Annotated in this window: 88 protein-coding genes, 2 tRNA genes and 2 rRNA genes; 45 read left to right on the forward strand and 47 right to left on the reverse strand. The window is 56.9% G+C overall.

Annotated elements, in window-relative coordinates:
- Window positions 1-51: 51 nt before the first annotated feature.
- The 7 genes from KCG46_RS05885 to KCG46_RS05915 all read left to right on the forward strand — a co-directional run bounded on the left by KCG46_RS05885 (window position 52) and on the right by KCG46_RS05915 (window position 21,190).
- Window positions 52-2,843, forward strand: a 23S ribosomal RNA gene (locus KCG46_RS05885).
- 140 nt (window positions 2,844-2,983) lie between these two features.
- Window positions 2,984-3,098, forward strand: a 5S ribosomal RNA gene (rrf, locus tag KCG46_RS05890).
- Between the two features lie 104 nt (window positions 3,099-3,202).
- Window positions 3,203-3,279 (forward strand) — tRNA-Met (locus tag KCG46_RS05895).
- 674 nt (window positions 3,280-3,953) lie between these two features.
- Window positions 3,954-4,631: a Fe2+-dependent dioxygenase gene (locus KCG46_RS05900; protein WP_218404343.1), complete on the forward strand. Its 678-nt coding sequence runs from the start codon at window positions 3,954-3,956 to the stop codon at window positions 4,629-4,631.
- Between the two features lie 54 nt (window positions 4,632-4,685).
- Window positions 4,686-6,266 carry a bifunctional AfsR/SARP family transcriptional regulator/alpha/beta hydrolase gene (locus KCG46_RS05905; RefSeq protein ID WP_218404344.1) on the forward strand — a complete coding sequence of 527 codons (1,581 nt, stop codon included), beginning with the start codon at window positions 4,686-4,688 and terminating at the stop codon, window positions 6,264-6,266.
- Between the two features lie 149 nt (window positions 6,267-6,415).
- The gene (locus KCG46_RS05910) at window positions 6,416-7,567 is read left to right on the forward strand and encodes a TIGR03032 family protein (RefSeq protein WP_218404345.1); all 1,152 of its coding nucleotides are present in this window, start codon (window positions 6,416-6,418) and stop codon (window positions 7,565-7,567) included.
- A gap of 99 nt (window positions 7,568-7,666) precedes the next feature.
- Entirely contained in the window at window positions 7,667-21,190 is a 13,524-nt protein-coding gene (locus tag KCG46_RS05915) for a hypothetical protein (protein ID WP_218404346.1), read from the forward strand.
- On the opposite strand, the gene KCG46_RS05920 is transcribed toward KCG46_RS05915, so the two are convergent.
- Window positions 21,187-21,417, reverse strand: a complete 231-nt coding sequence (locus KCG46_RS05920) for a hypothetical protein (RefSeq protein ID WP_255551790.1) — start codon at window positions 21,415-21,417, stop codon at window positions 21,187-21,189. The genes KCG46_RS05915 and KCG46_RS05920 overlap by 4 nt on opposite strands.
- A 235-nt stretch (window positions 21,418-21,652) precedes the next feature.
- On the opposite strand from KCG46_RS05920, the gene KCG46_RS05925 reads away from it, so the two are divergent.
- Window positions 21,653-22,396, forward strand: a complete 744-nt coding sequence (locus KCG46_RS05925; protein WP_218404347.1) for a hypothetical protein — start codon at window positions 21,653-21,655, stop codon at window positions 22,394-22,396.
- On the opposite strand, the gene asd is transcribed toward KCG46_RS05925, so the two are convergent.
- The 10 genes from asd to KCG46_RS05975 all read right to left on the reverse strand — a co-directional run bounded on the left by asd (window position 22,389) and on the right by KCG46_RS05975 (window position 35,418).
- Window positions 22,389-23,237, reverse strand: a complete 849-nt coding sequence (gene asd / locus KCG46_RS05930) for an archaetidylserine decarboxylase (protein ID WP_255551791.1) — start codon at window positions 23,235-23,237, stop codon at window positions 22,389-22,391. The two genes, KCG46_RS05925 and asd, sit on opposite strands and share 8 nt — an antisense overlap.
- Window positions 23,238-23,528: 291 nt before the next feature.
- Window positions 23,529-25,388: a methyl-accepting chemotaxis protein gene (locus tag KCG46_RS12610; protein ID WP_255551792.1), complete on the reverse strand. Its 1,860-nt coding sequence runs from the start codon at window positions 25,386-25,388 to the stop codon at window positions 23,529-23,531.
- Between the two features lie 105 nt (window positions 25,389-25,493).
- Entirely contained in the window at window positions 25,494-26,960 is a 1,467-nt protein-coding gene (locus KCG46_RS05940) for a methyl-accepting chemotaxis protein (protein ID WP_255551793.1), read from the reverse strand.
- Window positions 26,957-28,465 carry a putative bifunctional diguanylate cyclase/phosphodiesterase gene (locus KCG46_RS05945; protein ID WP_255551794.1) on the reverse strand — a complete coding sequence of 503 codons (1,509 nt, stop codon included), beginning with the start codon at window positions 28,463-28,465 and terminating at the stop codon, window positions 26,957-26,959. Before KCG46_RS05945 ends, KCG46_RS05940 begins: the two co-directional genes overlap by 4 nt.
- Before the next feature lie 197 nt (window positions 28,466-28,662).
- A complete protein-coding gene (locus KCG46_RS05950; RefSeq protein ID WP_218404350.1) occupies window positions 28,663-29,526 on the reverse strand; it encodes a CheR family methyltransferase in 864 nt (287 codons plus the stop codon).
- Window positions 29,527-29,543: 17 nt separating this feature from the next.
- Window positions 29,544-30,581, reverse strand: a complete 1,038-nt coding sequence (gene cheB / locus KCG46_RS05955; protein ID WP_218404351.1) for a chemotaxis-specific protein-glutamate methyltransferase CheB — start codon at window positions 30,579-30,581, stop codon at window positions 29,544-29,546.
- Window positions 30,582-30,673: 92 nt separating this feature from the next.
- Window positions 30,674-31,039 carry a response regulator gene (locus KCG46_RS05960; RefSeq protein ID WP_218404352.1) on the reverse strand — a complete coding sequence of 122 codons (366 nt, stop codon included), beginning with the start codon at window positions 31,037-31,039 and terminating at the stop codon, window positions 30,674-30,676.
- A 54-nt stretch (window positions 31,040-31,093) separates the two neighbouring features.
- Window positions 31,094-31,546, reverse strand: a complete 453-nt coding sequence (locus tag KCG46_RS05965; protein ID WP_218404353.1) for a chemotaxis protein CheW — start codon at window positions 31,544-31,546, stop codon at window positions 31,094-31,096.
- Window positions 31,546-33,975, reverse strand: coding sequence for a chemotaxis protein CheA (locus KCG46_RS05970; protein ID WP_218404354.1), 2,430 nt, complete (start codon window positions 33,973-33,975; stop codon window positions 31,546-31,548). Before KCG46_RS05970 ends, KCG46_RS05965 begins: the two co-directional genes overlap by 1 nt.
- 75 nt (window positions 33,976-34,050) lie before the next feature.
- Window positions 34,051-35,418: an MATE family efflux transporter gene (locus KCG46_RS05975; RefSeq protein ID WP_218404355.1), complete on the reverse strand. Its 1,368-nt coding sequence runs from the start codon at window positions 35,416-35,418 to the stop codon at window positions 34,051-34,053.
- Between the two features lie 125 nt (window positions 35,419-35,543).
- Here KCG46_RS05975 and KCG46_RS05980 point away from each other — a divergent pair, with 125 nt between their 5' ends.
- Window positions 35,544-36,308 (forward strand): class II aldolase/adducin family protein, encoded by a 765-nt coding sequence (locus KCG46_RS05980; RefSeq protein ID WP_218404356.1) that lies wholly within the window; start codon window positions 35,544-35,546, stop codon window positions 36,306-36,308.
- 32 nt (window positions 36,309-36,340) lie between these two features.
- Entirely contained in the window at window positions 36,341-36,901 is a 561-nt protein-coding gene (locus KCG46_RS05985; protein ID WP_218404357.1) for a (2Fe-2S)-binding protein, read from the forward strand.
- Here KCG46_RS05985 and KCG46_RS05990 read toward each other — a convergent pair.
- The gene (locus KCG46_RS05990; protein WP_218404359.1) at window positions 36,898-39,039 is read right to left on the reverse strand and encodes a TonB-dependent receptor; all 2,142 of its coding nucleotides are present in this window, start codon (window positions 39,037-39,039) and stop codon (window positions 36,898-36,900) included. The genes KCG46_RS05985 and KCG46_RS05990 overlap by 4 nt on opposite strands.
- Before the next feature lie 154 nt (window positions 39,040-39,193).
- Between KCG46_RS05990 and arsC the strand changes: the two genes are divergently transcribed.
- Complete coding sequence (arsC, locus tag KCG46_RS05995) at window positions 39,194-39,538, forward strand: arsenate reductase (glutaredoxin) (protein WP_218404360.1); 345 nt, start codon at window positions 39,194-39,196, stop codon at window positions 39,536-39,538.
- On the opposite strand, the gene KCG46_RS06000 is transcribed toward arsC, so the two are convergent.
- Entirely contained in the window at window positions 39,539-40,897 is a 1,359-nt protein-coding gene (locus KCG46_RS06000) for an MFS transporter (RefSeq protein WP_439648820.1), read from the reverse strand.
- A 109-nt stretch (window positions 40,898-41,006) separates the two neighbouring features.
- On the opposite strand from KCG46_RS06000, the gene KCG46_RS06005 reads away from it, so the two are divergent.
- Window positions 41,007-41,633, forward strand: coding sequence for a class I SAM-dependent methyltransferase (locus KCG46_RS06005; protein ID WP_255551796.1), 627 nt, complete (start codon window positions 41,007-41,009; stop codon window positions 41,631-41,633).
- 3 nt (window positions 41,634-41,636) lie between these two features.
- On the opposite strand, the gene KCG46_RS06010 is transcribed toward KCG46_RS06005, so the two are convergent.
- Window positions 41,637-42,467 (reverse strand): glycerophosphoryl diester phosphodiesterase membrane domain-containing protein, encoded by an 831-nt coding sequence (locus tag KCG46_RS06010; protein WP_218404361.1) that lies wholly within the window; start codon window positions 42,465-42,467, stop codon window positions 41,637-41,639.
- Window positions 42,468-42,548: 81 nt separating this feature from the next.
- Between KCG46_RS06010 and lipB the strand changes: the two genes are divergently transcribed.
- Together lipB and KCG46_RS06020 are read left to right on the forward strand one after the other, a co-directional pair.
- The gene (lipB, locus tag KCG46_RS06015) at window positions 42,549-43,241 is read left to right on the forward strand and encodes a lipoyl(octanoyl) transferase LipB (protein WP_218404362.1); all 693 of its coding nucleotides are present in this window, start codon (window positions 42,549-42,551) and stop codon (window positions 43,239-43,241) included.
- On the forward strand, window positions 43,238-43,573 hold the full coding sequence (locus tag KCG46_RS06020; RefSeq protein ID WP_218404363.1) for a hypothetical protein: 336 nt from the start codon (window positions 43,238-43,240) through the stop codon (window positions 43,571-43,573). The genes lipB and KCG46_RS06020 overlap by 4 nt, the downstream gene beginning before the upstream one ends.
- On the opposite strand, the gene KCG46_RS06025 is transcribed toward KCG46_RS06020, so the two are convergent.
- A complete protein-coding gene (locus KCG46_RS06025; RefSeq protein WP_218404364.1) occupies window positions 43,574-44,689 on the reverse strand; it encodes an alkene reductase in 1,116 nt (371 codons plus the stop codon). It lies immediately after the preceding gene.
- A 67-nt stretch (window positions 44,690-44,756) separates the two neighbouring features.
- Between KCG46_RS06025 and KCG46_RS06030 the strand changes: the two genes are divergently transcribed.
- Window positions 44,757-45,683, forward strand: coding sequence for a DMT family transporter (locus KCG46_RS06030; protein ID WP_218404365.1), 927 nt, complete (start codon window positions 44,757-44,759; stop codon window positions 45,681-45,683).
- Here the strand turns inward: KCG46_RS06030 and KCG46_RS06035 are convergent.
- A complete protein-coding gene (locus KCG46_RS06035) occupies window positions 45,653-46,972 on the reverse strand; it encodes a DUF2254 domain-containing protein (RefSeq protein WP_218404366.1) in 1,320 nt (439 codons plus the stop codon). The genes KCG46_RS06030 and KCG46_RS06035 overlap by 31 nt on opposite strands.
- Before the next feature lie 37 nt (window positions 46,973-47,009).
- Window positions 47,010-48,023: a quinolinate synthase NadA gene (gene nadA, locus KCG46_RS06040; RefSeq protein WP_218404367.1), complete on the reverse strand. Its 1,014-nt coding sequence runs from the start codon at window positions 48,021-48,023 to the stop codon at window positions 47,010-47,012.
- Between the two features lie 97 nt (window positions 48,024-48,120).
- On the opposite strand from nadA, the gene KCG46_RS06045 reads away from it, so the two are divergent.
- Window positions 48,121-49,725, forward strand: a complete 1,605-nt coding sequence (locus KCG46_RS06045; protein ID WP_218404368.1) for a class I adenylate-forming enzyme family protein — start codon at window positions 48,121-48,123, stop codon at window positions 49,723-49,725.
- 43 nt (window positions 49,726-49,768) lie between these two features.
- Window positions 49,769-50,212, forward strand: a complete 444-nt coding sequence (locus KCG46_RS06050) for a DUF1499 domain-containing protein (RefSeq protein ID WP_218404369.1) — start codon at window positions 49,769-49,771, stop codon at window positions 50,210-50,212.
- Here KCG46_RS06050 and KCG46_RS06055 read toward each other — a convergent pair.
- Window positions 50,209-50,877, reverse strand: a complete 669-nt coding sequence (locus tag KCG46_RS06055) for a DUF4230 domain-containing protein (RefSeq protein ID WP_218404370.1) — start codon at window positions 50,875-50,877, stop codon at window positions 50,209-50,211. The genes KCG46_RS06050 and KCG46_RS06055 overlap by 4 nt on opposite strands.
- Window positions 50,862-51,734, reverse strand: coding sequence for an MBL fold metallo-hydrolase (locus KCG46_RS06060; RefSeq protein ID WP_218404371.1), 873 nt, complete (start codon window positions 51,732-51,734; stop codon window positions 50,862-50,864). Before KCG46_RS06060 ends, KCG46_RS06055 begins: the two co-directional genes overlap by 16 nt.
- Window positions 51,735-51,841: 107 nt before the next feature.
- On the opposite strand from KCG46_RS06060, the gene glpK reads away from it, so the two are divergent.
- Complete coding sequence (glpK, locus tag KCG46_RS06065; protein ID WP_218404372.1) at window positions 51,842-53,311, forward strand: glycerol kinase GlpK; 1,470 nt, start codon at window positions 51,842-51,844, stop codon at window positions 53,309-53,311.
- Window positions 53,312-53,324: 13 nt separating this feature from the next.
- Here glpK and KCG46_RS06070 read toward each other — a convergent pair whose 3' ends face one another.
- A complete protein-coding gene (locus tag KCG46_RS06070) occupies window positions 53,325-53,825 on the reverse strand; it encodes a DUF1465 family protein (protein WP_218404373.1) in 501 nt (166 codons plus the stop codon).
- Window positions 53,826-53,986: 161 nt separating this feature from the next.
- A complete protein-coding gene (locus tag KCG46_RS06075) occupies window positions 53,987-54,184 on the reverse strand; it encodes a YdcH family protein (protein WP_218404374.1) in 198 nt (65 codons plus the stop codon).
- A 210-nt stretch (window positions 54,185-54,394) separates the two neighbouring features.
- Here KCG46_RS06075 and KCG46_RS06080 point away from each other — a divergent pair, with 210 nt between their 5' ends.
- From KCG46_RS06080 to tilS, 5 genes are all read left to right on the forward strand, one after another.
- Window positions 54,395-54,550 carry a YdcH family protein gene (locus tag KCG46_RS06080; RefSeq protein ID WP_218404376.1) on the forward strand — a complete coding sequence of 52 codons (156 nt, stop codon included), beginning with the start codon at window positions 54,395-54,397 and terminating at the stop codon, window positions 54,548-54,550.
- A gap of 177 nt (window positions 54,551-54,727) precedes the next feature.
- A complete protein-coding gene (ptsP, locus tag KCG46_RS06085; protein WP_218404377.1) occupies window positions 54,728-56,998 on the forward strand; it encodes a phosphoenolpyruvate--protein phosphotransferase in 2,271 nt (756 codons plus the stop codon).
- Between the two features lie 130 nt (window positions 56,999-57,128).
- Window positions 57,129-57,998, forward strand: a complete 870-nt coding sequence (locus tag KCG46_RS06090; RefSeq protein WP_218404378.1) for a helix-turn-helix domain-containing protein — start codon at window positions 57,129-57,131, stop codon at window positions 57,996-57,998.
- A 172-nt stretch (window positions 57,999-58,170) separates the two neighbouring features.
- A complete protein-coding gene (locus tag KCG46_RS06095) occupies window positions 58,171-59,148 on the forward strand; it encodes a tetratricopeptide repeat protein (protein ID WP_255551797.1) in 978 nt (325 codons plus the stop codon).
- Window positions 59,149-59,220: 72 nt separating this feature from the next.
- Window positions 59,221-60,171 (forward strand): tRNA lysidine(34) synthetase TilS, encoded by a 951-nt coding sequence (tilS, locus tag KCG46_RS06100; protein ID WP_255551798.1) that lies wholly within the window; start codon window positions 59,221-59,223, stop codon window positions 60,169-60,171.
- A gap of 12 nt (window positions 60,172-60,183) precedes the next feature.
- Here tilS and KCG46_RS06105 read toward each other — a convergent pair whose 3' ends face one another.
- The 5 genes from KCG46_RS06105 to zwf form a co-directional block, all read right to left on the reverse strand.
- Window positions 60,184-61,038 (reverse strand): L,D-transpeptidase family protein, encoded by an 855-nt coding sequence (locus KCG46_RS06105; RefSeq protein WP_218404379.1) that lies wholly within the window; start codon window positions 61,036-61,038, stop codon window positions 60,184-60,186.
- Between the two features lie 179 nt (window positions 61,039-61,217).
- The gene (locus KCG46_RS06110; protein ID WP_218404380.1) at window positions 61,218-64,007 is read right to left on the reverse strand and encodes a phosphoenolpyruvate carboxylase; all 2,790 of its coding nucleotides are present in this window, start codon (window positions 64,005-64,007) and stop codon (window positions 61,218-61,220) included.
- On the reverse strand, window positions 64,004-64,999 hold the full coding sequence (locus KCG46_RS06115; RefSeq protein ID WP_218404381.1) for a glucokinase: 996 nt from the start codon (window positions 64,997-64,999) through the stop codon (window positions 64,004-64,006). Before KCG46_RS06115 ends, KCG46_RS06110 begins: the two co-directional genes overlap by 4 nt.
- Before the next feature lie 3 nt (window positions 65,000-65,002).
- Window positions 65,003-66,808, reverse strand: coding sequence for a phosphogluconate dehydratase (gene edd / locus KCG46_RS06120; RefSeq protein ID WP_218404382.1), 1,806 nt, complete (start codon window positions 66,806-66,808; stop codon window positions 65,003-65,005).
- A complete protein-coding gene (gene zwf, locus KCG46_RS06125) occupies window positions 66,801-68,264 on the reverse strand; it encodes a glucose-6-phosphate dehydrogenase (protein WP_218404383.1) in 1,464 nt (487 codons plus the stop codon). The genes edd and zwf overlap by 8 nt, the downstream gene beginning before the upstream one ends.
- Window positions 68,265-68,490: 226 nt before the next feature.
- Here zwf and KCG46_RS06130 point away from each other — a divergent pair, with 226 nt between their 5' ends.
- The 5 genes from KCG46_RS06130 (at window position 68,491) to KCG46_RS06150 (ending at window position 74,360) form a co-directional block, all read left to right on the forward strand.
- Window positions 68,491-69,366: a hypothetical protein gene (locus KCG46_RS06130; RefSeq protein WP_218404384.1), complete on the forward strand. Its 876-nt coding sequence runs from the start codon at window positions 68,491-68,493 to the stop codon at window positions 69,364-69,366.
- Between the two features lie 134 nt (window positions 69,367-69,500).
- Window positions 69,501-69,812, forward strand: coding sequence for a hypothetical protein (locus KCG46_RS06135; protein WP_218404385.1), 312 nt, complete (start codon window positions 69,501-69,503; stop codon window positions 69,810-69,812).
- Window positions 69,813-69,914: 102 nt separating this feature from the next.
- Window positions 69,915-71,585, forward strand: coding sequence for a bifunctional helix-turn-helix transcriptional regulator/alpha/beta hydrolase (locus tag KCG46_RS06140; protein WP_218404387.1), 1,671 nt, complete (start codon window positions 69,915-69,917; stop codon window positions 71,583-71,585).
- Window positions 71,586-71,719: 134 nt separating this feature from the next.
- Entirely contained in the window at window positions 71,720-72,778 is a 1,059-nt protein-coding gene (locus tag KCG46_RS06145) for a LacI family DNA-binding transcriptional regulator (protein ID WP_218404388.1), read from the forward strand.
- Between the two features lie 19 nt (window positions 72,779-72,797).
- Window positions 72,798-74,360 (forward strand): hypothetical protein, encoded by a 1,563-nt coding sequence (locus KCG46_RS06150; protein WP_218404389.1) that lies wholly within the window; start codon window positions 72,798-72,800, stop codon window positions 74,358-74,360.
- Window positions 74,361-74,368: 8 nt separating this feature from the next.
- Here KCG46_RS06150 and KCG46_RS06155 read toward each other — a convergent pair whose 3' ends face one another.
- Both KCG46_RS06155 and rimO read right to left on the reverse strand, forming a co-directional pair.
- Window positions 74,369-75,169 (reverse strand): transglutaminase-like domain-containing protein, encoded by an 801-nt coding sequence (locus tag KCG46_RS06155; protein WP_218404390.1) that lies wholly within the window; start codon window positions 75,167-75,169, stop codon window positions 74,369-74,371.
- An 18-nt stretch (window positions 75,170-75,187) separates the two neighbouring features.
- Window positions 75,188-76,564: a 30S ribosomal protein S12 methylthiotransferase RimO gene (gene rimO, locus KCG46_RS06160; protein ID WP_218404391.1), complete on the reverse strand. Its 1,377-nt coding sequence runs from the start codon at window positions 76,562-76,564 to the stop codon at window positions 75,188-75,190.
- Window positions 76,565-76,714: 150 nt separating this feature from the next.
- Between rimO and KCG46_RS06165 the strand changes: the two genes are divergently transcribed.
- Window positions 76,715-77,113 (forward strand): DUF1761 domain-containing protein, encoded by a 399-nt coding sequence (locus KCG46_RS06165; protein ID WP_218404392.1) that lies wholly within the window; start codon window positions 76,715-76,717, stop codon window positions 77,111-77,113.
- Window positions 77,114-77,208: 95 nt separating this feature from the next.
- Here the strand turns inward: KCG46_RS06165 and KCG46_RS06170 are convergent, their stop codons facing one another.
- The 4 genes from KCG46_RS06170 to KCG46_RS06185 form a co-directional block, all read right to left on the reverse strand.
- Window positions 77,209-78,300, reverse strand: coding sequence for a potassium channel family protein (locus KCG46_RS06170; protein ID WP_218404393.1), 1,092 nt, complete (start codon window positions 78,298-78,300; stop codon window positions 77,209-77,211).
- A gap of 20 nt (window positions 78,301-78,320) precedes the next feature.
- Window positions 78,321-79,085, reverse strand: coding sequence for a 5'/3'-nucleotidase SurE (gene surE / locus KCG46_RS06175; protein WP_218404394.1), 765 nt, complete (start codon window positions 79,083-79,085; stop codon window positions 78,321-78,323).
- Complete coding sequence (serS, locus tag KCG46_RS06180; protein WP_218404395.1) at window positions 79,085-80,509, reverse strand: serine--tRNA ligase; 1,425 nt, start codon at window positions 80,507-80,509, stop codon at window positions 79,085-79,087. The genes surE and serS overlap by 1 nt, the downstream gene beginning before the upstream one ends.
- A gap of 104 nt (window positions 80,510-80,613) precedes the next feature.
- Window positions 80,614-82,959 (reverse strand): TonB-dependent receptor, encoded by a 2,346-nt coding sequence (locus KCG46_RS06185; protein ID WP_218404396.1) that lies wholly within the window; start codon window positions 82,957-82,959, stop codon window positions 80,614-80,616.
- 130 nt (window positions 82,960-83,089) lie between these two features.
- Between KCG46_RS06185 and KCG46_RS06190 the strand changes: the two genes are divergently transcribed.
- On the forward strand, window positions 83,090-83,743 hold the full coding sequence (locus KCG46_RS06190; RefSeq protein WP_218404397.1) for a TetR/AcrR family transcriptional regulator: 654 nt from the start codon (window positions 83,090-83,092) through the stop codon (window positions 83,741-83,743).
- 56 nt (window positions 83,744-83,799) lie between these two features.
- On the opposite strand, the gene sppA is transcribed toward KCG46_RS06190, so the two are convergent.
- Window positions 83,800-85,680 (reverse strand): signal peptide peptidase SppA, encoded by a 1,881-nt coding sequence (gene sppA, locus KCG46_RS06195; protein WP_218404398.1) that lies wholly within the window; start codon window positions 85,678-85,680, stop codon window positions 83,800-83,802.
- 135 nt (window positions 85,681-85,815) lie between these two features.
- On the opposite strand from sppA, the gene KCG46_RS06200 reads away from it, so the two are divergent.
- A complete protein-coding gene (locus KCG46_RS06200; protein ID WP_218405339.1) occupies window positions 85,816-86,832 on the forward strand; it encodes an aspartate carbamoyltransferase catalytic subunit in 1,017 nt (338 codons plus the stop codon).
- Window positions 86,829-88,058, forward strand: a complete 1,230-nt coding sequence (locus KCG46_RS06205) for a dihydroorotase (protein WP_218404399.1) — start codon at window positions 86,829-86,831, stop codon at window positions 88,056-88,058. Before KCG46_RS06200 ends, KCG46_RS06205 begins: the two co-directional genes overlap by 4 nt.
- 58 nt (window positions 88,059-88,116) lie before the next feature.
- Here the strand turns inward: KCG46_RS06205 and KCG46_RS06210 are convergent, their stop codons facing one another.
- Genes KCG46_RS06210 through KCG46_RS06220 form a run of 3 tightly spaced genes read right to left on the reverse strand, consistent with a single transcriptional unit; the run spans window position 88,117 to window position 90,896 of the window.
- A complete protein-coding gene (locus tag KCG46_RS06210; RefSeq protein WP_218404400.1) occupies window positions 88,117-89,541 on the reverse strand; it encodes an SPOR domain-containing protein in 1,425 nt (474 codons plus the stop codon).
- A gap of 29 nt (window positions 89,542-89,570) precedes the next feature.
- Entirely contained in the window at window positions 89,571-90,161 is a 591-nt protein-coding gene (locus tag KCG46_RS06215; RefSeq protein ID WP_218404402.1) for a hypothetical protein, read from the reverse strand.
- 15 nt (window positions 90,162-90,176) lie between these two features.
- Window positions 90,177-90,896 (reverse strand): AAA family ATPase, encoded by a 720-nt coding sequence (locus KCG46_RS06220; RefSeq protein ID WP_218405340.1) that lies wholly within the window; start codon window positions 90,894-90,896, stop codon window positions 90,177-90,179.
- A 230-nt stretch (window positions 90,897-91,126) separates the two neighbouring features.
- On the opposite strand from KCG46_RS06220, the gene KCG46_RS06225 reads away from it, so the two are divergent.
- The 3 genes from KCG46_RS06225 to bfr all read left to right on the forward strand — a co-directional run bounded on the left by KCG46_RS06225 (window position 91,127) and on the right by bfr (window position 94,541).
- Window positions 91,127-92,152 carry an SPOR domain-containing protein gene (locus tag KCG46_RS06225; RefSeq protein WP_218404403.1) on the forward strand — a complete coding sequence of 342 codons (1,026 nt, stop codon included), beginning with the start codon at window positions 91,127-91,129 and terminating at the stop codon, window positions 92,150-92,152.
- A gap of 65 nt (window positions 92,153-92,217) precedes the next feature.
- Window positions 92,218-93,501: a DUF418 domain-containing protein gene (locus tag KCG46_RS06230; RefSeq protein ID WP_218404406.1), complete on the forward strand. Its 1,284-nt coding sequence runs from the start codon at window positions 92,218-92,220 to the stop codon at window positions 93,499-93,501.
- Window positions 93,502-94,058: 557 nt separating this feature from the next.
- Window positions 94,059-94,541, forward strand: coding sequence for a bacterioferritin (gene bfr, locus KCG46_RS06235; protein ID WP_218404407.1), 483 nt, complete (start codon window positions 94,059-94,061; stop codon window positions 94,539-94,541).
- Window positions 94,542-94,603: 62 nt separating this feature from the next.
- On the opposite strand, the gene KCG46_RS06240 is transcribed toward bfr, so the two are convergent.
- From KCG46_RS06240 to KCG46_RS06250, 3 genes are read right to left on the reverse strand one after another with little or no spacing between them, the layout of a single operon-like run.
- The gene (locus KCG46_RS06240) at window positions 94,604-95,086 is read right to left on the reverse strand and encodes a DUF2721 domain-containing protein (protein ID WP_218404408.1); all 483 of its coding nucleotides are present in this window, start codon (window positions 95,084-95,086) and stop codon (window positions 94,604-94,606) included.
- Window positions 95,086-96,540 carry a ribosome biogenesis GTPase Der gene (gene der, locus KCG46_RS06245; protein WP_218404413.1) on the reverse strand — a complete coding sequence of 485 codons (1,455 nt, stop codon included), beginning with the start codon at window positions 96,538-96,540 and terminating at the stop codon, window positions 95,086-95,088. Before der ends, KCG46_RS06240 begins: the two co-directional genes overlap by 1 nt.
- A gap of 51 nt (window positions 96,541-96,591) precedes the next feature.
- On the reverse strand, window positions 96,592-96,891 hold the full coding sequence (locus tag KCG46_RS06250) for a DUF3297 family protein (protein WP_218404415.1): 300 nt from the start codon (window positions 96,889-96,891) through the stop codon (window positions 96,592-96,594).
- A gap of 144 nt (window positions 96,892-97,035) precedes the next feature.
- Here KCG46_RS06250 and KCG46_RS06255 point away from each other — a divergent pair.
- The 3 genes from KCG46_RS06255 (at window position 97,036) to KCG46_RS06265 (ending at window position 100,779) form a co-directional block, all read left to right on the forward strand.
- A tRNA-Leu gene (locus tag KCG46_RS06255) sits at window positions 97,036-97,120 on the forward strand.
- Window positions 97,121-97,195: 75 nt separating this feature from the next.
- A complete protein-coding gene (gene tig / locus KCG46_RS06260; RefSeq protein ID WP_218404417.1) occupies window positions 97,196-98,818 on the forward strand; it encodes a trigger factor in 1,623 nt (540 codons plus the stop codon).
- Between the two features lie 206 nt (window positions 98,819-99,024).
- A complete protein-coding gene (locus tag KCG46_RS06265; RefSeq protein WP_218404419.1) occupies window positions 99,025-100,779 on the forward strand; it encodes a methyl-accepting chemotaxis protein in 1,755 nt (584 codons plus the stop codon).
- Window positions 100,780-100,788: 9 nt separating this feature from the next.
- On the opposite strand, the gene KCG46_RS06270 is transcribed toward KCG46_RS06265, so the two are convergent.
- Window positions 100,789-102,399, reverse strand: coding sequence for an amidase (locus KCG46_RS06270; RefSeq protein ID WP_255551800.1), 1,611 nt, complete (start codon window positions 102,397-102,399; stop codon window positions 100,789-100,791).
- Between the two features lie 172 nt (window positions 102,400-102,571).
- On the opposite strand from KCG46_RS06270, the gene KCG46_RS06275 reads away from it, so the two are divergent.
- The 4 genes from KCG46_RS06275 to KCG46_RS06290 all read left to right on the forward strand — a co-directional run bounded on the left by KCG46_RS06275 (window position 102,572) and on the right by KCG46_RS06290 (window position 106,721).
- Window positions 102,572-103,858, forward strand: a complete 1,287-nt coding sequence (locus KCG46_RS06275) for an acyltransferase family protein (protein WP_218404421.1) — start codon at window positions 102,572-102,574, stop codon at window positions 103,856-103,858.
- A gap of 83 nt (window positions 103,859-103,941) precedes the next feature.
- Complete coding sequence (locus KCG46_RS06280; protein WP_218404423.1) at window positions 103,942-104,646, forward strand: ATP-dependent Clp protease proteolytic subunit; 705 nt, start codon at window positions 103,942-103,944, stop codon at window positions 104,644-104,646.
- A 206-nt stretch (window positions 104,647-104,852) separates the two neighbouring features.
- Window positions 104,853-106,130 carry an ATP-dependent Clp protease ATP-binding subunit ClpX gene (clpX, locus tag KCG46_RS06285; protein ID WP_218404425.1) on the forward strand — a complete coding sequence of 426 codons (1,278 nt, stop codon included), beginning with the start codon at window positions 104,853-104,855 and terminating at the stop codon, window positions 106,128-106,130.
- 45 nt (window positions 106,131-106,175) lie between these two features.
- Window positions 106,176-106,721 (forward strand): DUF2939 domain-containing protein, encoded by a 546-nt coding sequence (locus KCG46_RS06290; protein WP_218404427.1) that lies wholly within the window; start codon window positions 106,176-106,178, stop codon window positions 106,719-106,721.
- Between the two features lie 115 nt (window positions 106,722-106,836).
- Here the strand turns inward: KCG46_RS06290 and KCG46_RS06295 are convergent, their stop codons facing one another.
- From KCG46_RS06295 to mtgA, 5 genes are all read right to left on the reverse strand, one after another.
- Entirely contained in the window at window positions 106,837-107,400 is a 564-nt protein-coding gene (locus KCG46_RS06295; protein WP_218404429.1) for a fasciclin domain-containing protein, read from the reverse strand.
- A gap of 153 nt (window positions 107,401-107,553) precedes the next feature.
- A complete protein-coding gene (locus tag KCG46_RS06300; protein ID WP_255551801.1) occupies window positions 107,554-108,333 on the reverse strand; it encodes an anti-sigma factor in 780 nt (259 codons plus the stop codon).
- Window positions 108,330-108,911, reverse strand: coding sequence for a sigma-70 family RNA polymerase sigma factor (locus KCG46_RS06305; protein ID WP_218404431.1), 582 nt, complete (start codon window positions 108,909-108,911; stop codon window positions 108,330-108,332). Before KCG46_RS06305 ends, KCG46_RS06300 begins: the two co-directional genes overlap by 4 nt.
- Window positions 108,911-109,885, reverse strand: coding sequence for a cation diffusion facilitator family transporter (locus KCG46_RS06310; protein ID WP_218404433.1), 975 nt, complete (start codon window positions 109,883-109,885; stop codon window positions 108,911-108,913). The genes KCG46_RS06305 and KCG46_RS06310 overlap by 1 nt, the downstream gene beginning before the upstream one ends.
- A gap of 5 nt (window positions 109,886-109,890) precedes the next feature.
- Entirely contained in the window at window positions 109,891-110,562 is a 672-nt protein-coding gene (gene mtgA, locus KCG46_RS06315; RefSeq protein WP_218404435.1) for a monofunctional biosynthetic peptidoglycan transglycosylase, read from the reverse strand.
- A gap of 68 nt (window positions 110,563-110,630) precedes the next feature.
- Here mtgA and KCG46_RS06320 point away from each other — a divergent pair, with 68 nt between their 5' ends.
- From KCG46_RS06320 to KCG46_RS06330, 3 genes are all read left to right on the forward strand, one after another.
- Window positions 110,631-111,257 carry a hypothetical protein gene (locus tag KCG46_RS06320; protein WP_218404436.1) on the forward strand — a complete coding sequence of 209 codons (627 nt, stop codon included), beginning with the start codon at window positions 110,631-110,633 and terminating at the stop codon, window positions 111,255-111,257.
- Window positions 111,258-111,330: 73 nt separating this feature from the next.
- The gene (locus KCG46_RS06325) at window positions 111,331-112,668 is read left to right on the forward strand and encodes an amidohydrolase (RefSeq protein WP_255551802.1); all 1,338 of its coding nucleotides are present in this window, start codon (window positions 111,331-111,333) and stop codon (window positions 112,666-112,668) included.
- Between the two features lie 84 nt (window positions 112,669-112,752).
- On the forward strand, window positions 112,753-113,274 hold the full coding sequence (locus KCG46_RS06330) for a hypothetical protein (protein WP_218404437.1): 522 nt from the start codon (window positions 112,753-112,755) through the stop codon (window positions 113,272-113,274).
- A 73-nt stretch (window positions 113,275-113,347) separates the two neighbouring features.
- Here the strand turns inward: KCG46_RS06330 and rpoH are convergent, their stop codons facing one another.
- Together rpoH and KCG46_RS06340 are read right to left on the reverse strand one after the other, a co-directional pair.
- Window positions 113,348-114,304: an RNA polymerase sigma factor RpoH gene (rpoH, locus tag KCG46_RS06335; RefSeq protein WP_255551803.1), complete on the reverse strand. Its 957-nt coding sequence runs from the start codon at window positions 114,302-114,304 to the stop codon at window positions 113,348-113,350.
- A gap of 77 nt (window positions 114,305-114,381) precedes the next feature.
- Complete coding sequence (locus KCG46_RS06340; protein ID WP_218404439.1) at window positions 114,382-115,326, reverse strand: RluA family pseudouridine synthase; 945 nt, start codon at window positions 115,324-115,326, stop codon at window positions 114,382-114,384.
- Between the last annotated feature and the right edge of the window lie 17 nt (window positions 115,327-115,343).

Here is a 115,343-nt window from a genome sequence, read left to right on the forward strand (position 1 = left end):
GTTAAGACGCGCAGGGCTTTATGCAGACCTGTCGTTGATGGTGTGGATTCTCAAGCGTGAGGTAAGAGCATTTGGTGGATGCCTTGGCATGTACAGGCGAAGAAGGACGTGGCACGCTGCGATAAGCGTCGGGGAGATGTGAGCAATCTTTGATCCGGCGATTTCCGAATGGGGAAACCCACCTTCACCATTTCTTTCATTATCCTTTCGAGGGTAACGAGAGAGGTGGATAAGGTATCACCTTAGTGAATATATAGCTTTGGTGAAGCAAACCCGGGGAACTGAAACATCTCAGTACCCGGAGGAAAAGACATCAACCGAGATTCCGTTAGTAGTGGCGAGCGAACGCGGACCAGGCCAGTGCCTTTTCTATTATTAGCAAAACTCTCTGGAAAGTGAGACCATAGTGGGTGATAGTCCCGTATGCGAAAAGACTAGAAAAGGACTTGAGTAGGGCGGAACACGTGAAATTCTGTCTGAACATGGGGGGACCACCCTCCAAGCCTAAATACTCGTACATGACCGATAGCGAACACAGTACCGTGAGGGAAAGGTGAAAAGCACCCCGATTAGGGGAGTGAAACAGTACCTGAAACCGGATGCTTACAAGCAGTTGGAGCCCCTTTAGGGGGTGACAGCGTACCTCTTGCATAATGGGTCAGTGACTTAATCTAGCATGCGAGCTTAAGCCGTTAGGTGTAGGCGAAGCGAAAGCGAGTCTGAATAGGGCGACTGAGTATGTTGGATTAGACCCGAACCCCGGCGATCTAGGCATGAGCAGGTTGAAGGTGCGGTAACACGCACTGGAGGACCGAACCGTTGCATGTTGAAAAATGCTCGGATGACTTGTGTTTAGGGGTGAAAGGCCAATCAAGCCGGGAAATAGCTGGTTCTCCGCGAAATCTATTGAGGTAGAGCGTCAGATGTATGCCGATGGGGGTAGAGCACTGGATGGGCTAGGGCTGCGCGAGCGGTACCAAACCTAACCAAACTCCGAATACCATCGAGTCTTGTCTGGCAGACAGACGGCGGGTGCTAAGGTCCGTCGTCAAAAGGGAAACAGCCCTAACCTACAGCTAAGGTCCCCAAGTCATATCTAAGTGGGAAAGCATGTGGGAATCCCAAAACAACCAGGAGGTTGGCTTAGAAGCAGCCATCCTTTAAAGAAAGCGTAACAGCTCACTGGTCTAAATAAGGGTTCCTGCGGCGAAGATGTAACGGGGCTAAAGATATGCACCGAAGCTTAGGGTTCATAGTTTACTATGAGCGGTAGCGGAGCGTTCCGTAAGTGGCTGAAGCCGAAGGGTAACCGACGGTGGACATATCGGAAGTGCGAATGCTGACATGAGTAGCGATAAAGAGGGTGAGATGCCCTCTCGCCGAAAGACCAAGGGTTCCTGCTCAACGCTAATCGGAGCAGGGTAAGCCGGCCCCTAAGACGAGCCCGAAGGGGGTAGTCGATGGGAACCACGTTAATATTCGTGGGCCTGGTGATGTGTGACGGATGATGGAAGTAGTGTGTCCTTATTGGATTGGGCATGCTGCCAAGTTGTTCCTGGAAATAGCCTCACCATATAGACCGTACCCGAAACCGACACAGGTGGTCAGGTAGAGTATACCAAGGCGCTTGAGAGAAGTATCCTGAAGGAACTCGGCAAATTGCCTCCGTACCTTCGGAAGAAGGAGGCCCCATTAGAAGGCAACTTTTAATGGGGGGCACAGGCCAGGGGGTAGCGACTGTTTATCAAAAACACAGGACTCTGCTAAGTCGGCTTCAAGACGACGTATAGGGTCTGACGCCTGCCCGGTGCTTGAAGGTTAAGAGGAGGAGTGCAAGCTCCGAATTGAAGCCCAAGTAAACGGCGGCCGTAACTATAACGGTCCTAAGGTAGCGAAATTCCTTGTCGGGTAAGTTCCGACCTGCACGAATGGCGTAACGACTTCCCCACTGTCTCCAGGATATGCTCAGCGAAATTGAATTCTCCGTGAAGATGCGGAGTACCCGCGGTTAGACGGAAAGACCCCGTGCACCTTTACTGCAGCTTTAGAGTGGCATTAGGAAAGAATTGTGTAGAATAGGTGGGAGGCTTTGAAACTTGGGCGCCAGTCCAAGTGGAGCCAACCTGTGAAATACCACCCTGTTGTTTTCTGATGTCTAACCTAGGTCCGTTATCCGGACCAGGGACCCTCTATGGCGGGTAGTTTGACTGGGGCGGTCGCCTCCTAAAGAGTAACGGAGGCGCGCGATGGTAGGCTCAGGCCGGTTGGAAACCGGCTGCGAGAGTGCAATGGCATAAGCCTGCCTGACTGCGAGACTGACGAGTCGAGCAGAGACGAAAGTCGGTCATAGTGATCCGGTGGTCCCTCGTGGAAGGGCCATCGCTCAACGGATAAAAGGTACGCCGGGGATAACAGGCTGATGATTCCCAAGAGCTCATATCGACGGAATCGTTTGGCACCTCGATGTCGGCTCATCACATCCTGGGGCTGGAGCAGGTCCCAAGGGTTTGGCTGTTCGCCAATTAAAGTGGTACGTGAGCTGGGTTCAGAACGTCGCGAGACAGTTTGGTCCCTATCTGCCGTGGGCGTCGATACTTGAAAGGAGTTGCCCCTAGTACGAGAGGACCGGGGTGAACATACCTCTGGTGTACCAGTCATGCCGCCAGGCGTGCCGCTGGGTAGCTATGTATGGACGGGATAACCGCTGAAAGCATCTAAGCGGGAAGCCTCCCTTGAGATTAGGTATCTTCGAACCGTCATAGACCATGACGTTGATAGGCCAGGTGTGGAAGCGCAGTAATGCGTGTAGCTAACTGGTCCTAATAGTTCATATCGCGCTTGAGAGTTCGCACTGTCAACGACAGGCCTGAATAGGTCTTTCGTTGGAGAGAAGTTCTCCAGCTAGATAACGCCCTTTGTAACACTGCATTCACACCCTGAATGCACATCGATTTAAAACCCGCATTTCTGACAAGCTTCATTGCTTGGTGGCTATAGCATCTGTGCCCCACCCGATCCCATCTCGAACTCGGCCGTGAAACCAGATTGCGCCGATGGTACTATGCCTTAAGGTATGGAAGAGTAGGTCGTCGCCAGGCATTGCAGCTTGTCGGAAACGCGGGAAATAACCCATTCATAAGTCAAAGGGCTGGCCGTAAAGGTTGGCCCTTTTGGCGTCTCTAGGAGACGCTAACAACGGTGCCGCGGGATGGAGCAGTCCGGTAGCTCGTCAGGCTCATAACCTGAAGGTCGTTGGTTCAAATCCAACTCCCGCAACCACCGTCTCGTTGAAATCACTCAAAAAAAGGCCTCGCTGTTACCAGCGGGGCCTTTTTGCGTTTAGACTGGAAGTATCAACAAAGCGGCTTTCAATTTTGGGCGTTAAATCCGTTTGGTTGTCCGCAGCGAATGGCTTGATGCCCAACCAAATCAAGATTCACAAATACTTATGCTGGTGACGTAGCTGTGGGCTCGCACTGCGACTTGGCAATCGGCAAAGCTCTTCTGAGCGAACTCGATGTCGGCGATCGAGAAACCGCGTCCGAACACTTGGCCTGAAAGCTCGTTTAATCGAGCTCGATCTAATCTATCGCGACGTGATCGTTAGGCGATGGGAAAAAATGACGCGGAGCGAGGCCGTTCGCATTGTTTGCGACTGAAGTTGGGCTGGAAGCGGAATGTCTGCTGTTGCCGGTTCAGATCTCCGAAGCTGACACCTGGCAGAAGATCAAATTGGGGGCCGTTTGCTAAACCTCATCTTTGATTGAAACCATGCCAGTTCCATCTCCACGACAGCTTAGATCAGACGACGGATGCGCGGCCTGTCTGATGGCAAACCAGCATCGGCGCACGGTCGCTAATCCGATTGCAATTAGGCACTGTTCTGATGCATGCCTTGCGCAAGACTATATAAAATTTGTTTTTGAATATGACGGCACATCCCGGGGCGTTCCATGATCCTAACAATCTCAGCTATTCAAGGCGAAGCACAATTGCATGCATTGGATGAACTGATCCAAGGGCTTGAATGGCGCGATGGCCGCGAAACGGCTGGAAAGGTCGCTCAGACAGTCAAACGAAACGAACAAGCGATGATGAATGGATCTGCTGGACAGACCGTGCGCCAGTTCATTTTGCCATACATTACCGACAATGCAGCAGTCAGATCAGCCGCGCGGCCCAGGCGTTTCTCGCACGTTATGGTGAGCAAGACCGCTGAGGGCGGCTGCTACGGTCCGCACGTGGACAATGCTCTCATGGGGCAAGGCGAAGGGCGAATGCGCAGCGATCTGTCGTTTACGTTGTTTATTACGCCGCCCGACGAATATGATGGAGGCGAATTAATTGTTCATTCTGCCGGTGGCTCGCAATCCATCAAGCCGCCCGCGGGGCATCTGGTGTTATACCCATCATCCAGCATTCACGAAGTTAAGCCGGTAACGCGCGGTGAAAGGATTGTTTGTGTTGGCTGGTTGGAGAGTTTGATTGCTGATGCACGGCAACGGGAACTGTTGTTCGATCTGGAGCGGACGCGCACTTCACTTCGCGCAAAGCTGCCAGCGGATTCGCAGGATTTGCTCTTGCTAGACAAGTCCATCGCCAACCTTCTGCGGATGTGGGCTTGCACGTGAGCCGAAGCGAATGTTCGTGCTGACTGATTTGCAGGCTGCTTGAAAGGTGTTCGCATGACGCTTCAAATTCAGACAATCGGCCCCTTCGAGGTTCGCCGCGACAATGCGCCTGTTGTTTTGCCATCATCGCGCAAAACCCGGGCCTTGCTCGCCTATCTTGCGATCACAGGTAGAAAGCACAGCCGCCAATCTTTGTGCGATCTGTTCTGGGATAGCACCGACGATCCACTAGCAGGTCTGCGCTGGTCGCTTTCAAAATTGCGCGGCTTGTTGAATTCCGACGAAGCAGAACTTCTGAATTCTGACCGGGACACGGTGTGGTTCGATGCAAGCGCTGTTGCCTTTGACAAGGATCGATTGAACGAACTGGCCAATCGAACAGACGGAGATCAAAAAGAAGCGGATGAAATCTGGAAGACAACCGCTGGCCTTCCGCTTGAAGGGTGCGAGCTTCCCAATCAATCCAGTTACATGACTTGGGTTGAAGGGTATCGGCAGGACTACACAAGGTTGCGAGGAGGTATCGCCAAGCGGTTCGCGAGAGATGAAAAGCAGGCATGGCAGACCCGCGACAAATGGGCCGAGCGTTGGCTTAAAGTGTCACCCTATTCCCGCGGAGCTGCTTTTACTGCGTTCGAAAGCAAGTATTTTGCCGCAGGGCGTCCCGCTGCGGTGGGATTGGCCGGACATTTGGAGCGCAAGTTCAAGGTCGCCGGAATTGAGCCTCCGGCCTTTGATCTGGCTCCGCAAGCCGAAGCCGCGCCCAGCCCCAGAAACCAGAACGCCCCTGCCGAGCAAAAAATCCGATTTGTAGAAGGGAAAGACGGCGTATCGATCGCTTGGGCAAGCGTGGGGAAAGTTGAAAACCCTCCGCTTGTGAAGGCAGCCAATTGGCTCAATCACCTTGAGCTTGATTGGGATGCACCAGTTTGGAGTCCGCTGTTCAAAGAGCTTTCAAAGGCCAACCATTTCGTTCGTTACGATGAAAGGGGCTGCGGCCTTTCAGATTGGGATGTGGATGAAATCACGTTCGACAAGTTTGTTGAGGATCTAGAGCAGGTTGTCGATGCCGCTGGCTTGGAAAAATTTCCGCTTTTGGGCATCAGCCAGGGTGCAGCCGTTTCGATCCGATATGCAGCGCTCCATCCGGAACGGGTTACAAAACTGATCCTGTTCGGAGCTTATGATCGAGGCTGGAGGTTTAACGCCACACCCGATCAGATACGCGAGCGCGAAGCCGTTATGGTTCTTACCGAAACTGGATGGGGAATGGACAACCCCGCTTATCGGCATGTCTTCTCGCGGACTTTCATGCCCGATGCCAATGGAGAAGAACTGGATTGGTTTGATGAGTTTCAGCGGCTCACAACAAGCTCAGAGAATGCGGTTCGTTTTCTGGAAGCTTTCTCGACAATTGATGTTCGTGATGATCTTGCCAAGGTTCAATGCCCGACACTGGTGGTGCACAGTCGCGGAGATTTGCGGATACCATTTTCAACCGGCCGCGCTTTGGCATCACGGATCACGGGCGCGCAATTGGCGAGCGTCGACAGTCAGAATCATCTCTTGCTTGGCAGGGAGAGCGCGTCTGTACGATTTGTCGAATTAGTTCAGGAATTCCTGAAAACACCCTGAAAAGGGTAAGTTTCAACGCGTCTGCTACAAAAAAACAACGCTTTTACCACGCTGATTACAACGCTCGTTACCACGCTCACTACCACGGCGAAGTGACAATGCTCTTTCATCTGGGGATCGCTTCTTGATCCTCAATGAAAGGGTCAAACATGCAATCCACCAAAGCAAAGCCGCGTCCACAAACCGCTCCGCCAAAAGCTGCTGCGCCAGCGCAGAGGGTTACCGCTAGTCAGGCAGGTGCGCGCGAGCCCAAAGCCGAGTATTCGCTTTCGGGCGGAATGATCCGGCGTCTTCATGAGATGAACGCTTCGCTGGCCTTCACATCTTACCAATCAGGCTTGCTCTACATGCTTGGCGGAAGTGCTCAGGGCAAAGCGCAATTGCACCAGTCGGGCATGCCAAAGCCGATGGGCCTGTGTGCGGATGGCGAAGGTCGGCTAGTGCTGTCGACCGGCGCGCAGATCATGCGGCTCGAAAATGTGCTGGAGCCTGATCAGCGCATCAATCAGACATATGATGCGTGCTTCATGCCGCGCACCAATATTGTCACGGGCCAACTTGATGCGCACGATGTGGGAGCGATGGCCGATGGATCAATCGTGTTCGTAAACACGCGCTACAATTGCCTGGCCAAAACGTCAGACCGCCATTCATTCGAACCTATCTGGAAGCCGGATTTCATCAGCGACATTGTCGATGAAGACCGCTGCCATCTGAACGGCCTCGCCATGCGCGATGGCAAGCCTGCTTTTGTAACTGCAGTCTCAAAATCCGATACGATTGATGGCTGGCGTGATCGCCGGTCCGATGGCGGTGTGGTGATTGATGTCGAGAAGAACAAGGTGGTTTGCGAAGGTCTTTCGATGCCGCATTCGCCGCGCTGGCACGATGGCAAGCTGTGGGTGCTGAATGCCGGTACTGGCGAGCTTGGCACAGTTGAACTGCCAAAAGGCAAAACCAAGATGGGCAAGTTTAAACCGGTGGCGTTTTGCCCCGGCTTCCTGCGCGGCCTGTCCTTTCACGATGGCTTTGCCTTCGTTGGGTTGTCGCGCCCCCGCTACAAACGGTTTGAAGGTCTAGAGCTGGATCAGCGGCTCAAAGATACAGACAGCGAGCCGTGGTGCGGCGTTCAGCTGATCGATCTCAAGACCGGTGCCTGTGTCGATTGGTTCCGCATCGATGGCGATATTGGTGAGCTTTACGATGTCGAAATAGTCGAGGGGTTTCGTTGCCCGATGACGGTTTCGCCGAGCTCTCCTGATGCTGCCACCCTCATCACCTTTGACGCGATGAGCGGCTGACCGGTCAGCAGCAATCAATCTCTTCAGGCGCTCGCGAGGCCCTGAACCCAAAAATCAAACACATTTGAACGATGCTCTCAGCGGGCAAACGGGGACACAATGACAAACGACCAGCAGACGCAATCGAGCGCCTTGAAGCTATCTAGCATAGCTTCTGGAGTAGACAATTTCCTGCGTTTCAGCAGGTCAGCCATGCTTCGCGGCGGGCGTGTCACAAAGTTCAAAGGTGTCGCTGCGAGTTACTCTCCTGAACTTGGTCTGGTTACCGCCGGATCAAGTGATGTGGCATGCGGCGGGCGGGGATCGTCGACCCTTTCTCTCGCCCGCCGTCTGTTACGCTGGTCTGCGGCCCCGCTTGCTCTGGCAGCAGCGAGTTCCCCCGCTTTTGCGCAGGCTCAGGATGAATGCGTCGAAGTTACGCCGGGCAGTTTTGTGTGCGAGGACAATGGCGATCCAGCGACGACCGAACAAGACATATCCAACGGTCTAAGTGCGGTGCCGGTTGTTGCTGAGATTCAAGACGGCTTTGATATCGACACAACTGGCACGGGCGAGGCCGGGTTGTCCGCGGGTTCGGCTGAGGGGATAACCATCACGCTTGCCGATGGCGCAAGCAGCACAATCATTGGCGATACCGATGGTGTCCGCCTCGACAATGAAGATGACGGGGCTATCGATGCCACATTCGGCAACGTCACGGGGCTAACTGGGGATGGTATCGATGCACTCAACACGTCCAATAATGGCGGCGGTCTAGCGCTTGATACGACTGCGGGCGCAGTGATCGGCGGCGCAAACGGCATTGACGTCCTCAATCGAGGCAGCGGCGTCGTTAGTGTCACGACAGGCAATGTCACCGGCCAGAATGGCGATGGTGTTCAGGTTGGCGGCAATAGCAACACAAGCGATATCTTTGTCGATACAAGCGCAGGCACAGTTTCTGGTTCGCGGTACGGGGTCAATGTCGATAATTTTGGCTATGGCGCCGCGACTATCATCACCGGCGATGTCGTCGCCACAAATCGCGACGGCATCGACGTCAGTGATGATGGAGAGAATGGTGCTGGGTTTGATGGCACAGATATTTTCATCGACAGCTCGGCCGGCTCGGTAACGGGCGGCGATAACGGGATCGAAGCGCGCAATTTCGATACGGGCGATCTGACGATCATCACTGGTGATGTCACCGGGCTTACTAACAATGGTGTTCGTGCGAGCAACGGTAGCGGAACTACCGACCTAACCATCGATACGAGCGCGGGCGCAGTTTATGGCTTTTTCGCTGGCGTCAATGCCTTCAATTCGGGCACAGGCTCAACCACGATTATCACCGGTGATGTCGACACTGGCTACGGCGAAACCGGCATTCGCGACGGTGTGTATGCGCGCAATAATACGAGCGCGACGGACCTCATCATCGATAGCTCCGCAGGCTGGGTTGAGGGGCAAATCAACGGCATCCGCGCCATCCAAAATGGCAGCGGCGACACGGTAATCACTACCGCTGATGTGGATGGCGAATCTGGTAATGGCAACGGTATTGACGCCCGAAACAATGCCGGTTCCGGCAGCCTCACCATCGATAGCACCGCTGGCGCGGTTCGGGGTGGAGGTGAAGGAATCCGTGCGACCAATTCCGGCACGGGCAACACCAACATTACCACAGCTGATGTCAGAAATTCTGCAACCAACCAAAGTGCTATCGTCGTTTTCTCTCGTCAGTTTACAGGCGATCTGAATATCGACACCAGCGCTGGCACGGTGAGGGGCGGTTACAGAGGCATTTCCGGCATCGGTTACGGCACGGGTAACATTTCGGTTGTCACTGCTGATGTGACCGCTGTTTCCAACGATGCGATAAATATCAGCGACAATGGCGAAGAAGGTGTCGGCGTTGATATCGCTATCGACACCACACAAGGAGCACTCAGCGGGGGCCGCAATGGCCTTTACGCAGGCAACAATGGCACCGGTGACCTTTCGATCACGACCGCCGATGTGTCGGGAGCCGCGCGGAGCGGAATCTATGGGGTCAACCGGGACGATACAACCGGCAATCTCAGCATCGACAGCACTGCGGGCACTGTTTTTGGCGCGAGGTACGGTATTGATGCGTCCAATGCTGGCGTCGGCGACCTGACGATCACCACAGCCGCCGTCACGGGTAATGACGGATCTGAAGGCAATGCCATCACCGCTCGCAATTCCAACGCGGCTGGAGGTGCTGTGACAATCAACACCGTGGCAGGCGCGGTCACTGGCGGTGATCGCGGGATCTATGCGTCCAATGATGGTTCCGGCGGCATTGCCATTACCACTGCGGATGTCACCACGCTCTATTCTGGCGAATACGGCCAGGGTATCGATGCTAGTGATAGGGGCGCAGGCTCGCTCTCCATCGATACCACCGCTGGCGCAGTATCGGCTGTTGGAGAGGGCATCCGCGCGCGCAATAATGGCGGCGGCGGTCTGTCTATCACGGCGGCAAACGTTACGAGCGCAAACAGCACGGGCATCAACGCATCTGTGTTAAATTCAGACGGCGATGCCATAATCGACACCACTGCTGGCGTTGTCACAGGCGGAACTGACGGGATCAATCTTAACAATGATGGCAGCGGCGATAGCTTTGTCGTCACAGGCGCTGTTACGGGCACGGCCGGGAATGGCATTGAGGTTTACGGCGGTGAAAGCGGCGAAGGCGTTCACTCTGTTGATAGCACCGGCGGCGCGGTCATCGGTGGGGGCGGCCACGGCATCTTGGTCACCGACGATGGCGGCACGGATATTGCGATCACCACAGCTGACGTAACTGGAGCAAGCGGCGACGGCATCCGCGCGATCGGCCAAAGTAATAACGGAAAAAATATCACCATCGACACTACAGCTGGCACGGTCACTGGGCTTGGCTTTGGCAGCGTAGGCATCGAAACCTCCAATCAAGGCACCGGCGATACAAATATCACCACGGCAGATGTGTTCGGTTCAGACGCAGGGATTTCGGTGTCCACAAGCGCAGGGTCAGGCGAAGTGTCGATCGACACGTCCGCAGGCACCGTGGATGGAGGTTTCTTCGGGATTGTTTCTCAGCATAGCGGCACTGGCAGGCAAAGCATTACGACAGGCGATGTCTCCACCTATTCAGGCGATGCCATTTCGGCCTCCAATAGCGCCGCGACTACAACCGACCTTGTGATCGATAGCACTGCTGGACAATTGCTTGGCCGGGGCAGCGGGATCGTCGCAAACAATCTTGGCACCGGTTACACACGCATCACAGCGGCAGGCGTTACCGGGTCGAGTAACCTTGGTGATGGCATTCAGGTCACCAACGATGTCGATACAACGGATCTGGTCATCGACAGCACAGCGGGCCCGGTCATAGGCGGCGATAACGGCATCTATGCCCGAAATGATGGCACAGGCGACACCTCAATCACGACTGCTGATGTGACGGGTGAACGCGGCAATGGGATCGATGCGCAGAACGCTGCAAGTGCTGGCGACCTCACCATCAACACCGCCGCTGGCGCTGTTGTAGCCGCAGATGACGGCATCAATGTTATAAATGACGGCACGGGCAGCACGAATATCACGGCGGGTGATGTCACCGCAGGCGGCGAATTTGGCATTTTCGCTTACAGCTACGGTACCGACCTGATCATTGACACCACGGCTGGCACGGTCACCGCCGTCACCAACGACTTCGACAGCGCAATTTATGCCAGAAACTATGGCAGCGGTGAGGTGGTTATTACAACCGGTGCGCTCAATGGCAGTGACTACGGTGTGTACGGATACAATTCAGATGACGGCACCGACCTTACCATCGACACGCGCGGCGGCGCTGTGGTGGGCGGCTTTGAAGGGGTTGAAGGCCGCAATGATGGCTCGGGCGCTCTTACCATCCTCACAGCCGATGTGACGGGCGGATCCGATGAAGGCATCGAAGCGTTCAATGAAGGCACGGATCTAACGATCAATTCCTCTTACGGCAGCGTGCTAGGCGAAGGGTCTGGCATCTATGCCGAGAACTCTGGTTCAGGCATTTTGTCGATCACCGCAGCGGACGTGTCCGGCCAAGATGAGCACGGTGTCGAGGCCCGAAACTTCGGCACCGACTTGATCGTCAACACTGCTGCAGGAAGCGTGATCGGCGGCGAAAGCGGTATCTACGCCCGAAATGTAGGCACAGGGGTCACTTCGATCACCACTGCCAATGTCACCGGTACAGGAACCGACTACGACGGCATTTATGCTGTGAACACCGATGATGGTACCGACGTTATCGTTGATAGCACAGCGGGTGCGGTCACAGGTGATCGCAACGGAATTAACGTTCGCAACAACGGCACTGGTAACACGTCGATCACCACGGCGGATGTGACTGGGCAGACCAGAGCCGGGATCTATGCCTATAGCGGTTTTGATACAGGTAATCTTACCGTCGATAGCACTCTGGGTAGCGTAGCCGCTTTTGAGACGGGAGTGGCAGCTATCCACGGGGGAAGCGGAGATGTGAATGTCATCACCGCGGATGTCACATCCCAGGCCGGCGTTGGAGTATATGCTTACAGCGAAGGGGTTGGCGATCTGGTCGTCAACACAGCCGCAGGCGCCGTAAGCGGTGACACTGATGGCGTATATGCGCGGCACATACGCGGCGGGGACGTGACAGTCGTCGCTGGCGACGTCATCGGCAATTCTGGTGATGGTGTTAAGGCTCTTCTTCAGGGCAGCACTGGTAATCTGACCATCAACACCTCCGCCGGGGCGGTTTCTGGGGGGCAAAATGGGATCAACGCAGAAAACCAAGGCAGCGGTATTCTTTCCATCACAACCGCTGATGTAAGCGGCGGCCTGAAAGGCATTCTTGCGCGCACCGTAGGCATTGATCTGGTCATCAATAGCGCAGCGGGCGCGGTCTCGGGCGGTGTTGTAGGCATTGATGCGCAGCATAACGGGACCGGCACAATGACGATCATCACAGCCGATGTTACCGGCGATACTGATGACGGCATCTCCGCGCTGAACACGGCATCGGGCGCGGACCTTATCATCAATTCGGCAGCGGGCACGGTAACGGGCGCGGTGTCCGGTATTGATGCAGACAATGATGGCGCGGGCGCGCTGATTATTACCTCTGCAGACGCAATTGGCGCTGCTGGTGATGGCATCACTGCTGATAACAGCGCGCGCGGCACGGACCTGTTGCTCAACAGCGCCGCTGGCGATGTCAGCGGAGGGTTGAGCGGAATTAGTGCCGTCAATAACGGAACCGGCGGCCTAATCATCACCGCTGCAAATGCCGAGGGCGTATCGGCAGACGGGATTAATGCATTCAACAGCGTCGCTGGCCTGGGCATCACGATCAACAGCGCCGCCGGCGCTGTTTCGGGCGAGAACAATGGTATCGCTGCATCCAACGAAGGCTCCAGCGTACTTCTGATCACAACTGCGGATGTTACCGGCACGGCGCAGGAGGGTATTCTCGCCAGCAATATCGGCGTGGATACGATTATCAATTCCACTGCTGGCGCAGTCAGCGGCGGGACCAGCGGCGTTGACGCTACGAATGCTACCGGACTGCTTGTAATCAACACTGCCGACGTGTCTGGCGCAGCAGGCAACGGGATCACCGCTGCCAACGCCGGAACGGAGCTGATCATCAATTCTGCAGCCGGTTCGGTTACCGGCTCTGCCGATGGTATCGTTGCTGACAATCAAGGAACCAGCATCCTGCTGATCACCACGGCAGATGTCACTGGCGGCACCGGCGACGGTATCAATGCGCGAAATTCAAGCGACGGCTCCGTTCTCATCATTGACAGCAGCGCAGGCGCTGTATCCGGAGGCGCTTTTGGCATTCTGGCCAGCAATCGAGGAAGCGGTGATGTTCGGGTTACAACGGGCGATGTAACCGTAGCTGGTGACCAGACAGAGGGGCAAGGCGACGCTGTCAATGTGCGAAACTCTGCGGCGGGCGGCAACATTGCCGTTGATACCACCGCAGGGACTGTTAGCGGCCTTCGTCAGGGCGTCTATGCGAACCAGAACGGTATCGGCGACCTCTCGATCACCACCGCCGATGTGAACGGCGTTGAGAACGGCGTGACGGGCTTCAATCAATCCCCCGCCGCAAACCTCTCAATCGATACAAGCGCGGGCTCCGTCAACTCTGTTGGTACTGCTGTTTTGGCACGCAACTACGGCAGCGGTGTAACCTCAGTAGTCACCGGCAATGTGACTTCCACGGTTCGCGATGGCGTCAACGTTCGCAATGCGACTGTTGGCGGTGATATCGCCATAGACACCACCGCTGGCGCGGTGACAGGTGCCGAAGACGGTATCGATGTTTACAATGACGCACCTGATGCGGACACTACGATAATCACGGGCGATGTTACCGGCCAAACAGGTGCAGGCATTTTGGTCAGTGATTATGGAGAGGGCGGCTATGGAGCCGGAGATATCACGATCAACAGCGTGGCTGGCGCCATCACTGGGGCCACCATCGGGATCGATGTCGAAAACCGCGGTGTAGGCGATCTTTCGATTACAACTGCCGATGTCGCAGCAGATGCGCAATATGGTATCCGCGCAGAAAACAGCAACTATTCAACCGGCGCTCTCACCATCGACACAGTCGCGGGTGACGTCACAGGCAATGGGACGGGAATTTTTGCGACCAATTTTGGCGCCGGAGCGCTTTCCATCACAACAGGCGATGTCGCCGCATATGGCGAGGGCCAATCAAACGGCGCGATCTTTGCGCGAAATGATGGGACTGACCTCATAATCGATACAAGTGCAGGCCGGGCCACCACGGAGCTGGGCAGCGGAATTAATGCGACCAACAATGGCACAGGTGTGACCACGATCACCACCGCCGATGTTGAGAGCGAGGACGGCTTCGGCATCTTCGTTAATAACGGCGCAGATACAACCGGCCTTACTATCGATACCAGCGCCGGAGCCATTGAAGGCGTATATTCGGGGATTGAAGCGCGCAACAATGGCAGCGGCGAAACTTCGATCACGACAGCCAATGTAACTGGCGGCGATAATGGCATTGACGTCGATGCCGGTTCAAACACCGGCCCTATTGCGATCGACACGTTGGCAGGAGCGGTTTCTGCCCAGAACATCGGCATTTTAGTCGAAACCGATAGCGGCGCGAACATTACCGTCACAAGTGCGGACGTAACGACCGAAGCTGATTACGGGGTCAATGTCATATCCGATGGTCCTGGCGGTGACATCACGATTGATACAACGGCAGGGGCCATCGTCAGCGGCAGCAGTCCTATTTCCGCTCGGCAGTTAGGTGATACTGGAACTGTTAGAGTCACGACAGGCGACGTTGAGACGACTGAGCGATATGCAGGGGTGTTCGTCTTTAATGACGGCGATGATACCTATGTCGATACCAGCGCAGGGAGCGCGACCGGCATCTCTAACGGTGTCTTTATTAACCACAGTGGCAGCGGTGATGTCATCCTCACTACCGCCGACGTTACAGGCGCCGAAGTTCATGGTGTGCGTCTTTCAGCTGGGACGGGCTCGATCAATGCAGTCGTCGATACCAGCGCAGGTCAAGCAAGCGGTTTCCAAGATGGCGTAAACGCTAATCATGGTGGCACCGGCTCCCTCACCATCACGACTGCGAATGTCGATGGTCAAAATGATGACGGCATCTTTGGGCGTGTTCGGTATGGTACAGACCTTACAATTGATAGCTCCGCAGGCGCGGTGACGGGCAATGACAATGGTGTTTACGCAAGCAATGATGGCAGCGGTTTCACCTCGATCACGACAGCCGATGTGACCGCAACCAGCGGTGACGGCGTCACTATGATGACCGGCGCAGACACCACCATACTGGATATCGACACCAGCGCAGGCGCAGTGACCGGCAGCAATCGCGGCATTTACGCCAATCACGCTGGCTCTGGTGATCTCACGATCACGGTAGGCAATGTCACGGGACAAAGCGCTGAGGGCATCCTTGCCTCCACTTCGCAAGACACCGCGAACATCTTTGTCCAAGGCGGTGATGGCATTGCCAGCAATGTGATCGGCGCGACCGACGGCATCGCGCTGACGACGCAAGGGGCGGATATCACCATCACTGGGCTCGACAGCGTAACCGGGCAAGCTGGCGATGGCCTCAACCTCGTGTCCAATGGCGGCAACATTGCCGTTAGCGATATCGGCACGGTTTCGGGTCTTGGCGGCAACGGCATTTTTGCTGTCAGCGACGCGGGCAATATCACGATTGAAAATGTTGGCCTTGTCGGAGGAATTACGGCGACCGGCGGCATTGGCATCGCAGCCTATGCTGAGAATGGCGGAACGATTACCATTGGCACATCGGGTGATGTGTCGGGCGAAACCTATGGCGTCGATGGATCGGCCCTAGGCGGCGCTGGCGATATCACAATCGATACCACCAATTACGCTGTGAACGCCGCAATCGGCATTCGCGCGGTTAATTCAGGGGGTGGCGATACCAGCGTTACGACAGCTGATGTTACGGGCAGCGCGGGCGAGGGCATTCTGGCTTCAACCGAAGGTGGCAGCGTCACAGTGGATTCGACCGCTGGCACCGTCACAGGTCTTACCAATGGTATTGTCGCCGTGAACAACGGAACCAGCGACACCACCATCACCACCGCAGATGTCACCGGGACCTCGACTGATGGGATTAGCGCGCTTAACGCGACCGGCGCCGGTGATCTGATCATCGACACCAGCGCAGGGGCTGTTAGCGGATCAATTTACGGGATCACAACCGACAACAACGGGACAGGCGACACTACCGTCACGACTTCCGATGTTTCGGGCCGTTTTGCCGTTTCAGTTATCGGACGAGAAAGCAGCGGTGACCTGACCATCGACACCACGAACGGCACCGTTACGGGCTCAGCCTTTGGTCTTAGAGCGATTGGTAGGAGCTCAGGCGCGGTTTCTGTTACCACCGCCGATGTCACGAGCACCGATGACCCGCTCAGCACGGCTGTTTCGGCGAGGGGCGCCGGCGCATCGGTCACCGTTGATACAACCGCAGGTTCGATCATGGGCGGCGCTGGGGGCGTAAACGCGGTCAGCGAAGGCGCTTTGGGCGAAACCCTTTCGATCACCACAGGCGATGTGACCACAATTGCGGCCTATGTCGGGGCCGGTTCTGCTGTGTTTGCGCGCGCTGAGAGCGGCAATGTGATCATTGATACAACTGCGGGTGATTTGGTAAGTTTCGTCGATGGCGTTTCCGCTGAAGCGCAAAACGGATCTTTGATAATAACGACCGCCAATGTCACGGCCCAAACCGGCGATGGCATCATCGCAAACAACAACTCTTTTGATAGCGACACGGTGATCAACACAGCCGCAGGCTCGGTTTCTGCTGCGCTTGACGGGATCAATGTGGACCAAGGCGGAGCAAGGTTCCTCTCCATTGTCACAGCCAATGTTACCGGAGGTGAGAACGGCATTTTCGCGCGCTCTAATGGTATCGATGTGACTATCAACAGCGCGGCCGGAGCGGTCACGGGCGGCATTGCTGGAATCGATGCGCAGCACGATGGCACCGGCACGGTGGCAATCATCACTGCTGACGTAACAGGCAATACAGGTGATGGCATTTCGGCTGTCAATCAGACGCAGGGCGCGGACCTGATCATCAACTCGGTCGCGGGCTCGGTAGCGGGCGCAGAGGCCGGCATTGATGCTGATAATAATGGCGCAGGCGCGCTGATTATCACTTCCGCTGGGGCTGCCGGTGGAACCGGCGCAGGCATCTCGGCTGACAACGGGGCAAACGGGACTGACATTCTGTTGAACACAGCCTCGGGCGACGTGAGCGGCGCAGCCGGTATCATTGCGAACAACCTTGGAACCGGCGGCGTTCTGCTGTCCACTGGCGATGTCACTGGTGATACAGGCAACGGGATTGATGCGACCAACAGCACGGCTGGCCTGGGCGTCATTATCGATAGCGCTGCGGGCAATGTGACGGGCGCAGACGTCGGAATCTCAGCATCGAACTCCGGCTCCAGCGTGCTTTTGGTAACGACTGCTGATGTAACCGGCTCTTCGGCAGAGGGTATTCTCACTCTCAACACTGGCGTCGATACGATCATCAACTCGGTCGCAGGCACGGTAGGCGGCGGCACCGATGGCATCAGCGCGGCAAATTCGGTCGGATTGCTGGTCGTCAACACAGCGACTGTCACAGGAGCGTCGGGCGACGGTATCACCGCCACAAATGCGGGTTCTGAGCTGATCATCAATTCGTCTGCCGGTTCGGTCACCGGCTTTGATAATGGCATTGCGGCGGATAACCAGGGCAGCAGCATTCTGAACATCACGGCGGCAGATGTGACCGGTCAAAACGGGGCTGGTATTACCGCAACAAACAGCGGCACCGATTTGTTGATATTCTCGGACACCGGCAGCGTTAGCGGCCAGGCAGATGGTATTGCGGCTACCAATGTCGGTACTGGGTTCCTTTCTGTCATTTCCGGTGGCGTCGAGGGCGCTACTGGCGACGGCATCATTGCGGTCAATCTGGGCACCGACTTGGTCGTCAACAGCACCGCAGGCGGCGTAAGCGGCGCAGTCTATGGCATCCAAGCCGATAATGTTGGCACTGGTCTCCTCTCGATCACCACAGCCGATGTGATTGGTGCGGGAGACGATGCTATTCTCGCGATCAATACTGGGACGGATGCCATGATCGACACTACTGCTGGCATCGTGTCTGGCGGAGACGACGGCATCAATGTGCGCAATTCGGGCAGCGGGGTGCTCCGCATCGATACCGGCAACGTTTCTGGCAATGGAGACAATGCGATTGAAGCCAGAAACTATGGCACCGATCTGATCATCGACACGAGCGGAGGAGCTATTTCTGGGCGATCTAACGGGATCATTGCGATCAACAATGGTAGCGGTTTGCACAGCATCGTTACCAGCGATGTGACCGCTGAAGTCAGTGCGGCCATTTATGCGTTCTCGCGCGGGACTGACTTCATCGTCGATACCAGTGCGGGAACTGTAACGGGCGGCCAACGCGGTATCAACGCGCGGCTCGTCGGAACCGGAGCGCTGTCAATCACTTCGGCAGATGTTGAAGGCAGCATGTTCGACGGGATTAGTGCTGATAATGACGGTACCGACATCACTATCGACAGCACGGCCGGAACCGTCGCTTCCGGCTTTATCGGAATTCGGTCGGTCAATAACGGCAGCGGTTCGACCACGATCAGTACAGCTGATGTGACAGGCCGCAGTTTCGACGCGCTCTTTGTTATCAACACTGGCACAGATGTTTCTGTCGACACCTCAGCAGGCATCGCTCTTGGCGCGCGCAATGGGATTTTTGTCGATCAGGCGGGCTCCGGCTCGGCTTCGATTGTGACATCGGATGTGCAAGGCGTAGAAGCGGCTGGCATCAATATCGTTAGCAGCGGCGGGACGGTCAGCATCGATAGCGGTGCTGGCACTGTTGTCGGGAACACGGCTGGGGTCTTTGCCGATCAACAAAGTGACGGCGATCTTACGCTTTTCGTCAATGAAGTAATGGGCGGCGTCGGGATCGACACTCAGGCAACCACCGGCGCGACGTCAATCACTCTCTCTCCGACTGCCATTGTGATGAGCACTGAAGGCTTTGCGATAGATGCGCGCTCAACTGGCGGTGACATATCGATTCAGGGGTCTTCGGGAATGGTCTCTGGCGCGGCAGATGGCATCTATGTCCGGTCGGACATGGGTGACATCGCGATTGATACCATTGATCTGGTACAAGGCCTCTCCGGCGATGGGCTCGACCTTGTTTCGGACGGCGGCGATATCAGCGTCACCGCGATTGATCTCATCATCGGTGCAGCGGGCAGCGGCATTTTCGCAAACTCGGGCGAAGGCAACGTCGATATCGCCGGTAACGGCGACATTAGTGGAGCCCAGGCCGGCATTGTTGCGCAATCAAGCGGGGCTGGCGAAATCTCCGTTGATGTATCGGGCATCACGTTTGGCGATAGCTACGGCATAGATGTCTCGACACAGGGCGGCTCTGCTTCTTTGTTCAATAGCGGCACTCTTTCTGGCGGTTCGTTCGCAGTGTTTGCGAGCGGCGATCAAACGGGTCCGGTTTCATTGGTCAACACAGGCACCGTTGGTGAGGCGATCAGCTTTGCCGGCGCTGATGACCGCTTCGAAAACAGCGGTCTGTTTATCGCTTCCGGCACCAGCGATTTTGGTGACGGGACAGATGTTCTGGCCAACCTGGACATGATTAGTGTGGCGGATAGCGCTCAATTCCTGCGTCTTGAGCAGCTCTCCAGCGACGGGCTTATCACGCTCGCGAACGGTGCGGCAAATGGATCGCTTACGACTTCGGGCGACTTTATCGGCAGTGGCGGAACGCTCGCACTTGATGTCGATTTTGCGACCAATCTCGCGGACGTCTTCACAATTGGTGGTGCTGCGACTGGCGTTACTCAGCTCAATGTCAATCTGCTGAATTCAAATGCCACTTTCGAAGCCGATATCTTGATAGTTGATGGCGGTGCAGGGACGGAAGCAGGTGCATTTGTCATCGACGCTGCCACGCTGTCAAACTCGCCGTTCTTCGCATTCGAATTGGACTTCGATGCTGCTGCGAATGACTTTACTTTAGGCCTTTCTCTGCAGCCGCAGGTGTTTGGCGCGAACAAGCTGGCAGAAGGTACCCAATCGCTTTGGTATCGCAGCGCCGATACTTGGGGTGATCACCGCGCCAATACCCGTTTTGCCGATGATGACAGCTCACCAATATGGGCGGTCATGTACGGTGCCGTGAGCAACCGGGACGAAACTTTCACAGACTTGATCGGAATTACGGGCGATGCGGTGCTCGATTACTCGCAGGATTTCTTCGGAATACAGGCAGGCGTAGAAAAACGCCTTGGTGAGACGCTCACAGCGGGTATTTCCGGAGGGTATCTCAATTCAAACCTGCGTCTTGAAGATCGCGGCACTAGCGCGCGGTTCGATGTCCTCAATATCGGTGCCTCAGTCTCCTGGCAGAGTGGCGGCTTCTTCGCGGATGCGCTGGTCAAATATGACAGCATCCAAGGCGTTTTGTCCGACGTAGTTCAAGGCAGCTTTAGCGGCCGCGTCGATGGCAGCGCGTTCGGAGCACGTATCGAAACCGGATACAGGATCGGAAATGACGGGTTTTATGCAGAACCCCATGTCGCGCTTGATCTGCAACGCACCAATCTCGATGATCTTTCGATTGCATCGCAAACTTTCGAGTTTTCCAACCTCAACGGGTTGCGCGGGGCGGCTGGTTTGCGCCTTGGCGGGTATGCGAAGAGTGGTGCCAACACGACCATCGGGTATTATCTGGATGCAAGCGCGATGCGCGAGTTTGATGGGAAAGCCAATACGCGCTTCAGCATCGCAAGCGACTCCATTGAATTCCAAAATAACCCAATCGATACCTACGCCCACCTTGAGGCCGGGATCACGCTTGATACCAAGGGTCCGGTTTCCGGCTTCTTCAACGTCGAGACTGATCTTTCATCCGATTACACAAGCTTTGGCGGCAATGTCGGCATCAGGATCAAGTTCTAAGATGCTTGCAAGTCACCGATCTCTAGCTCGAAGAGATCGAAACCAAACAGCTTGCTGGCGATCGCAAGGTCGAACAGCGCCCGATCCTGAAAGCGTTCTTCACGATCAAGGAAGAAGCGGATCGCTCGGATGTGCTTCTGGTTTAGCGGCCTCTTTGGACCGATCTTGGCGCCAAAACTCCAAGGCACACCGCTATGTGTTGCAGTATCAAATTGTGAGTATGTCATTGGCTTCCTCTTGGCCGGAATGGCCAAGAGGAATGTCCGCTATTGTGGGCTAAGAAGTTGGATCGCTATGGCAGAGACTGGGGCGCAAAGCCGCCAATTCGGTCAACAGGCTTAGCTTTAGTCGCAGTTGCTTTAGCTCGGCTGCTGGAGCTGGTCATCGAACATGCTCGACAACACGATATGCTTCAATCAATGTTTGCGCATGACGCTGTTGTCGAATGCTAAGTCTTCTTCCTTGCGGGCTCTTCCCTGGCTGCTTGTCGCCCTTACCGGCGTTGCAGCCCCTGTCGTGGCCATGCTCCTGCTCTTCGATGCCTCCGATCCGGCGTCGATACCGCCATTGAACGGCCCGATATTGGCGGTTGGTCTGATGGGGGTTTCCATGATCGGAGCGGCTGCAACCGGCCGCTTATGGGTCGGAGTGCTTCTCGGCCTGTTGAGCGTGGGCGGGCTCATCCTATTGGCTTATACGCTGGGCATGCCGACCGTTCTACATCCGCTTTCGGTTGGGTTCGCCGTTATCATCGCCAGCATCAGCTTCGCTGTAAGAGGCGCTTTGTTCGCCCGGAGCGCCTCCGATAGAGGCTGGTGGGTCGCGCTATTTGTTGTCGGCGGGGAAGCTGCGGTGGTCGCTACAGCGGCAGCCCGGCCCGACATGTTGCCGGATTGGCTCCTGGCCTTGTTGCCAGCACAGTGGGCGAGCATGGCAATCCAGGCTGCGCTCACCAATTCCGCCGATAGTGTAGCAAACTCGGCATTGATCGCCCTCGCAGGTACCGCAGCAGCGACACTGGTGGTGGTGTGGCTGTGGCCGCGCCGGTGGCCTTACTTGCTGATGTTCAGCGCGTGGCTCGGGTTTTCTGCCCTTGTCTATCACTCACCTGCACCGGAATTGCCGCGCGTCGATCAGGTCAGCGCTGCGGCACCTGTGAGCCCACTCGCATCAGGCACCGCGAGATATCTGCACAACTTCAGATAGGACAATCACCCATACGTTCGCCAAGCCGAACCGACTGCTCTGGAGCCCAGTCGCCGTTGAATTCAACGATCCCATGCTGGAAAAGCATGATTACGGTGGAACCGAGTAAGAACCGGCCCATCTCCGTTCCTTTTTCAAGCACTATGTTTTGATCATCATAGGTCCATTCGACCACTTGCTTGGGACGGGTCGGATTCACAACGCCATGCCACACAGTTTCCATACTCCCGACGATTGTCGCGCCGACCAGCACCATCACAAGCTCGCCAAACTCGCCAGCGTCGAAGACGCAAACGACGCGTTCGTTGCGAGCGAACAGGTTTGGGACCCCGCGTGCAGTTGTCGGGCTCACCGAGAACAGTTCGCCGGGCACATAGATCATACGCATCAACCTGCCAGCGCAGGGCATATGGATACGGTGGTAGTCCTTCGGAGACAGATACAGGTTGGCAAAACTGCCGCCGCGAAATTGCGATGCCAGGGCCGGGTCGCCGCCCACCAGCTCTACAGTGGTGAAGCGGTGCCCTTTAGCTTGCACGATGTGCCCGTCATCAATCGCGCCGAATTGACTGATCGCACCGTCGACCGGGCATATAAAGCTGGCATCCGCCAGAGGGCGCGCGCCTGCCCTGAGTGGCCGCGTGAAGAACTCGTTGAAAGATTTATAGCTGGATAGCTGCGGGTCGGCGGCCTCTTTCATGTCGACGTTGTATTTGCCGACAAACCACCGGATCAATCGCGTAGTCGCGGCCCCGCTTTTTGCGCTAGCAATACGGCCTGCAAATGTCGTCAGGAGGCGCTTTGGCAGCGCATATTGCAACAACACCTTTAATCGATCCATCACTGCACCTTGAATACTGGCCCCGACTTCTCCCGAATAGGAGGATGTCGATTGGCAACATCGTCAAAGCCCTACCTACGATTGCGGATATTGGACAGGGCGATCATAGCCCAAACCGGCTGTCCGCCTATCAGGCTTGCCATATTCAAGCATACAGCATCTATCAGAGGGGCGATCCTCTCAGGCGAGGGCACACGCCATCCGATGGATCTGGAAAGCAATAATGGCCAAAGCCACAACATGCACAGGCATACCGACGCTCTACTGAGATCGCGGGTAGTCCATGTGGATTCACCGCTCGCGAACCTGCTTCACGAATGCATCGACTTGCTCGTTTAGGACGCTCGCCTGTTTCTCGAGATCGCTGGCGCTGCTGAGAACCTGAGTTGCTGCTGTGCCGGTCGATAGCGAAAGCTCCCGCACGTCGTCCACATGCGTGGCCACTTTCTCGGTCCCTCGTGCGGCGAGATCGATACTGCGAGCCAGATCGTGACCCGCAACCGATTGTTGATCGACGGCGCTTGCAATCGATACGGCGGTCGTTTCGAGCTCTCTTACCTGTCCGGCGATAGAGCGCAGCGCGGAAACACTTGCGCCGGTGGTATCCTGCATGGACCGGATTTGATCCGCGATCTTTTCGGTTGCTCTGCTTGTCTGCATTGCAAGCTCTTTGACTTCGCTTGCGACAACGGCAAACCCGCGTCCCGCTTCGCCGCCGCGAGCGGCTTCGATCGATGCATTGAGCGCCAACAGATTGGTCCGCTGTGCGATGGTGTGGATCAGCTCGACGATCTGGCCCACCTGATCGGCGGATTCGGACAATGCAGAGATCGTTGTGTCGGCCTCGGCTGTGGCGTCGCTGGCAAGCCGTGCCAACTCGCTTGAAGATGCCGCCTGCCTGCTAATTTCATTGATGGATAGCGCGAATTCATCGCTTGCGGCGGCGGCGGCGGTTGCACCGGCATTTGCCTCCGACATGTCTTTCGACAGCTCGTTTGTACGCTGGCTGGTGTGCTCGGCAGCATCCTTCATTTGCGATGCTGTAGTGTTCAGCTCCGTCGAAGCCGATGCAACCCGTTCGACAATCTCGCCAACCGAATGCTCAAGCTGAGACGCGACATCCGCCATCATATTCGCTTTGCGTTCCTGAGCCTCTTCCTGCTCACGAGCGCGCTCCTGTTGCGCCCGAATCTCGGCATCAGCACGTTCGGCGCGTTCGCTCGCCCAAATTTCCATTTGGCGGCTTGCGCGTTTGAACAAGGTCAAAGATCGGACCATATCGCCCATCTCGTCTTTGCGGTCATGGCCTGCGACTTCGAAGTTCCGGTCGCCTTTTGACAACCGTTTCATCGCGCCGCTGATTTCAGCAAGCTTGCGGGAGAAATCCTTGGACAGATAGTTCAAACCGCCGATCAAGATCAGAACCCCGATTCCGGAAAGCGCCAAGACGATACCGATCATCATGAAAAAGTAGTCGGCACCGGTTTGCTCTATCTCTCCGCTGAACAAAGAAAGATCGCGGGCGAACCGGTCAGCTTGCGAGTAGAGCTCGTCACCTTGCTCTGAAAGCTGAAAGGCGAGCGCCGTTACCTCTGGGCTCCGCCCCTCGGCTCTGAGACGGTCGGTTAAGGCAACAAAAGTTGCATTGTAGCTATCCAGAACCACGCGGGTTTCCTGCAATCTGTCATCCAGCTGCGGAGCGTGTTTCTGGATGATCGCTTCCAGATCATTTATTTGCTGTTCGGTCGCCTTAAACGTCTCGCGCTGACGCTGGAACGCGTCGGTTTCACCGCCGAAAATGGTGCGTACCGTGTTGTATCTCAATTCACCTGTCGCACCGCGGAATTCGACAGCAGCAACAACACCATCGCGGACCTCGGATGAGGTTTGATAGCGGAAATAGAGCTCGCTGAAGCCAAGCGTCAGGACCAATGTGACTGCGAAGCATACACCAAAGAAGGTGCCAAAGATCGCGTGAATCTTGCCTTTGATCTGGAGGTTGCTGAACCAGCTAAAGCGATCAAAAAAGCTCACTGGCGCAGCCGGCGCAGCTTCAGTTTCGCCTTCTGTAGCGAACTGGGTTTCCAATTCGCTGACATATTCGGGAACGGCGAACTCTTCGCGCTGCTCCTGATGGCTCATCATATTCATTGCAGTGGCACCCGGTTCGGAAAACGTAACGCTATTCCTGAACGAAAATGCTTTCCAAAACCTTGCCAGCGCGCGCCTAATAACCCCGGTAAAGACCGCCGCCAGTTAACCTGCTCTAATTCTCGCAAGGAAATCATTGACCTGACTGCGCAGCGTCGTCGCCTGCTCTTCCAGATCGGTCGCGCTCGAGAGGACTTGAGTCGCGGCCGAACCGGTCGAAAGCGACAGTTCGTGCACTTCATCGACATGACCCGCAACCTGTTCTGTCCCGCGTGCGGCGAGGTCGATGCTGCGAGCAAGATCCTGACCCGCGACGGATTGCTGGTCGACTGCGGTTGCGATCGAAACTGCGGTTGTTTCGAGCTCTTGCACCTGGCCGGCAATTGACCGCAATGCCGAAACGCTTGCGCCGGTTGTATCCTGCATGGAGCGGATTTGTTCGCCGACCTGTTCGGTCGCGCGGCTTGTTTGCATAGCGAGTTCTTTGACTTCGCTTGCGACGACAGCAAATCCGCGGCCCGCTTCGCCGCCGCGCGCAGCCTCGATTGAGGCGTTCAAAGCGAGGAGGTTGGTGCGTTGTGCAATGGTCTGGATAAGCTCGACGATCTGGCCGACCTGATCGGCAGACGCGGAAAGTGCAGAAATGGTCTGATCGGCTTCATTTGCTGATTCAGTGGCGCGGCGAGCGAGCTCAGCTGATGACGCGGCTTGGCGGCTTATTTCCCCGATCGACATTGCAAACTCGTCGCTTGCGGCAGCCGCTGCGGTCGCTCCAGTGTTGGCTTCACGCATAGCGACGGAAACTTCGTTGGTGCGCGCGCTTCCCTGTTCGGCGCTGCTTGCCATCATGGTCGATGTGGTCTGAAGCTGTGACGATGCCGAGGCAACGCCGCTGACGACATCGCCGACGGTGCGTTCAAACTGGTCCGCCAGTTCGCGCAAGGCGCCTTCGCGTTCTACCTGTGCTTCTTCACGTTGAAGCTGGAGGCGTGTTTGTTCTTCCAATTCCGAATTCGCACGCTCTGCGCGTTCAGTGTTTAGGCGGGCGAATTCAATGCTTGCGAGGCGAATGCCTTCGACCTCGTTCCCGAGGACGCCGTATTCGTCGATCCGGTCGCGATGTGGAACGATGACATCGCTTTGGCCCTTTGCAATTCGTTGAATGCAATCGATCAACTGACGTGACGTGCGAATGATATCGGTGCGAATAACAGACATGAGGCCTAGGGTCAGCGCAACGCCCACGGCGACTGAGGCGATCAATACGTAGCGAAGCATGTTAGCTTCAGCGGCAGCTTTCGCGATGGCTGCCGGGTCTCCTGATTCAAGGTGGCTTGAAATGTCACCCAGCAGGATGAATGAAAATGCAGCCGTGAGAATTACGAGCGCAAGCGGAGCGCCAACCGTCAGTAAGACTTTCTGCATAGTGCCAAGACGGCGAAAAATGTTCGTCACGATGCCAACATCTTGATCGTATTGATGCGCATCTGCGCTTGGCACATGCGCACGGAATTGATGTGAAGTCGGCTGTCCCGCTTCACCTTCGGTGAAAATATGCTGCAGTTCGCTCATGCGGCCTGCTCCCCATTTGAGTTTGCGATGGCGCTCGCCGCCGCATCTTGCTTTGTGATCAATGCGTCAATTTCTTCGGCAGGCATGGCTTTGTAGTAAAGCCAGCCTTGAATCTGGTCGGCACCGGCAAGGCGAACCATGTCGGCCTGTTCGGTCGTTTCGACACCTTCTGCGGTGACATCCATTTTGAGCGCGCGGGCCAATGCGATGCTGGACAGCATCATCGCGCGGCTGCCGTCATCCTCGCCCGCTTGAACCACAAGGCTGCGGTCCAGCTTCAGCTTTTCAAAGCGGAACTGGCGCAGGAAACCAATTGATGCGTAGCCGGTGCCAAAATCATCAAGCGAAATCCGGACACCGAACCCGCGAATGACATCGAGGCTCCGCTCAGCCACGACAGGGTCGAGGACAAGGCAGGTTTCGGTGACCTCCAATTCAAGCTGGTGCGGTGGATAGCCTGTTTCTTCCAGAATTTCACCGAGTTTGATCGGGAATTCCGGGTTGCGCAGCTGCGCAGCGGATATGTTGACCGACAGGGTGACATTGCCCCAACGCAGCGCGTCACAGACTGCTTTGCGCAGCACCCAGAGGCCGATCGGATTGATAATGCCGCTCTCTTCGGCAACCGGAATAAATTCATTCGGACCGATTTTCTTTCCGTCCTGACGTTCCCAACGTAGCAAGGCTTCGACAGCTACAATGCTTCCGCAATTGGCATCGACCAGCGGTTGATACGCGATGTCGAATTCGCCTTCGGTCAGGCCTATGCGCAGATCGCCTTCGAGCTCACGCACGGCTTCACGGCGCTGGTCAAATGTCTTGTTGAACCAGGTGCAACGCATCTTTCCGCCGCGTTTTGACATATACATAGCAACATCGCTGCGCCGAAGCATTTCCGATGAGCTCAAACGCTCATCTGCTGTGCATCGAGCGAGGCCAACACTTGCACCGACAGGAATCTGACGCTCATCGAGATCGACCGGCGACGCGAGTTGTTGCAGAAGCGAACGGCACATCCCTTCGAGGATGGTACCGGCTGCCTGGCCGCCGTTAACAACGGCAAATTCATCACCGCCGAGCCGGTAGCAATACGCTTCCTCGCTGCACACGTCGCTGATCAGCTTGGCACACTTTGCAATCAGCTGATCGCCGACACTGTGGCCGTAATGGTCGTTCACCTGCTTAAACGCATCAAGATCAATGAGAGCGATCGCAACTTCGTCATCGCTCTTGTAAAGGCGCTCTATGTCGCTGTGCAAAGCGCGGCGGTTTGGCAGGTTGCTCAATCGATCGCGACTGATGACTTCTTCAAGTTCGTTGACATTGGCAATGCCGTTCCGACCCAGCAGAACCAGTGTCGCCGCATAGATAAGCGCGCCTGCAATCAGCAGCGCAGCGGGCGACGCAAACGAAATCTGGTCACTGGCTATTACCACCAGAATGATAAGCGCGGTCACAATCGAGAGAACAGCAAGCGGGATCAGAACCAGACCGGCTTTCGTCAATCGCAGTGGTTTTCCCTGTGGCGACACCCTTGTTCCCCGTGCTTTGCGAACCCCGAAGACACCGCGCATATACGCCGCATCCGAATTTATACGTAGATTCCTAAACAGCATTGGCTAACGAAGCGTAAACCAGAGGGAGAAAGCGCCCGATGTGGCCGCATTTTCCGGCATGATCTAACGTCAGCCTGAATGTTGGTTTAGTGGGCCGCACCTGCATGCAAAGCGGTTGGCGCTCGTTCCGATGTGTAAATGCTGGCGCGGCGAGGGGCAGGCCGGAAAGAGGTTGTCTGACCCACTACGGTTTCACCAGCACCCAGCATCAGATACCCGTCGTCTGACAGGGCACTGGAAAGTCTGGAGAATGCGCGTTCGCGCTTCGCCTGATCAAAGTACAACAAGACGTTCCGGCACAAAATCAGATCAAACCGGTGGCGCGAAGGCGGCTCTGTGAGAATGTTGTGCTGCTGAAAGCGGGACATCGCGCGTGTCGTCTCGCGGACTTGCCAACCTTGGCTTGTTTCCTCGAAGTGGCGCAGCATCTGCGCCACACCAAGACCGCGCTGGATTTCGAACTGGCTGTAAACGCCGTTTCGAGCGGCATTGATGGCACGGTGGGATACATCGGTACCAAGGATTTCAATTGTCCAATCTTTCCAACGATCAGCTGCATCATTGAACAGCATCGCCAGCGAATGGACTTCCTGACCTGTAGAGCAGCCCGCACACCAGATCGAGATGCGTTTGGTGTCTGCGCGCCTGCTGGCAATTTCCGGCAGGACATCTTCGGGAAGCTGATCGAAGGTTGGCTTGTCGCGAAAGAAATAGGTTTCGTTGTTGAGCAGCGCCTCAACGACTTGCTGTGATAGATCCGGTTTGCCGGGATTGCGCATCGGCAGATCTAGCAGACAAACCAATTGATCAACGTTGGTGATACCATGTTCGCGGAAAACGCCTGACAGTGCAGTTCCAATCCGCCAGCGCCGGCTTTCGGTTAGATGCTGACCGGTCCGCGCCTCTAAGAGGTCGGCGATGATCTGGTATGAGGCCTGGCTGACTTCCATGGTTTACCGCGCACGCTTCACTTCGAAACCGTGACCGGGGCGAGCGACATGACAGCTTCACCCAGCTCTTCTGGTGAGCCGGTCAGGCTGGTTAGTCCCGCTTTTGTAACTGCACCTGGCATACCCCAGACTGCGCTGGTCTCAGCATCCTGAGCGTAAATTGTCCCGCCGTGCTCGGCGAGTTCGGCTGCGCCTTCCAAACCATCACGGCCCATTCCCGACAGGATGACGGCGAGAACTCTGCCTTCGCATGCTTGGGTAAGGCTGGAGAGCATCGGATCGACCGATGGCATACAGCCGCTCCGAACGGGTTCTGAGGACGGTTTCGTGATCAAACGGTCGCCAATGCGGCGCACGATCATATGCCCGCTCCCGGTTGCAATCATAACCTCGCCGCGGCGGATTTCTGCGCCGCGCTCAGCAATCACCGTTTTGCGCCCGCATGCGATTTCGACCTGGCGCGCAAATACGGGCACAAATGAGGCGGGCAGATGCTGAGTAATAAGGATCGGCAGATCGAATTCAGGCGTGATTTGACGCAGCATCAGATTGAGCGCGTGGATACCGCCAGTCGATGCGCCGATTGCCAGCACTTCCGGGCGTTTTCCACGCGGAGCACTTGCAACGGGCTTGGCTGTATGCGGTTGTTCGACGTCCGATCCAGATGCTTCCGCAGCCGAACTGCCCAAGGCGCGTATCTTGCTCAACAATTGCGAGCGATACTCTTCATTAAAACCGCCCGGCCGCGGTTTCAGCATTGTCTCCGCAGCGCCCATAGAAAGCGCAGTAACGGTAGCTTCTGCGCCGTCTTCAGTAAGCGAAGAGACGACAAGGACTTGAACGTCTTTCGATGTTTCAAGAATTTCAGGAAGGGCTTCGAGCCCGCCCATGCCCGGCATTTCGAGATCGAGCAGAATAACATCTGCTGGTGTGTTTTTAAGCTGGGCGATTGCGCGCTCGGCGCTGCTCGCTGTGCCAGCGATGTTCATGCCTTGATCGCTTTCGACCATGCGTTTGAAAATCGTACGGACTGTAAGCGAATCGTCCACGATCATTACGCGAACGCCATCATCACCGGCCGGTTGCGGAGTGGCGGCAGTAGCCGGTTCGGCTTTTAGTATTTTACTTGTTCGAGGCGTCGACGCGCTCACGCGAAGCCAACCAACTGTAATTTGATCTGAAGAGTTTCGTGATCGAACGGCTTCATGACATACTCGTCTGCGCCCGCTGAAATGGCCTCGCGAATATGAGCGACATCATTTTCGGTGGTGCAGAACACAACTTTCGGCGCGTTGCCTCCTGGGCGTTTGCGCAGCTGGGTTATGAATTCGATGCCGGTCATAACCGGCATGTTCCAGTCGAGCAGCACGACATCTGGCATGTTCATTTCACACGCATCCAGACCGGTTTGCCCGTTTTCCGCCTCGGATACATCGAAGCCAAGTGTTTCGAGAATATGCCTCGACACTTTGCGTATTACCCGGGAATCATCGACGATCAGGCACGTTTTCATGAAGACCTCTTTATGTTTATCGCCCGTGGGTACGCTCAAGCGGTAACTAATGGATTAAGCTGCGGCTGAGAGATCGCCCGATTTCTCGTCAGGACCGGCGATCAGCGCGGCTAGGTCAATGAGCAAGGATGGACCGGCAGAGGTCTCAATCATTCCGGTGGCCACACGCGACCATTCAGGCCCGAACCCGCCGGTGATCTGCGTAGGTTCGCCGATGCTGGTCGTGATGTCTTCGATCGCATCAAGGGTTAGGGCATAGGAATACCCGTTGACAGAGACGACGGCGGCGCGCGGATCAGTGCTCCAATCAGTGCCTTTGAAACCAAGCGCGAGACGGCAGTCTATTACTGTGAGCGCTTGGCTGCGCAGCGCAGTAATGCCGGCGATAAAGTCCGGTGTTTGGGGGACGGGAGTAACCGCGCCCAACTCGATTACAGATTGCACGTCATGAGCATGCAAGGCGCAGCGACGGCCAGCAATCTGGGTCATAACCATCAGATCAGACATTAGCGGTTTCCTCCGGCAGCGCGGGCTTTGTGAAGGGCAGCAACAAGAGCATCCCGATCATAGCGATAGATGGTGTCTTCGCCCGGAGTTTCCTGAGGCAGGCTGCGCAGGCGAATGACTTTGTCGGCAATCGGCATTTCGAGAGCGGCTGCCGCTTCGTATTCTTCCTCAAGCATGATGCAGATTTCGCTGCCATCTTCTTTCGGTTCGCTGCTTTCATCCGCTATGTCGTAACCCGCAGAGGTCACAAGCGGGCCAAGAATGCTGCGCGACCATTCGCTTCCGGGAAGGCGGCAGATCGGTTTCGCAGTGATCTCGGGCGGTTCACCATATCTGGCGAACAGTTCATGTCCGTCCACCAGCGATACAGTTTGGTCACCGACCAGCGTGACTGCCTCGATCAACGGATCATCTGTAACCGGCTTAAGTTTTTCAGTGAGCTCGACCGCATCATCAATCTCTCGCACGGCTTGTAGCAATTCAGAATCGCCGTCGCTCAGGCGCAGAAAACGTACTTTTTCCGCAGGGAATGGCCCATCAGGCAATCCGATCAGCGGCAGGATCGCATTATCAATGACAGCGCGCGGGCTCGCCGATGTCCGATCGATCGCGGACGCAGGTGCAGTCTCAATCCGCTTCACCAGTTCGAGGCGGACTGCACAGCGGCGCCCGTGAAAATCTGTAAAGAGCATGGCTCGACTGATGTCTTTCCCGGCTTTCGAATCTGTTTCCTCTGCGGTTTGCAGGACGCGTGTACGGGCATCGGATACGAGGCCGTAATTGCTGGCAATGTTGGTCACATCGAGCAGCAGGATTGGTTGGCCATCATCAAGCAAGGTGGAGCCAGCGTAAAAACCGCTGCTCATCACCGCGGGCGCAAGCGGCTTTACAACGAGATCGCCGTGAGTGTGAATCCGGTCAACGGCCAGCGCAAACAGATCGCCCGATGCGAGACGCAGCAGAACCATTGTTTGGTCGCGTTCATCAATATCGCCAACATCAAGGCCCAAAACCTGGGTAAGCATCAAGCATGGCACGCGCTGTCCACGGAATGTGACCAGTGCGGTTTCGCCAACTCGGGTAAAGTCGAGCGCCTTGGCTGAGGAATGGATGATTTCTTCGACATAGCTTTGCGGGATGGCAAAGCGCTGTTCGCCGATTTCAACAGTCAGGCCGGCAATAATGCTAAGAGTGAGCGGGATTTGCAGGGTGAACAGCGTGCCGACCCCCGGCTGGCTGGAGACCTTTATGCTTCCGCCAACTTTTTGAAGATTTGCGCGAACAACATCGAGACCGACGCCGCGACCTGAGACATTGCTGACTTCATCTGCGGTCGAAAAGCCGGGTTCAAAGATGAGCTGGAGGATCGCTTCGCGGCCCATTTGCGTGCGCTGTGATGCTGTGATCAGTCCCGTATCAACGGCCTTGGCAGCGATTTTCTCTTCGTCCAGACCGCGCCCATCATCGCTGACGACAATCGAAATGGTATTGCCTGATTGGCGCGCGGCAATCGATAGCAGGCCGATTTCGCGTTTGCCGTTTTTGAGCCGGTCGGATGGTACTTCCATCCCATGGTCGATGGCATTGCGGATGATGTGGGTAAGCGGGTCGCGCACCATCTCGACCATTTCGCGGTCCAGTTCGACATCGCCGCCTTCAAGGTCGACCATTACCTGTTTGCCAAGATCCGCTGAAAGATCGCGAACCAGACGGGGCAGGGCGGCAAAAACGGTTTCGATCCGTTGCATCCGCATGCGAGTGATCGCATCGCGCACATCGGATAGAATGGTCGTGAGGCGTTCGAATGGTCCATCGATCGTAGGCTGGGTGCCTGCCTGACGCAGGCGATGGCCCAGATCATTGCGGGCCAGAACCATGTCCGAAACACCGCTCATGACACGGTCAAGCAGATCAACCGGCAGGCGAATGCTGCGCTGTACGGCAGCGGGGCAATCGGGCCTTTTGGCCGTTTCCTCGTCCGCGAAAGCATCGCAGCCTTCCAGAATTGTACTGGCGGGAGAATGTGCCGGGGCAGTTTCAACTGCGATGATATCATCTTCCGATGCAGCGTTGAGGGCCGCGATCAGTTCTTCATCACCACCGGCAGATAGCTCTTCGCCCGCTTCAATGGCGTCGACCATCAAAGCGATCCGGTCGATGATCGCAAGCACGGCTGTGACAAGCGCGGCATCCGGCTCTCGGCGCCCTGCGCGGCAATCGGCAAGCGCGTCTTCCGCAGCGTGGCTGAGTCCGGCAAGGCGCGGAAAATCGAAGAATCCGCAATTGCCTTTCACGGTGTGAACGAAGCGGAAAATGGTATCGATGCGCGCGCTGTCGGATGGATCAGCTTCCCAGGCGATAATCTCGCCCTCGCTGGCTTCCAGCATCTCACGTGTTTCTGCGACAAAATCCGCCAGCAGGTCGTCCATGGCGCGCTCGCCCCCGAAGTTAAAACTCTAGAAGCATCTATGGGGCTGGATGGTTAACGAAGCGTAACGAATGCCCTATTGAGGCGCGCGGCGGTGCAGAATGACGTAGATCAATACGACACCCGTTAGTCCGCCGAACAGATTGGCGGCGAGTTCGGCGGTGTAAATCGCCTCACTGCCCCAGTTGCCCTGAAGCAGAAATGCAACCGGCAGCATCACCAGAAATACACGCAACACCGACTGGCCCAGCGCATAGCGCGCGTTGTCGACCGCGTTGAGAATGCCGTTGGCAACGATCAGGAGGCCAAAGCCTGCATAGCCCCATGCCGCGATTTGCAGATACAGAGCAAACTCATCGACCACGTCCGGGTCTTCGGTGAAAAGGTCGGCAAACCATTCGCCGCCTGCGACCATGGCGACGGCAATGCCAAGGCCCCAGACGATGCAGAACGCGCCCGCGTAAAGCGCCGCTTCTCGCGCTCGGCCATATTCCTTCGCGCCCCAGTTTTGGCCGACGATCGCGCCAATAGAGCCTGACAAGGCTAGAAGCGGGACGGTGGCGAAACTTTGCAATCGTCCCGCCGCTCCAAATCCAGCGACCGCCGCTTCCCCTTCGAGCGCGACCAGCGCTGTCAGGATCGACAGCCCTATAGGGTTGATCGCGTTGGACATCGCTGCTGGCAGGCCGACGCTCATAATTGCCTTTGCTGGATCGACCAGGCTGCTACCGCGTAGGCTGCCCAAATCCATCGGGATGGCAGCTGATCTGACTAGAACCAGAGCGACGGCCACACCGACCATCCAGCCGATGATGGTCGCATAAGCCGCACCTGAAATGCCGAACCCTTCGAAACCGAAAGCGCCCGTGATCAGGATCGGATCAAGCACCCAGTTTGCGGCCGCATAGCTGATCGAAACGGTGCTTGTCTTGCGCGCTTCGCCTTGCCCGCGCAGCACGCCGTTGAGGCCCATAATCGCCAGTATCAACGGGAAACCGAGCGCGTAGGGTTCCATGTAAAGACGGATGAGCGGCAACAGGTTTTCTGGCGCATTCATCAAGGAAAAGAGCGGATCAAGCAGCGCATAGAGCGTTAAGCCCATCACGATCCCGCAGCCCACGGCGAAAACAATGCCGAAATTGGCGCGCCGAGCCACCTTTTCATCGTCCCCTTCGCCCAGCGCGCGCGCTACGACTGAATTGATACCGACCATGACGCCCACGCCAAGGCTGGAGAGCGCTACGGAGATCGGAAAAATAAACGAGATCGCCGCCAGAGCATCGCTGCCTAGCTGCCCGATGAAATACGCATCGACGAGGCCAATCGACATGATTGCGGCCACACCCACAATCGCAGGCAAGGTCTGGCTGATCAAATGTCCGGTGATGCTCCCGCGAACGAGTTTTGCCGATGAATTGTCGGGGGCAGTGTCATCATCGCTCATACAAGTCCCGCGTAGCCGCGGAGTTGATCTATGGCAAAGCCTAAACAGGCCGAAATGCTTGTGCAGCGCCCCTTGGCCGTGCGATATAGGTTGCAAAGACAGACAGACGCAAAGGATTCCCGTTCATGGCAACGCAGCTGAAACCGACAATCGAATGCAGCAAAGAAGAATGGCAGGCACGCCTTGATCTGGCTGCATGTTACCGCATTTTCGATCATCTCGGCTGGTCGGAATCGATCTACAACCATATCTCTTTGAAGGTTCCGGGTGAGGAAGATACATTCCTGATCAACCCGTTCGGTCTGCTCTATGATGAAGTGACCGCATCGAACCTTGTGAAGATCGATGTCGAGGGAAACAATGTTGGCCCGTCGCAATATATGGTCAACAAAGCTGGCTTCACCCAGCACGCATATTTTCACAAGCATCTGGGTGAGCGGGCTGATGCCATCTGCCACGTCCACACCACCGCAACGATGGCCGTGTGCAGCCACAAAGACGGACTGATGCCGACCAATTTCTATGCCTGCAATTTTCAGAACCAGATTGGCTACCACGATTTTGAAGGCGTGACCGTTCGCAGCGAGGAAGGCGAGCGTCTGGTCGAGAACCTTGGCGATCACACTATCCTTATGCTCCGCAATCACGGGCCAGTTGTAATGGACAAAACGATTCAGGGTATGTTCGTGAAGATGTGGGCGCTGCAACGCGCCTGCGAAATTCAGGTTGCGACGGTGGGCATGGGTAAACCCAATGTTGTGCCGCAGGAAGTTGTCGATGTGCACCAGCGCGACATTTCGGTGATGCAGTCACAAGGCGGCGCGGGCGTGTTCGATTTCGAAGCGTGGAAACGCCGTATCGACCGGATCGACACGACCTGGCGCAGCTGATCCCGAATTCAAACAACAGTTAGGATGCGCTGATGCCGCGCATGACCGTAAATGATCGTCCGGTCGAGTTTGATCTCGATGCCGATATGCCGCTGCTCTACGCGCTGCGTGAGGCTGCGAACCTGACCGGCACGAAAAGCTGCGGCGGCGGTGATTGTGTCGGGGCGTGTATGGTCTTGGTCGATGGCACCGCGCTGCGGTCTTGCCGGATCACTCTGGCAGAGGCTGAAGGGCGCTTTATCACCACGATCGAAGGGTTAAGCCGCGACCGCTCGCATCCGGTGCAGCAGGCTATGGTGGCGGAGCAGGCGATCCAATGCGGGTATTGCACGCCGGGCATCGTGATCGCGGCGGCTGGCTTGCTCCAGCGCAACGCCGCGCCCAGCAAGGAAGAGATCGAAGCCGCAATCACCAATCTATGCCGCTGCGGGGTCTACCCTCGTCTCGTCAGCGCGATACAGCGGGCAGGGCGTGTGATGCAGCGCGGCGAAAGCATCAGTGCAGCCCCCGCGCCGGGTATCAGCGCGCAGGATGCTGCAGCGAATGTTCCAGCATTACGGCCAATTCCGGCGCCAAGTGAAGACGGCTCTTAGAACTTTCCAGTGATCGCGAACCGCGCGTTTAGAGGCGCGCCGACTGTTGCCTGATGTGTTGCGTGGCTGTTCGGGAAATACAGCGTGTCCGTCAGGTTTTCGACATTCACCTGAAGGCGGAACCGGTCCGAAATGTCGAAATATGCAGCCGCATCAATCCGCGTATAGGCAGGCAGCACGGCGGTGTTGCCGTTATCGATGAAACTTTCATCCTGATGCGTCAGGCCAAATCCAACACCGATCCGATCAGTCACCTCGATATTGTTCCAGATGGAGAACATGTTTTCCGGTAGCTCGCGCGGACGAAGACCGGTTGGGCCTGACAGATCGACCTGTTCGCCGTCCAGGAAACTATAGCCCGCCGAAACGAACCAGCCATCGGTTACCTCGCCCTGCAATTGCAGCTCGAAACCCTGAATGCGTGAATCGATGATATCCAACGTGGACGGGTCATTGTCATTTGGCTGCGGCGAGCTTTGCTCAATCTCGAAAATCGCAGTTGTAAGGGAAAGCCCCTGTGCGAAATCCCATTTGAGGCCTGCTTCTAGATTTGTGAACGTGTCTGGCGCGAGCGCATCGTTACTGCCATTGATGTTGGCGAATTGCTCGCCCGAGCGCGGGAGGAAGCTTTCGGAATAGCTCGCATAGATGGAAATGTTCTCGGCAGGTTTCAGGACCAAGCCTCCTCGCGGAGAAAACTCTTCATCCTTGCGGGATCGCAGGTCATTTGCCGGTACATTCAGCACTTCGATATCAAAGCTATCAAAGCGTCCGCCAACGATCACATTCAGCCAGTCAGTCAGCTTAATCTCGTCTTGGATATACAGCGAGATCACATCAATCTCTACCTGGGTGAAATCGTTGAGATCGTTGAAAGCGGTCGTTGTAGTGTTGCCTGAGGCGTTGGTGCCAACGCCGCCGCGCAGAGCGAGCGGGCGCTGGATAAAGAACACTTCATTGTCGTCATTCGTCTGATCCCAGACCGGATTGAACCGGTCCTGATCAGAAGAGGTGCTGATAAATTCACCGCCAACCAGCAAAGTATGGTGCACGTTGCCTGTATCAAAATCGCCGACCAGATTTCCGGATAGGATCAGGTTCTGGCGCTGAGTGTTGTCGATGTAACCATCTGTGGTGACGACATCGGGCGTGTTCGCCTGATCATATCCCGACGCGTAAAAGTTGGAATAGACTTTGTCATAGTCGCCGTAAAATGCGCTGAAGACGCCTTTCCAGTTGTCGGAAAAATTGTGCTGGAGGTTCGCACGCAGCAAGTGCGCTTCGAGCTGGGTGAAGTTCAGCTCTTCATCGCCGAACACGATGTCCTCGAACTCTTCAACCGGGCGTCCATCACTACCAGTGGGTATTCCGCGATCAATGAAGCGATCGTGATTGGCGTATTCGTAAGACAAGTCGAGAAGTGTTTCTTCGCCGAGTTCGAAGCGGACAGTTGGGTTAAATCCAATCCGCTCACCATCGTAAAAGTCGCGGTGATTGGCGAGGCTTTCATAAGATGCGTTCAGCCGCACCCCGATGCCTTCAGATGCCTCTAAGTTAAGATCACCCTGAACACTGAATTCGCCAAACGTGTCGACAGCTACCTGACCGCCGCCAAAGGTATCGCCAATAACGCCTTTTTTGGTGACGCGGTTCAAGATGCCGCCGGTGCCGCCGCGACCGAAAAGAAGCGCGTTGGGCCCTCGCAGGATTTCAACCTGCTCCAGATTGTAGAGGCCGCGATAATATTGAACGTCATCGCGCACGCCGTCGATAAAGAAGTCCGCAGTGGAGCGCACGCCGCGAAACACGATGGCATCCCGATGCCCTTCGCCTTGCGATGTGTTCACACCCGGCGTGTAATCGATAATCTGGCCAATGCTTGTAAAGCCCCGCTCTTCGATCTGTTCCTGTGTAGTGATCGTAACCGATTGCGGAACGTCGAGGATCGGTGTCGGGGTTTTCACCGAATTCAGTTGATCGGTGTAAAGCACATCTCCGCGAACTTCGATTTCGCGGTCACCGTAATCGACCTCTTCTGCATTCTCCCCCGCATTGTCCGGGGTAGCCTCCGCAAGAGCTGGAAATGCGAAGGTTGCGCAACCTGCGAGCAAGGCAATGCGCGAGAATCGAAGCGTCATAAATAGTCCCTTTCCGTCCGTTGCATTCTCGCTATTGCAACTTATTCGCAATTACAAGCGTGAAGTTGAGAATAATTCGCAACTGATGTTGTCTGTGGCGAAACAGCCGCAATCGCGGTAACAAGCAGTCCGAAATTCAATTGGAGCAAGACACATGAAAGCGACCATCTGGCACAATCCGAAATGCGGCACTTCGCGCAAGACGCTGGCGATTTTGGAAGAAGCGCCGGGCGTGGATGTGACGATTGTCGAGTATCTGAAAACACCGCCAAGCCGCGAAAAACTCGCCCAGCTTTACAAGGATGCAGGCATCACACCGCAGCAAGGTCTGCGCATTCGCGGGACCGATGCGAAAGAACGGGGCCTTCCTGACGCGGATGCCCACACTGTGCTGGATGCGATGGCCGCAGAACCGGCTCTGATAGAGCGTCCTCTGGTAGAGACGGACAAAGGCGCGGCGCTTTGCCGACCTCAGGACAAGGTCCGCGACCTGCTTTGATTACTCGAAGGTTTCGCGCTCCGTGGTCAGCGTTTGATCGCTGGCCAAGCCTCGCCAGCCCAGCGCAAAGACGGCGAGGCATAGTGCGATGATGAGGCCAAAGCCCAGCCAGTCGCTGATATTATAAAGCCAAACGCCGAGTGCTGGTGCGTAGATAAAGCTTGCTCCGGCAACGCTTGCAACAACGCCGGACGCCTGGCCCTGTTCAGCGCGGGTGACCGCGAGCGATGTGCCCGCCGTGGTGCCAGGGCGGAACAAGCCGAAACCCAGCGAGGCGATCGAATATCCGAGCGCGATCTGGTGCAGCTCTTGCGCTGCTCCCAATATGGCAGTGCCCGCAGCGGCGACCAGAATGCCTGACAAAGTCGCCGTTCTCGGCCCCATCTTGAAACGCGGGATCAAACCCCACTGCGCAAGTAGAGTGGCCAGCGCGCCGAACATAAGCACCAGACCAACCGGCCCCGCGCCCTCTGCAGGGCTATCGCGCAGCCCGAGCCGGTCCAGTACGAGAAAGCCGGAGATTCCAAGGATCATTGCCTGCGCGTGTCCGCCAACAAGTCCCGCAATCACCCACGGGCGCAATCGCGGTTCAAACCATCTCAAGCGGGCGGGCTCTGCTTCATCACTGATGTCACCTTCGTCATCTTCATGATTGCTATCCGATGGCGCACCGGAGCCACTGGCATAGGCGGTCGTCTGCCCGCGCGCTGCAAATTGTGGTTCATCATTGGGCAGCCGGAGCCGCAGGATCACCAAAGCAATCACGCCGAGCAGCGCAAAACAGATAAAAGGACCGGTCAGGCCAAGGCCCAAAAACGGGAAAACCATAAGCGGCGCAAGCGCTGGCCCGATCACCGTGCCGAGGCCAAAGCTCGATGCGATTAGCGAAAGCGCCTGTGTCCTCTCGGCGCGCGGCGTGCGTGAGGCGACATAGGCCTGGACGGCAGGCGGAGCGGCGCTACCGAAACCGCCATAGAGACTGCGCGCGGCGGCAAATGCGATCAAAGCCCAAAACGCGGTGAGCCAGCCGGACAGACCCGCCCATAGCACCGCGCCGCACAAGGCCATCGAGACTACGAAGCCGACAAGGCCTAGCGCCATCATCGCCTTGCGTCCGCGCCTGTCAGAACGCCGAGCCCAGATCGGAGCACAAGCGACCCAGAGCAGAGCTGACCAGCTGTAAGCAAGGCTGATCCAGACATCGCTCACTTCAAGGGCGGTGCCGATAGAGGGCATTACCGACTGCATCGCTGTGTTGCCTGCTGCCGTCACCAACATGACGGTGAACAACAACGCCATCCGTCCATTGGATATGGCCTTGTTTGGCGTTTCGCTTTGCGGGGGTTCTGCCATGTTCATCGCTGCAACGCGCTAAGCCAGCGTATTGGCACTTGCAAACGGATATGCTCTCTGCGAACTGCTCTTACGTAACGGAACCTTAAGTCGGATCGCACCCTCAGGAGATACAATGTCAGGCAATATTTCGGCAATCGGCAAACGTCTCGGCCTGCGTTCGCGCTGGCGCCAATATGCCGATCAATGGTCTGTTTTCTTTCGCGGCTTCATTGAACATCCCCGTATGGTCGGATCGATCATCCCCTCATCCCGCTTCACCATCCGCAAGATGCTGGAGCCGGTGGATTGGGGGAAATGCGAAGTGTTTGTGGAATACGGCCCGGGCGCGGGCACATTCTGCCATCCGGTGCTTGAAAAGCTGCGCGGCGATGGGGTTCTGATCGTGATCGACACCAATCCGCTCTATATCGACTACCTCACCCGCACGATCAGAGACAAACGCTTTCACGCTGTCCTGGGTTCAGCAGAAGATGTTGAGCAAATTCTGTCTGATGTCGGCTGCGCTCAAGCGGATTATGTGCTGTCAGGCCTGCCGTTTTCGACTTTGCCAACAGGCGTTGCGCCAGCCATCACGAAAGCGACACATAGTGTATTGAAGCCCGGCGGCGGTTTTCTGGCTTACCAGTTCACCTCTGCGGTGCGGGACGAATCCCGCCCCTTCTTCGACCGGATCGATGAGGGGTTTGAATGGCTCAATATCCTGCCCTGCAAGCTCTATTGGGCGTGGAAGGCGCGCTGACCGTTAGTCGAAAGTTGCGGCGGCCTCAGCATCGTTTGGCCCCGCCAGTTGATTGTAGATCGAGACGGCGAGAGCACATTGGCCGATGCCTACAACCACGGCCATCGCTCCGTTCGATAGACCAAGGATCAGCCCGGAGGCCAGACCGCCGCCTGCCATTGCTGCAATCAAGCCGAGAAGGCCGCTGACCAGCAACAGGATCACGATATAGGCGACCACGAGGATCGCCCAGAAACCCATCACCCGCCATTGTTGAGGGCCAGTCAAATCCCACGACCGTTTCATCGCCTTGAACGGGTTGAGCGTGGCTTCGATCAGAACCACTGGCATGGTAAGTGAAAGCCGCGTCGCGAGAAAAATCGCGACCGCTAAGATCATGATAGGGGCAAGTGCGCCAATCGCCGCCGCTCCCGTAACCGCTGTCAGGATCGAAACGGGTATTACGACAATGATAGAGGCGAGCATGTAAACGACCATGAAGATAACGAACGCGGCAATGATGCTGGGCATTGCTTTTACGCCTATGCCGAGAGCCTGGCCGACGGTTGGCCGCGAGCTGCCCATCAGGCCAACCATCGCGTTGTATCCGACAAACTGGATCAGCATGATGGGGAACAGCCAACCCAAAACCGGCGCAAACATTTCAACCATTTGCTCAGGTGTCATATCGGGATTGGCTGTCGGATCGGCCAGCGTCGCCATATCGGGTAGGATCAAATAGATTGCGACTGTCGGTAAAAGCAGAAAAATCCCCGCGATCACCGTCAGCAAAGAGAAGTTCTCTCTCGCCAGCACCATCGCGCGTGACCATGCGGCGTTCATATCGAATGTCATGCGGATCCCCTTTGCGCTCCCAATCAATATAGCGGGCGCTTATCCCTTGATATCGCCCTGCAATGCCCCCACCAAGACCCTATGGCAAGTTCCGCTCCCGATACGTCCACGGCCCGTTCCATTGAATGGCGGTGCGAGCAAGCTCAGGTGCCATATCGCACGGCGCTTGCGGATATGGAGACGCGCAATGCAGAGGTTTCGGCTGGCGTGGCGGACGAGCTGATCTGGATGTTGGAGCACCCGCCGGTCTACACCGCCGGGACCAGCGCCGATATCAGCGAACTTGTCGATCCGCGTTTCGAAGTGATCGAGGCCGGACGCGGCGGGCGCTATACCTACCACGGGCCGGGCCAGCGGGTTGGCTATCTGATGCTCGATCTCAACAAGCGCGGCAAAGATGTGCGCTGCTTTGTCCATTCAATTGAAGGCTGGGTGATCGACACGCTTTCAGATTTCGGTGTCGAGGCATGGCGAGCGGAAGGGCGCGTGGGCATCTGGACACAGGATATTGACGGGCGCGAGGCCAAGATTGGCGCAATCGGAGTGCGTGTCCGGCGCTGGGTCACGATGCATGGTTTCTCCGTCAATCTCGATCCTGATCTGTCGCATTTTGGCGGTATCGTGCCGTGCGGGATCGACGAATTCGGCGTTACCAGCATGGCCCGGCTGGGTAAGCCCGTTACACCACAGGAATGGGACGAGGCGCTGATGGCGCGGTCGCAGGAATTTCTTGACGCGCTGGCCAAAACAGGGCGAGGAACCTGCGCAACATGAACCGCAAATCTCTACTCATTCTCGCCACTGTCGCTCTACTCGCAGCTTGCGGAGATGATGAGCCTGTGCCTGACGCTGCAACGGAAGAGGGCGGTGAGGCGACGGGCGAAGTGCTGGGCGGCACGATCAGCGACGATATGATCCCGCTCGATCAGCTGACTTCAACATCACCGCCTGCAGAGCCCACGGCATCCAGCGACGGTGGCGGAGCATCGAGTGGAGGCAGCGCGTCGACATCCACGCCCGATCCCACGCCTGAACCAGAAAGCGAAGAGGCCGAGCCAGCGGCTGCTGACCCGGCCCCTCCTGTTGCGGGTCCTCTGGAAGAGTAATCAGGCGGCGTTAGCTGCGGCCTGCTCTTCCTCCATCGTCGGATAATCAATGTAGCCTTCCGGAATCGGGAAGTACCAACTTTTCGGCACATTGGTGTTCGGGTTGAAAGCCGCGCCCGCCGCGATCCTTTTTTCAAGATCGGGGTTGGAGATATACGGGCGGCCAAAGCTTACCGCGTCACAGCGATTGCTCGACACATCATCATCAGCTTGCTGAGCGCTGTAATCCGAATTCAGGATCAGCGAACCGGTGTAGTTTGCGCGGATGACTGCATCCTGCTTCGGCACATCGGTGCGGCCGAATGTGCCTTCCGGACCCGGCTGGCGAAGTTCGACGAATGCGAGGCCCAATTCTTCGCAAGCTCTGGCCGCTGCGCCAAAAGTCGCTTCGGGATTGCTGTCATCTGCGCCTTGTGAATCGCCGTTTGGCGATAGCCGGATGCCAACGCGGTCCGCGCCCCATACATCGATCAACGCTTCGAGCACTTCGCGCATGAAGCGCGTGCGGTTCTCAGGTGAACCGCCATATCCGTCTGTGCGCAGATTGGTGTTATCGCGCAGGAACTGGTCAATCAGATAGCCATTGGCGCCGTGCAGTTGCACCCCGTCAAATCCAGCCTTTTTGGCGTTCTCCGCAGCGCGGCGATAATCGCCGATTGTGCGCTCAATATCCTCAAGCGTCATCTCGCGCGCGGTCGCATATTCCTGTTTACCGACGGGTGTGTGTGCCTCACCCGGTGCTTTTGTGGCGCTGGCCGAGAATGGAGGCTCGCCGCCTAGGAAATGCGGGTGAACGATCCGGCCCATATGCCAGAGTTGCATCACGATCATGCCGCCTTTGTCGTGAACGGCTTTCACAATCGGCTTCCACGCCTCGGTCTGCTCATCGCTCCAGATACCCGGAGCTGACGGCCAGCCGAGCCCTTCAACACTGATGCCGGTTGCCTCGGTCAGGATCATACCCGCTCCGGCTCGTTGCTCGTAATAGGTTTGCATCATAGCGTTCGGTGTGAACATCGGATCAGCGGCGCGACCGCGCGTCAGCGGAGCCATGAAGATACGGTTCTTCGCCTCAAGCGCGCCCATCGTGAGCGGTTGGAACAGAACGTCATGCATGGGCGGGTATCCTTGTATCAGTTTCAATCGGCTATTCACTTGGCGTTGATCGGGTTAGTGCGCAAGCATGGAAAAAGACGGTGCCTCCCAAGAAAAGCTGTTCGATATGCGCTGCGCGCTGTTGTTGGCGGCGCTGCTGGGCGGGAATATCGCGCTTGCGCTGGGGCCGTGGCTTGTCCGTCTGACGGATACAGGGCCGGTGAGCGCAGCGTTTTGGCGGCTGTTTCTCGCGCTGCCATTTCTGGCCGTGTTCGCGCATATGGCGGGGCAAAAGCTGTCCGGTATGCCGCGCAAGACGCTGGTGCTGGTCGCGATTGGCTCGTTTGCTTTTGCCGGAGACTTAGCCAGTTGGCATATCGGGATCGGCATGACGCGGCTGGGCAATGCGACCCTGTTCGGGAATGCGGGGTCGATCATTCTGTTGTTCTGGGGCTTTATCATCGCTCGGGCACTGCCACGCGGGGCCGAGTGGCTGGCGATTGTCTGCGCGTTGGCGGGTGCGGGCATTTTGCTGGGCCGCAGTTTGGAGATTTCCGCCGAGACATTCGCTGGCGACCTGTTCTGCATCGCCGCAGGGCTGCTTTACGCGGTCTATCTGCTCACCTTGCAGGGCGAACGCGCGCGGTTCGGATCGTGGAGCCTGTTGGTGTGGGTGAGCATCTTTGCTTGCCCCGTTCTGCTGGTCATTGCGCTCATTTTAGGAGAGCCGGTCTGGCCGACCAATTGGACGCCGGTGATCGTGCTTTTCATCACAAGCCAGCTGATTGGACAGGGTTTGCTGGTCTACTCGCTAGGCCACTTCCCGCCGCTTGTGATCGGCCTAGCGCTGTTAACCCAGCCCGCAATTGCAGCGGTCATCGGCTACAGCGTGTTCGGCGAGGTGCTGAGCCCGCTGGATATTGGCGGGATGGTGCTTTTGGGAAGTGCTTTGGTTGTGGCGCGGGCCAATAGCGCACGTGGGTCTCAGCCTTCGAACGTCTCGTCGAAGGCTTGATAACGTTCTTCGACGCTCTCTAAATCTGGTCCAGTCAATACATCGCGCGCTTGCCGGATCAACAGTCTGCCTTGTTCGCGAAGCAATTTGCTGCGTCTTTCATCGTTCACGTTGATTGCAGCGTTGCTGATCGCATCGAACATGATCAGACAGGCATTTGGGCTTGCGGCTACCGCGCTGCGCATCGAGCCAAAGCCGCGTTTCAAGTAATGCTCGAAATTATCAAAGCGGGGGATGACCGGACAGTCATCGGCTTCCACTCCGCAGACATTTTTGCGCAAATCGCGTCGGGCGATCTCTGCAGTAGCCGCGCCCATCCAGTGCAGCGCGGTTATGGCTGTAAACGGGTCGTTGATGCCCGGAGAAAGCGCTCGCAACCCGATTTCAGCAAGCTCGTCGATCAGAAACTGCGGGTCTTGCTCAGGTGTGCGGACAGGGCCTAACGTAAAGTCCTCGCGCAGACTACCTTCCAAACTCTCTGGGTCGCACCCCCTGATATCCATCAAAGGCACGCCGCGATGCACGAAGTCGCCGGTCCTGACCCTCAAAGAGAAAGTGCCGCCGCATTCGCGTGCTTTCTTTGCTAAATCCTCAAAATCAATTAGCTGCACATACCCTGTATCCCATGCGGTTAAGACCTCTCCACCTTCCGGTTCACGCGCATCGGAATACTGATCTTCCACTGGATAAGTGGCACGAACAACTTCAATGAGTCGCTCGCCAATCCCTTCGAGCACTTTATTGATCCGAATTGAACTTGGCACGTGATTCAGAAAGAAAATCAGCACAGCTACGCATGCGGCCATCAGGATATATGCCACCAATAAAGACAATTGCGGCGCGAAACCGGGTAAGGCGGTAGAAGCTGCATCGGCTGCCGTATTTGCTGTTTCATCTTCGGCTCGAATGGAACGCAAGACAATCAAGGCATAGACAAAAGAGCCGATAAACGTAGCAAGGCTAATTTGGTTGCCTTTGTCTTCGAGGAAATTGGTTAGCAGACGCGGGCCATAAGTGCCGCTCGCATAAGAAACGGCGACAATCGTAATCGAGAACACCGTCGACGATACGCCAATCAGTGCGCCGGCCATGACCGTTAGAATATCCGATGCGCCACTCGGTCTGACGGCGACTAGCCAATCGTAGTTGTTGAGAAATTCGGCGAAACCGTTTCGGTCAAGATATACCATTGCGATTGCCAGCGCCGCGGCAAACATAGCGAAGGTCGCAGGATAAAACCAATAGTTCGCGTTAAGCCGCGCCCAAAAGAACCGTATTTCAGCCGTCATAAAGCCCCAACGCTCGAACGCACGAAAGGGTTGCGTGTCAATCCGCCTTAAACGGCACCTGACCCAAATCGCCCAGTCCAACAGTGCCGCCAGCCATGCCCAGCATCCGGTCGAGGCTTTCTTTGGCCTTCAGGCGAATGTCTTCCTCGATCACAATCTGCGGTTCCAGATCGCGCAGGGCGGTGTACATTTTCTCCATCGTGTTGAGCGCCATGTAGGGGCAGATATTGCAGTTGCAGTTTCCGTCCGCACCCGGCGCGCCGATGAATGTCTTTTCGGGTAGCGCCTTTTCCATCTGGTGCATGATGTGCGGCTCTGTCGCCACGATCAGGGTGTCACCTTCAAAGCTCTTCGCGAATGTCAGGATTGAGCTGGTCGAACCAACATGATCGGCATGATCGATGATCGCAGGCGGGCATTCCGGGTGCGCGGCGACCGGCGCGTCGGGGTGCTGTTCTTTCAGCTTCAGCAGTTCGGTTTCGCTGAATGCCTCGTGCACGATGCACACTCCCGGCCATAGCAGCATTTCGCGGTCAAACTTACGGCTCAGCCAGCCGCCAAGGTGACGGTCTGGGCCGAAGATGATTTTCTGGTCAGCGGGTATCTGCTCAAGAATCGTCTCTGCGCTGGAGCTGGTCACGATGATATCGCTGAGCGCCTTCACCTCGGTCGAGCAATTGATGTATGTCAGCGCGATGTGATCGGGATGCGCTTCGCGGAACGCTTTGAACTTCTCCGGCGGGCAGCTGTCTTCGAGGCTGCAACCCGCGTCCATGTCTGGCAGAATTACGGTTTTATCGGGCGAAAGGATTTTGGCGGTGTCTGCCATAAACTTCACGCCGCAAAACAGAATGACGTCCGCATCGGTCTCCGCCGCTTTGCGCGACAATTCCAGGCTGTCACCCACAAAGTCGGCAATATCCTGAATATCGGGCGTCTGGTAATAATGCGCGAGGATCACGGCGTTGCGCTCTTTACGCAGGCGGTGGATCTCGGCGACCAAATCCCCCGGCGTTTCTGGGCCCGATGGGATTTTTGTCTCGATACTCATGGCTTTGATCTCGCTGTTAAGTGTGCGCGTTACATAGGTCTTTTTCGCAGATTTGCGAGCTAGGCTGTGCTAGACGACGTCAGGGGAGAGACACAAGATGTATCAGCTCAATTTGACCGAAGCCTATTGCCCGGCTCAGGCGGACACCGAATACCGCGAACGCACGATTGAAGAGGTGCTGCGGGGACAGGCGGCAGAGCGGGGCGGTGCGACGGCTTTGCGAGAGCTGCTGGCGGACGGAACAATCGGGCGCGAATGGACATTCGCCTCGTTGCTTGCAGATAGCGAAAAGTGCGGACGGGCGCTTGCATCGCGCCATCCGGCGGGAACGCGTATCGCGATTATGGGCGGCAATTGCCCCGAATGGGTGCTGATCCAATTGGGCGCGGCGATGGCGGGGCTCACCATTGTCACCGTAAACCCGGCTTTTACCCCGCGAGAAGTGCGCTATGTGCTCGAACAATCGGGATCAGGCGCGGTCTATTATCAGCCCAATGTTCGCGGCACGGCTTTACGCCCTGTGGTGGATGAGGCAGCCGCTGGTCTCGCGGCGCACGATCACATTATCGATATCGAGGATCACGGCGAGCTGTTCGCGGGCGCGGGTGATGGCGAGCTGCGCCCGACCAAGCCGCATGATATCGTGATGATCCAATACACATCGGGCACCACTGGTTTCCCCAAGGGTGTGCTGCTGCATCAACATGGCCTTGTCCAAAGCAATGCCGATGTCTTTGCGCGCTGGAATATCACCACCGGCAAAACGGTGACATGTCCGTTCCCGCTGTTCCATACGGCTGGCAGCGCGGTATGCGTGCTGGGCTGCATCGCGCAGGGGGCGATATTGCTACTGGTATCGGTGTTTGATCCGGTTGCCGTAGCCAAAGCTATCGAGCGGGAAAAGCCCGAAGTTGTGGCGGGCGTATCGACCATGATCTTTGCGATTATAGAGGCTGCGAAGGCGACTGGCACGGACGTATCCGGCGTAGAAACTGTGATCAGCGGCGGCGCCATGGTGCAGCCGGAACTGAACCGCGCTGCGCAGGACGTTTTCGGAGTGCCCATCCTGATCGTTTACGGCCAGACGGAAACCTCGCCCGCGATCACGGCGGCATGGCCTACTGACACGGGATCAGACCTGACGCACACAATCGGACAGCCATGTTCGCATATGGAAGTCGCGATCATGTCTCCGAATGACAACTCGATCTGCGCGCCTGACGAACAGGGCGAGATTTGCATGCGCGGCTTCAACATGATGACGGGTTATAATGACAACCCTCAGGCGACTGCAGAGACAATTGATGCCGATGGCTGGCTGCGCACCGGTGATCTCGGCACGATGGATACGCGCGGTTACGTGAAAATCACAGGCCGCGTGAAAGAGATGATTATTCGCGGCGGCGAAAACCTGTTCCCCGCTGAGATCGAAGCGGCGCTACTCGAACATCCCGCGATTGCCGAGCTTGCCGTTGCAGGCGTGCCGGACGAGAAATGGGGCGAGATCGTCGCCTGCTTTATGCGGCTGGCCGAAGGCGCCGCGCGGCCCGAGGAGGACGAGCTGAAGAGCTTTATCCGGCAGCGGCTATCCCCACAAAAAACGCCTGCGCATTGGGTATGGGTGAAAGAATTCCCGCTTACAGGGTCTGGCAAAATCCAGAAATTCGCATTGGCCGAGGCATTCGCAAAAAACGAACATTGAACACCTCTCTCATGATGAGGCACAATCACCTGAAGGACTTTGTATGACCGCCCTGAAGTTTGTATTTTTCGGAGCCGCAATTATGATTGTGATCGGCGTAGTCGGCTTTTTCGTGCTTGGGCTGTCATCCCAGAACGGATCGGCTCCCGGTTTGCAGGATGGACGTTTAGCGGCGTGTCCCAGCTCACCCAATTGTGTGAGCAGTGAGGGAGGCACGAGTAAGGACAAAAACGTCGAGCCGCTGCCCGCCGACAGTTGGAGCAAATTGCCTTCGGTGATGGCGGCCATGGGCGGAACTGTCACGACGGAGAGCGATGATTACATCGCGGCGGAGTTCAAATCGTCAGTCTTCGGATTTGTCGATGATATCGAATTTCGCAAGGATGGCGATGCCGTGCATGTTCGGTCCGCTTCGCGGGTCGGGCATTCAGATGCCGGTGTGAACGCCGCGCGCGTCAAGGAATTGCGCGGCATGATTTCGACCTAAAGCTCGTCCTCAAATCGCACATTCAGACGGGCGTTCTCGTATCCTGCTACCTGCAACGGTACGGTGAGGTTCTGCCTAACCGCGCTTTTTGCAGCTTTGCGGGCGAGCGAAAGGATTTCGGGGTTTTTGGCAAAAGTCTGCGCACGGCGCTCTGCCTGCTCTGAATTGTTAGCCGCAAGCTCGCGCGCATCATCGCGGGTTACCCATACGCCGTCGGTAAAGATGCGCGCTTTGGCCTCATCGAGATTGGGACGCGAGGTTTGGAGCCGAGGAAGTATCACATTGAGCTCTTGCGACTCCGCATCCCACTCAAATGAGTCTGCGGATATGTCCGACAGATTGAGCCGGTATTCGACACTGGCAGGAATGATTGCGGCCTGACGGTTCTCTAGCAAGTCGATGCCTGCAAAACCGCGCGTGTTGGTGCTTTCTGCGACCACTTCGAACCGGCTTGAGAAAACGACCAACGAGTTTTGTTTTTCGAATGCAAGCATCGCGCTTGCTACCGGGTCGCCTTCTTCCTGATAGATATATGCGCGCCAACCAAGGGCCAAGGCGGCGACCAAAAGTGCAACTGCAATCAGCGCAAGCACAGTTTCACCGCGTGATGAAAGAATGCCGCGATCCGAATTTGCCACTTTCACGGGTGTCAGCTCGTCCGCCATACATCCTCATCCAGCGTCGCCATTCCGCGCTTCTCCAAGTCCAGCAAATGTGCGGTTACGCTCATTTCGGCGGCTCCGATCAAGCGCTCGTCTAGCCCTTTGTACATTGCAGGGATGAAGGCTGAGACTGCGCGCGGTTTTTCGCGCATCAGGCGCAATATCTGGTTTTCACGCTGACGTCGGTGGCCAATCATACCGCGTACCAATTGCTTCGGCTTCGTAATCGCGGCGCCGTGGGCCGCGTGGTAGACAATGTCTTCGCGTGCCTGCAATTTTTCGAGGCTCGCCATGTAATCACCCATGTTCCCGTCCGGCGGGATCACGACGCTGGTTGACCACCCCATCACATGATCGCCGGTGAACAACGCGCCGCTCTCTTCGAGCGCGAAACACAGATGGTTGGAGGTGTGGCCGGGTGTCGCCACTGCGGTGAGCGTCCAGCCGGTGCCGCGCATTTGCTCGCCATCTTCCAGCACGCGGTCCGGCGCGTATGTTGTGTCGAATGCCTCATCGGCGCGGGGTAGATCGGTCTTCAGCACCAGCGGCGCGCAACCAACGATCGGCGCGCCAGTCTTTGCTGCCAAAGGCGCGGCAGCTGGCGAATGGTCGCGGTGGGTGTGAGTGCACATAATCGCGGCGATTTTCGCTTCGCCAACAGCGGCCATAGTTGCATCGATATGCGCAGGATCGTTCGGGCCGGGATCGATCACCGCAACGTCTTCATTCGCGCCGACCACATAGGTCTGCGTTCCGGTGTAGGTATAGGGTGACGGATTGGGCGCGAGAACGCGGCGGACCAACGGTTCCAGCAATTCGGCCTCACCAGTGGGCCACGGTTTGGGTGGGATACCTGCCATGCACTTTCCTATGCAGGGGTGAGCGCAGACTGTCGAGGATTTGCGCAATCGGCGGCTTGCGGTGAACGCGCAAGCGGCTAGGAATGCGAGCCAAGAAGAGAGGGATTATGGCCGACTATATTCTGGTGCTGGACGAAGGCACAACATCCACCCGCGCGATGCTGTTCGCGAGCGACGGCGTGCTTGTGGCGAGCGCTCAGAAAGAGCTGACGCAGCATTATCCGAAAGGCGGCTGGGTTGAACACGACGCGGTCGAAATTTGGCAGAAAACGCTCGCCTGTGCGCAGGAGGTGATCCCCAAAGCAGGCGGTGCAGCGATGATCGCTGGCATCGGCATCACCAACCAGCGCGAGACGGTGGTCGCATGGGATAAAGAAACGGGCGAGCCGCTGACGCGGGCAATTGTGTGGCAAGATCGCCGCACTGAACCTTTCTGTATCGAACTTCGCCAAGCGGGGCACGAGGTAGACGTTCAAAAACGCACCGGCCTGCTGCTCGACCCCTATTTCTCCGGCACCAAAATGCGCTGGATGCTCGACAATGTGCCAGAAGTGCGCGCCGCCGCAAACAAAGGCACGTTGGCATTCGGCACGGTGGAAAGCTGGCTAACATTCAAGCTGACCGGTGGCGATCACATTACCGATGCGAGCAATGCGAGCCGTACGTTGCTGCTCGAACTTGCAGGAGCACAGTTTGATGAAGGACTGTGCGAATTGCTGGGCGTGCCGCATTCGGCGCTGCCCAAAGTGGTCGATATGTCCGGTCCTCTGGCAGAGACAGAGGTCTCACTTTTCGGGCGCGCAATTCCGATCACGGGCCTGGTGGGGGATCAGCAGGCGGCGACTATCGGTCAGGCATGCCTTGCCCCGGGCCAAACGAAAGCCACCTATGGAACCGGCGCGTTTGTGCTGACCAATCAGGGCACTGCAGTGCCGCATTCGGAAAACCGTTTGCTCGGCACTGTGCTGACCCAGATCGGAGGCGAGCGAACTTACGCAATCGAGGGATCGGTATTTGTCGCGGGTAGTCTCGTCCAGTGGCTTCGCGATTCCCTCGGTATAGTAGAAGTCGCGAGCCAGACTGAAGAACTCGCGCAATCCATCTCCGATACGGGCGGGGTAACGATTGTGCCCGCGCTCGCGGGTCTTGGTGCTCCGCATTGGCGGGCGGAAGCGCGGGGTGTGATTACTGGGCTAAGCTTCGCCAGTGGAAAGGCTGAATTAGCGCGCGCCGCATTGGAAGCGATGGCGCATCAGACGCATGATCTGGCTACTGCCTTTGCGGCCGATGGTACGCCTTGGGAAACGCTGCGGATCGATGGCGGCATGGCGGCCAACACATGGATGGCCCAAGATCTGGCGAATGTGCTGGGTGTTCCGGTCGAGCGGCCAGATTTTGTTGAGACAACTGCGCTTGGCGCGGCCATGCTGGCTGCGGCGGGTGCGGGGCTGTATCCTGACCTTGCGAGCGCAGCAGAAGCCATGTGCGGCAAGTTGACACGGTTCGAACCCGATATGGCGGATGACATTCGCCAAGCCCGGTTGGATCGCTGGCGAAAAGCTCTCTCAGCGGCCTAGCGGCGCTGTCGAACTAAATCTGGCGCGGGCCCAGTTGCCGAATTTTGGCTGGCCGATCAATTTGCGCAAACTCGCGGCCAATACGGTCTTGAAACGCGCGAACAGGTGAACCCAAATCAAACTGTTGACGCCATGCCTGATCAAGCCGCGCAATACGCTGATGCAGCGCCTCAGTTTCGGCGATCAGCGCGCGAGTTTCGGGCTCAAGCAGGTCAATCTGCGCCTGATCCGATGGGCGATCGGGCGGCAAAGCGCCATGATTGCGCACTTGGTTTTCGGTCATCTCGCCCGAGAAATAGGCACGCTGGTTAAGCAGCCATGCGAGCAGATGCATCATGCGGGTGGTCGTCTTCAACCCTTCGGTCGAAAGCGCCAATCGCACCATCGTGTTATCGCTCAAGCTTGGCTCTTTCGTGCCAAGAGCAAATACCGCACGCACATCATCCGCTAGCACGAGTGCTTCGGTATAGAGTGCCTCGATAATGGGGCGGGATAGGTTGGTTGCGGCGTCCATGAATTCCGGGTCGCTACGCCTCGATTGTCTTGGCCGCCATGGCAGTAAGGTTATTATCCAGACAGGATTTTACATTGTCTCTGTGCGGGACAGAATTGGCGATCCGTTTACGAGACGGACTGCTCCACAGCGGAGACAAACGTGCTCCGCATGGGATCGATTCAGGCGATGATGTCAGGCAGCAATGTGTCTTCCACAATCGCGATCTGATCTCTCAAATGAAGTTTGCGCTTTTTCAAACGGGCGATTTGTAGCTGGTCGGATGATCCCGCCTCGGTGAGCGCGATGATTGCTGCATCAAGGTCGCGATGCTCCGTGCGCATCATTTCCAGCTTCTTCTTGAGCTCTTGCTCGTTCATCTGGCCTTACGCCCCTTTTTGAGATTCGCCGCAATCCATAGGCCATTTGCCTAAGCGATTCACCGCGCATTTATGCGGTTCTATCGTTTCACTCAAATGAAGGGGTTTGCAAGTTAACGTCTGTATGGTTTCTTAGAAATCAGCGGCCCGGCCGCTTAGTGCCGAGTCGTTCCCCTGGGGGCTCACCCCCATACATCAGGAGAACATTCTATGGCTTCGTCCCACGTCAACGCCCTCCAGTCGAAACATGCCGGTCTTGACGCAAAGCTTCGTCAGGAATTGGCCCGGCCCGTGCCTGATGCTGCGACGATCCAAGCTCTCAAGAAACACAAGCTGCGATTAAAGGAAGAGATCGCCAGCGCCTGAACCGTCGGGTTTGCGCGCGCGCGCGTATCCATCTGATTTTTGCGGCTGGGTAATTGCCGTTCAAAGGTAGCTTTGCGCCTGCCTTTGATGACGGCAGTCCGGTCGTGCGAAGCGACCAAGCGGGCCGCACCGCTTGGCTTTGCTTTTGTACGCCGGACTGCCTAAGTCAGGATCACAATGTCCGCAGCAGCTTCCGCCCGTCAAATTCTTACACGCCTCCATGAGGTGATGGCCTCGCGCATGCATGCGCAGGGCAAGCTCGACCGCGTGGTCGAGATTGTTGGCGAAAGCCTGACGAGTGAGGTTTGCTCGATTTACCTTCTGCGTGAGTCCATGCTCGAACTGTTTGCGACCCGCGGCTTGAATAAAAGCGCGGTCCACGTCACCCGTATGGCCATTGGAGAGGGTCTGACCGGTGTGATTGCCGACAATGTCGAGACGCTGAACCTGGCAGAGGCAAAAGCGCACCCTGACTTCCAATACCGCCCGGAAACTGGCGAGGAAAAATTCCACTCTTTTGCCGGTGTTCCGATTGTTTATCGCGAGCGCGCCGTTGGCGTCCTGTGCGTGCAGCATGTTGAACCGCGCCGCTACGAAGATGTCGAGATCGAAGCGCTGCAGACGACTGCGATGGTGCTTTCCGAACTGATCGCGAACGCGGAACTGGTTGATGAGGAAGAGGCGCTGGGCTTGTCTATTCTGGACACCGGTCCGCAAACCGTTGGCGGGCTAACTTTGGTCAAAGGCCTTGCTGTGGGCCAGGCGGTCTATCACCAACCGCGGGTCCAAATCACGCAAGTGGTTGCTGACGATATCGAAGCGGAACGCCAGCGGGTTTACCGCGCATTTGACAAGATGCGCGAGCAAATCGACACACTCACAGGTCAGGCCGAATTTGGTGTGGGAGGCGAGCAGGAAGAAGTGCTCAAAACCTACAAGATGTTCGCCTATGACGAAGGATGGTCGCGCCGCATTAACGAGGCAATTGATAGCGGGCTGACTGCCGAAGCCGCGATTGAGCGCGTCCAACAGCACACGCGGATGCGCATGCGCGAGATCGATGATCCTCTGCTTGCCGACCGGATGCACGATCTGGAAGATCTGGCGAACCGCCTTTTGCGGATTGTATCGGGACAGCTTGGCACAGCGGCATCGCAAGGGCTGCGCCGTGACACCGTCTTGATCGCCCGCAATCTGGGCCCGGCTGAACTTCTCGAATATGATCGGCGTCGGCTTAAGGGTGTAATCCTCGAAGAGGGCTCGCTCACCGCGCACGTCGTCATCGTCGCGCGTTCGATGGGTGTACCGGTACTTGGGCGGGCAGGCGGCGTACGGGGAATTATTCGCGACGGTGATGAAGTGCTGCTTGATGCGAGCGCGGCGACAGCGACTGTCAGGCCCACGACTTCTGTCGCAGAGGCTTTTGAAGCTCGCTTCGCCAAAACCCGCGAAAAGCAAGCGGCCTATGCTGAGCTGCGCGAAGTTGAGCCGTTCACGCGCTGCGGCACCCGCATTCAGGTCATGATGAATGCGGGTCTGCGCGATGACATCAGTGCTCTGGCTATGACAGGTGCAGATGGCGTCGGTCTGTTCCGCACCGAATTTCAGTTCCTTGTCTCGGCAACGCTGCCGCAGCGGGAGCGCCAGACGCGCCTCTACCGCGATGTTCTGGATGCTGCAGGCGACAAGCCGGTTATCTTTCGCACCGTCGATATCGGCGGCGACAAATCGGTCCCTTATCTCTCGTCTGACATCGCCGATAAGGACGAAAATCCAGCAATGGGCTGGCGGGCTTTGCGTCTTGCATTGACCCGCGAGGGTTTGATGAAGGCACAGGCGCGCGCGCTGTTAGAAGCGAGCGCTGGCCGATCACTCTACGTGATGTTCCCCATGGTATCAGAGCCGTGGGAATTTGATGCGGCCAAGAAAGTGTTCGACGAACAGCTCGCATTTCTGCGCAAGAAGAAGAAACAACTGCCGGAAGCGATCAAGTTCGGTGCGATGTTAGAGGTCCCAGCTCTTGCAGAGGTGCTTGATCTGCTCCTGCCCAAACTTAGCTTTCTGTCGATTGGCACCAATGATCTCACCCAGTTCCTGTTCGCCGCCGACCGCGCAAACCCGCTACTGGCGCAGCGATATGATTGGTTAAGCCCATCCATTCTCCGCTTTTTGCGCCGCGTCATTCATAATTCGGTGGGAAGCAATGTTGATGTCGGAGTTTGCGGCGAAATGGGTGGGCGCAGACTGGAGGCGCTTGCTCTTCTGGGTATCGGTTATCGAAGACTGTCAATAACGCCAGCGGCTGTTGGTCCGATCAAGGAGTTGGTGCGCAAAGTCGATCTTGCCGAGCTTACCAAAGCCATGACCGATTGGCTGTCCGATCCATCGATCGATATTCGCCGCGAATTGACGGCGTGGGCGGAAGAGCGCGGGATCGAAGTCGACTAACGGAACGTCCGGTAAGTCAGTCCGCGCTCAATTTGCGTTTGTTCGTCCAGCGAATCCTTGACTCGATGTCTCGCAAAGGTTCTCTGTCAGTCACAAAATATTCTAAAAACCACGTAAAGTGGGGCGGGTCATGACAAGCGAGCAAGAAAGTAACAGCGAAGAGCTGATCGAAGCACCTGTTGCGGAAGCGCAAACGGCAGGTCAGCGTTTGCGTGAAGCGCGCGAGGAAAAGCGCCTCGATCTTTCGCATGTCGCAGCAGAAACCCGCATCCCGGTCCGCCATCTCGAAACTATTGAAACTGGCAGTTACGATAAGCTGCCATCGCGCACCTACGCGATTGGGTTCGCCCGCACATATGCGCGGGTCGTCGGTCTGAATGAGGCCGAGATTGCCGATTTAGTGCGGGATGAACTGGCTGGGGGATATAGGCGCCAGTCGGCGCTCGCCGGAGGCATGGAGCCTGGCGATCCGGCCAAGCTGCCGTCTGCTGGCCTTGCCTGGTTTGGCGCGATCGCCGCGCTGATCCTCGCCGTGGGAATCTACGCATTCTACAACACCTATTTCGGGGCAGGCGATGGTTTGGCCTCGCTAATCGCTGAAAGCGCGGAAGAAGGCGCTTCCGAAGACGAAATCGCTGCGAGTGAAGCAGGCGGCGATACCGGCACTGGCGGCGGCGTCATCGATAGTTCGGGGCAGGTGGTTTTTACCGCTCTGGAAGACGGTGTCTGGGTGCGCTTCTACGATTCTGCCTATGACGAAACGAGAGAACCGCTGTTCGAAGGCACCATGGCCAGCGGCGACACTTTCGAGTTATCACAAAGCGCAAATGGCCCAAGGATCAACACCGGTCGGCCTGACGCGCTCGCCATCACAGTCGGCGGGCAAAAAGTGCCAAAACTGGCAGACGAGCCTATAACTTTGGGTGACACACAGATTTCGGCTGCAGCACTTTTGGCGCGGGCTGAAGCTTCTGATCCGGCAGAACCTGCCGCTAACTAAGCCCTTTCCCACCGATTTAGTGGTAGTCGCGCTCGACTTGGCGGCTCTCACGCGGCAGAGATTCGGGTCTCATTCATGCATCGGCTGCCATAAGTTGCGGCAATTAACTTTGATGCGAATGCGCGCGGCGGCCTTTAGCCGCAAGCGCGCTCAAGAACGGAGCCAGAGACCTATGAAATTCGCTCTTCGATCACCGTTTCCCTCTACCGCCATCCGCTTGGCAGGTGTGCTTGCCGTCGCGGCGACTGTGGCCACCAGCCCGGTGCCCGCCTTGGCGCAGGATTCAAATTCCGAAGCGCGACTGCGCAAGATCGAGGCCGAGATACGCGCGCTTCAGCGCAATGTGTTTCCGAGTAGCGATGGGCGCTACTTTGAGCCGCAAATCTCAAACGATGGCACGGCGCAACCTGCAACGACCGGGACATCATCCACCACTGCGGTAACGGATATTCTCGCGCGGTTGGATGCGATGGAACTGCAGATGCAGCGGCTGACTTCTGTAACAGAGGAAAACGCCAACGCGGTTTCGCAGATTCAAAGCCGGCTTGCGCTCTTGGAGGCATCGCCGGGTGCTGGAGCAGGGCTCGCAGGGACTATTGAGCCCGATCAGCCATCCGTCACCGACAGCAATCTTTCCGCGATGGCTGGCGAAGGCACGTCCGAAACCACCCAGCAATCGGCGACCACCCCGGCTGCTACTGGCCCCAGCGCCGAGCGTTTGGCCGCCGTGCAGGAAATCACCAAGCCTCAAACCGACGATGCTGCGGACGATGAATACTCCTATGGCTTCCGCCTTTGGAATGCGGGCTTCTTCCCCGAGGCGCGTCAGCAATTGTCGAGCTTTGTGGAGAGCTATCCGTCGCATTGGCGCGCTACCTTTGGCCGCAATTTGCTCGGCCGTGCGTTCCTTGATGACGGTATGCCTGAAGAAGCAGCGCGCTGGTTCTTGCGCAATTATCAGTCGGACCGGACAGCGGCCCGTGCTTCGGACAGCCTGTTGTTCCTTGCAGAATCAATGATCGCGATGGAAGATACGCGCCGCGCCTGTATCGCTTTGGCTGAGTTCGGTGAAACCTATCCTGCGATTGCGAGTGGCCGTTTGATGAACCGCTACGAAGCGAACCGGCGCAAGGTCACCTGTGAGGGCTGACTTTCCGGTTGATAGGGGGCGCTGATTGATACGGATATCCACCCTGATCTGATTGCGCGTTTTCGCGCTGAATTGGATCGTTTCGGCTTTGCCGAGACGCGATTGGCTGTTGCTGTTTCTGGCGGGCCGGACAGCCTTGCCCTGCTGCTGCTCGCGCATGAAGCATGCGGTGCAGACAATATTGAAGCGGCAACGGTCGATCACGGTCTCCGCCCGGAAAGCATCGCCGAGGCGGCGTTTGTTTCCGATATCTGCGCGCGGCTTGGCGTGAAGCACACGACGCTTCCAATCGAAGTCGCAGAGGGCAATGTGCAGGCCAATGCCCGCACCGCGCGCTATCTGGCGCTGGGCCAATGGCATGACGAGGTGCGTGCTGGCGTTCTGATGACTGCGCACCATGCCGATGATCAGGCAGAAACGCTGCTGATGCGGTTGAACCGTGGCAGCGGTGTTCCCGGTCTTGCGGGCATCCGTTCGACAGCTGAGATTCCAGGCTGGGGCGGGACATTGTTTCGTCCATTGCTGCGTTGGAGCAAGCGTGAGCTTGAGGCGCTTGTTTCTGCATCGCGGATTGATCCGGTGCGTGATCCGTCCAATGTGGATGAGAAATTTGATCGCGCGCGAGTGCGGCGTTTTCTGGCGGAGCAAGACTGGATTGAACCAAGCGCGCTAGCGGCCAGTGCAGAGCATTTGGAGGACGCGTGGCGTGCGATTGAATGGTTCGCAGCAGAAGACTGGGAAACCCATGTCGTGCCCGATTCTGACCATCAATGGCGCGGCTTTCTCTATTACGCCAACGTGCCGCGCGCCATCGCGATTGAGACGATTTGCAACATCATTAAAGAGCTGGGCCATGAGACGAACCGGGGCGATGCCGCACGCGCCTTTGATCGGCTATGGAAAGGCGAGAATGCATCGCTCGCCGGGACATTGGTTGTCCCGGGAACAGAAAAAATCGCAGACACTGGCGCGACATTGCGCGTCTGGCGATTCAGCATAGAACCGCCCCGCAAATCAGGTTGAAGCCAGCGCCGGTCAGCCGGAGATTTTGTCGCCGATGCCGATCAATGATCCTCGGGTGATCACAACCCGGTCACCGCGTTTGGCAATCTCGAAAAGCTTCTCTGCGAACGGGTCTGGAACGCCAATGCATCCGTGGCTGGCATAGCCGTTCAGAACCGGCGAACCGTGGATAGCAATCCCGTCCCAAGTAAGACGCAGCGTCCATGGCATGGGCGCATTGTTGTATTTTTCGGAAATGTTGTCCTTTTCCTTTGTCAGGATTGGGAACGTGCCGACCGGGGTCGGGTGCTTTTGAGTGCCGAGCAGCGCAACAGCGGTGCCGATTTCATGACCGTCACGGAATACGCTGATTACGCGGGCGTCGAGGTCGACTGTCATGACCAGTTTTCCGGTTTTTGGAGCGCGGCTCTCATCCCAGTACCATTCGCCGTACCGGATTGTGCCTTCGATCGGCAGGATGCTTTTGACAACGAAAGGATCGCTGGCATCGAATGCAGGCGCTTCTTGAACAATCGGTTCGGCAATCATGCGGGCTGCGGGCCCGCGCGGCGGCGCGATAGTCGGAGCCGTGAAGGTCGGCGTGGCGACATCGACCGCTGGCACCGCTGCGATTGGTGCAGCAACCGGTGCAGGCGGCAATTCTCGCAGTTGTGAGACCGAAAGCTCAGGAGCTTCGGTGGCCTCTATGTCGGCGCCATATGGTGCCGGAAGGCTGGGATCGATGACAAGCGATTGACCGCCAGTGGTCGGATCAATCCGGCGGATTTCATTCTCAACTTCTTGTGCCACTTGTTCCGCGGCATCGGCAGCATCATCGGGCGTCGCTTGAGTGCCAGCAATGGCGGCATGACCAGCAAACGCAGTCATGGCGAGGGCGGCGGTGAGTCGAGCGTGTAAAGCAATCTGTTTCATGCGAAGCATTATGCCGGATTTTCGAATTAACTGCCAGTGACTAACCCGCCACCGTCTCGCGAAGGGACGGGGAACAGGGGCAAATGTTAACGCGTAAATTCTTGTAGTCGTGCGGCTATCTTTCGCGAATGACCTTAACCGTGCGCTCCAAACTGATTCGCTATGCTGATCGAAAGTCGCAGCATCAGCGAATAGGCGCGTTCCATCGGATCGATGAAATCGCGTCCGATCTGGGCATAGCCTTCGCTGGACGAGTCCGGATAATCGGCTTGAGCATCCATTGCGAAATCCCCGGTTTCGGGGAAGTGCGTCGGAAAGGCGCGGCGCATCTGCGCCAAAGCATCTTCGATGCGCAAGCTGAACACCATTTCCAGCACGTCTTCGCGGCTGATGTCGTTAGCGCGGCTGAAGACCGGAACCGAAACCGCTTTCAAGAAGATGTGCTGCATCAAGGCAAGCCTGACTGATTGTGCTGCACCGATCATCCGGCGCGTGTTTTCGCGATTAGTGTCGCGGTTCTCTGCCGGGAGCAAATCGAACAGGCGGTAGAGTTTTAGAGCATCCACCCGAAGCCGGGAGGCGAGCCGGCGATAGACGCCGGTGCGGTCATCCTTCGTCAGGAATTCGGCGAGTGTCTCACAAGCACCCGAAAGATGTTGCTCTGTTCCGCGATAGGGCCGGCTGGCCCAATATGCCGAGTTGAAGAGCTCACCATAGGCGGCCACGGTCTTGATACTGGCGAGACTGTTCGAAGCGCGGGCCAGGCTGATCAATTGCTGTCCGCGAGGGCTCGCCTCGATCAGGCTGGCAAGCTCTTCGAAATTACCATCAGCCGCGCTGCCGATGCCGGAGATCACGTTAACCGGGTAGCCGAGCTGTTGGAGGATCGAATTGTGCGGGATCGCGCGGATTTGTCGCAAATTCATATCGCGGTCGGCTGAGATATCGGACTGGCGGCGCGATACGCGGCTACCGGTGGAATTCAGCAGGCCAAGCCCAAATGCGGTGACCGCCCTTGAATAGGTGGAACTGCGCAAATGTTGGCGCTGATGTGCGCGAACGGCGCGGTAGAAATCGAGGCTGATATCGGTGCGGCTATAGAACGGATCATTGGCGGCTTCGGAATCGTCAACAGGTGCGCAAATGATCCGCGACAGCGTTGCCAGTGCCAATTCAGGGCGGGAGAAGAACATATAGCCGTCGCCGCCCTGAAAGCTGACTTCAGGCTCAAGCTTGATGCCTGAACTGGCAAACCGGTGGCGCGCCCAGCCGCTCATCGGCCATGTCAGGCGCTCTTCAAATCCGCTAGGATGGGCGCCGCGACCCATGCTCTCGCCGTGGGTGTTGAAAATAAGCGCCGCGACATCGGTCAGACCGCTCTTGGCCATCGCCTGAGCAAAGCGGCCTTGAAGCCGCTCGATTGCAAGGCTTGCCGGTATCTGTCCGACAAATCGACCGGCATCAGAGAACCCTGTCTGGATACAGGCGCGGCCGCGCAGCTGGACGTAATCTCGATATTGCTTTTCGGCACAGAGGGAATCAAGGAACCGTCCGCCGTGTTCCAGCGCGCTTTCGGTCTCGAAGAGCGGGGAGACGTCAACTTTGTCTTCAATCCCAAAGGCGCGGGCGAAATACAGCGCGGCAAGCACTGTCGATGGCTGTTCACATTCCGCAATGAGCATGCGGATTGGTGTATCGGCGTCAATATGCTCAAGGATTTGCGCCATCGCCAGAAACTGCCGGATCGCAGTCGAGCTTTCGATTGCAAGGCTGGCAAAATTGGTCCGCATCGGTTTGCGGCCCGATAGCATTCGTCGCAGGGTCGCGACCGCGCCTTTGCTCGCAAGATCGAGCTCGGGCGTCTCGTGCATATGGCTGCGGATGGCGTTGTGAAGCTGTTTGGCATTCACACGGAAATGGACATGACCCATACCAAGGCCATCGGCGCGCATGCACGAGGCAAGCGTTTTGAGCGCAATGGCAAGATCAGCATTGCCCGCACCGCGCGCTTCGCTTTCAAGCTGGTCGATAATGGCGACGAGCGACGTCAGTTTATCCGGGTGATCGTAAGTCAGGCGGTTGGCGGCCTGCGACAATGCCTCCGGCTCACTCAGGTCTTCACCGAAATCCTCAGCGCTTCGCGCGGCGTGATCTGCACCAAGACGAAGTGTGTCGATCAGTTCATGATCCGACTGAATTGCTTCAAGGTCATTGGCGAAACGGCGCAGGCGCTCTGCTTTCTCCGACAGGCGGAACCGGATTGATGTGTACCATTTGATGTCGGTCCGGCCGTCCATGTCATAGCCGACCCAGCTGGCGAAACGGAATGGCAGCGGGGCCAGGTCTAGCCATTTTTCAGGCCATGTCTTGGCCGCGTGCGACAGCGTTTCCCTGACGATTTGTGCCCGTGCATCCTGAGCGTTGGCGAGCGCTTTGTTGACTTCGCCATGCTCGTATTCAAGCGTGATTGCAGGGCGATCTGCGTCCGCTGCACAAACGTCGCGCGTGATCGGAGTGTTCGCGCTGGCCGCTTCTGCAACGGCCGCAGATTGGCCAGGTGTCATCAAGAAGGTCGGGTGAGCCGTGAACACTGCGTGGAGCCGCGGCGATTCCCATTGCGCACGGAAAGCGTCGAAATCCTTGGTCGCGCCAAGCGCCGCGCCAAGTGCGCTATGGTTCGCCTCTGGCGTGACTGGTGCAACGAGGCGCTGCAACCGGTTTGCGCGCGCTTCAAGTCCGGCGCATTCGAGTTCTTCGACAAGCGACTCAAGCGTGTCGAGATCGGTCGATCCGTCTTCGAGTGCCCGTGACAGATCAAGTCCCAATTGAAACACCGGATTGAACAAGGGGGTCTCGCGGGTGCGGGCGTGCAATTCCTGAAGACGCGCGCTGAGATCGGCGGTGGATTTGAGCGGCAATGTCATGCGCGGGATTCTCCGAGGTGTTCTTGTGCAAATGCAGCCGCCGCGCCGAGCAGGCCGGGCTGCGGATGTGTGATGAGTTTAACAGGCAAGCTTGCCATCAAACCAGCAAAGCGACCTTTAGCTGTAAAGCGCGAGGCAAAGCCCGATGCAATGATCGTTTCACGGATGCGGTAGCCAAGGCCGCCCGCGATTACGACAGCCTTCGCGCCTTGAATCAAGGCTATGTCACCGGCAACCGATCCAAGCGCGAGGCAGAAACGATCGACAGCTGCGGCAGCGAGGCTGTCTGTTCCATCTGTGCCAGCGGTCCAGATTTCGATATCGGTCGCGTCTTTGACGGCGCGTCCCTCCATCGCCGCAAGAGCATGATAGATTTCCACGATGGCGGGTCCGGATACTACGCGTTCGTCGGAAACACGCGTATGGCTTTTCCGCAGTCGCGCCAAAATTGCATCTTCTATGGCATCAACCGGAGCGAAATCACCATGCCCGCCCTCGGTGGCCTGCACACGGTAGGTTCCGTCCGGACGGCGATAGAAATAGGCAACGCCAAGTCCGGTGCCCGGGCCAAGAACGCTGACCGTGCCGGTTTCGGGCAGATCGTTTTCCGGTCCGGCAAGGTGAATGAACTCGCCAGTCGGCGCGCGCGCTGCGGCATGGGCAACTGCGCCAAAATCATTGATGACCGTATGTTTGCTGCACCCAAGCTTACTCTCGATCAGTGGGGGCCGGATGATCCAGGGGTTGTTTGTGAAACGGATCAGATCGGGTTTGATCGGTCCGGCAACCGCCATTGCCAATGCATCCGGCAGCGATCCGCCCATCCGGTCACGATAATCTTCCCAAGCGGTCTGAAAACTGGCGTGATCCTCTGTGTGGAGAGTGGTGGGCTCGCCCAAGGCAATGCTACCATCTTTGCCGATCGCGGCGATGGCGAAGCGCGCATGTGTACCGCCAATATCGACTGAAACAATGTCTGTGCTGCCTGTCATGGCTTACAGCCCTGCGCTGGCGAGCATGGCGGATGCACCTTGTTCTGCGCCGTCTGCATGGGATTGAAGCATACGGTACATCTCGCGCCCAACGCCCCATTCCGGAACGGGGTCGGGTGCTGGTTTTCGCGCTGAAAGGTCAACGGTGGTCGAAAGTTCTCCGGTTGCGGCACATACTTTCACGACATCGCCGGTTTGCAGCATGGAAAGCGGCCCTCCGCCCAGCGCCTCTGGCGTGCAATGAATGGCCGCTGGCACTTTACCCGATGCACCGGACATACGGCCATCGGTTACCAGCGCCACGGAATGCCCGCGGTCTTGCAGGACAGCGAGCGACGGCGTCAGCGAATGCAGCTCCGGCATTCCGTTGGCACGCGGGCCTTGAAAACGGACGACAACCACAACATCCTTGTCGAGCTCCCCTGCTTTGAAGGCTGTGACCACGTCGGCTTGGTTCTCAAAAACGCGGCAGGGCGCTTCAACCGTAAATCGCTCGGGCGCGACAGCGGAGGATTTGAAACAGGCGCGGCCCAGATTGCCCGTCACCAGCTTCATTCCGCCATCAGCAAGAAACGGATCGGACGCAGGACGCAGCATCGTATCATCACGGCTTTCCATGACCGGTGACCAAGCAAGCGTGTCACCCTCAAGCACAGGCTCCGCCGTGTATGCTTCCATTCCGCCGTCCGAAATCGTCAGCAAATCTGCGTGGGCAAGCCCTTCATCGAGCAGTGTATGGGTGACATAGGCCATGCCGCCGGCTGAATGGAAATGGTTCACATCGCCTGAGCCATTCGGATAGACCCGCGCGAGCAGCGGTACGACGCTCGACAGCTCTGCCAGATCATTCCAATCAAATACGATGCCCGCTGCACGGGCCATCGCTGGAATGTGGATCGCATGGTTGGTCGATCCCCCGGTTGCGAGCAGGCCGATAACTGCATTTACAATGGCTTTTTCATCCACGACCTGCGCCAGAGTGCGCTCCGTAGTGCCTGCAAGCTCAGCGAGCCGGTGAACTGCCGCCCGATCTAGCGACTGACGCAGCTTGGTGCCTGGCTGCACAAAAGCGCTACCCGGAATATGTAGGCCCATCATCTCCATCATCATCTGGTTAGAATTGGCCGTGCCGTAGAATGTGCAGGTGCCCGGTGAATGATAGCTGCCAAGCTCGCTTTCAAGCAGCGCGTCGCGGCCAATCTGGCCGGCTGCGAATTTCTGGCTGGTTTCCTGCTTCTGTTGATTGGAGATGCCCGATGGCATCGGACCGGAAGGCACGAATACGGCTGGCAAGTGACCAAACCTGAGCGCGCCCATCAACAGGCCCGGCACAATCTTGTCGCAAATGCCGAGACACGCTACACCGTCATACATCTGGTGCGACAGCGCGACGCCGGTCGACATGGCAATGACATCGCGGCTGAACAGTGACAATTCCATGCCGTCTTCGCCCTGTGTCACACCGTCACACATTGCGGGTGTGCCGCCTGCGACCTGCGCGGTTGCGCCAACCTCGCGCGCGAAAATTTTCATCCGGTCAGGATAGCGGCCATAGGGCTGATGCGCGGACAGCATGTCATTGTACGCGCTGACGATGCCGATGTTCGGCCCGCGACCTGCTTTCATCGCGTCCTGATCTTCCATCGCACCTGCAAAAGCATGGGCGAGGTTGGAGCAAGCGACATCCTTATGCTCGGGCTTGCGATCAGCTTCGCGTTGCATCAGTTCAAGATAAGCGGACCGGCTGGCTTTGGAATTCTCGATTATCCGCTGCGTTACACGGTGGATCGTATCGTTGAGCTTAGTCATGCCAGCTTACTCCGTCGCGTTCGGTTAGCGCGATGGCGGCGCTTGGCCCCCATGTGCCTGCGCTGTAAGTCTTTGGTGTGATACCCGCTTCTTCCCAAACGGCGCGGATTGCATCGATCCAATGCCACTGCGCCTCCACCTCGTCCCGGCGTACAAACAGGGTTTGATCACCTTGGATTAGGTCAAGTAAAAGCCGTTCATAGGCAATGCGCCGGTGCTGCCCGACGAAGGCGTCGGGCATCGTAATCTCCAGCGGCACCTGGCGCAGCTTCACCCCGTCTGTCCCAAGGCCGGGGACCTTCGCCATAAGAGACAGCGTGATATTCTCTTCTGGTTGAATCCCGATCAAAAGCTGGTTTGGCTGCATTCCGGCACCCATGCCTTCAAAAATGGAGTGCGGGACACTGCGAAATCTTACAACAATTTCGGTCACACGCTCGGGCAGGCGTTTGCCGGTGCGCAGGTAAAACGGCACACCTTTCCAGCGCCAATTGTCGACATGGGCCTTGATCGCGACGAACGTTTCGGTGTCGCTGTCTTTGCCAAGCTCATCATCATAGCCGGGCACCGCTTCGCCATCGACTGCGCCTTTGCGATACTGACCGGTGACAGTCTCATCCGGGTTTACGCGGCGCAGCGCCCGCAGCGCTTTGACTTTCTCATCGCGCACGGCGGTCGCATCAAAGCTGGTTGGCGGCTCCATCGCGACCAGTGCGAGTAGCTGAAGCATGTGGTTTTGCACCATGTCGCGCATCGCGCCGCTATCGTCGTAATAGCCTACGCGCGATTCCAGGCCGACAGTCTCGCCGACCGTGATCTGCACATGCTCGATATAGTTTGAGTTCCAGATTGGTTCGAACAGGATGTTGCCAAACCGCAGAGCGAGAAGGTTCTGAACGGTTTCTTTGCCCAGATAGTGGTCGATCCGGAAAATCCGGTCTTCGGTAAAGGCGTCAGCAACCGCATCATTGATGGCGCAGCTGCTCTGCAGATCTGTGCCGAGAGGTTTTTCCAACCCGATGCGAACGTGGTCACCGGTCAATCCGGCATGCTGCAATCCAGCGATCGTCGGCCCAAACAGGCTGGGTGCGGTGGAGAGGAATATGGCGAGGCCGCCATCGCCATCTTCGTTTGTCGACGGGCCGACCTTATCCGCCAATTCGGCAAAGCCATCCAATGTGGTCGCATCAAGTGCTTGATAAAAAAGCCGGTTCAGGAACGTCGCCATCCCGCCGCGGCGCTCAGCCGGGAGGAATGTCTCAAGCGCCTCACGCGCCATATTCCGAAATTCGGTATCGTCGATATCGCTGCGAGCGGTTCCGACAATCCGCAGGTTTTCCGGAAGCAGTCCATCGGCGTCGAGAGCGCAAAGGCTTGGCAAAAGCATTCGCCGCGCAAGGTCTCCGGTTGCTCCGAATAGCAGCAAACGATCCGCGGAAATTGCCGGTTTGTCCATACGTGAATTATCCCTCGGTTTGGCCACTGCGCACTATGGTGAGTGGTTTAGCGCGCTGCGCTCGCAACCACCATAGCGCCGCATAGCTATTCAAACATTCTCAGAAATCTCCGCTTTTTGTCCCATCTGGGACATTCAGTGATTGGCTGCACGATCCTAACCAAGGCTCACTTCAGCGCAGCGAACGACACGGGGTCGTTCTGCGCAGGTTTAAAAGGATCGTACTATGAAATCTCTCGTGATCGCGCTGGCGGGAACCGCGCTGGTAAGTGTTACCGTTACATCTGGCGCAATCGGTGCCGAACGTGTCGAGGCGGCCGGGCCGTTCGACAAGCTTAAAAAGAAGATCAAGAAAGCCAAGAAAACCGCCGAAGATGTGGATGCCGTCGCCACCGAAGTTGACCGCGCAAACCGCACCAATGGCCGGTCGCTGCTTGGCAGTGCAGCCGGATCATCCAGGCAATCTGGTTGTCATGCCAATCGCGGCAGCACATCAAATTCGCCTTGCACAGCGAAGGCGCCTGGTCACGTGGGCGGTGCAGCTCCGGCCCCGGCCAAATTCAAGGGGCAAACCAATTGTGCAAGCCTTGGTCTTGGCAATGCATTCATCGCTGAAGGCGGCAACTACACCTTTAGCCAAGGTATCAGCACCCAAGAACGCTCTGGCCTGATAAATCGCCGCAATGTCAGTGCAACAGACGGTTGTTTCTTTGGCGGTCTGGGAGTTGGCGATGTTCTTTATGTCGAATTCGACCGCAACAAATATAAGAAACACGACTATAAGATCCAATGCGTTTCGTATGACGGTTCGGAGCAACTCGACAACGTAAACGGGCCAAGTGTGGGCAATTACAAAGGCAAGGATGTGATGCTGCACACTGGTCACTCGCTTGGCTACACACCAACCGCCAGCGGCAGCAATTCCAGCCGGTCGGGTGCTTATGACAAGCATCTTGCAAAGCGCGGGCGCACGATGCTGACCTTCAATTTCGGGGCTCTCCACACCGACAAATCGGGCACAGATTTTTATTGCCAATGGTTCAATAAGAACTCCGGGCAAAGCGCGATTGCCTTCGCATACCGCCGCGGTCCGCAAGGTTAGGACCGTGTCCATTCATTGGTTCATCGCTGGTCTACGATCCCGGCGCTGAACCATGCGGCGGCTGACTGGATTGCCTCCCCCCGGAGCATTCAGTCAGCCGCAGCGAACATCTCAATAGTATCAAGGAATTCAATATGCGTCTCAAAATCGCGGCCCTATCGGCCATTCTCGCCCTCGGCACAGCACCGGTTCTTGTTGCTCCAGCAGCAGCGCAGGAAAGCTCAGGCGAAGTTGCCAAGGACGGTTCATGCCCCAAAGGTTTCAAGGCCAGTGGTTCGTCGTGCAAGTCCTCCAGTCAGGTCGCAATCGTCAAGCTCGGCTCTTGCCCCACCGGTTTCAAAGCATCGGCCAATTACTGTGTCGGCGACAAAGGCGACTACGCGGAAGTGCGCAGCGGTTCGTGCCCATCGGGCCTCAAGGCATCAGGCAAATATTGCGTGAAGTGACATTTCACGCCCAATCGGCTTCGAAGGCGGTATTGAGCAGCGCTCTTTACCGCCTTCGAAGATTCGAAGTTTCTGACTGCAACAGGAAAATCTGACCCGCCTATGTCATCCGAAAACGACCAGACTATCGTCGATCGAATGATCCGGGATGCTTATGCGATCCTGCGCAAGCCAGAAAGCGTGATTTCGCTGTTGGAGCAGGGGGATCGGCATTTCGGTTTGGGTAGCGAAGGTTTCGCCGATGCGGAGCGCCATTTTGATGAGGCCGGCAGCCTGATTGATGAGCTATCCCCGCTGACAGGTAGCGATTTCGCTGAATTCACATCCGGAAATTCCGCGATGCCGGCGACCGAGCTAACGCTCGACATTAAGTTCGCGGTTGTAGCCATCGACCCTGCAGTCTTTGCCGAGGCGAGAATTACGGTAGGTCAGATTGTGCCGGAATGGATCTGGGATCCGGTTGAGAAAACCCAGGATATTCGGCTGGCAAAGACCGCAGGCGAGGGCACCTCTCACGGTTTCGTCAGGCTGTTTGTCTCCGCCGACGATGACCAAGGGCGTTGGTTCAATCTTGAAGTATCGGGAGAGGGGGAGCAGCGCCTCATCCACTTCAGGCTGATCCAATTTCGCTGGCAGGTTGCCGCTGGTGACCGTTTTCAAGAGGCCTTGAACCTGACCGACACCGAGCTGGCTCTGACACGGCATTTGGTGGCAGGCGGCAGCGTGCGCAGCTTTGCTGAGAAGCGCGGGAGATCAATCGGCACGGCCCGCAATCAACTTAAGATGCTGCTGCGCAAGCTCGCGATCGGATCACAGCAAGAGCTGCTGATGCTCTATACCGGATTTGCCCATTCACTGCGGATGATAGACAGCGCACCGGGGCCCAAGCGGCATTTCTGCTCACGTATCCATCACGAGGGTGATGGTGATCGGATCGCGTGGGAACAACACGGCGACCCCGAAGGACTGCCCGTTCTTTACTATCACCCATTTTTCGAAGGTGCCCTGTTTACCGAAGAGCAGGACGCGGCAGCCCGCGCTGCGGGATTGCGGATCATTGCGCCCTGGAGGCCGTATTTCGGTGAAACCACGGGGATTGGTTCACGCGCTGCATTGGTTGAAAGCTTTGGCCACCGGCTCGAGATGATGCTTGGCGATATTGGCGTCGAAAAATGCGCCATTCTCGCCAACCGTGCCGGAGCGCCCTATGCGATTTCCTTTGCCAAACATCACGCGCACAGATGCTGCGGCGCGGTGCTCGCCGGGCCTGTGATACCGTTTCCGACTTGGGCGGATTTGCGGCGAACCAAGACCGGATATCGGCGCCCACTACAACTCACCCGCCTCGCCCCATCCTTTGCGCGGGTCTATATCAGGGCAACACTTGCCGGATCATTGCGAGGGGACTTCGACAAGTTTCTTGAAGACCTGCTCAGGGATAATCCGACCGATCGGGCGTTCTTCAGGAAGCCGGAAGTAAGGGAACTCGTCAGGCTCGCTGGCACATACACCTTCGCCAAAACGCTGGATGGCCCGGTTGAAGGGGTAATAATGGAGGCAAGCGACTGGAGCGAATACTGCCGCGATATCAAAATTCCTGTCGTCGTCGCGGTGGGCGATCAGGAAGGCTCCGTCAGCCTCGAGCATTTTGGCGATTTCGCGGATGAGTACGGTTTTGAATTGGCAACCGGTTTCCAGCGTTCGAGCGAACTTGTCTTACACGACGACCCCGCGCGGATTTTTGCGATGCTGAGGCAGCAACTCACGGCTTAAGATGATCAGACAACTGATTGACGTTTTTCAAGGCGAATTGTGTGCGCAGAATGTCCCCTTGCGCTGGTATGACGATCAATTGTCCGGCATAGCGTATTGCATAGCTATGCATTGCCCTTTGGGAGGGGCGCCTGATGGACAATGTTCGCAAACCCGCGCGAGTTACCAGTTTCGATGTCGCTGAACGCGCTGGCGTAAGCCAGTCGACGGTTAGCCGTGCGCTGTCAGGATCGTCAGTGATCAGCGAGGCCACCCGTGACAAGGTGCTCGGCGCGGCGCAGGAACTCGGATATTTCGTTGATGAGCGCGCTGCGCGTCTCCGGCGCGGCCATACTGGTACAATCTCAACCGTAGTAATCTGCAAGCCGGGCGGCGGCGCGCGCGATGTGAACCCGTTCTCCTATGCACTTTTGGGCGGTATTTGTGCCGCTGCCGCCGAACGCGGCCTTGAAGTTCTGGTTTCGCTTCAGGCTGAAGAGGAGCGTTTGTTCGGTCACTATGTCGAGCGCGGTCAGGCCGAAGGTATGATTGTGATCGGCACCACGGCGAACCGCACCGCTTGGGATTACTTTCGCAAGGTGGGCGAGAATACACAGCCAGTTGCCTATTGGGGATCGCCTTTGGGTGACCTTGATTGGGTTTCTTCGGATAATGAAGCGGGCGCGCGGCTGGCCGCAGAGCATCTGGTCGAGCAAGGCTGCAAAGAATTGATCGTGGTCGGCTCTCACACAAGCACGCAGCGCCAGTTCGCTGAACGGGTTGATGCATTTATCGCCCGCGCCAAACAATTGGGGGTCGCTGCAAGTCTGGCAACCATCGAACCAGGCGGCGCCCGCCGTGAGCAAGGACGCATGGCGACCGAGGCACTGTTGGAGGGCGGCGAGAGTTTTGACGGCATCTTCGCGGTTTGTGATGCCCTTGCTTTCGGAGTTATGGAAGCATTGCAAACAGCCGATCTAAGCATCCCTGATGATGTTAAGCTGGTTGGGTTTGATGGTATTCCGGCAAGCGAACTGACAACGCCGCCTCTCACGACGATTGAGCCTGACCTTGATCAGGCAGGCCGATTGCTTGTCGAAGCGATTGCTGATGGAAGCGAAGAATCAAGCACACGGCGCGTTCCGGTTAGATTGTTGGTGCGCGGCAGCAGTGAAAGAACAGGCTTTTCTTTCACTGTAAATTCAATAGGCTGACCTTGTAAGAGGGGCCTCTATGAAACTGAAATTCATCCAATTTGTGACTGTGAGTGCCGCTGCGTCACTCGGTATCTTCTCATCGCCCTTGTCAGCGCAAGAAAGCGAAGTCGATCCAGCCCCGGACTACAGCGGGATGGAATATGATCAGCTTGTGGCCGTTTTCCGCGAAGATCCGCGCCGGTGGTCAGCCGAACCGTGCGAGTTTGGGGTGCCGCTGCTTTCCGCGATGGAGGCTAAGAATCCAGCCGCGGATCCCGTCCGAACGATTCACTTTCTTGCTCAAATCTATTGCTCGGACACCGGCAAACAATACCCGCAAGCACTGCAGGTGTTCGATCAGTTAGAAGCGGCTTTCCCTCAAGACGATTATTCCGATCTCGGGTTCTATCTGCTGACCCGCAACGATGCGGCTGACCGCGCGCTTGACCGCCTGAAGGCTCTCGATTTCGAAAGCGCGGGTGAGCTTTCCGAAGATCGTTTCTGGTTTGTAGTCAGAATGCTGAGCCGCGAAGGTAAGAACGATGAGGTCAGTGATCTGGCGTTGGAATGGTCGGGGAACGGCATATTCGGTGCGCTAACCCGAGGACAACAATCTGGACTGGCGTTCAGGGCCTTGTCCTCTGCTATTCGTCAAGACCGCTTGGATGAAGGTGAGAAATTGCTCAGCCTGATCACCAGCCCGCGCAGCTATATCTCATTGCTGACCGAGCGCGAGTACGAACCACTCTGGCCAGCGATTGAGCGGCGGGCAGGCCCAAACCTTAAGACCGTCGGCGCAGAAGATGTCAGATTGACAGGCACCAGGCTTGAAAACAACGAAGCCGACCGCGATCGGTTTTCCGAAGCTGCGCACGCACTGCATTTTGACGGGCGGTTTGAGGACGCAATCGCGCTTGCGCAGCAATGGCAGAAACGCGAAAAGCGTGGCGAGGAACTTGAGGAAGGCGACGGCTGGGCGCTGAATATTCAGGCATATGCTTATGATTCCCTCGGGAAGCCTGAATTGGCCGATGCGGTCTTCGACAAGCTCGCCGAGCTTGATCCTGATGAGAACCCGTGGGTCGTCAGTTTCGTCATAAACCGCGCTTCGCGGCTAATCGGACAGGGTCGATGGGACGAAGGAGTTGAGGCCGCGAAAGTCGCCCGAACGGTGGCTGAAGAAAACGGCAACACTTACGCAAAGGCGATCATCGCCAGCAATCTCGCTTGTGCCTATGTGAAGACCGGACAGCGAGACAAGATCGCTCCTGAAATCGCCTTTCTGCGCGAGAATAGCGAAGAGGGCTTGGTGCTTGCAGCGAAGGGATTGATCTGTGTCGAGGAGCGGCAGGAAGCGGTCGATTTATTGATGGCTGCGTTCGCAGATCCTACCCAGAAAGATACGGCACTTGGCGCATTTCAGGTCGACGAACTTGACCTTTTCTACACGCAATCAATGCTACCCGATGCAAGCGATTTGCTGCCTGAATTCCCTGAATTGCGCGCCGAATTGACAAAACACCGGAGGGATATGCCGGAAAGCTATATTCCGCAGGCTGCGCTGAAACGGGCGGTTCTCGAATTACCGGAATGGGAGTGACGCGCCTGTCAGGGTATTTCGCTGACTAGCACCGAACTGTATTCAAACTGGCTGGGGCCAAAGCTGGTTAGGAAGCTGACATCGGCGGCATCGCGTCCAACACCGATCTTTGTCGTGTTGTCCGGCCGCGCCATGCCGGTTCCATCGACAAGTTGCCACGACCCGCCGCCTTCGCAATCCGGATCAGCCAAGAACACTTCGGCGACTGCGTGAAAATCTGGCGGGTTCACGCCTGGTGAAAAACAGGCGACGTAGCGCGCCGGAATTCCCGATGCGCGGGCCAGAGTTACAAGAACGTGGGCATAATCGCGGCAAATGCCCTGCCGCGCGATGAACGTATCGCCAGCACCGGTGTTTGGCCCGCTGGCGCCGGGTACGTAGCTGATGTTCTGCTCTATCCAGTCGCGTATGGCCTGAACGCGGATGCCGCCCGACGTGCCAGCAAATTCTGTCTCAGCGAAATCATGGAATTTCTCTGCAGCGCAATACCGGGAATCAAGCAAATACTGAACCGCAGTTCCGGGCAATTGATGAAAGGGAAGCGCGCTCAATTCAGCAAGGCTTTCAACCTTCCGATGCAATTCGACTGATGCAGTGTATTGAACCTCGAAGCGGCCCTCGACATGCACCCAGATACGCTCTCCGATGGAGTCTTGCGCCGGGATGCGCGCCATCCGCCCTGCAGTGCTCAAACGGGTATCGGTCGACAGGATAGCTTGCTCGTCAAGCGCTGCGGCTTCGAACTGCAAAAGCACATCGGTTGGTTGATCGACCTCACATGCGAAGGAGACTGAGATATTGAAGGGCATGGCTCTTTTGCTGGCGCGTCAGGAGACGACCACGCCATAGAGATCATGCGCGTCGGCATCTTCGACCTCGACAATCACGATATCGCCTGCGGACAGCGTTTCGGGAACATTGCGCAAATAGACTGCGCCGTCGATTTCCGGAGCATCGGCCTGACTGCGACCGGTTGCGCCGATATCGCCGTCTTCATCGGGTTCCCCGACCTCATCGAGAATGACGGGAATGGAACGTCCGACCTTGGCGGTTAGCTTGGCTGCGCTGATCCGTTCGGTCACCTCCATCAGCCGGGCGTAGCGTTCTTCCTTGATCTCTTCCGGCACGGGATCGGGCAGATCGTTCGCCTTTGCGCCTTCGACCGGTTCAAAACGGAAAGCGCCAACACGGTCGAGCTGCGCTTCTTCAAGCCAGTCGATCAGATATTTGAAATCATCTTCGGTCTCGCCGGGAAAGCCGACCACAAAAGACGACCGGACCGCGATGTCAGGGCAAATGTCGCGCCAGCCTTTCAGCCGTTCCAGCACTTTCGCTTCGTTCGCGGGGCGGCGCATGCGTTTCAGTACGCTGGGCGCTGCATGCTGGAATGGGATATCGAGATAAGGCGTCAGCAGCCCTTCCGCCATCAACGGGATGACTTTGTCGACATGTGGGTAGGGGTAGACATAGTGCAGCCGCACCCATGGCGCCGCATCATCCGAAGTGCGCAACTGGCCAAGCTCGCGGGCGAGATCGGTCATATGGGCGCGTACTTCGCGGCCTTTCCACTGGCGCGGATCATGCTTCGTATCGACGCCGTAAGCCGACGTATCCTGACTGATGACGAGCAGCTCTTTTGTGCCAGCAGCGACCAGTTTCTCCGCCTCTCGCAGCACCGCGTCAATCCGGCGGCTTGCGAGCTTTCCGCGAAGGTCTGGAATGATGCAGAAAGAGCAGGAATGGTTGCAGCCTTCGGAAATTTTCAGATAGCTGTAATGGCGCGGGGTCAGCTTGATATCGGGCTGTGGGATCAGGTCGACATACGGCCCCTGCGAAGGCGGGGCGTGCGTGTGCACCGCATCTACGACCTGTTCGTATTGGTGCGCACCTGTCACGGCGAGGACTTGCGGATGCGCGGCGCGGATCGCGTCGGCCTCTTCACCCATGCAACCAGTCACGATAACGCGGCCATTTTCAGAAATTGCCTCACCAATCGCGGCAAGACTCTCTTCTTTGGCGCTGTCCAGAAAGCCGCATGTGTTGACGAGCACGACGTCTGCACCCGCATAATCGGGGCTCATCGCGTAGCCATCGGCGCGCAGACGGGTGAGGATCCTCTCGGAATCGACCAGTGCCTTGGGACAGCCAAGCGAGACCATACCGACGCGTTTCTGGTCTGGGAGAGAAGTGGTTGCAGTGTTCATCTTGGCCGCGCCTCTACACTCCTTCTTATGGTTGTGCCAGAGCCACCCGCGCCCTCCACCCTTCCACCCGGAACAGTTTCGGATACAATCCGGGCGGAAGGGTGGAGGGCGCGGGTGGCGCGGCCTCGCAAATATCCAGGGAGAATTGAGATGGCTGATTTTGCATTATGGCCGGTGCTGGCGGGCGCGGCGGCTTTCTTTGTGGTCGGAGGGCTGTGGTATGGCGTGATCTTCAGCAAAGCCTGGCAAAAGGCCGCTGGCTTGTCGGACGAAGATGTTCAGAGCGGCAATATGCCTTTGTTATTCGGGCTGACATTCTTGTTTGAAGTGCTGATCGCGATGGTGCTTTGGCACTTGATCGCGCGCACCAACCCGGCGGCTCATGTTGTGATGATGATGTCGGTCGGATTTGCGGTTGGTGTGATGATCCCTGCGGTCGGGATACACTATTTGTATCTGCGCAAGAGCCTGACGCATTTCCTGATCGATGCAGGCCACATGCTGGTCGGAATGGCCGCTATGGGCGGAGTATTCTTGTTGTTCCTCTAGCCGGATTCCGATCTCACGCGTGATCGCGTGTCCGAAGTTATGCGAGGAAAGCTAAGTGAGCGTATGCGAACACCGGCGTCTGCGGCGCTAGAAAATCAGTGCCCATCGCCCTTCGTGGTGCCGTTTTCGCTTGGCACGATTTCGACGATCACATCGCCCGGCTCAAGGCTTTTGCACTCTTCTTCCCAGTACCCAATGGCGCGGCCATTGCGGTAGATACGAAGCCCGCGTCCCCCGCTGCTGAGGTCTGAAATGGAGCAACCGCACTCTTCTTTGGTCACGATACGCTCGACAAGCTGAACGCGGCCATTCACCGATGCAAGATCGGCGAGATAGTCGGCGATATGCTCACCTTTGGCCGATCCTGCGAGCAGCAGGCCAGTGAAGCGGACCGGGTTGATGACATTGTTTGCGCCCGCTTGCCGCGCAAGCAGCTCGTTATCGTCTGCGCGTACCACCACACTGATCGGGACTTTCGGCGCGAGGTGGCGCACGGTCAGCACAATCAGAATTGAGGTATCGTCGCGTCCGGCAGAGACCAGCACATTGCTTGCCTCCTGAATGCGGACAGCTTTCAGTGTTTCATCACGGGTCGCGTCAGCGCCCATAATGTTGACGCCGAGTTTTTCAGCCGAGACCAATCGTTCCTCGCTTGGGTCGACTACAACGATCTGGTTCGGATCGGTACCGCGTTCGATCAATTCCTCGACGCTTTGCGATCCGGAGATGCCATAGCCGAGCACGACCACATGATCGCTTAGTTTTTCCTGGATACGGGCCATGCGCCATTTCTCCCAGCTACGCTTGATAATGAAGTTGTAGGCGGTGCCCACGAAGATGAAAAATACCGCAAAGCGGATCGGTGTAACGATGACGGCTTCGATCAAACGAGCACTGTCGGTGACCGGAGCAATATCGCCGAAGCCGGTCGTGGTGATCGAGATCATCGTGAAATAGACAATGTCGAGGAAGCTGACGTGGCCATCGACGCTATCTACCAGGCCATCGCGGTCGAGCCAGTGGATGAACACCACAATACCAATGAGGAACAGCGCCAAACCCAGACGAATGCTCAGATCGCCCCAGACGGGTATTTTAACAGCGCGGCGCAGCGGTTTAAACTTGCTCGCTGCAACCACCCGGTCCGATTTGCCGGACGCAATCCTGTCGGTCTGTTTCTTTGCCATGAATGCCCTAGCCTCGCGGCCTACCCCTCAAACCGCTGTGCCATCGCTTTAAGCGATGCATGGTGGGTAAGGTCAAGCTGTAGCGGCGTGACTGCAACATAGCCCTCGTCAATCGCTTCCAAATCGGTGCCGTGATCAAGAGTGTGCTCGATCGCGTGCAGGCCGAACCAGAAATAACGATGGCCGCGCGGGTCTTTGCCTTCGACGATGCTTCCACGCGAATAATCGTGAAATCCTTGGCGCACGACGCGGATGCCTTTCACTTCGCTTGCGGCAAGTGGCGGGAAATTCACGTTGACTAGGGTGCGTTCGTCAAACGGCGTATCAAGCAACGGCTCGATCACTTTTGCGCCCCATGCCAGCGCAGCGTCAAATGGCGCGTCGCCCGCAATGCTTTCGCGGGAATAGACCTGGCTCAGCGCAATCGAGCGGATGCCCGCAAGCGCGCCTTCGATAGCGGCAGAGACTGTGCCGGAATATGTGATGTCATCGCCCAGATTGGCCCCGCGATTGACACCGGACAGGATCAGATCAGGCGGGCTGTCCATCACTTCGCGCAGCGCCATCATCACGCTGTCGGTCGGTGTGCCGGTCACGGCGAATCTGCGCTCGGCAAATTGTTGGAGCCGCACAGGTTGGTTGAGCGTCAGAGAGTGCCCAGCACCCGATTGTTCCTCAGACGGGGCGCAGACCCAGATGTCATCCGAAAACTGCCGCGCGATTTTCTCAAGCACCTCGAAACCGGGCGCGTGATAGCCATCGTCATTGGTCAGCAAAATTCGCATTATGCGGCAGGCTCCAGCTTGGTCACGCCGCCCATATAGGGATGCAGAGCCTCGGGAACCACCACGCTGCCATCGGCTTGCTGATAGTTCTCGATAATCGCCACGAGCGTGCGGCCGACCGCGAGGCCGGAGCCGTTGAGCGTGTGAACGAATTCGGTCTTTTTCGAGCCTTCGGGACGGTAACGGGTGTTCATCCGCCGCGCCTGAAAATCGCCGGTGTTGGAGCAAGAGCTGATCTCGCGATAGGCGTCTTGTCCGGGCAGCCAGACTTCGAGATCATAGGTCTTGCGCGCGCCGAACCCCATGTCTCCGGTGCACAGCAGTACCTTGCGATAGGGCAGGGCGAGCGCTTGCAGGATGGCTTCGGCAGCCTCCGTCATGCGTTCGTGTTCGGCTTCGCTTTCTTCGGGCTTTACGATGCTGACCAGTTCGCATTTTTCAAACTGGTGCTGACGGATAAACCCGCGCGTATCGCGCCCCGCAGAGCCCGCTTCGGAGCGGAAGCATTGGGTCAGCGCGGTCAGGCGGATGGGCAGGGCGGTGTCGTCAAGGATGTCGCCCATGACAGAGGCGGTGAGGGGGACTTCGGATGTCGGGATGAGCCAGTGACGGCGGTGTTTGTTGTAGAAATCTATTGCAACGTCTGCCGATATTTTTTCCCAATCGAGATGATTAGTCGAGATCACGCCGCCGTTTTCTGTCGCGATTTGTTGCAGCCGTTCGAATACTACATCTGCTACATGCTCAGGTAGAATATCATTTGTCTGAAAGCTATCCTCGGCAAACTTTGGCAACTTATCCGTGCCATACATCGCCTCGTCTTTGACCAACACAGGCGGCATGCATTCGGTGTATCCATATTCGCGGGTTTGACGGTCGATCATAAATTGGCCGAGCGCGCGGTGCAGGCGGGCCATATCCCCGCGTAGAAAAGTAAAGCGCGCGCCGGATAGTTTCGTGCCGGTCTCGAAATCCATGCCCAAACCGGGTGCAAAATCAGCGTGCTCTTTCGGCTCGAAGTCAAAGCTCTGCTTTTCGCCCCAAGTGCTAACCTCGACATTGTCATTCTCGTCCGCGCCCTGAGGTACGTCGTCAAATGGCAGGTTCGGGATCACATCGAGCATGTCTTTGAGCTTGCCGCCAAGCTCGCGTTCTTGCTCTTCCAGCGCAGGCATATCCTGCTTGATCTGCGCGACTTCGGCCTTCAGCGCCTCGGCTTCGTCCGTGTTGCCCTGGCCCATGGCTTTGCCGATGGCTTTGGAGGCTTCGTTGCGGCGGCTTTGCGCCTCTTGCAGTTTGGTCGCAACCGCGCGGCGTTCTTCGTCCAGCGTCAGAATTTGCTGAGCTACGGGATCAAGCCCGCGCCGCGCCATAACTGCATCAAACCCTTCGGGGTTCTCTCGGATAAGTCTAATATCGTGCATGGCATGAGCCTATGCCCGCTTCATGGCGCATTGAAAAGTGTTCGTGAGAAAGGCGGGGCCGGAGAGTGTTTTCGGGAAGGTTCTCCGACCCCTTGGAGAGCCGATCAGAAGTTTATTTCGGCGGTGACAAACACCCGGCGCGGATCGCCGTAAAATCCGGTCAGAGTGCCTTCGAGGCCCAGCGTTGGCGCAAATGGCGCGCCGCCGGTGCCGCCGGTTACGAAGTTGTAGCCAGCCACGATATATTCTTTATCGAGCAGGTTTTTGCCGTGCACACCGATTGAAAACATGCCGTTATCGGCGGTGTAAACGACGCTGGCATCGACCAGCACAAAGCCATCCTGATCGAGGAACGGGTTGGGCGTCTCAAACTGGCTGGCATCCGAACGCAAAGATGCACTGCCGAGGAAATCCAACATGCCGCTGGCTGCCGGTACGCCCAGAACAAAACCCATATGGCCGGTGATTTCCGGCGTATTCTGGAACACGCGTTGATCAGCTACATCAACGCCAAAGGCATCGATGAAGGTGTTGAATTTGGCATCCAGCACGCCAAGCGACCAGTTCACATTGAAGCGGCTGCCGTCGCCCGCGAAATCCCGGCCAACCAGCGCGCTGCCTTCGAATTCGAGCCCGTTCACATCTGCCGATGCGGCGTTCGAAGTGATGCCGATAAAGCTGTCATTTACCCCGTCGCCAGTTGTGTCGAGCCCGATTGAGCCCGGGATTTGGACATCGCTGTATTGGCCCAGAAAAGCCGCAAGAGAGATGTTCAGACGGTTGTCGAGCAGCGAGGCTTTCCACCCCAGCTCATACGAATCGACCGTCTCCGGTGCGAAACGCAGAAATTCGAACTGATCGTCGAAATCGATGTCACCGTCACCGTCCAGATCAGGCGCAGCCGTGGTTTGGCCGCGCGGATCGAAGCCGCCTCCTTTGAAGCCCTGCGAGTAGGTGAAGTAGAGATTGTGGTTGGCATCCGGCTTCCAACTGATCGAGGCGCGCGGATTGAAGTCCTCGAACGTTTCGCTGCCCTGAAAATCGCTGGTCACTGCAATCGGGATCGCAGGACTGTTCGGGACAAAAAGATCAGAGAATCCGCCGATAAAGGTAGTGCGTAGAACGCGGCTCGTACGCTTGTCGTTCGTGTAGCGACCGCCAACCGAAACGCTGAGGCTATCGGTCAAATCGTAGCTGAAGTCACCAAAGACGGACCATGTTTCCGTACCGACATCGCCGAGCGTTTGAGCGTTCAGGCCGGGTAGGCTGATAAGATCGCCGGTTGTGAACAGCGCTACGTCAAACGCGGTGAAGGCATTGGCGCTTAGGTAGTATGCACCAAACACGCCCGACAGGCGGTCACCTTCGTAAAGCAGTTGCAGTTCCTGACTGAACTGGTCGTTTTCGTAGATTGCAGGCACATCAAGATCGGCGGCTGGAAGACTATCAAAATCGATCGGAGAGGTCGATTTGTCCTCGCGGTATCCGGTGATCGATTTCAGGGTCAGTGTGTCGGATAACTCAATCGCAATGTTGAGCGCGCCGCCATACGCTTCGACTTCTTGATCGACTACATTCAGCCCTGCGCGGGTATCAAATACGCTGTCGAGGACCGGTGCGCCGGTGAACAGACTCGTGATCAATCGTGAACCCTGACGGGCCTCGCTTTGGTCGAGCACATAGTCGCCCGAAAGCCGCACAAAGATCGGACCGTTGTCGAATTCCAGCGTGCCGCGCGCAGCCCAAACGTCCTTGTTGTAATTCTCGGTGCCAAGATTGAGGTTTTCTCCGAAGCCGCCGCGAGAAAGCCTTGCACCGCTCGCCCCAATTTTCAGGTTGTCGGAGATCGGGGTCGAACCAGTTATGATCAAGTCGGCCTGGTCAAACGATCCATAGGTGCCTCGGACCGAGAGGCTGGTTTCATCAGGTAAATCCGCAGTCACATATTTGATAGCGCCGCCAATCGTGTTGCGGCCATACAGCGTGCCTTGAGGACCGCGGAGAACTTCGATCCGTTCGACATCATAGACATCCAGAACGGCAGCTTGCGGGCGGTTTAGATAAACGTCATCAACGTAAAGGCCCACGCCTGCTTCAAAGCCTGCGACTGGGTCCTGTTGGCCGACACCGCGGATGAACGCGGTGAGGGTGGTGTTGGTGCCGCGGCTTACCTCAAGCGTGATATTCGGCACCTGCTGGGCGACCTGTGTGATGTCCTGCACGCCCTGTTGCTCCATTGCTTCGCCGGTCAGGGCCGTGACCGAAAGCGGTACGTCTAGAAGCGCCTCTTCGCGGCGACGGGCGGTGACAATGATACCGCTACCTTGCGTTTCAACTGCTTCATTGGCTGAGTCTTCAGCGTTATCCTGAGACATTGCCGGAGCGGCGGCCGCAGCAATTCCTGCAGAGCCAACCAACAGCAGGGCACGGGTGATCATCGTCTTTTTCATGAGTTTGGTCCTCTCCAAAACCGATATTTGCGACTCAGTATTGAAAGTTGAACCAACTTTCAAGTTGAACCTTGTGAAAGGTGCAGAACCTGCCTAGGCGTGGGGTCTGGGACAAAGGATAGGAACGCGGATGAGCAGCGAGGCGAAGATCGAAGCCCGTGCCAATGGCCAAGCGGCAAACGAGGCCAAAATTCCGCGCACCGAGCGCGGGCGCAAGACTTTGCGCAAACTGCTGGATGCCTCTGCAATCGAGTTTGGTGAAAAGGGGTTTCACGAAGCTTCGGTTAGCTCGATCACGCGCCGCGCCGGTGTCGCTTTGGGTAGTTTCTACACCTATTTTGACAGCAAGGACGCTTTGTTTCGCGCGCTTGTCGCTGATATGAGTGCGACCGTTAAAAGCAGCGCCCGGGCAGCCCTGTCAGAGGATATGAACGCGCTCGAAATTGAGCGTGCTGCACTTGCCGCATTTCTGGATTTTGCCCGCGAACACAAGGAAATCTACCGCATCATCGATGAAGCGGAGTTCGTCGATCCGCAAAGCTATCGCACCCATTATAAGACCATCGGCGAACGTATACAGGCCCGCCTGAAATCAGCCGGAGAAAGCGGAGAATTCCGCGCAGATCTCGGCGAGATCGAGGCTTGGGCGATAATGGGAATGAACGTCTTTGTCGGCCTTCGCTATGCCGTTTGGGGCGACAATGACACTGGCCAGAATCATTCCTCGCAAGACATCGCCCACGTTGTGAACCGGCTCCTTTCCGAAGGCGTTATGCGCAAGTAGCCGATAGCGCATTGGCAAAGCCTTCGTTTAAGCTTGAAGGCCAAACTCACCCAGACCTATTGCGCGACCAGCGCCCGGAACACCTCTATCATGCTCGAAGCACTCTTGCCGGAAACGGGCCTAATATCCGACGGGCATTCGAGACAGTAAGCCTGAATGCCGCGCGCATCGGTCAGCCGTTCTACATCGACAGCGATGCGCGTCAGCATCAATTCGCGATTGATCGCCGCGCGCGCGAACAGATCGGCTGATCGCGCCGCTGGCGCCGCGTCAGCCGAAACGAGTTGACGGATAAGGGAGTTGTAATTGGCAGCTTGCTGGCCAAGGAAAACGGGGTGCCACCCGTCGTCTTCGAGCTCAGCTTCGCCGGCCACCCATGCAAGCGCATCGTCAAGGCCGCCAAATTGATCGACCAAGCCAAGTTGACGCGCAGAGCCACCGTCCCAGACGCGGCCCTGAGCAATAGTATTGACTTCTGCGTTGGTTTTGCCACGCGCTTTGGAAACGCGATCCAGAAAGTCAGTGTACGTATCGGTCACGGAAGCCTGCAGGATCGCATCCACTTCCGGCGAAAGGCCTGCGACCAGATCCGGCTGACCCGATAGCGGCGTCGTTCGGAAACCATCGGCGTTCACTCCGATTTCACTCGCGGCATCCTCAAATGTCGGGAGGACAGCAAAGACACCGATTGAGCCTGTGACTGTTTCCGGTTGGGCAAAAATGCGGTCGCTTGATGTTGCGACCCAATATCCGCCGCTTGCTGCGACATTCGCAAATGATACTGCGACGGGAATGTCCTTTGCGCGGTGGCGGTCGATGGCGCGTAGGATTTCCTCCGATGCGAGAACCGATCCGCCCGGTGAATTCACGCGCACAACCAATCCGGCAAGATCGTTTTCCAGAGCCTTATCGAGCAGTTTTGCGATCCGTGTGCCTCCGGCTGTGCCGGGACCGGCTTCGCCATCAACGATGACACCCGCGATTGTAACAACACCGATAGCTTTGCCGTTTCTCGATGGAGCAGTGTCCGCGAGGAATGGCGAGAGATCGCTTTTGGCGTAGGCACCGGGCAACTTGCTCCATTCGTCTTCGCCGGCGACTTCCGCAACGCGTGTCCCGAATTCAACTCGGTCGCCCAATTTATCGACCAATCCGGCAGCGAGCGCGGCCTTCGCAAGATCACCGCCGCTTTCTTCTACCCACGCTACGGTATCCTTGGTCACGCGGTCCAGTTCGATGGCAGGGCGCGCTTTTTTGACGTTGGCCTGCCATTCTTCCCACAGTGCGCCGTAAAGCGCGCCAATATTCTCACGCGCTTCCTCGGACATGGAACTGCGCGAATAGGGCTCAACCGCAGCCTTGAACGTACCTACGCGGTAGATGCGTGCATTGATGTTCAACCGGTCAAGTAAATCGGCGTAATAAAGATTGCTGCCACCAGGGCCTGCGATCATGGCGCCGCCAAGCGGATCGGCCCAGACTTCGCTCGCATGGGCAGCAAGATGCATGTGATCATCGCCGTAAGCGAGGGCATAGGTAAAGACCGGCTTTTCTGTTTTGCGGACGCGGTCCATCGCTTCGCCAATTTCCTGCATATGAACCTGACCGCCGCCGACAAAGGTTGTAAGATCCATTACGACAGCTTTGATACGGTCATCGCCAGCCGCTGCATCCAATGCGCTGACGAGATCGCGGGCCTGGTGCTCAATTGGTGGGGCCTGACCACTGAGCAGTGTGGCGATTGGATCGACTTCGGACCGCTCCTCAACCACATAACCGGACAAATCGATGTAGAGCGCACCTTCGCGGACCTGACCCGGATTTGGGGTGGCCGACAGAAGGCTGAAAAGAGCCAAGAAGAAAAGCAGCATGAAAATCAGGACGAGACCATCCTTGACCCCAACCAGTACTTTCCAGACTTTGCCGACAAAACTCATACAATTGGCCCCTTTGACGGCACCTTAGCCGCGCTTGCTATTCCCATCTAACCACCAATTGAACGAAATTCTATGGGCGTGGTTGCCTAGAATGGGTTGAGTGACCGATAGGCCTCGACTAAGGGCATGGCTTTAATGACAGGTTCGGATTCTTCACAGACGCAAAACCGGTTTCCGGCGGGGCGTCTCGCATTCCCGCATCGCGACCTGACCGGCATCGGCCAGCTCGAACGGCATGAGATTTTCTACCTGCTTGATCAGGCTGAACAGTGGGTTGAGCTAAACCGCCAAAGCGCCAAGCATGCAGGGCTGCTGGGCGGGATGACGATCATCAACGCATTCTTCGAAAACTCGACACGCACGCTGCTTAGTTTTGAGATTGCGGGTAAACGGCTGGGCGCGGATGTGGTCAATATGCATGCCGCGCAAAGCTCCGTGAAAAAGGGCGAGACGCTGATCGATACCGCGATCACGCTCAATGCGATGCGGGCTGACGCTATTGTGATCCGCCATGGATCAAGCGGTGCGACGCAGTTGATCGCGGATAAGGTTGATTGTCCTGTCCTCAATGCCGGTGATGGCCAGCATGAGCACCCGACACAGGCGCTTCTCGATGCGCTTGCTCTGCGGCACAAGTTGAAAGAGCGCGGCGAGAGCGGCGAAGATTTCACCGGCATGACGATCACGATTTGCGGCGATATCCTGCATAGCCGCGTCGCTCGTTCGAACATTCTTTGTCTCCAAGCGCTTGGCGCGAAGGTTCGGGTGTGCGCGCCTCCGGCATTGGTGCCATCGGGTATCGAGGCCGTCGGAGTGGAGGTTTTTCACAATTTCGATGCAGCTTTGTCAGGCACCGATGTTGTTATGATGCTGCGGCTTCAATCTGAGCGGATGTCGGGCCAATTCATCCCGTCCGAGCGCGAATACCATCATCTATACGGCCTTACGAAAGCGCGGCTCCAGTCGGCCGCGCCTGATGCAATCGTGATGCATCCCGGGCCGATGAACCGGGGCGTAGAGATCGACAGCGAGGTTGCCGATCTGCTCGACCGATCAATCATCACGCAGCAGGTTGAAATGGGTGTCGCAATCCGGATGGCATGTCTGGATATCCTCACGCGGAGCGCTCGCGGTGTGGAGGGCTGGGTATGAAACAGCTTCGACCACTCATCATAACCAATGGTACGATCGTCACTCCAAAGGGAATGACAGAGGGGGCGATCCGTGTCGAAAATGGCGTCATCGCCGCTGTTGGATCCGGCATTGCCGCTCAGGATGGCGACGAGACATTTGACGCAGGCGGCAAATTGATTGCACCGGGTTTGGTTGATCTGGGCGTTTTTGCCATCAACAAGCCCGCGTTTCATTTTGGCGGGATCACACGTGCGGCGTTGATGCCGGACCAATCCCCGCCGCTCGATTACCCGAGCCGCGTCAACTTTATCGCCAAGAGCGGCAAGCCTGATCTCTGGGTCCACCCGCTCGCCGCTGCGACAAGCGGTCTGGCAGGCAGTCAGCTGGCCGAAATCGCGTTAATGAAAGAGGCGGGCGCTCGCGGTGTCGCGACCGGGCGTGGCTGGATCGCTGACAGCGGCGTCATGCTGAGATTGCTGCAATATGCCGCGATGCTTGATCTTGTCGTCGTCGCTCATGCGGAAGACGGTTCTCTGGTGGGAGAAGCGGCTGCGACGGCCGGTGAAATCGCCACGCGGCTTGGGCTGCCAAGTGCCCCTGCCGAGGCCGAGGCGCTTGCACTTGCCCGCGATATCGCGCTGGCTGAAATGAGCGGGGCGAGGGTGCATTTCCGGCAGGTCACGACCGCGCGCGGTTTTGATCTGATCCGCGAAGCGAAAGCGCGCGGCGTCAATGTAACCTGCGGCATCACGCCAGCGCACTTTATGCTGTCCGATCTCGCAACCGCAGATTTCCGCACCTTTACGCGCCTTTCGCCGCCGCTGCGGTGCGAGGCTGATCGTCAGGCAGCGCGTGTGGCCATTGGCGATGGTACTGTTGATGTCATTTCCAGCGGTCACGATCCCTGCGGCCCAGAAGGAAAACGTTTGCCTTTTGCTGATGCGGAGTCAGGTATGGCAGGGGCTGCGACATTGCTTGCCCTGACGCTTGGACTGGTCCGCGATGAGGTGATCGATACGCCGCGCGCGCTTGAGCTGCTCTCTACCAATCCGGCGAAACTGCTGGGTGCTGGAGCAGGAGCGTTGGTCACTGGGAACGAAGCCGACATCGCGGTTATCGATCCCGATGCGCCGTGGTTTGTGGATCGCACAAAGATGGAGGCGACATCGGACAACACGCCGTTTGACCGTCAGGGCGTGCAAGGCCGGGTGAAGGCTCTCTTCAAAGGCGGCGTCAAAATCTAAAAAATACCCCCGGAGCTTTCGCCCCGAGGGTAGTCTCGCTGAAGTATGTAAGTTTGGCTTAGCGCGTGCGAGCGGCAATGCGCACGCCGCGATCAACCGCGCCTTTTGGCGGGCTCGATGCGGCATAGGCAAAGCAGCCACGGCCTGCCGATTTAACGGAGCCGCACATGCTGCGCGCGCTCTTCGATGAGAAACCAGCCGCTGCGACGCGGAAGAATGTTTTGCCGTTCACACGTGCTTCGGTGATAACAACATCGTGACCCTTCAATTCAGGGTGCTTGCGCTGAATTTCGCCCCACTTTGCTTCCGCGACTGCGCGGTTGCTGAAGCTGCCCAGCTGCACAAGGTGAGTGCCTGCTGGTTTGGATGCTACCGCCATACGGCGCTGTGGAGATTTTTGGGCGACGCGTGTTGGAGCCGCAACCGGGGCTTTCACCGCAGATTTTGGCACGTCTTGAACAACGGCGTTTGAAACAAAGCGCGGCGCTGGTTTGCGAACTGGCTTCGCAGCCGCTGCCGGTGCTGGTTTGGCTTTTGGAGCGGGCGCTGCAGCGGCCACCGGAAGCGGTGCTGAGCTCTTTGCTGCGACACGAACCGGACGGTTGGGTTCAACACGTTTCAGCCCGTTTGAAGTGTCGCTCAATTTCGCTGCTGAATTTGGAACAGTCGCAATTGCAGGAGCAAGCTCTGCCGTTTTAACCGGAGCCTGAGCTTCAGCCTCTGCAACCATCATTTGCTGACTTGGGAAGTTGGCGAGTGCCAGACGTTGCGGCATGCCGCCATCCGAACTCGGAGTGACATTAAGCAGCGAGGCAACGCGGACCTGATAATCCTCAGGACGCGCATTTGCGGCCCAATCCGACAGACGGCCATCAAGCTGATCTGCTGGAACATCTTCTGCGGCCATCACGCGTGCTGCGCGCCAGTTTCCGGCAAGAGCATAGGTGTAAGCCAGGTTCTGGCGAACCTTTGCGCTGTTCTGGCCATCACGAAGCGTGTTGGTGAGAACATGAATGCCGCGTTCTGGATTGCCTGCGAGGGCAATAGCCAGACCGTAATCGGCTGGATTGATGGCGTTTTCCCATTGGCTCAGTTTGGCGAGCGCGGCCTTGTTCTGGCCCATCGCGACTTTGGCAAGCGAGTAGCTAAGCACTGTACGCGGATCTTCGCTGCCAAGCTCAAGAGCGTCTTCGAAACTGGTCGCTGCCGATTGGAAGCGGCCTGATTCGAGATAGGCAGCACCCAGCATCGCACGGAAGCCAGAATTGCGTGGTTCGGCGTAGACAGCTTCTTCTGCAAAGGCGATTGCCTTGTCGACCTGACCTTTTTCAAGAGCGACCTGAGCCTTGCTGAAAGAGGTTGCTGCTGGCGGTGCAGCGGAAGTGGTGCAGCCCGAAAGCGCGACACTGGCGAGCGCGGTGGTGACGACCAAGCCGATTTTCGGCGTGCTCATACGGCTCGATTTGCTGCTTTGCGTTGTCATGGCCATTGTCCTGGTCCTCTTCATATCGCTCAGTTGCGTTGCATGCGCTCGGCGAGCGCATCCAGTTCTTCAAATTGAGTAAGCATTGCGTCGAGCGCTTCGGTGACAAACGCTTGCGCGCTCACACCTTTCATCGTCGAAGCGAGACGCAATTTCAGATGGCGATCGGCATCAAGACGCAGCGTAAAGGCGGCGCGTTTGCCGGTTTTCTTTGATTTCTTGGCAGTCGCAGCCTTCTTTGCCTTGCGTTTGCTCGGCTTGACTGGCTCGTCAGCAACTTCCTCGCTGGCGGGCATCGCCGCATCGGCAAGCACGCGGTCAGTCAGATCTTTTTGCTGACGACGGACAATCGGGCTGGGTGCCTCGATCACGTCTTCATTGGCTGCGCTTGCGCTGATCGATACGACATCAGCGCCGGTTTCGGCCTCTGTAGGATCGTTTTCGGCGCCTTCGCTGCCCATATCGTTCCAGCCCAAGTCTTCGAGCTGCTCGTCAGCCATTGCTGCCATCTCTGTCGGATCTTCCGGGAGCGGCGCAAGCTGAGGGCGCATGGCAGGCTTCGCCCCGCCCTTACGAGCGAGCAAAGCCGGGTTTAGAGAGGCAAAGCTGGCTTCAGACATGGTCCAGGGTGCCTTTTACTGAGCAACCCGGCGACCGAAGCCACCTTGTGACCGGCCAACATTCGCCTGCGGCTGACCGCCACCCGGAGGTGCGGCAAACACAGTGCGGCGAAAATTCTTTTCAAGCCGGTCGGAAATGTATTTCCAAAGCGCGGTAAGCTCTGCGGCGCTGCGGCCTTCAGGCTCCACTTCCATCACAGTGCGGCCATCAATCATAGAGGCTGCAAAGTCTGTGCGGTGGTGAAGCGTGATCGGAGCAACGGTGCCGTGCTGCGACAGCGCGACAGCGGCTTCCGAGGTAATTTTGGCTTTCGGGGTCGCGCCATTGACTACGAAGACCAGCGGTTTGCCAGCGCGTTCGCACAGGTCAACTGTAGCGCCAACTGCGCGCAAATCATGCGGGCTAGGGCGGGTGGGTACTACGATCAGCTCGGCGACACCGATCACTGACTGAATAGCCATCGTGATCGCTGGCGGTGTATCAATCACTGCCAGTTTGAAGCCTTGTTGACGCAGAACCGCAAGGTCATTGGCCAAGCGCGATACAGTGGTTTGCGCAAAGGCGGGATATTCCGCTTCGCGTTCATTCCACCAATCGGCGAGTGAGCCTTGTGGATCAATGTCGATGAGGACGACCGGTCCAGCGCCAGCGCGCTGAGCCTGTACGGCCAGATGTCCGGAAAGGGTCGTTTTACCCGATCCACCTTTCTGTGATGCCAAAGCAAGTACACGCAACGTCTGGGTCCCCCTGATTGTGACCATTCGTGCCGCTCATTTGCGGCTGAGTGACGTTGAGATCGCAGACTACCCCTAATTTTAGGTTAACATCGCAGCCGTGGCCGGAGTTTTCTAAGCCTCATGGGGCGGCAACGAAATCCTAACCCTTCGTTCACTATAGTAAGTGTCACACGAGATAATCGTCATGCCATTTACGGGCGTGGCTTTAGTTAAGGAGCGCACTGCAAATGGCAAAACGCATCACAAATTCGAACTCTTTGATCCGCCGCGCGGCGTTGATCGGTGCCGCTGGATTGGCCATGATCGCTGGGCCGGCACTTGCAGATGTTAAGGCGGGCGTGGATGCATGGAGTGCGGGGGATTTTAATCGCGCCGTGGCCGAATGGCAGGCACCGGCACAAAGCGGCGATGCCGATGCAATGTTCAACCTTGCGCAGGCATACAGGCTTGGCCGCGGGGTTACCGCCGATGTTTCGCGCGCTAAGGAATTATACGCAGAGGCCGCCGAACGCGGCCACGTGAAAGCGGCCGATAATTACGGTCTCTTGCTGTTCCAACAGGGGCAGCAGCGCGATGCTATGCCGTTGATCAAGTCTGCTGCCGAGCGCGGCGACCCGCGCGCGCAATATGTTCTCGGCCTCGCTCACTTTAATGCGGATTACGCGGAAAAAGACTGGGTGCGAGCCTATGCGTTGCTAACGCTGGCTCAGTCTTCCGGATTGCCTCAGGCGTCAAAAGCGCTGGGGCAGATGGACCAGTATGTACCCAGCGAAGATCGCCAAAAGGCACAGCTTGTCGCTCGTGAGATTGAAATCGAGGCGGGCAAGCGCCTCTCTGCTGATTTAGCGGCTGTTGATCTCGCTACGCGTTCACCGGCACCGGCACCAGCACTGGCACCGGCACCAGCAGCGGCGCCGCAGGTTGCTCCGCAACCGACACGCGTTGCTGCGGTCACCTATCAGCGTCCGGCAGTTCAGCCGAGCGCTCCGGCCCCCAATCCAACTCCTTCGCGTCCAAGTGCAGGCGGCAAATGGAAAGTGCAGCTCGGTGCTTTCGGTGTTTCTGGCAACGCGGATCGTCTTTGGAACAAGCTTTCCGGCAATCCGGCGCTTTCAGGAACCCGCAAGGTTCTTGTGCCGGGCGGTAAGGTAACACGCCTTCAGGCAGTCGGTTTCGCCACTCGCGGTGAAGCAAGCGCTGCTTGCGCCTCGCTCCAACGCCAAGGCCAAGGCTGCATCGTCGCAAAGCCATGATATAGCTCTTCCCCTCATCTGAGGCCCTGCTAGATTGCAAGGCAGGGACCAGATGGGGACGAATAATGAGCGACGCTTCAGCCACGCCAGCAGCGGACGACATCACGGCGGATAGTGAGGCTGTTCTGGCGCCGGTGACCGTCAAAGAGCGTATTTCCAGCCTCGATTTCATCCGCGGTATCGCCGTGATGGGTATTCTGGCCGCGAACATCATCGCCTTTGGTCAGCCTTTAATGGCGACTTTCGACCCCGGATCGTTCCTCTCGAACGATAATGATCCCGACCATTGGTGGTGGATAGCGCAGTTCGTATTGATCGACGGAAAAATGCGCGGCCTGTTCTCGATCTTGTTCGGAGCTGGCCTGTTCCTGTTCCTTGAAAAGGCAAACGAACGCGGCAGTGGCACTGGACTTGTTATCCGGCGGCTCGCATTTCTCGGCATGTTCGGCCTCCTGCATTTCTACTTTATATGGTTCGGCGACATTCTTTTCTTGTACGCAGTGAGCGCGCTTGTGCTGCTCGCATTTTATACGCTCAAGCCATTCAATCAGTTTGTGCTCGGGATGCTCGGCTTTGTAATCAGCGCGCTGATTTACACCGCGATGATGGGCGGTTTGTATCTGATGGCAAACGGCAATCTGCTAAGTCCTGAAGAAGCTGCGGAAATGCAACGAGAGATGGCGTCGGGGATGAGCGTCGCTCAAGGAATGACCGATGCAATTCTGGCGGGCGATTATCTCGGCTTTGTTGCGTCCAATTTCACAGAGAACTTGCTGACGCCGATTTCTGCTGTGTCCCAAAGCCTGGTTGAAACGTCGAGCCTGATGCTGATTGGCATGGGCCTGTTCCGGATGGGCTTTTTCGAAGGCAAATTCGACCGCAAGAAGATGGTGCTTTGGGGGTGGAGCGGCATCATCGTCGGCGGAGCGTTATCTTATTGGGTGGCGACTTGGGTGATTTCGACCGACTTTGATTTGCTGGCGGCGATGGCGGCCTATCTCGGTACATCGGCTCTACCGCGCCTTGCCATGGCCATGGGGCTCGCGGCATTGTTGGTGGTGTATTCGCCAAGCTGGACCGGATGGTTGGGCCAGCGCATTTCCGCTGCAGGCCGCGCGGCCTTCACCAATTACCTCGGTACATCGATCGTCATGCTGTTTGTGTTCCATGGCTGGGCACTGGGTTATTACGGTGATCTTGGCCGGCCCCAGCTCTACATTATTGTTGTAATAATGTGGGCAGTGATGCTGATTTGGTCAAAACCCTGGCTTGATCGCTATCGCTACGGCCCGCTGGAGTGGTTGTGGCGCTGCCTGACCTATTGGAAAAAGTTTCCACTCCGACGGTGATTTCGTTGCTTCGATTGAGTTGGTCAATCGGCAGCGCAGCTCGCCGCAAGGGCGACCGCCCGCCCGCAGGCCCAAAGGGGCGAGGGTGTCGCGCACCGGATGGTGTGCGCAAAACAAAGAATGCCCTTGCTATTGAGAATAATTCGCATATCTTGCTTCTGCAAACGCTTCGCAGGAGTGATTCTAAAAGCCAATGTATATCTGCATTTGCAACGCAATCCGGGAAACGGACCTTCGTAAGGCTGCTTTGACGAGCGGCGGAGACGCAGAAGCGACGTATGCTTGTCTTGGCAAGCGGCCGAATTGCGGCCAATGTCTTGGAAAAGCAGGTGAAATTATCGATCAGGAACGCGCGCTCGCAAAAGTCGCTGCTTCTTGCGAAAAAGTCGCAGTATAAGTTAGTCAGGCGTTATTGCGAATTGATCGCAAGCCCCTGATTTATAAAGAAAAATTTTGGATTACACCTTGTTTTAGGTGAATTGAGCGCGCATATAGGTGGTGCTCAATCACATCATTCGCTGCGCCTGGCGCGGCCATAATTCAAGGAATACAACGCCATGAAGGGCGATCCCAAAGTCATAGAATTTCTGAACAAGGCGCTCACCAATGAGCTGACCGCAATCAATCAGTACTGGTTGCATTACCGCGTGCTCGACGATTGGGGCGTGACCAAGCTCGCTGCGTATGAGCGCAAGGAATCCATCGAAGAGATGGAGCACGCTGACAAACTTGCCGAGCGCATTCTATTTCTTGACGGTTTGCCGAATTTTCAGGCGATCCATAACCTTCGGGTTGGCGAAAACGTGGAAGAGATTCTCAAAGCAGATATGGCTTTGGAAGAAGACGCGATTCCTCTGCTGCGCGATGCAGCTGAACACGCAAAAAAGGTGAAGGATTATACCTCAGAAACACTCTTTGAGGATATTCTTGCCGCCGAGGAAGAGCATGTCGATTTCCTCGAAACCCAGTTTGACATGATCAAGAACATGGGCCTGCAAAATTACGTGCAGTTGCAAAGCAAGGCGGCTGGCGAGGAGTAATCCCGCGTCAGCGCTTTAAATATCTATCCGGACAGGGCGGGGCGGCGACGTACCCGCCCTTTTCATTTGCCCTTACGCTGAGTGTGTTCCGGCCCGCGTGCGGCGACCCACGTCTCGCGAAGGAAATGATATAGGGCAGTGATCAGCAATCCCATTGTTACGATCCAAAGCACTGCGACCACAGTACCAATCTTTGCATCGATATAGACGGAGCTGAACAGTACCGCGATAACAACGCTGATGACCACGGCAGCCGCCGTTGCGAGCATGATCGCCCGGCGCGCGAGCAATCGCCGCGAACACAACCAATCGATTTCCAGATCCGTCTTTTCTGTCTGCTTCTGTTCGCTGATTTCGGACAGCCGCTCAATTCGGCCTGCAATCCAATTGAGCCGTGTGACCATCACGTTCATAATGCTGCCTATACCGACCAGCAGAAATGCCGGCGCCAGGCTCAGCTGGACAGCACTTAAGGTGTCGGGTGTGCTTGATGTCCGCTCCAAAATTTCGGCGGCGATATCTGATGCTGCGAAAAGATCGAACATTACGTTTTGTCCGATCCGCCGCTGTAGTTTCCGCCTCCGCCCTTGTTGGCATTGTACGGGTTCTTCGGGCTCTTGAGCGAGACGCGCACCGGCACAGCGTCAAAGCCCAGTTTCGCGCGGATGCCGTTGACCAGATACCGCTCATAGCTTTTCGGCAGCGCATCAAGCCGTGTTCCGAAGATCACAAAGCGCGGCGGACGGGTGCCGACCTGTGTGATATAACGCAGTTTGATTCGGCGGCCTCCCGGTGCCGGCGGCGGATTGGCCTCCATCGCATCGTCGAACCAGCGGTTCAGAGCAGCGGTTGGTACACGCTTTGACCAGTTTTCGCGCAATTCAAACGCGGCGGAAAGCATGGTGTCCAGCCCTTTGCCGGTCTTTGCGCTTACTGCGAAAAGCGGAACACCGCGCACTTGGGCCAAACCATCATGTAGTGCGGCTTTAATGCCGTTAAACAAGCCGCTGGGAGTATCATGACCGCCTTGTCCGGCAATATCCCATTTGTTGATGGCAATCATCAAAGCGCGGCCTTCTTCGAGCGCGAGGCTGGCGATTTTTAAATCCTGATGCTCAAGGCCTTGTGTCGCATCGAGCAGCAGAACAACGACTTCGGCAAAATCGACCGCACGGCGGGCATCGGCAACGGATAGCTTCTCCAGCTTCTCGGTCACATTGCGTTTTTTACGCATACCGGCGGTGTCGATCAGGCGGATTTCACGCTCGCCATCGTCGTCTGGCCCCGCTTTCGGGTCGGTCCATTTCCAATCGATCGCGATGGAATCCCGCGTAATGCCCGCTTCCGGTCCCGTCAGCAGGCGATCTTCGCCAAGCAGCCGGTTGATGAGTGTCGATTTGCCTGCATTTGGGCGCCCGACGATGGCCAGCTTGAGCGGGCCAAGCGGCGCGTCTTCATCAAATTCTGCTTCGTAGTCAGCAGTTTCTTCCGCAGCATCGGCTTTCTCGCCAATGATCGGCCAGAGCCCGGCAAAAAGATCTGCGATGCCTTCGCCGTGCTCGGCAGACAACGCGACCGGCTCACCCAATCCGAGCGAATAGCTTTCAAGTACGCCCGATTCGCCCGCGGAGCCTTCCGCTTTGTTGGCGACAAGAACAATCGGCACTTCGTTTTCCCGCAGGTAGCGCGCAATCTCTTCATCGAGAGGCGTAAGGCCAGCGCGCGCATCGATGACGAACAGCGCGGCGTCTGCACCTTCTAGGCTCGCCTCGGTCTGCTTACGCATGCGGCCGGGCAGGGTGAGGTCGTCCTCGTCCTCCCAACCAGCAGTGTCGACGATCGTGAATTGCAGGCCAGCTATCTCGGCATCGCCCATCCGGCGATCACGAGTTACGCCCGGCTGGTCATCGACCAGCGCGAGTTTTTTGCCGACGAGCCGGTTGAACAGCGTCGACTTGCCCACGTTGGGACGACCAATAATAATAACCTGAGGTTTCATGATACGCAGCAAGTGGCCCCTATCCTGCCACTTGGCAAGAAAAGGGCGCGCTTAGTCCCTTTTGGCAACCGGCGGATTGTCGCCGAGATCTTCGTACCATGCCTCGACAGGGCCGGTCAGTTTGATCGTCAGCGGCTGACCCTTGCGGTCGACAGTCTTGCCAGCCTGAACGCGGACCCAGCCTTCGGTGATCGAATATTCCTCGATATCGGTGCGCACGCGGTCTTTAAACCGGATGCCAACGCCGCGTTGCAGAACTTCGGCATCAAAAGCCGGATTGCGCGGATTTACCGAAAGGTGGGCAGGCGGAACGTCGTTTCCGGATGGTTTTGGTGTGTTTTCTTCAGTCATAGGCGGCCCATTAGTCTGCTCGTGGCCGCTAAACAAGCATCCAATCACACCTGCGCGCTTGCCCTTTTGTTCATCCGGCGATAGAGGGCCAGCGCAGATGCGCGCGGGAGGCCACGAGTCTTCCGCGCGGCTTCGTCTGGGCATGCGGGCGTGGCGGAATTGGTAGACGCGCTGGTTTTAGGTACCAGTATCGTAAGATGTGGGGGTTCGAGTCCCTTCGCCCGCACCAATGCCTCGCCCCGGACCCTGGACGAACGCAGAGACACAACCGAATTTTGCTTAAGAAGGCTTTAGTTAGAACCCCATGCAAACCAAGCAAACCACAAACGAAGGCCTAAAGCGCGCCTACACCGTCACAATCACCGCGGCTGAATTGACCGCAAAGATCGATGCCGAGATCAAGCGGATCGCTCCGCAAGTGCAGATGCCGGGTTTCCGTCCGGGCAAAGTGCCAGCCAATCTCGTCAAGAAAATGCATGGTGAGCAGATCCACGCGCAGACCGTTAATGACGTGATCCGCGAATCGGTCGACCAATTGATGAAAGAGGAAGAACTGCGTCCAGCTATGCAGCCGTCCATCGCGCTTGGTGACGACTATGAGGAAGGCAAAGACGCCGAAATCACAGTCGAGCTTGAAGTTCTTCCGCAGGTCGACGCGCCTAGCACCGACGGCCTCAAGCTTGAAAAGCTAGTCGTTCCTGTCGCTGACGCGCAGATCGACGAGGCGATCCAGAACATCGCCGGTCAGAACAAGAGCTACAAAGACGCTGCCAAAACCAAAAAGGCGGCGGACGGCAACCAGTTGATCATCGATTTCGTCGGCAAGCTTGGCGATGAAGAGTTCGAAGGCGGCAAAGCCGAAGACGCTGCGCTGGTAATCGGATCAGGCACATTTATCCCGGGCTTTGAAGAGCTGCTCGTTGGCGTGAAAACCGGTGATGAGAAAACCATCACTGTCACTTTCCCGAAAGATTATCAGGCAGAGCATCTCGCCGGTAAAGAAGCGACTTTCGATGTGACCGTGAAAGCGGTGAAGGTCGAAACCGACACCAAGATTGATGACGAGTTCGCCAAGCAGCTTGGCCTCGACAGCATCGATAAGCTGAAAGAGATCATGAAGGGTCAGCTTGAACAGCAGACCGCCGGTCTTACCCGCACTCAGATGAAGCGTTCTTTGCTTGATCAGCTTGCCGCGGGCCACGATTTCGACGTTCCATCGACAATGGTTGATGCCGAGTTTGAGCAGATCTGGCAGCAGCTTCAGCAGGAAGCTTCGAACGAAGAGAATCCCGAAGAAGCGCTTAAGCAGATCGAAGACGAGAAAGACGATTACCGTGCAATCGCGGAGCGCCGCGTGCGCCTTGGCTTGCTCCTGTCCGAAATTGGCCAGGCAAACGGCGTTGAGGTAAGCCAGCAGGAAATGCAGATGCTAATCCAGCAAGCTGCCCAGCAATACCGCGAAGAAGATCGCGAGCGCTTCCTTCAATATGTGCAGCAAGAGCCAATGGCTGCGGCACAGCTTCGTGCACCGCTATACGAAGACAAGGTCGTCGACTTCCTGTTCGACAAAGCTGACGTCACTGAGCGTGAAGTGACGCAAGAAGAGTTGCAGGCAGCGATTGAAGCTGAAGATGATGCCGAAGCCGAAAAGGCTAAGGCTGCACCTAAGAAGAAAGCTACGGCCAAAAAGCCTGCGGCGAAGAAGGCACCAGCGAAAAAAGCCCCGGCAAAGAAGGCCGCCGCTGACGACAAGCCAGCCGCGAAAAAAGCGCCTGCCAAAAAAGCACCAGCCAAGAAGCCTGCTGCAAAGCCCGCTGCTGCGAAGAAGGCTCCGGCTAAGAAGCCAGCAGCCAAGAAAGCGCCAGCAAAAAAAGCTCCGGCGAAAAAACCTGCAGCTAAGAAGGCCCCGGCCAAGAAAGCTGACTAATTCGGTCCTTCGGGTCGCTGCGATCTGAAGGAAGCGAGACAAAAAGGCCGCGCCTCTGCCGAGACGCGGCCTTTTTTGATTTCGAAGTCCGGCGCATCTTTCAGGTGGCGACCCTTACCCAAAATTAACCTCAAATCCCTACCAAACCTAATCTGACAACGTACGACAAGCTCCTGACAACGGAGCGAACGGATTGGGGATTCGCGATGGATATCGGTGTTGAAGGCAAAAGGACGCTGTCCGCACGTGCCTTGGACTGGCTTCAAAAGGGCTCGATCAGCAGCCAAGTCGGCAAAGTTTTCAACCTGTTCGCGATACTCGTCATGATATTGGGTGCGGTTGCAACCATCGGGGCCGTCCGGATCGAGCAGCGTTCAACCACGCTCGCTGATCTTACCAACGTCGCCTTCCTCACTGCCAACATGACGCGCAGTGTCGCGCTTTCGAAAGATGATATGGGTGCATATCGCGCTCGCGGATATGAGCCTGAGATAATCGAAAGCTCGATCCGGCACGCCCGCGACGCGATTGAAATGAACAGCGAACTTCGCGGTTCGGCTGGTTCGATCGATCCGGCCTTCGCCGCGCGCGTCGATGATCTTGAAACCGGCCTTGGCCGTATCGTTACGATCATGGAAGAAGTTCGCGATGCACCGCGAACCATCGTGGAAGAAGAATCATTCCTCGGACCGCGCTATGACGAGATTGATACCACTGCGCTTCAAATCGTTGAATTGCGCGACATTGCAGCGACCCGAACAGAACAATATTCGGGCGAGGGTCTGTACGAAATTCAGATGCTTATCGCAGTTCTGACCTTGGGCGCCTTGCTCGCGCTTGGCCTGGTATTTGTTGGCAAACGGCTTGTGGCGCGCCGCGTCGTTTCACCTATCGTCGATATTGCCAATGCCAGTGAGCGAATTGCAGCGGGCGAAACGGCGCTCGCCATTCCCGAAGCTGGCCGCGATGACGAGATTGGCAAAATGGCGGATTCTCTGACCATCCTTCGCGAAGTGCAGGAGCAGTCGGCCGAACAGGCTAAGCGAGACCATGAGCAAGAGCTTGAGCGGGAGCGCGAGCTTCAGCATGAGCGCGACAAACAGCGCATCGCGCACACGGAAATGCTTCAATCACTCGCCGATCAGTTTGAAGAGACCGTCGGCGGCGTCGCAAGCGAGGTTGCCGCCGCATCCAGCGAGATGCACTTGGCCGCGAACGCGCTGGCTGAGAATGTTGATAGTTCTTCCAAGTCGGTTGAGAACGCCAATTCCAATTTGAAACAGTCATCTGCCGGGATCACCGGCGCGGCGTCTGCTACGGACGAATTCTCGCTCTCGATCAATGAAGTCAGCCGTCAGGCAGGATCATCATCGCAGCGGGCCCAGCGTGCAACGAAAGCGGCGAAGCAGGCGGATAAAACTATTGCCGGATTGACCGATTCCGCAGGCAAGATCAGCCAGATTGTAGAAGTGATCGCCGGAATTGCTCAGCGCACCAATCTGCTCGCGCTGAATGCCTCCATCGAGGCTGCGCGCGGCGGAGAAGCTGGCCGCGGCTTTGCTGTGGTTGCATCCGAAGTGAAAGAGCTCGCCATGCGGACCGGGCGCGCGACCGAAGAGGTGGAAACTCTGATCCGCGAAATGCAGTCCGTCACGGCAGAGAGTGCTTCTGCGCTGTCTTTGATCTCAGAAGAGGTTGTGGAATTGGAATCCGCAGCCTCCGCCATTGCGACAGCAGTCGATCAGCAAGCGGTCGCGAGTCAGGATCTCGCGCGCAGCATCGATATCGCCGCGCGCAACACGGAAACAGTTAGCGCGACAATTGACGATGTGAGCAAGGTTACCCATCAATCCGGAGCGACAGCTACGCAGGTTCTGGATAGCGCATCGGGTCTGAACGATCAGGCCGAATTGCTGCGCGAACACGTTAGTGATTTCTTGAAACAGGTACGCGCTGCCTGATTTGGCTCACTAGTCGGCGGGTTTCCATCGTTCAAACGAAGGCGTTGGCAGATCTGCTGTCCGTACTTTTTCATAGGCCGCGCCCAGTTTCAGGACTGCGTGGTCATCCCACTTGGCGCCGAAGAAGCTAATGCCGACTGGCAGGCCTTCAACCGCGCCCATCGGCACGGTGAGATGCGGATAACCCGCAATCGCGGCGGGTGATCCAAAACCGATGGAACTGTTGAAATTGTCGCCCACCACCAGATCACTGACCCATGCAGGGCCGCGTGTCGGGGCGACAAGAAAATCGACATTGTTATTGGCAAGCAGAACGTCGAGCGTTTCCTTGCCCGCAATCCTGACTGCATTTTCACGCGCTTTCTCATAAGCCTCGCGGTCAGTGGTCTGCTCTGCCACCAAAAATAAGCCCTGATCGAACCAACGCATCTCCGTTTCGGCATTGGCTTCGTTGAAGGCGATGAGATCCGCGAGGCTTCGCGGGGCTACATCTGAATCGGTTTCGTCACCAGTGCCGCCGATTGCCGGAATCGATTCCAGATAGGCGTTCATCCCTTCGCGCAGTTCGAACAGCAAAACGGTGAAGCTATCGGCGAACATCTGATTGTTCACTTCGAATTCTACATCGACCAGCACGGCGCCAGCACGTTCCAAATCTGCAAGCGACTGCGTAAAGATATCGCGCACGTCATCACGGTTGCCGATTTGATTGCGCATCACACCGATCCGCACACCCTCGAGAGAGAAATTGCTAAGACCGGACGCGTAGTTGGTCCGGTTCTGCGCGGTCAATGTGGCGCTATCCGCCGGGTCTTCACCGGCCATCGCCGTCAACAGCAAAGCCGCGTCAAATACGATTTTGGTCATTGGGCCAGCTGTGTCCTGCGTGCTCGAGATCGGCACGACGTGTGTCCGGCTGACGATCCCGACGCTGGGCTTGAAGCCGACCACTCCATTGATCGAAGCGGGGCAGGTGATTGATCCGTTGGTTTCCGTACCAATCGCGCCCCAAGCAAAACCTGCCGCAACCGCTGCACCGCTTCCCGAAGATGAGCCGCATGAATTGCGATCAATCGCGTGCGGGTTGCGGGTGAGACCGCCAACCGCGCTCCAGCCGCTGGTTGAATCGTTCGAACGGATATTGGCCCATTCCGACAGATTGGTCTTGCCAAGAATAACGCCGCCATTGCGCCGGATATTGGCAATCAGCGGCGCGTCACGGCCTGTGCGGTTGTCTTTAAGCGACAGACTCCCCGCAGTGGTGGGCAGTTCGCGTGTTTCGATATTATCTTTCACAAGCACGGTGCGGCCGCGCAGCATGGTGCGCGTGCGCGAGGCATCCCGGGTCTCTTGATACCAGTTCGGATTCAGCGCGATGACCGCGTTCAATCCGTCCGGTCCGCCATCGCGTTTTTCGATGGCCTGAACCGCACTCAAAGCCAGAAACTCGGCTTCCGATTGCGGACGGGGAGATTGCTCTACGCTAGGCGGAGTGATCGTACCTGGCGACATGGCGGGCGGCGTTTCCGGTGCCCTGTCTTGCGCATGGATCGGCATGGTGAAGGCAAGCGCGGTCAAGACGGCGCCAGAGGCGAGCAAGGCGGTTCTACGTGTAGTCATAGCTTGCTTGATTGCCGCCTTGCCGCGCGGCGCGCAAGGGGCGCGGTGAATTGGCTGGTAACCATTTGGAAGCCTTACGTCTCAATAATGGACGCACAGTTTCATGCGATTGAGCATGACGTAGCCCTGCGTAGGACAGGACGCTCCAGTTAACCCCTAACTCTGGATGGTCATGCAGAATTCAACCCAAGTGCCGCTTGCACGCAAACACTATCATGACATTGATGGTGCGCGTTCCGTGTTGATGTTCCTTTCGGTCGCGCTGCATGCGGGCACAGTCTATGCGCCTGCGCGGCCATGGATCACAGGAAACACAGCGCGCGCTGATTTTTTCGACTGGTTGATTTTCGGATTTCACCTGTTTGTCACACCGACGTTTTTCTTTGTCGGCGGATTCTTTGCGGTGCTGCTTTTGACGCGCCGCGCTGCGGGCGATTTCATTTCCAACCGTTTGCTTCGGACAGCCGTACCGCTCGTGGCAATCGCGCTGACGTTCAATATGATCGAACACTACTTGCGCTGGGTCGATAGCGGCGGGGCTGGTACATTTTTGAGCTGGATTGGCAGTCCCGCATTCATTGAAATTTGGGCGAATGGCACATGGCAACTGCATTTGTGGTTCCTGGTGAGCCTGCTCCCCATGTTCCTGCTCGCAGTCGTGATCCACTCGATATTGCCCAAGGAATCGCGCCTGCGCAGTCTTGCTGTTGAGTTCTCCGACAGGCTCGCGGGCCGGATATCAGGCAGCGCGGCTTTTGCGGTCGCTTTGCTGATCTTTGCTCTCGTCAATACCGCAAATTACTCGGCGGCGGCTTTGGTCCCGGGCTCTTATGATCTCATCTTCCCAGGCTTCCAAAGCTGGTACAAGTTAGTGTCCGAATTCCCGTTCTTCGTCATCGGCGTCATGGCGGCATTGTCGCCTCGACTTCTGAGCTCTTTGTTCGAGTGGCGCTGGTGGATGCCATATGCGGCGGCGGCTGCACTGTTCTTCCAGCCTTATCCCAATGCTGAACAGAGCTTTGAAATTGGCATCTCCATGCTGTTCCTCAATCAGCTCGCGATCTGGACGATTGTCCTGTTCATCCTTCAGTTCTTTCACCGCTTTTTCAGCGAAGGTGGTGCTCGTACGCGGTGGCTCGCCGATTGTGCGCTGTCTATGTACCTGTTCCATCACTGTTTTGTGTACATCTACGGACAAATGCTCACCGGTGTCGACTGGCATATCGCTATTGAATTCACGGTGCTGACGGTGGCTGCGGCGGGTACGGTGATTGCAATTCACGAGGGACTGGTGCGCCGTTTCGCGATCGTTCGACTGCTTTTCAACGGTAAAACCGACATCGAAGCCGTGAAGAAGCAGCCTGGCCTATTCGCGGCTTTCACAAAGGGTGGCAGTCGCAAAAAGGCGGCAACCCAATCCGGTGCCGTTGGCTCCGGCGGTTCGCTTTCCCCCAGATGATTGGCATCTGAAAGGTTAAAGCCCTTGAATCCCAAGCGGCCTGACCCGACATTGCTGGTCCGATATTCAAAAGGGTTTTCTATATGATCGATTTGTTCGGCAATTCCGGCGAGACTCACGGCTCACAAGGCCAATTCACGCGCGACCCTCTGACTGGCGCCATGGTGCCGGTGGTGGTCGAGCAGACCAGCCGGGGCGAACGCAGCTTCGATATCTTCTCGCGCCTCCTGCGCGAACGCATCGTTTTTGTGACCGGCCAGGTCGAAGACGGCATGGCTTCGATCATCACGGCGCAGCTTTTGTTCCTTGAAAGCGAAAATCCTTCCAAGCCGATTAGCATGTACATCAATTCGCCCGGCGGCGTTGTGACCGCCGGCATGGCGATCCATGATACGATGCAATACATCAAACCGCGCGTTTCGACCGTGTGTATGGGACAGGCAGCATCCATGGGCAGCTTCCTGCTTGCAGCCGGTGAGCCCGGTATGCGCGTTGCTTTGCCGAATGCCCGCATCATGATCCATCAGCCTTCTGGCGGTGCGCGCGGCATGGCGTCGGACATTGAGATACAAGCCAAAGAAATCCTGCGGATCAAGAAACGCATGAACGATCTGTATGTGAAATACACCGGCCAGAAACTGGACGTGATCGAGAAATCGATGGACCGTGATACCTTCCTCGAAGCGGATGAAGCCAAGAAATTTGGCATTGTCGACAAAGTGTTCGAGACTCGCCCCGAGAATGAAGAAGGCGACGAGAAAGACGGTTCTGGCGGCGCGCCCGAGTAAGGCTGTGACCGTTTGATCCGGGTTCGCCCCGCAGCGGGACAGGCCTCGTATCAGATTGATAATTCGGCCACATGGGTGCGCAAATCACGTCCCATGCGGACCGAAAAACCGTGCGAATGAGTTGATTCATTCGGCATGACAGATAAAGTTGCCGAATCTCGCCGGGTTCACAGGCCTGTGAAACCGAGAGATTCGAGGATTACAGGATGACGAAATTGAGCGGATCTGACAGCAAAAGCACACTCTACTGCAGTTTCTGCGGTAAGTCGCAGCATGAAGTGCGCAAGCTAATCGCAGGGCCTACAGTATTCATCTGCGATGAGTGTGTTGAGCTGTGCAATGACATTATCCGCGAAGAGACGAAGGCCGGTATCGCGGGTAAGAAAGAGGGCGAAGTTCCTTCTCCGCGCGAAATTTTCGAAACACTCAACGATTACGTGATCGGTCAGAACAGCGCGAAACGGAACCTCGCGGTTGCCGTGCACAACCATTACAAACGGCTCAAACATTCTGGCAAGTCCGGAGGCGATGTTGAGCTTGCGAAATCGAACATTCTGCTAGTTGGCCCAACCGGCACGGGTAAAACACTGCTCGCGCAGACATTGGCGCGCACCTTCGATGTACCGTTCACAATGGCCGACGCCACCACCCTGACCGAAGCCGGCTATGTCGGTGAAGACGTTGAGAATATCATTCTGAAATTGCTGCAATCGTCCGATTACAACGTCGAAAAAGCGCAGCACGGCATCGTCTATATCGACGAGATCGATAAGATTACCCGTAAGGCGGAAAACCCATCCATCACGCGCGACGTGTCGGGTGAGGGCGTTCAGCAGGCTCTACTGAAACTGATGGAAGGCACCACTGCCTCTGTTCCGCCGCAGGGCGGCCGCAAGCATCCTCAGCAGGAATTCCTGCAAGTCGATACGACGAACATCCTGTTCATCTGTGGCGGCGCGTTTGCAGGCCTTGATAAGATTATCGCCGATCGCCTTCAGAAACGCTCAATCGGTTTTGGTGCGCATGTTGCCGATCCGGACAAGCGCAAAGTTGGCGAATTGCTCGAAAAGAGTGAGCCGGAAGATCTGCTGAAATTCGGCCTTATTCCAGAATTCGTTGGCCGTCTGCCAGTGATCGCAACCCTGCATGACCTCGATGTCGATGCGCTGGTCACGATCCTGCAAGAGCCAAAGAACGCTCTGGTGAAGCAGTATGGCAAGCTGTTCGAACTGGAAGATGTCGCACTGACCTTCACCGACGAAGCATTGGTCGCCATCGCCGAGCGCGCAATCCTGCGCAAAACCGGCGCTCGCGGTCTTCGCTCTATCGTCGAAGGGATCCTGCTCGATACGATGTTCGACCTGCCTGATATGGACGATGTGTCCGAAATCGTGATCGATGAAGATGTGGTGTCGGGCAAGAAAGACCCGATCCGCGTCGTCTCGAACGATGATGATAAGGGCGAGAAAGAAGAGGCAGCCTAGTTTTCTCTATCTATTCACGATAGTTAGATCGTGATCGGAGAGAAAATGGCTAACAAATTTCTTGTATTTGGGATACCCGCAATTGTTATTGCGGCTGTTGTTGGCTGGTACTTTGCATCACCCGGACTCGCGATGATGCAGTTGAGAGATGCTGCTCAATCCGGTGACGAGGTGCAACTTGAGGAAAGCATCGACTTCCCTAGGCTGCGTGACGGTTTGAAGGCCGATCTTAAAGCGCGGATGGCTGCAGAGGTTGTCACTTCTGATAATGTCGGGATGGAGGCACTTGGGTCAGCGCTTGGCTTGGCGATGATTGATCCTATCATCGATGGTTTTGTAACGCCTGAAACCATGGCGGCTCTTGTGCGCAAAGGTCGGCTGGAAAGCCCTGATCAGAAGAGCCAATCGGAACAGCCGGAAGCGCAAGAGGCCGAATGGGCGATTGAGCGCGAGGGAATCTCGCGATTTTCCGCGCAGCCCGACAGCCCAGATGGTGAAGAAATGCCCAAGTTGATTTTCGAGCGCGATGGCTTGGGCTGGAAACTCGTCGAATTGGACCTTCCCGAAGGCACATTGGACCGCGGTAATTGACACCCTGAAAGCAAAAGAAAACCCCGTCTGGCCGGGGGAATGGCCAGACGGGGTCGTGAAATGCGTCGCCCCGATGGGAGGGGGAACGATGGAGCGACGCGGTGGGGTGTAAGGTTTAACCGGGTAGGAACACTCCGTCGGTCACGTGGATTACGCCGTTTGATGTCATGACATCGGTTGTTGTGACGGCAGTTGCGCGGCCAGCCGCATCGGTGATCACAACTGTGTCACCCGACAGGCGCGCGGTCAGTTTGCCGCCGGAAATGGTGTCAATCGAGGCGCTGCCACCGTGCTTTTTGATCAGCGCGACCAGATCACCTGCGGTCACACGGCCAGCGACAGCGTGATAGGTGAGGATATTGGTCAGCGTGCCCTTGTTCTCAGGCTTCACCAATGTCGCGACGGTTCCGTCCGGCAGCTTTGCAAAGGCAGTGTCGGTCGGTGCGAAGACTGTGAACGGGCCGGGGCTCGACAATGTTTCGCCAAGGCCAGCTGCGGTCACAGCAGCGACGAGTGTGTTGTGAACGCCAGTGCTTTGGGCGGTTTCAACAATGTTTGGCGCTGCCTTTTTGGCGTGGTCATGTGCGGCTACCGGAGCGGTCGCTACAGCGGCCATTCCAGTGGTTGCAGCGAGTGCAGCGAAAGCTGCGGCTTTAAGTGTTTTCGGGGTTACAGGCATTGGTTTCTCCTTTGTCTGCAAGCCCTCCCGGATCTTGCATATGGAGCTACGCATGCCCGGATCAAGCGGATGCGAAAAAATCACAACTAATTGAAATTTTTGATGAACTGAATGATTCTAGCGATGAAATGCGCGTATGCGCTGCGTCCCAAATCAGACTTGAGAGAACGCGCCCTCGGCCACAACAGGGCCTGCATCGACACCTTCGGGTTTCCCGCCGATTGGTTCGCGTGTGAGCACCAATTGGACACCGTCATCGAGGTTCTGCGCTATCGTCTCTGGCAGCTCCATCGAGAGCACCTTACCTGGTTCAACAACGCCCAATGATTGCAGATCGCCGCCATCGGCAGGCACCAGCCAAAGCTCGTGATCGTGCACTCCGTCGGCAGTCAGGCCGATCGCCCCGATCAACATTTTTTCGCTGTCAGGGATATACGTCACATCAAGCCGTAGGCCTGTGTCACCAATTGGCACTTGCGCGACCAGCGGGTCGGCAGTTGCGATTTGCGTTGGTGGGACTTGGCCGGGTGCTTGCGTTGCATCTGGGCCAAACGCGGCAAAAGCCAGCGCGACTGCGGCAGCGGCGGATGTCAGTCCAGCGGTCCATTGCCAGCGGCGCACGCGCGCTTGCAGGTCAACGACGTTGGAAGACGCTCCGGCATCTTCGTCCGATTGATCGGCTTGCTGAACCGCAACGCTGGCGGCGATTTGCGGCCACAGATCAGCGCGCGGTTCCATCGGTGCAATCTCGTCCAACAAAGGTGCGCAGCGCTCTTCCCACAGCGCAACCTCTGCGGCGAAGGCCGGATCATTCGCTACGCGGCCTCGCGCGGTCATCAGCTCTTGGCCATCAAGCAAGCCGAATGTGTACTCGATTGCGATCATGGCATCATCGCGTTCTATGCCATCAGTCATTTCGTTTTTATCGCTCATTCGCCCGTCTCCAGGCAAGTGCGCAGCTTCATCATGCCGCGGCGGATCCAGCTTTTCATTGTGCCGAGGGGCACGTCGGCGTCTTCTGCCAATTCGGCGTAGGTGCTGCCATCAAAGAATGCGGAGCGGATATTGGTGCGCGCGGGTTCCTCCAGCGCCTCAAGACAGGTGTGAACACGCGCTGCACGTTCTCCGTCGATCATCAATTGATCGGCGAGAGGGGCGGCGTCTGGCAAGGGAACTGCCTCTTCGACTGGCACAGCACCGCCGCGCACTTTGCCAGTGCGCAGCCGGTCAATTGCGCGGTTGCGCGCAAAGGTCGCCAGCCACGAAATCGGGCTCGCTCGGTCCGGGTCGTAGCGGTCAGCCCGCTGCCATAAGTTCACATATACGTCTTGCAACGCGTCTTCTGCCTCTTTCGTGTCTCCCAAGATACGGAAGCAAATCCCGTAAAGTTTCACGCGGGTGGCAGAGTATATCTGTTCAAGCGCCGTGCTGTCGCCTTCGGCCAGACGTACCATCGCATCGCGCAGAGCCTCGCGTGCTTCTGTACTGGCCGGTGTCGGAGCGCCAACCATCAGCAATCCGTCTCGCAATCGGTGCCGCGTTCGATCTGAATCGTGGCATGGCCGATGCCAAACCTGTCTTCGAGACTGTGAGCGATCTGGTGAAGGAATTCGTCAGTGCACGGCGCTCCAGGCATCACAAGATGCGCGGTCAGAGCAGTCTCCGACGTCGACATTGGCCAAATATGCAGATCGTGCACAGCTTCCACCCCTTCAAGACCTGCCAGATGGCCGCGCACTTCGCCTACGTCAATCCTTGCAGGAACTGCAAGTAGCCCAAGCTTCAGACTATCTTTGGCCAAGCCCCACGTGCCCCAAGCGATCATGGCGACGATTGCAAAGCTCACAAGCGGATCAATCCACCAGAATCCGGTGAACAGGATGGCGATCCCTGCGATTACAACACCGGCAGAAACCAGCGCGTCTGCTGCCATATGCAGGTAAGCGCCTTTGATGTTCAAATCTTCTTGTCCGCGCATGAAGAGGAATGCTGTGAAGGCGTTGATCCCTATACCGATCCCGGCGACGATGATCATCACCATCCCTTGCGGTTCCTGCGGCTCCATAATCCGATGGAACGTTTCGAACAGGATCGCTCCGATTGCGACCGCGAGTAGCAGTGCGTTTCCGATGGCTGCGAGGATGGTCGAGCTTTTGAAGCCGTAAGTGTACCGTTCCGAAGGCGGGCGTTTGGCGGCAATACTTGCGCCCCAAGCCAGCATTAGCGCCAGAACGTCCGACAGATTGTGTCCCGCATCTGCGACTAGCGCCATCGAGTTGTAGAGAAACCCAAAGACCGCCTCTATCACAACAAAAACGGTGTTCAGCGCGATCCCGATCAGGAACGCATTGCCAAAATCGGCAGGTGCATGATGGTGCCCATGATGATCGTGCAGGCCGTGACAATCCGTATCACCGTTGCCGCGCCCCGGCGCATGGTCATGACCATGCTCGTGCCCATTTTTGTGTGAATGTGCGTGCCCCATCGCGATCAATCGTAGACGCAGGAATTGAGGCCGTCACCCTTTACGACCCGCATGCGCGACTCAATCGTATTACCATATCGCGCCAGCCATCCGCCCGGATTGACGACAGAGCGCGTTTTGGGGCTGGGAAGGGCCACGGCCATGCGGCTGGCTTCATCAGCGGAAAGCTGCGCTGCCGATTTGCCAAAATACCGCTGCGCGCCAGCCTCGGCGCCATATGTGCCGATGCCGGTTTCCGCGACGTTCAAATACACTTCCATGATGCGCTCTTTGCCCCAGATGTTCTCAATCCAGAACGTGAACCAAGCTTCCAACCCTTTGCGGAAGTATCCGCCGCCCTGCCAAAGGAACACATTCTTGGCGGTTTGCTGGCTGATGGTGGAAGCACCGCGAATTTTGCCGCCTTGGGCGTTGTTTTTGATCGCTTTCTCAATGGCTTCGGTATCGAAACCGGAATGTTCACAAAACTTGGAATCCTCCGCTGCGATGACCGCCGCAACCAGATTGGGATCGATATTGTCGAGGCTTTCCCAATCCTTCGCAATGCCGTGTTCGTCCATTAGCATCGTTGCTGTCACCGGCACCGGTATCCATTTGAACGCGATCACAAGCAACAGGCTAATCCCGATGAACCACAAGATGATCTTAGCAAGAATACGGGCGAGTTTGAGAACCATAGATCGTCGATAGCATTCCCGCTCGCCAGTGCAATTGACTGAGCGCCAACAGGCTATCAAAAGACGCCATGATTATTGTCACAGAGGGGATCAGTGCCGCCGGGAAAACAACGTTTTCGCGGCAGTTTGGCGAAGGACGCTGGCTGCCAGAAATGCCCGTTAAAGCTGAGCGCCCATGGCAATCCGCTTCTGCAGAAGAGCACGCGGTGTTTTGGGCGGATCATAATGCCGCTCGTTTTCAAATGGCGCTCGATATTGAACGCAAACATGGATTTGGAGTCTGCGACACCGATCCCCTGAAAATACATTATTCCTGGTGTATGGAGAAAGCGGGGTTCGATTGGCCCGATCATTTTGCTTTGGCTGCCATTGAGGTGCGTCAAAGAATGGCGGAGCGCCGCCTCGGCTTCGCCGATCTCTATCTCGTGAAACAGATCGATGATGATGTCGCTCGCGCGCAAAAGGAAAACGACAACTCGCGTCGCCGAGATAACTTTGAAGAGCATCTGGCTTTGCAGCCGCACTTGATCGCTTGGTTTGCGGCTCTATCGGATGTTGTGCCAGACCGCGTACGCTGGTCCTTTCCCGAGGTGAAGGAATTGTCCAACGAGATCGCGAAGCGCGCGTCGGAACGCGGCCCGCATCGCTATGACACCTCAGTTTTCGACGCTTTGATTGATGGCTTACCTCGATAGGTCAGAAGCAGCGCCTCCTTGCGGTGTCCCGCGCAGCGTGCTTGTGTGGGCTTAAAGCATTTCACAGGGGAATATGATGCGCATTTTTCGTAACGCTGCAGCCGCAATCGCTTTGACGGCTGCTACAATTTCGATGCCGGCGATTGCCGATGACCATGGCGGCACCGATGCGATTGATGCGCTCTATGACAGTTACCTAGAGCCGCTGTTTGTGCATTTTCACAAAAATCCCGAGCTTTCCTTCCTCGAAACGGAAACGGCAAAGCGTATGGCGAGTGAGTTGCGCGCCGTGGGCATGGAAGTGACCGAAGGCGTCGGCGGAACCGGCGTAGTCGGCATGATGCGCAACGGTGATGGCCCGCTGATCCTGCTGCGCGCGGATATGGATGGTTTGCCGGTTCCGGAAAAATCGGGCCTCGATTACGCATCCACCGCCACGCAAATCGGGCAGGATGGCAAGGAATATCCCGTAATGCATGCTTGCGGCCATGATGTGCACATCACATCGATGGTCGGCACTGCACGGCGGCTGGCGGCGATGAAGGATCAATGGAGCGGGACGATCATGTTCGTTGTCCAGCCAGCGGAAGAGCGCGTCGGCGGGGCCAAGGCAATGCTGGAAGACGGGCTTTATGACCGGTTTGGCAAGCCTGACTATGCCCTGGCATTCCATGTCGGTTCGCAGCTTGCAACGGGCAAGATTACGGCGTCAGAAGGCATTCAATATTCGAGCGCGGATTCGGTGGACATCATGGTGCCGGGCATCGGTGCGCACGGGGCCAGCCCGCATACGGGCCGCGATCCGGTCTACATTGCGTCACAAATCGTGACCGCGCTTCAATCCATTGTGAGCCGTGAGATTGGCCCGCTTTCGCCTGCTGTGATCACTGTCGGTTCGATCCACTCGGGCACCAAGCACAACATCATCTCTGACCGCGCCGATCTTCAACTGACGGTGCGCGCCAATGACGAAGAGACCCGCGCACAATTGCTCGCCGCGATTGAGCGGATTGCGGTCAATATGGGCAAAACGCATGGTCTGCCAGACGATCTGCCGGTGACTGTGAAGGTGAGCGAAGGGACTCCGGTCACGAACAACGATCCGGAATTGGCGCGCAGGTTAAACAATGTGATCAAGCGTGATCTGGGCGCAGACACGTTTCTGCCATTCGTCCAAGGCGGAATGGGCGCAGAAGATTTCGCTTACTTCGTCGCTGATGAATACGGCGTCCCCGGGTACTATTTCGCGGTGGGCGGGACACCGCCGGAAGCATTTGAGGCAGCCAAGAATGGCGGCCCGCGCGTTCCATCGCATCACTCACCCTTGTTCAAAATCGCTCCGCGCGAAAGCGTGACACTGGGCACGCGCGCGATGATCGCAGCGGTAATGGATTTGGCGCCGGCGAATTAGCCCCTCCAAGCGTGATCTCAGTCACGCGCCGAGCACGTCATCTTAGGGCATTCGTCTTCCATGAGAACGGACGGAGATAGGCTGATGTCAAAAGATGTAGTTGTGAACAATCAAACCACTCCTAGTGGAACATCGATTTCAGAACGTATTGTGGGGGTGCGTATGTGGTCTGCATTCGCCATCGTGGCGGTCTACCTCTTGGTCATCGTCTTTTTGTTGGGCCACATCGCAATGGGTGGAGAAGCCGAAACGGGCACAAGCCCTCAGACTGGAGCGTTCGATAAGTCAGAATGGGATCAGATCATAATCCTGCTTACAGCAATTGGTACTCTTGCGACCGGCGCTGCTGGTGTTCTGATCGGGGTTCAGGTTCAGCAGACAAGTGTGAACAATGCCAATAACCGTGCGGCGCGGTCTGAAGTGGAGGCCGAAACAGCCAAGAAGCAAAAGAAGGTCATGAAGGACCGTGTCGAGGCGGCCGTGCCGAAAATTGAAGCGATGAAATCGGAAGTCGCCGATGCTGCCCGTCAGGACAAGGGAGTCAAAGTAACCGAGGAAGCGCTTGCATCGGTTGCCAAAGAGCTCCGCGTCGCGCTCTCCGAATAGTCTTTTACATAATAAAGGGGCGCTCTCTCTGCCGAGGAGCGCCCCTTTCTGTATTTCTTGGTTCAGCTTAAGCTTACGCCATGCCCGGCAACAGCCGGTCGCCTGCGATCCGCTGCATTGCTTTTTGCAGCTTTTCAAACGCGCGCACTTCGATCTGGCGGATGCGTTCACGTGACACTTCGTAAACCTGTGACAGTTCTTCGAGCGTCTGCGGTTTTTCCGTCAGGCGGCGTTCGGTCAAGATGTGCTTCTCACGGTCATTAAGCGAATCCATCGCTTCGACCAGCATATCGTGACGCACTTCGGATTCCTGCGCGTCGGCGACAAGTTCATCCTGAAGCGGGCCATCATCGGTCAGCCAGTCCTGCCATTCGCCTGATCCATCTTCGCCATTGCGCATCGGTGTGTTGAGCGAGCCATCGCCGCCCATCATCATCCGGCGGTTCATATTGACGACTTCCTGCTCCGGCACGCCGAGGTCGGTGGCGATTTTCGTCACGTCTTCGGGGTGCAGATCGGAATCCTCGTAGGCTTCGAGCTGCTTCTTCATCCGGCGAAGGTTGAAGAACAGCTTTTTCTGAGCTGCGGTGGTGCCCATCTTAACGAGGCTCCACGAACGCAGGATGTATTCCTGAATCGAGGCTTTGATCCACCACATCGCGTAGGTCGCGAGGCGGAAACCGCGATCGGGCTCGAATTTCTTGACGCCCTGCATCAAGCCGACATTCCCTTCGGAAATGAGGTCGGACACGGGCAGGCCGTAACCGCGATAACCCATGGCGATCTTGGCCACGAGCCGCAGGTGGCTCGACACCAACTGCGCTGCGGCATCGGGGTCTTCATGTTCGGAATAGCGCTTGGCGAGCATGTACTCATTCTCAGCCGTCAGCACTGGATACTTCTTGATCTCCGACAGATAGCGGTTGAGGCCTTGCTCACCACTGAGGGACGGGACCGTCGTTCTTGCTTTACTCACTTCTTCCCTAACCTTTCTTGCGTCGACCTCGTTTGATGGACCCCTAATGGGCATCCGTCTGTTTGGGCCACATGGTTACATATAGACGTGTTTCCGGATGTTTGAACCGGATTACATGTCATTCATCTAATTCAACGCCCAAGTTGGTCGATTAGTTCCCTCATATCGGCGGGAACATCGCTCGAAAAAGATACGGATTTGTTCGAGATTGGATGCAAGAAGCCCAATTCGGCGGCGTGCAAAGCCTGGCGTGCAAATCCGAGCTGCGAAATCAGCGTTTTCAAGCTCTTGGGTGTTTTTCCGTAAGTCTGATCTCCTATTAAAGCATGGCCTATTGATGCGCAGTGAACACGCACCTGATGCGTGCGTCCGGTTTCGAGTCGGCACTCAATCAGCGCCGCACCATCCATCACTTGCAAAACCTTATAATGGGTAACCGCATGCTTCCCGCGTGAGGAATTCTTGTCGAGCACAGCCATTTTCTTTCGGTTCGCATCGCTGCGCCCGATTCGCTCGTCAATTGTGCCTACCGATGGGGAAGGGTGGCCGCCCACAACAGCAAGGTATCGGCGGTGGATCGAATGGTCGGCAAATTGCGCGGCGAGCCCTTCATGCGCGGCATCGGATTTGGCCACCACGAGCAAGCCGGACGTGTCCTTATCGATCCTATGTACGATACCGGGGCGGGCAACGCCGCCAATACCGCTCAATTGCCCGCGGCAATGGTGCAGCAGAGCATTGACCAGTGTGCCATCCCGATTGCCCGCCGCAGGGTGCACGACCATGCCAGCAGGCTTGTCGACCACGATCAGATGCTCGTCTTCGAATGCGACAGAAAGCGGGATATCCTGCGGCTTTGCTTCGGCTTCAATTGCCGCTGGCACTGAGATTCGGAATGTTTCGCCTTCGTTGACCTTAACTGAAGGGGATGAGGCGACCTTTCCGCGTATTTCGACATGCCCATCTGCAATCAGGGTTTGCACCCGTGCGCGTGACAGATCCGTCGAATCGGCCAGCGCCTTGTCTAGGCGAGCAGGCGCGACGATTTTGCCCGTGATGGTCTCGCTCTCAGCCATGTCCGCTCGTCCTGAGC

It is taken from the genome of Erythrobacter crassostreae, assembly GCF_019204045.1.
GTDB classification, from domain to species: Bacteria; Pseudomonadota; Alphaproteobacteria; order Sphingomonadales; family Sphingomonadaceae; genus Erythrobacter; species Erythrobacter crassostreae.

Bases quoted from the DNA above. Each gene is read 5' to 3' on its own strand.
- KCG46_RS06030 (WP_218404365.1), top strand. From the start codon at position 44,757: ATGGAAAAAGACGGTGCCTCCCAAGAAAAGCTGTTCGATATGCGCTGC.
- KCG46_RS06225 (WP_218404403.1), top strand. From the start codon at position 91,127: ATGGCAAAACGCATCACAAATTCGAACTCTTTGATCCGCCGCGCGGCG.
- KCG46_RS06165 (WP_218404392.1), top strand. From the start codon at position 76,715: ATGGCTGATTTTGCATTATGGCCGGTGCTGGCGGGCGCGGCGGCTTTC.
- KCG46_RS06105 (WP_218404379.1), bottom strand. From the start codon at position 61,038: ATGACTGCGTTTGCTGGTCATGCCGCCATTGCTGGCACTCAAGCGACG.
- KCG46_RS06115 (WP_218404381.1), bottom strand. From the start codon at position 64,999: ATGACAGGCAGCACAGACATTGTTTCAGTCGATATTGGCGGTACACAT.
- KCG46_RS06080 (WP_218404376.1), top strand. From the start codon at position 54,395: ATGGCTTCGTCCCACGTCAACGCCCTCCAGTCGAAACATGCCGGTCTT.
- KCG46_RS06230 (WP_218404406.1), top strand. From the start codon at position 92,218: ATGAGCGACGCTTCAGCCACGCCAGCAGCGGACGACATCACGGCGGAT.
- zwf (WP_218404383.1), bottom strand. From the start codon at position 68,264: ATGGACAAACCGGCAATTTCCGCGGATCGTTTGCTGCTATTCGGAGCA.
- KCG46_RS06170 (WP_218404393.1), bottom strand. From the start codon at position 78,300: ATGGCAAAGAAACAGACCGACAGGATTGCGTCCGGCAAATCGGACCGG.
- KCG46_RS06240 (WP_218404408.1), bottom strand. From the start codon at position 95,086: ATGTTCGATCTTTTCGCAGCATCAGATATCGCCGCCGAAATTTTGGAG.
- KCG46_RS12610 (WP_255551792.1), bottom strand. From the start codon at position 25,388: ATGAATATGATGAGCCATCAGGAGCAGCGCGAAGAGTTCGCCGTTCCC.
- KCG46_RS05915 (WP_218404346.1), top strand. From the start codon at position 7,667: ATGACAAACGACCAGCAGACGCAATCGAGCGCCTTGAAGCTATCTAGC.
- KCG46_RS06000 (WP_439648820.1), bottom strand. From the start codon at position 40,897: ATGAACATGGCAGAACCCCCGCAAAGCGAAACGCCAAACAAGGCCATA.
- KCG46_RS06135 (WP_218404385.1), top strand. From the start codon at position 69,501: ATGCGTCTCAAAATCGCGGCCCTATCGGCCATTCTCGCCCTCGGCACA.
- tig (WP_218404417.1), top strand. From the start codon at position 97,196: ATGCAAACCAAGCAAACCACAAACGAAGGCCTAAAGCGCGCCTACACC.
- clpX (WP_218404425.1), top strand. From the start codon at position 104,853: ATGACGAAATTGAGCGGATCTGACAGCAAAAGCACACTCTACTGCAGT.
- KCG46_RS06025 (WP_218404364.1), bottom strand. From the start codon at position 44,689: ATGCATGACGTTCTGTTCCAACCGCTCACGATGGGCGCGCTTGAGGCG.
- KCG46_RS05920 (WP_255551790.1), bottom strand. From the start codon at position 21,417: ATGACATACTCACAATTTGATACTGCAACACATAGCGGTGTGCCTTGG.
- KCG46_RS06155 (WP_218404390.1), bottom strand. From the start codon at position 75,169: ATGCCCTTCAATATCTCAGTCTCCTTCGCATGTGAGGTCGATCAACCA.
- KCG46_RS06320 (WP_218404436.1), top strand. From the start codon at position 110,631: ATGATTATTGTCACAGAGGGGATCAGTGCCGCCGGGAAAACAACGTTT.
- KCG46_RS05975 (WP_218404355.1), bottom strand. From the start codon at position 35,418: ATGAGCGATGATGACACTGCCCCCGACAATTCATCGGCAAAACTCGTT.
- KCG46_RS06210 (WP_218404400.1), bottom strand. From the start codon at position 89,541: ATGACAACGCAAAGCAGCAAATCGAGCCGTATGAGCACGCCGAAAATC.
- KCG46_RS05990 (WP_218404359.1), bottom strand. From the start codon at position 39,039: ATGACGCTTCGATTCTCGCGCATTGCCTTGCTCGCAGGTTGCGCAACC.
- KCG46_RS06290 (WP_218404427.1), top strand. From the start codon at position 106,176: ATGGCTAACAAATTTCTTGTATTTGGGATACCCGCAATTGTTATTGCG.
- KCG46_RS06075 (WP_218404374.1), bottom strand. From the start codon at position 54,184: ATGAACGAGCAAGAGCTCAAGAAGAAGCTGGAAATGATGCGCACGGAG.
- KCG46_RS06270 (WP_255551800.1), bottom strand. From the start codon at position 102,399: ATGACTACACGTAGAACCGCCTTGCTCGCCTCTGGCGCCGTCTTGACC.
- KCG46_RS06060 (WP_218404371.1), bottom strand. From the start codon at position 51,734: ATGGCAGGTATCCCACCCAAACCGTGGCCCACTGGTGAGGCCGAATTG.
- KCG46_RS06325 (WP_255551802.1), top strand. From the start codon at position 111,331: ATGATGCGCATTTTTCGTAACGCTGCAGCCGCAATCGCTTTGACGGCT.
- KCG46_RS06215 (WP_218404402.1), bottom strand. From the start codon at position 90,161: ATGTCTGAAGCCAGCTTTGCCTCTCTAAACCCGGCTTTGCTCGCTCGT.
- KCG46_RS06035 (WP_218404366.1), bottom strand. From the start codon at position 46,972: ATGACGGCTGAAATACGGTTCTTTTGGGCGCGGCTTAACGCGAACTAT.
- mtgA (WP_218404435.1), bottom strand. From the start codon at position 110,562: ATGGTTCTCAAACTCGCCCGTATTCTTGCTAAGATCATCTTGTGGTTC.
- KCG46_RS05900 (WP_218404343.1), top strand. From the start codon at position 3,954: ATGATCCTAACAATCTCAGCTATTCAAGGCGAAGCACAATTGCATGCA.
- KCG46_RS06005 (WP_255551796.1), top strand. From the start codon at position 41,007: ATGTCAGGCAATATTTCGGCAATCGGCAAACGTCTCGGCCTGCGTTCG.
- KCG46_RS06280 (WP_218404423.1), top strand. From the start codon at position 103,942: ATGATCGATTTGTTCGGCAATTCCGGCGAGACTCACGGCTCACAAGGC.
- KCG46_RS06150 (WP_218404389.1), top strand. From the start codon at position 72,798: ATGAAACTGAAATTCATCCAATTTGTGACTGTGAGTGCCGCTGCGTCA.
- cheB (WP_218404351.1), bottom strand. From the start codon at position 30,581: ATGATCGTGGACGATTCGCTTACAGTCCGTACGATTTTCAAACGCATG.
- KCG46_RS05985 (WP_218404357.1), top strand. From the start codon at position 36,341: ATGCCGCGCATGACCGTAAATGATCGTCCGGTCGAGTTTGATCTCGAT.
- KCG46_RS06330 (WP_218404437.1), top strand. From the start codon at position 112,753: ATGTCAAAAGATGTAGTTGTGAACAATCAAACCACTCCTAGTGGAACA.
- der (WP_218404413.1), bottom strand. From the start codon at position 96,540: ATGAAACCTCAGGTTATTATTATTGGTCGTCCCAACGTGGGCAAGTCG.
- KCG46_RS06310 (WP_218404433.1), bottom strand. From the start codon at position 109,885: ATGGGGCACGCACATTCACACAAAAATGGGCACGAGCATGGTCATGAC.
- KCG46_RS06250 (WP_218404415.1), bottom strand. From the start codon at position 96,891: ATGACTGAAGAAAACACACCAAAACCATCCGGAAACGACGTTCCGCCT.
- KCG46_RS06190 (WP_218404397.1), top strand. From the start codon at position 83,090: ATGAGCAGCGAGGCGAAGATCGAAGCCCGTGCCAATGGCCAAGCGGCA.
- arsC (WP_218404360.1), top strand. From the start codon at position 39,194: ATGAAAGCGACCATCTGGCACAATCCGAAATGCGGCACTTCGCGCAAG.
- KCG46_RS06010 (WP_218404361.1), bottom strand. From the start codon at position 42,467: ATGACATTCGATATGAACGCCGCATGGTCACGCGCGATGGTGCTGGCG.
- rpoH (WP_255551803.1), bottom strand. From the start codon at position 114,304: ATGCCCATTAGGGGTCCATCAAACGAGGTCGACGCAAGAAAGGTTAGG.
- nadA (WP_218404367.1), bottom strand. From the start codon at position 48,023: ATGAGTATCGAGACAAAAATCCCATCGGGCCCAGAAACGCCGGGGGAT.
- KCG46_RS05905 (WP_218404344.1), top strand. From the start codon at position 4,686: ATGACGCTTCAAATTCAGACAATCGGCCCCTTCGAGGTTCGCCGCGAC.
- KCG46_RS05950 (WP_218404350.1), bottom strand. From the start codon at position 29,526: ATGGAAGTCAGCCAGGCCTCATACCAGATCATCGCCGACCTCTTAGAG.
- KCG46_RS05970 (WP_218404354.1), bottom strand. From the start codon at position 33,975: ATGGACGACCTGCTGGCGGATTTTGTCGCAGAAACACGTGAGATGCTG.
- ptsP (WP_218404377.1), top strand. From the start codon at position 54,728: ATGTCCGCAGCAGCTTCCGCCCGTCAAATTCTTACACGCCTCCATGAG.
- serS (WP_218404395.1), bottom strand. From the start codon at position 80,509: ATGCACGATATTAGACTTATCCGAGAGAACCCCGAAGGGTTTGATGCA.
- KCG46_RS06130 (WP_218404384.1), top strand. From the start codon at position 68,491: ATGAAATCTCTCGTGATCGCGCTGGCGGGAACCGCGCTGGTAAGTGTT.
- KCG46_RS05960 (WP_218404352.1), bottom strand. From the start codon at position 31,039: ATGAAAACGTGCCTGATCGTCGATGATTCCCGGGTAATACGCAAAGTG.
- KCG46_RS06090 (WP_218404378.1), top strand. From the start codon at position 57,129: ATGACAAGCGAGCAAGAAAGTAACAGCGAAGAGCTGATCGAAGCACCT.
- KCG46_RS06145 (WP_218404388.1), top strand. From the start codon at position 71,720: ATGGACAATGTTCGCAAACCCGCGCGAGTTACCAGTTTCGATGTCGCT.
- edd (WP_218404382.1), bottom strand. From the start codon at position 66,808: ATGACTAAGCTCAACGATACGATCCACCGTGTAACGCAGCGGATAATC.
- rimO (WP_218404391.1), bottom strand. From the start codon at position 76,564: ATGAACACTGCAACCACTTCTCTCCCAGACCAGAAACGCGTCGGTATG.
- KCG46_RS06050 (WP_218404369.1), top strand. From the start codon at position 49,769: ATGACCGCCCTGAAGTTTGTATTTTTCGGAGCCGCAATTATGATTGTG.
- KCG46_RS05965 (WP_218404353.1), bottom strand. From the start codon at position 31,546: ATGTCTGATCTGATGGTTATGACCCAGATTGCTGGCCGTCGCTGCGCC.
- glpK (WP_218404372.1), top strand. From the start codon at position 51,842: ATGGCCGACTATATTCTGGTGCTGGACGAAGGCACAACATCCACCCGC.
- KCG46_RS06185 (WP_218404396.1), bottom strand. From the start codon at position 82,959: ATGAAAAAGACGATGATCACCCGTGCCCTGCTGTTGGTTGGCTCTGCA.
- KCG46_RS06305 (WP_218404431.1), bottom strand. From the start codon at position 108,911: ATGGTTGGCGCTCCGACACCGGCCAGTACAGAAGCACGCGAGGCTCTG.
- KCG46_RS05910 (WP_218404345.1), top strand. From the start codon at position 6,416: ATGCAATCCACCAAAGCAAAGCCGCGTCCACAAACCGCTCCGCCAAAA.
- KCG46_RS06095 (WP_255551797.1), top strand. From the start codon at position 58,171: ATGAAATTCGCTCTTCGATCACCGTTTCCCTCTACCGCCATCCGCTTG.
- KCG46_RS06070 (WP_218404373.1), bottom strand. From the start codon at position 53,825: ATGGACGCCGCAACCAACCTATCCCGCCCCATTATCGAGGCACTCTAT.
- KCG46_RS05980 (WP_218404356.1), top strand. From the start codon at position 35,544: ATGGCAACGCAGCTGAAACCGACAATCGAATGCAGCAAAGAAGAATGG.
- bfr (WP_218404407.1), top strand. From the start codon at position 94,059: ATGAAGGGCGATCCCAAAGTCATAGAATTTCTGAACAAGGCGCTCACC.
- surE (WP_218404394.1), bottom strand. From the start codon at position 79,085: ATGCGAATTTTGCTGACCAATGACGATGGCTATCACGCGCCCGGTTTC.
- KCG46_RS06300 (WP_255551801.1), bottom strand. From the start codon at position 108,333: ATGAGCGATAAAAACGAAATGACTGATGGCATAGAACGCGATGATGCC.
- KCG46_RS06205 (WP_218404399.1), top strand. From the start codon at position 86,829: ATGAAACAGCTTCGACCACTCATCATAACCAATGGTACGATCGTCACT.
- KCG46_RS06295 (WP_218404429.1), bottom strand. From the start codon at position 107,400: ATGCCTGTAACCCCGAAAACACTTAAAGCCGCAGCTTTCGCTGCACTC.
- KCG46_RS06055 (WP_218404370.1), bottom strand. From the start codon at position 50,877: ATGGCGGACGAGCTGACACCCGTGAAAGTGGCAAATTCGGATCGCGGC.
- KCG46_RS05940 (WP_255551793.1), bottom strand. From the start codon at position 26,960: ATGAGCGAACTGCAGCATATTTTCACCGAAGGTGAAGCGGGACAGCCG.
- KCG46_RS06045 (WP_218404368.1), top strand. From the start codon at position 48,121: ATGTATCAGCTCAATTTGACCGAAGCCTATTGCCCGGCTCAGGCGGAC.
- KCG46_RS06340 (WP_218404439.1), bottom strand. From the start codon at position 115,326: ATGGCTGAGAGCGAGACCATCACGGGCAAAATCGTCGCGCCTGCTCGC.
- KCG46_RS06110 (WP_218404380.1), bottom strand. From the start codon at position 64,007: ATGACATTGCCGCTCAAATCCACCGCCGATCTCAGCGCGCGTCTTCAG.
- KCG46_RS06020 (WP_218404363.1), top strand. From the start codon at position 43,238: ATGAACCGCAAATCTCTACTCATTCTCGCCACTGTCGCTCTACTCGCA.
- KCG46_RS06140 (WP_218404387.1), top strand. From the start codon at position 69,915: ATGTCATCCGAAAACGACCAGACTATCGTCGATCGAATGATCCGGGAT.
- lipB (WP_218404362.1), top strand. From the start codon at position 42,549: ATGGCAAGTTCCGCTCCCGATACGTCCACGGCCCGTTCCATTGAATGG.
- KCG46_RS06200 (WP_218405339.1), top strand. From the start codon at position 85,816: ATGACAGGTTCGGATTCTTCACAGACGCAAAACCGGTTTCCGGCGGGG.
- asd (WP_255551791.1), bottom strand. From the start codon at position 23,237: ATGGATCGATTAAAGGTGTTGTTGCAATATGCGCTGCCAAAGCGCCTC.
- sppA (WP_218404398.1), bottom strand. From the start codon at position 85,680: ATGAGTTTTGTCGGCAAAGTCTGGAAAGTACTGGTTGGGGTCAAGGAT.
- KCG46_RS06275 (WP_218404421.1), top strand. From the start codon at position 102,572: ATGCAGAATTCAACCCAAGTGCCGCTTGCACGCAAACACTATCATGAC.
- KCG46_RS06265 (WP_218404419.1), top strand. From the start codon at position 99,025: ATGGATATCGGTGTTGAAGGCAAAAGGACGCTGTCCGCACGTGCCTTG.